The organism is Rhizorhabdus sp. GW822-FHT03C02 (assembly GCF_058801765.1).
In genome coordinates this window covers 170124-281390 of sequence record NZ_JBXANN010000008.1, presented here as the reverse complement: position 1 = coordinate 281390, position 111267 = coordinate 170124, and the positions used below count along the sequence as shown (strand labels likewise).

Below are 111267 nucleotides of genomic sequence, written 5' to 3'. Positions count from 1 at the left end.
CCGGCGGCCGATCGCCGCGAGCGGTTCGCCGCCCAGTTCGACGCGGCCGTCGACAGGCGCCAGCAGCCCGGCGGCGACCTCGATCATCGTGCTCTTGCCCGCGCCATTGGGGCCGATCACCGCGGTCAGGCGGCCGGCGGCGAAGATCGTCGTGATCTGCTCGATCACCACCCGGTCGCCGCGCTTCGCGCTGACCGATCGCAGAGCGAGTGCGCTCATGCCGTCTTCCTCCGCACATGCAGGACGAGCCAGAGGAAGAAGGGTGTCCCGATCAGGCTGGTGAAGACGCCGACGTTGAGCGGCGCGCCGCCGAAGACGAGCGTCCGGGTCGCGATGTCGGCGAAGGTCACGAGCACCGCCCCGGTCAGCATGGCCGGCACAAGCATCTTCCGCGGCTGGTGGCCGACCAGCGGCCGGATGATATGCGGCCCCATCAGGCCGACAAAGCCGACCGAGCCCGATATCGAGGTTGCCGCGCCGACCGCCAATGCGGTGCCGAGAAGCGCGAACAGCCGCGTGCGGGCGATCGGAACCCCCAGGCTTTCGGCCTGGGTCTCGCCCAGGGCCAGGGCGTCGAGCGCCCGCCCCGTGGTCAGCAGGAGCAGGATGCCGGGGATCACGAAGGGCAGGGCCAGCCACACATGATCCCAGCTGCGATCGGTCAGCGATCCCATCAGCCAGGTCATGATCTCATAGGCGGCATAGGGATTGGGGGCGAGGTTGAGCGCGAGCATCACCAGCGCCGTCGAGATGCTGCTGATCGCGACGCCGGTCAGGATCAGCGACAAGGTGCCGCCGACGCGCGACAGGATCAGTGCGATTCCCGCCGTCGCGAAAGCGCCGGTCAGCGCGAACAGCGGCGTCGCCAGGGCGAAGCTCGTCGCGAACCCGAAATAGATCGCGATCACCGCCCCGAGCGACGCACCCGAGGTGACCCCGAGCAGGCCCGGTTCGGCGAGTGGATTGCGCAGCAGGCCCTGCAGGACCGCCCCCGACAAGCCCAGGCTCGCGCCGATCATGATCGCGAGGATCAGCCGCGGCAGTCGAATCTCGCCGACGATCAGGCTCGGGAGGGTCGCATCACCGGAGAAGAGCGCGCCGAAGGCCTGGCCGGGCGAAAGCCACACGGTCCCGGCGAGGATCGACATCGCCGATGCGCCGGCGAGCAGCGCGATCAGCAGGGGAACAAGCCAGCGGTTCATAAAGTCCTCGTTGGCGCGAAGGGCAGCGGGGCGCGGATGCGCGCCGCGGCCGCGCGCAGTTCCGTGCGCAGGCTGAAAGCGGCATCGGCGACGAACGGCGTCCCGCAGACATAATAGGCCTGGCGGATGGTCAGCGTGCGCGGACCATCCCAATAGCGGCGGACCAGCGGATGCCGCTCGACATTGTCGCGCAGACCCGGCTTGCGCCCCAACCCGGCGCCTTTGACCAGCAGAGTCGGTGCGGTCTGGAGCAGGACTTCGACATCGGGGCGGCCATAGCTGCTGGCAGGCGGCGTGTTGGCGACATTCACCGCACCGGCGGCCTCGAGCACGGCATTGTAGAGCGACCCATCGCTGGCGTTGAATCCGGCGCCATCCCAGGCGGCGACCCGCAGCCGGGGGCCCGGATGGCGGGCCAACTCGGCGAGCCGGCGGTCCATGCGCGCGATCAGCGCCTCGCCGCGCGCCGTTTCACCGAGCGCGGCGGCCAATTGGCGGGTGATCCGCCTGATGTCCTCGAAACTCTCGGCATGGTCGATCTCGACCATCGGATAGCCGAGCCGTTTCAGCAGGGCGCGTGTCGCGGGGGTGGTGAAGCTCCCGGCGACCACCAGATCGGGGCGCTGCCGGACCACCTCTTCGGACAGGCCATGGTTCATGCCGACCCTTGCGGCCGCGCGATACATCAATGACCCGTCGGGATTGCGCGACAGCCAGGTGACCGACGCGATCCGCCCGGGCGGCAGCAAGGCGAGAACCAGCTGGTCGGTGCACTGGTTCATCGACATGACGTGCATGGGTTTCGCGGTGCGTGCCGGCATGACACGCGGCTGCGCCGCACTGCCGACCGAAGTCGACAGTGCGGCGGCGAGCAGGCCGGTCCTGAACCCGATCCGCGTCATCAGAAGCGGACGCGGACGCCGCCATAGGCCGCGCGACCGGGGGTGGCGAAACTGAACACCTCCTCATATTGCTCGTCGAGCAGATTTTCGACCCGGCCGAAGATCGAGATTTTGTCGGTCAGCTTATAGTCGGCATTGAGGTTGATCAGCACATATTCCTGAAGCGACACGCTGACCGGGATATAGCTGGGGTCGGTGAAGGCGACATCCTGCTGGCGCCCATTGTAGCGCGCGGTGAAGGTTCCCGAGAAACGTTCGTCCTTGCTGAAGATGGTGACATTGAGGCTGCCGATATAGTCGGGCCGCCGTACCTCGACCGCGCCATTCTCACGCGCATGCAGCCAGGTGAACGCGGCATCGATCTGGAGCCGCTGGATCGGCCGCGCCGAGGCGAAGACCTCGAGGCCGCGCTGCTTCGAGTCGGTCGTGCGGTTGCCCGGCGTCGCGACGAAGGTCGGTGCCGGATAGGTGGTGTAGATCTCGTCGGTCAGCTTGCTGTCGAACCAGGTCGCGCCGATCGTCGCCTTGTTGCCGGCGAAGCTCTGGTCGATGCCGGCTTCCCAGCCCTTCGACTTTTCGGGCTTGAGGTTGGGGTTGCCGATATATTGGCCGTCCGAATAGCCATAAAGCTCGAAATAGCCCGGATTCTTGACGCCGGTGCCATAGGCGCCGCGGATGCGGGTGCCGGTATCGAACTTGTAGCTGGCCTCGCCCCGCCAGGTGGTGACGTCGTCGAAGCGGTCATTCTCGTCGCGCCGCACCGAACCGCCGAGCGACAGCGCGTCGTTCACCACGACATTATATTCGCCGACGATGCCGACATTGTCGGTGTGCCGCTTGCCCTGGAAGGCGAAGGAGAAAGGCGTAAGATTCTGGAACTGTTCGCGCTCGACGTCGATGGCGGCAGTCAGCCGGTGCCTGATGCCGTCGGTGCCGAAGCGGAACGTGCTTTCGAGCGATCCCTTGTAGCGCTGACCCTTGTCGCCATAGTCGAAGCTGCCGGCGTCATAGCCCTTGCGCCTTGTGTCGGCGATCTGGCCGCTGAGCGCGGTCGTCCAGCGCCCATCGAGCAACGAAAGCTCGCCGCGGACCAGCCCGTAAAAGGCCCGGTTCCTGTAATAGGTGCCGGGGCTGTCGACGGTATAACCGAACAGCGGGCTCGCCGGATTGCTTTCGCTGTTGTTGGTGTCGGCGTCGGTATAGCTGTAGCGGCCTACCGCGGTCAGCTTGAAGATCTCCGACGGCGTCCAGATCAGCTTGGCGCTGGCGCCGACACTGTCCGATCCGACATCGCGGGTGCCGAAGCGCGCGGTCGGCGTTCCACCGGTGTGATAATAAGACGACGACAGCGCATAATCGAGGGTGCCCGAGACACCGGCGACCCGCGCCGCGGCGCTGCCGGTCTCGAACGATCCGCCTTCGGCGCGCAGGCTGACGCCCGGCGCCTCGGCGCCGGTCAGGGTGATATATTGGATGACGCCGCCGATCGCGTCGGAGCCGTAGAGTGCCGATTGCTGGCCGCGCAATATCTCGATCCTGGCGGCGTCGTCGGCGATGAGCGTACCGAAATCATATTCGCCATAATAGGGATCCGACGCCTTGATGCCGTCGATCAGGACGAGGACATGATTGCCCTCGCTGCCGCGCAGGCGCAGTTGGGTCAGGCCGCCAACCGCGCCGGTGCGGTTGACCGCGACGCCGGGGACGTCGCGCAATATGTCGGAGACGATGCGGGTCTGGCGCTGGTCGAGTGCCTGGGCATCGAGCACCGTAATCGATCCGCCGAGCTGACTGACCGGCACCGCGTCACCCGATCGCGACGCAGTCACGACGATCGTGTCGCCGCTGTCGTCGGTGGTCGGCTGGGTGGGATTGCCTTGTGCGAAAGCGGGCGCCGCCATCAGGGCCAGCGCCGAAACCAGAGACTTGTTCATTCCATTACCCCCGTCGGCGTCACACGACTTCGGGCGGGGGCGTGCCGTTCTCGAACGGTCGGCGGCCTGCATCGACCGGACGCCATGGGCGGCCGACGCACGTCTCCGATGCGGCCCCAGCCGCTCGTTCGTCGCTCAGACGGAGTTCACCGTGCCGCGGCCATCCCCTGGACCAAGGCAAGAGCGACCAGACGCCGGCAGGTCTCCTGGCTCACGGGTCATCGCTTGATGCATGGCCTTCCCAGGCCTCGCATGACTTAGCGTCCGGCCCAGTGGCTGGCGGCTCGGGCGTCATGCCCGTCCGCACCTATGCATCGCGCTCACCGCTTACAGTTGCAGGGACAGCTGCGGATTTGGACGGCGAACCATCCGCACCGCATTCCCGTTTTAAGCCCCTTTCGGGGCACCGGCGCGATCTTCGCCCGTTCGCGGAGGCTTCTCCACCAACGAGCGGGTCGGCGGATAATCGAGATCATGCGGCGGCGCAAGCCGGTATAGAATTGCCCTCGGCCGGGCGCTGCCATGTGCGGGCAAGGGCTGGGTGGCCACCGCGATTCATGGTAATCAGATGTTCGAGGCCATAAACGCGGCTGCACCATGCATTCGGAAGGCGGCCGTCATGATGAGAAACGCATCTTTCGGACTTATTGCCGGTGCCGGCATCGGACTTTTGTTAGGAGCGATACTTGGCGATGCCGGTCTCGGTCTGATCGCAGGCGCTGGCATAGGTGTCGTGCTCGGCGCGGGTGTTCCGGTGCGAAAGAATGACAGCGATATGTTCGGGCCCGAAGCCTGAACTGCCGGAGCGATTGGTCGGATATCATCGTCAGCGGATGTTAAGCCAGTTGAGCTAAGCACATGATGTGGGCCGCGCTGCCGTCGTGGCCTGCGGAGGTTGCGTTCGCGTCGCCTGGTGGCGCCGCCCCCCGGCGGCGTCACCGAAGCGCTTCCATCGTACCTCAGTTGAGCGGAGACAGATGCGCCACGCCGTCATGGGCATGATCGGTGCCGTCATGATGATGATGGGTTTCGACCATCAGCAGATTGACCGATCCCGATCGCACCCCGCGTTCGGCCCTCACCTGATCGGCGAACGATCGCACGGCGACCGTCGCTCCCTTCAGCATCACGCTTTCCATCGTGTGGAAATGGTCGAGTCGTACCGCCGTGCTGGCGGCGACCAGATCATGATGCGCGTGCTGCATTTCGGCCAGACGCTGCGCGAGCGTGCGGACGCGGCGGTCGAACACATAGGAAAGATTGGCGACGCAATATTCGCCCTGGGCGCTTTCCTCGCGCCAGCGCTCGATGCCGTCGCGCACCAGGTCGCGCACGGCTTCGGAACGCGTTTCATAGCCGCGGTCGCGGCGGATCTCATCGAGCGCGGCGTTGAGCGCATCGCTGAGCGATATCGTGATCCGTTGCATCCTGTCCCGTCGCAGTTCGGAGGAACCGGCAGCATACGTCATTTGGCGGATGGGAGAAGCGTTGCCGTAGTGTAAGCAATGAGTATAAATTGTTCATACGGGGGGCATGTGTGGCGATAGATCGACCAATCGGGATGCGGCACCTCGCGGGCTTGATGTTCGCGGCCACGTTCGGTCCGATCTCGCCAGTGGAGGCTCAGGTCGCGACCGCCGAGGCCGACAGGCCGGCCGATGGCGACATCATCGTCTATGGCCGGGCGCTCCCGCAGATCGGTACCGCGACCTCGGGCTCGCAGGGCGTGATCGGCTATAAGGATTTCGAGGACAAGCCGCTCAGCCGGGTCGGCGAACTGGTCGAGAATGTTCCCGGGGTGATCGCCACCCAGCATTCGGGCACCGGCAAGGCCAACCAATATTTCCTGCGCGGCTTCAACCTCGACCATGGCACCGATTTCGCCGGCTTCGTCGACGGGGTTCCGGTCAACCTGCGCACCCATGGCCATGGTCAGGGCTATCTCGACCTCAATTTCCTGATCCCCGAGCTGGTCGAGCGGATCGACTATCGCAAGGGGCCCTATTTTGCCGATGTCGGCGATTTCTCGGCGGCCGGCACGGTCCGCTTCACCACCGCCGACCGGCTCGACCGGCCGATCGCCGAGGCGACGATCGGCAGCTATGGCTATTATCGCGCGCTCGCGGCGGGCAGCGCCGCCGTCGGCGACGGCGATCTGCTGGTCGCGCTCGACGGCACCCGCTCCAACGGCCCGTGGGACCTCGACGAGGACCTCAGGAAGGTCAACGGGCTGGTCAAACTGTCGCAGGGTACCGGCGACCATGGCTGGAGCCTCGGCCTGACCGGCTATCATGCGAGCTGGAAGGCGACCGACCAAGTGCCCGAACGCGCGATCGACAGCGGACTGATCGGACGATGGGGCAATATCGACCCCGCGCTGGGCGGCCGGACCACCCGGATCGGATTGACCGGCAACGCCCATCTCGGCGCGACCGAGATCAACCTCTACGGCGTCTATTACCGGTTCGGGCTCACTTCGAACTTCACCTATTTCCTGAATGATCCCGTGAATGGCGACGAGTTCCAGCAGCGCGACCGGCGCGGCCAGTTCGGCGGATCGATCCGGCACAGCCTGTCGACCAGCATCGGCGGCATGCCGGTCACCTTCACCGCCGGCGGCGAGGGGCGTTGGGATCATATCGGCAGGATCGGTCTCTACAGTGCGATCGCGGGCACCACGAGCGGCACCGTCCGCCAGGACAAGGTCGATGAAGCCAGCGGCGCGGTCTATGGGGAGGGCACCGCATCGCTGACCGAGCGATTGCGGCTGACACTGGGCTTGCGCGGCGATCTCTACGGCTATGACGTGACCGCGCAGACGCTCGCGGCCAATTCGGACAAGGGTTCGGATGCGATCCTCAGCCCCAAGGCGGCGCTTGCCTGGCGCGCGGCCGACCATCTCGAATTCTACGCCAATTATGGCGAGAGCTTCCATTCGAACGACGTCCGCGGCGCCAGCATCCGGCTCGATCCGGCGACCGGCGACCCCGTGGATCGGGTGCCGGTGCTGGTCAAGGCACGCGGCTACGAACTCGGCGCCCGTGCCGAATTCGCGCGCTTCACCGCCTCGCTCGTGGCTTATCGCCTCAGCCTCGGCTCCGAACTCGTCTTCGTCGGCGACGGCGGCAGCACCGAGCCCAATGCCGCGACCCGGCGCTATGGCGCCGAGGCCACCCTGTTCTGGCGCCCGACCGGCTGGCTGACCCTCGACGCATCGGCGGCGGCCACCCATGCCCGTTTCCATGGGGTGGCCGCCGGCGAGAACCGGATTCCCAATTCGGTCGACAAGGTGATCTCGGCCGGCGCCGCGGTCGATGTCGGCCGGGGTGTCACCGCCTCGCTGCGCCTGCGCCATTTCGGCGCGGCGCCGCTGATCGAGGACGACAGCGAGCGGTCGAGACCGACCACCCTCGTCAATCTCGGCACCTATTATACGGCGGGCCGGATCAAGATCGGGATCGATCTGCTCAACCTGTTCGACTCGAAGGACGCCGACATCAGCTATTTCTACGCGTCGCGCCTTGCCGGCGAGCCGGCCGGGGGCGTCGAGGGCCGCCATATCCATCCGGTCGAACCGCGGCAGCTGCGCGTGTCGTTGCGCTACGCGCTGTGAAGTGCGGTCGCCGTTCCACCGGACATAATAGTGCCGCCGGGTAGGAATGGCGGATTCTCGCCGATGCAATCGTCTGCAAAATGTCCCGGAAAATAGTTGATCGGCTACTTCGCTGGGATTGCAGCGATCTTGAAGACAATTCGGCGTCCCATGACGAAGCATGTCCCGGACATGAATGCGGTATTTACGGCCTGACTATTCGTGCGCTATATATTGTAAATTAGTGATGCGTAGCTAGAGCGTGGGGTGGGGGATGACAGGCATTCGAAAGGCGCTATTCGCGGGCGCGGCTTTCCTCGTCGTCGGAATGGCGGGTATCGCGGCGGTCGACCGGCCGACCAGGGCGGCCGACCATCTCGATCCACCCGCGCGCACCGATCCCGATGTCGACAGCACCCCCGACATGCCGGCCGACATCGCCGACGTCTATGCCTGGCACACCGAGAGCAGCGTCGTCATCGCGGTGACCTTCTCGGGGCCGCAGTCGACGACCCTGCCGGCTTCGTATGACCGCGACGTGCTCTACACGATCAACGTCTCGAACGACGCGGTCGCGACCACGCCCGAATATAAGATCGAAACCCGCTTCGGACAGGACGGTGCGGCCAATGGCGTGCAGATCGCCGGGCTGCCGGGGGTGACCGGCGCGATCGTCGGTCCGGTCGAAACCAACCTCAACAAGGATGGGGTGCTGGCGCGCGCCGGCCTGTTCGACGATCCTTTCTTCTTCGATCTTCAGGGCTTCCGGACGACGCGCTCTACCGGGGTGCTCAGTTTCAACAATCGCCGCAACTTCTTCGCCGGGCAGAATCTGACCGCGATCGTGTTGCAGATCCCGCGGGCCCGGCTCGAGAATGGAACCAACCCGATCCGGATCTGGGCGACCACCGCACGCTTTGGAGGGCAGAAATGAAGACGTTCCGCTCCTCCTGTCTCCGGTTCGCGCCGCTCGGCGCCCTGCTCCTCCTTGCCGCCTGTGGCGGCGGCGGTTCGGGCAGTTCGAGCGGCCAGTCGGCCGGCACCCCGACGCCGGTGCCGACCCCGACGCCCAGCACCCCGCCGCCCGCGCCGGTCGGCGCCAATTTCAGCGTGCTGTCCTGCCTCCAGCAAAAGGTGACCCCGGACAAGACCCTGTTCGACCTGGTCATCCCCGACACGGTGACGATCAACCTCAGCCAGCCATCGGGCTTCCCCAATGGTCGCCGGCTGACCGACCCGGTGATCGACCTCACGCTCGCGGCCTTGTTCCTCGATCTGACCAAGCAGCCGGTCACCACCCTGGCCAACCTGCCACTGAACCCGCCCGCGAACGACGTGCCGTTCCGCAGCGAGTTCCCCTATCTGGCGCCGCCGCAGGGCAATCCGCCGCTCAGCCTGACCGCCGGGACCAACTATAATTTCCGCACCGATCCGGCGACATCCTATGTCCGGGTCGACCGGATGGGGATGCCCGCGGTCGCCACCGCGGTGATCTCGTCGTCGCACAAGACCGACTATAATGATTCGAACCCGTCGGACGATGCCTCGCTCAAATTCACCTCGGACATCGAATCGACCCTGACCGGGCTCACCAACGCGCTGTCGGACGATTTCGCGACGGCGGGCCTTTCGATGTGCGCGGTGCCGAAGGGCTGATCGCCACCGCGATCGCGGCCAGGATCGCCAGCGCGCCGACGATCCACGGCGCCTGGCCCAGCGCCGCGTCGATCGCGCGGCCGACGGGGTTCTCGCGTTCGAATGCCCGCTCGACGATCCACGCGATGGCCGCGAACCCGGCGAGCGCCGCCGCGATCGACCGGAACCGCGCATAGAGCGGCATCGATCGCGCGATCAGCACCAGCAGCGGCGCCACCACCGCGACCACGCCGAGCTGGACCAGCTCGATGCCGATGTTGAAGCCCAGGATCGACTGCGCCTTCTGCAGCGGCTCGAGCCCGAAATTGCCGATGATCGTCGCGAACGCCATGCCGTGGACCAGGCCGAAACCGCCGGCGACCCAAGGCTCGCGCCCCGCGAAGATCGGCCGCCAGGCATGGATCGCCGAGATCAGGATCGATACCGCGATCGCGATCTCGACCGGCCGGGTCGGCAATTGCCATCCAAGAAAGGCGCCGGCGACCAGGGTCGCCGAATGGCCGATCGTGAAGGCGGTGACGATCGCGACGAGGTGGCGGATCGTCGTGCGCAGATCGGCCGCGACCGCCCAGCGTCCGCCGCGCGCCAGCAAGGGGGCGGGCAGCAGCAGCGCGAACAGGAACAGCAGATGGTCGTGGCCGATCGCGATATGGTGCACGCCCAGCGCGATCGCCGATCCGAAACCGCGCAGCGAACTGCCGCTGCCCTGGTCGATCGTCAGCGCCCGGCTGCCCGGCTGCAGCCCGCCGAGCAGCCGCGGATGATCGCTTAGATGCCCGCCCTGATAATCGGCGCGCAGGAACAGCAGCACGACATGATTGGGTACCCGGTCGATCACCCCGGCATAATTAAGGTCGAACCGGCGCGGCGATGCGCCCGCGGGCGGGGTCAGCAGCAGGTCGGCCTGCAGGTCGGGGCCGCCCGCCGCCGCGACGACATGGATCGATCGCATCGCCTTCGCCCAGCGCCGGCCGTCGGGCGCCACCGCATCGGTCCGGTCGAGCAGATAGCGGGTCACCGTCGCGCGCGATCCGGGCGTCAGGTCGCCCCCCGCCAGAGCGACGTCGCCGAGCGCATAGCGCAGCTCACCGAGCGGGATCACGATATGCGCGAGCAGTTTCGTCTCGCCGATGTCGAGCATCACCTCCGAATTGGGGGTCATATGCGCGCGCGCCGGGGCACCGGCGAGCATCGCCGCCGCCAGCGCGAGCCAGGCGAGCAGCAGCCTGATCAATGGCCGAACCAGATCAACGCCGCCTCGCGGTCGAGCGCGTGCGGATTGATCGCGGTCGCCTGTTGCTGCTCGGCCGCCGCGGCATCGCCGTCGCCGAGCAGTTCATGGGCCTGCGCCGCGGCGGCATGCTGCTCGGCCGACACCCAGGGCGATGCCGAGACCGTGCGGAGCAGCCGCAACGCCTCGGCGGGCTTGCCGTTGGCGATCCATGCCCAGGCGAGCGCGACCGCGGTCGCGCCATAAGGCCGGTTGGCATAGTCGCGTTTCGCCAGGTCGAGCGCGCGGCGCGGGTCGCCGAAACTCAACTCATGCTCGACCGCATGGCCATAGGCGGCCTCGGGAAACAGCGCTAGCCGCCTGTCCCATGCCGCGGCGGCGCGGCCCGCCCATAGGGCCGAAAGGCGCGCATCGCCGTCGAAGCGGTAGAGCGCGGCGAGCATGTCGCGGATCTCGGGGCTGTCGCTCCGCTTCGCCAGCGCGGTGAAGCGGCGGATCGCGCCCGCCCGGTCGCCGGCCAGCGCCGCCATCTGCGCGCGGTGCGCCTCGATCAGCCAATGGCCGGGAAACACCCGGTCGGCGGCATCGAAGTCGGCGCCGGCCGCCGTCCAGTCGCCGCGCTGCAGTTCGATCGTCCCGCGCAGCAGCGCCAGATTGGCGAGCGTCTGCGCGGTCGGCAGCCGCATCCCGGCCTCGATCGCATCGATCGCCGCCAGCGCCGCGTCGGGGTCGCCGGTCTTCGACCGATAGACTGCGAGCCGATAGCCGTCGCCGCCCTCGCGGCCGCCGGCATGCTGATAGGCCGCCAGTGCCCTGGGATAGTCGCCGCGATAGAAGGCGATGTCGCCGCGCATCGCCGCGACCTCGTCGCGCTGGTCGGCCTCGACCGGCACCGCATAATGGTCGATCCGGTCGAGCATCGTCTCGGCGGCACCGAGACGATGGAGGCTGAAATCGACCACCGCCTGGGTCAGATGCGGGCCGTCGCCGGGGCCCGCGACCGCGAAGGCGCGATCGAGCGCATCCTGCGCCCCGGCATAATCGTCGAACGATCCGGTCAGCCGCGCCCGCGCCAGTTCCGAATAGGCCAGCCGCTCCCAGCGCAGCCACTCGCCGGTGTAGGTCGTGGCAAGTTGGCGATCGCCGGGAATACGGCGATCGAGCCGCGCCAGCGCCTGGTCATAGCCGAGCGGTGCCCCGCTGGTCGGGGTGCGGGCAGGGGGATGCGCCGGCCGTTCCCAGCGCAGCCAGCCGAGCCCGAGCAGGCACACGATGCCGATCGCGATCAGCAGCAGGACCGGCAGGCGCAGGCTGGTTCGGCTGATGCTGATACTCGACATTGACTGCCCCTCTCACCGGCAGTGATGGCACATAAAGCCGGGCTGCTCGACCTCATTCTCATTTGATCGTGCGGCTCGGCAGGGTGATGGAGTTGCTAATGACTTGCAGTAATATATAATTTCCCCTAAGCGAAAGCGCGAAAAAGGGGACTAAATGCTTCGCTATAACCATGTCGCCGTCTCGCTGCTGGCGATGACGATCGCCGCGCCGGGCCTTGCCCAGAGTGCCACCGCGGCCGTTGCCCCACCCGCTGCCGATGCCGCGATGGAAGAGTCCGTTGCCGACAGCGATATCGTCGTCACCGCGGCGCGCAGTGCGTTGCCGGCCAGCGCGCTGCCGCTCACCGTCGACCTGATCGCCAAGGCCGAGCTCGATCAGCAGATCGCGATCTCGGGGTCGGTGACCGATGCGGTGGCGGCGCTCACCCCGTCCTTCTCGCCGACCCGCGGCAAATTGTCGGGGGCGGGCGAGACATTGCGCGGCCGCTCGCCGCTTTATGCGATCAACGGTATCCCGCAATCGACGCCCTTGCGTGACGGCAGCCGCGACGGCTTCACCATCGATGGTTTCTTCGTCGACCGGGTCGAGCTTATCTACGGCTCGAACGCGCTGCAGGGGGTCGGCGGCACCGGCGGCATCGTCAACCAGGTCACCGTCGGTGCGCCGAAGGCCGAGGGCGTGTCGGGCCGGGTGCTGCTCCAGGGCACCGCCGACGACGGTTTCAGCGGCGACGGCATCGGCGGCAAGGCCGCGGGGCTGATCCAGTACAAGGCCGATCGCTTCGATGCGACCGTCGGCGCTGCCTATGAGAAACGCGGCGCCTTCTACGACGCCGACAGCCGCCGCATCGGCGTCAACCTGACCCAGGGCGAGACCCAGGATTCGAACACGCTCTCGCTGTTCGGCCGCTTCGGCTATCAGCTCGGCGATACCGGCCGCATCGACCTGATCGCCAGCCGTTTCGAGTTGAAGGGCGACGGCGACTATGTCGCGATCGCCGGCAACCGGCTGACCGGGATCCCGACCAGCGCGATCAAGGGCAATCCGCCGGGCGAGGCTGCCGCCAGCCGCACCGAGAGCGTGGCGCTGTCGCTCACCGATAGTGCGCTCGGCGGCGGCAATTTCGTCAGCCAGATTTTCTTCAACCGCACCCGCGACACGTTCGGGGCCGAGGTCAATGCGATCGCGACCTTCCAGGATATCCGCATCGCGCCGATCGGTACCCTGATCGACCAGTCGCAGAACCGCTCGCGCAAGCTCGGGGGCAAGATCAGCTATGAACGCAAGGTGCCGGGTTTCGAGGCGCTGACCCTGATCGCCGGGCTCGACGCGCTGGTCGACAAGACCGAGCAGAAGCTGATCGCGACGGGGCGCGTCTGGGTGCCGCCGACCGATTTCCGCAGCATCGCTCCGTTCGGCCAGGCCAATCTCGCGCTGTTCGACAAGAAATTGCGCTTCGCCGGCGGCGCCCGCTGGGAGAATGTCCGGATCAAGATCGACGATTATACCACGCTCGCGTCCACCACGACCCCGGCCGGCGGCGTCTCGGTCGCCGGCGGCGCACCGACCTTCGACGATGTCCTGCTCAACGGCGGCGTCATCCTCGAGCCGTGGACCGGTATCCGCGCTTATGCCAGCTATGCCGAGGGCTTCACCGTTCCCGATGTCGGCCGTATCACCCGTGCGGTCGGTCGCACCGGGGTCGACATCGACAGCTTCCTCGACATCGCCCCGATCATCTCGAACAACCGCGAGATCGGCCTCGAGCTCAAGCGCGGGCCGCTCGACGCCGGCATCACCTATTTCTGGTCGTCGAGCGACAAGGGGCAATTGCTGATCGCGCGCGCCAACGGCATTTTCGACGTCCAGCGCCAGCGGGTCGAGATCGAGGGTATCGAGATCAACGCCGGGGTGAAGCTGCCGATCGATGGCCTCAAATTCTCGATCGGCTATGCCCATCTCAAGGGACGCTACGACGCCAGCACCGTGCCTGACGGCAAGGTCGACACCGATCTCGACGGCACCAACATCTCCCCCGACCGGCTCAACCTCGCGCTGAGCTATGCCAAGGGGCCATTGTCGGCACGGGTCCAGACTCAATATTATTTCAGCCGCACCTTCAACGGGCTGGTGCGTGATCCGCGCAACAATTTCGGCGGCTACGACCTGACCGATGCCAATGTCCGCTATGAGACCGGCTATGGCGGGATCAGCCTGTCGGTGCAGAATCTGTTCGACAAACAATATATCGACTATAGCAGCGACACCCGGCTCCCGACCGACAATTTCGCCTATTTCGCGGGGCGCGGGCGGGTGTTCACCCTCGGTTGGGACTATCGTTTCTGAAGACGCTCGACACCCTCCACCGCTGGACCGGCGGGTTGATCGGGCTGGTGCTGGCGCTGCTCGGCCTGTCGGGCACGATCCTCGTCCACCGCGACGCCTGGATCATGCTGCCGCACGCCGGTGACGCGCGGATCGCCGATCCGTCCGCGCTCGCCGCCGCGACCGCGCGGATGATGGCCGATCCCGCGCACCGCCCGCAAAGCATCCTCTACGCCAATGACGGCTTCGGGCTCGACCGGCTGACCTATGCCAAGAGCGCGGGCGCCTATGCCGACCAGGCGGGCAACGTCGTCGCTCGCTGGGACAGCCTGTGGTCGCGGCCCGAACTGTGGATCTTCGACTTCCACCATCATCTGTTCGCAGGCGACACCGGCGACTGGGTAATCGGTCTCGCCGCCGCATGCGGCCTGTTCTTCGTGATCTCGGGCAGCATATTGTGGTGGCGGCAGCGCAAGACCTTCGAGGCGCGGCCCTGGCCGAAGCGCTGGAGCCGGCCGGCGATCGTCCGCCAGCACCGCGACCTCGGCATCATGGTCGCGCCGCTGCTGCTGCTGTCGCTCTACACCGGGCTGGTGTTCGTCTTCCGCCCGGCCTCGGCGCTCGCGCTCGGTCCCGGCGCGCCCGCCGCGGTCGAACGCGCGGGCAAGGCGCCGCCACCACTTAAGGTCGATCTGTCCGACCATCTCGACTGGGCGGCGATCGTTCGTGCGGCGCATGCCCGTTTCCCCGAAGCCGAGCTGCGCCTGGTCAGCCTGCCGCGCAAGGACAGCGGGCTGATCGCGGTGCGGATGCGCCAGCCCGAGGAATGGCTGCCCAACGGCCGCACCATGCTTTGGTTCGCCGCCGATGACGGCCGGCTGATCGCCGCGAGGGACGCGCGGGCGATGGACGGCCGGGTCAAGGCCTATAACCTCTTCTATCCGCTCCATGCCGCCAAGGTCGGCGGGCTGGCTTTCCGCCTGCTGATGAGCCTGTCGGGTCTGGCACTCACGATGCTGGGTAGTCTTGCGGTATGGAGTTTCTGGTTCGCCCGGCCGAAGAAGAAACCGAAGCGCCGACCGGCGTAAGGGGGCGAGGATGCGGGTTGCGATGGCGCGGTTGCTGGCGACGCTGGCCCTTCTCGCAGCCCCGATATCGGCCCAGCAGGTGTCGTCGGTCGGACGCGACTGCCGGGACGATCGCGGCGCCGATCGCTGCGATCCGAAAGGCCAGGCCGCATTGCGTGCCAAATTCGGTATCGACCCGGTCGAAGTCTATACCGACCGCAAGGCGGCGCTGCTGCGCGCCGTCTATATCGACGGCTATGGCAATGCGGTCGGCGTGGTCGACTTCACCCGCAATCCCGGCGAGGAACCGCGGCTGTCGGTTCGCGTGCTGCGCCCCGATGGCTTCACGTCGCGGGTTGCCGAGATGGGCGCGGTGGTGCCGCTGGCGACATGGGAGGATCTGCTCCGTCGCAGTGCCACCTTCGACCGCGACTTCATGCCGCTCCCTGGTCCCGCCCGCGACGAGATCGAGTTCTGCCTCCACGGCTGGATGGCCACCGTCGAGGCGGCGCTGCCGTCCGGCAAGGTCCGGCGGAAAACCCAGAGTGCCTGCGGCGGGGAGGGAGTGGTGGTCGCGCTGTCGTTCGACTTCGCGCGCACCGCGTTGGCGCTGTTGCCGGCCTGCGCGCTGCTCGATCCCGATCAGCACCGCAACGATGTCACGCGGCTGGCGGTGTGCGCCACCCTCGAAGGCGATCGTGCCGCGGCGGCGCTGGCGCGCAACGTCTATGGCAGCAACTGGTTCGCCAATCCGCACGGCCCCGACATGGCCTTCCCGTTGCGGCATCTTTTCTTCGATCATGCGCGGATCGAATGGGCTGGCGAGCCTCCGGCCGATGGCGCCGCCGCCGCCGCTCTGCTGTGGACGACCAAGATGCCGTCGCGCCATCTCTTCGTTCAGCGCCTCGTCGGCGAGACCGCCGATCGGGTGCGGATCGAAGCGATGATCGACGAAGCCGGCGCGGCGCCGGACCAGCGACGGGTCGCGTCCGTCACCCAGATCTGGACCCGCGAAAATGGCTTCGGTTTTCGCCTGTCGGCGATGACCGTGGGCAAATCCTTCTCGCCGCCGCTGCCGAAACCCTGATCGCGACACAGTTCATCATTTGACTAGTTCTGAATATGAACTAATATCCCCGTTACGCTATCGCCGTCGCCTGGAACGGGAAGCGCAGGAGGTGCGGGTGATCAGAGGCTATCGAACGGCTATGGTGGTGGCGCTTGGGCTGGCCGCGCCTGCGGTGCTGGCGGCGGATGTCGCGCCGCCGCGGGTCGCCGGGCTGCGCGAGCTCGGTGCGGCGTTCAAGAACGTCAATGACGAGCTCAAGTCGGGCACCCCGCAAATCTACATCATCCAGCTCTCGGCCCGGCAGATCCGCGATGCCGCCAAGCTCCAATATGGCTGGTTCCCGGCGGGAAGCGGCCCCGCGCCCGGCCGCAAGACCGCGGCGAAGCCCAAAATCTGGACCCAGCCGGCGAAGTTCAAGGCCGCACAGGACGCCTTCGCCACCGAGGCGGCCAGCTTCATGAAGGTTGCGCAGGGTGGCAATGTCGGGGCGATCAAGGTCGCCGCCAAGTCGCTCGGCCAGACCTGCGGCGGTTGCCACCGCCCGTTCCGCGTCGAGGAACGCTGACCATGGCGGCGTCCGGCGAAAGATCGCGGCGCCGTCGGCAACGAGAGGAGAAGGTGATGCGGCGCTATCTGCTGGCGATGACGATATTGGCGATGCCGCTGCCGGCGACGATCGCGGGCGCGCAGGCGGTGACCGAGGCGACCGCGGTCGGCGACGGCCATCCGGCCGGAGTCGGCTTCGTGCCGGCCGCCAAGGGTTTCCGCTTCGTCGATGCCCATGGCATGACGCTCTATGCGCTCAACATGCGGCTGGCGCGATCGCGTTCGGGCGCGACCCTCGATTTCTGCACCGGTCCGTGCACGCAGAGCTGGACCCCGCTCGCCGCCCCCGCCGATGCCAGGCCGATCGGCCGCTGGAAGCTGGTGAAGGCGGCGCAGGGCCCGCAATGGAGCTACAAGGACGATCTGGTCTTCACCTACAAGATCGATCGCAAGGGCACCGCCGCCGGCGACGGCGCCGACTATCTCTGGTCGACGATCGCCTATGTCCCACCGGCGCCGACGCTGGTCGCCCCCGCGATCGTCGCCCCGCGCTTCGTCGACAAGGCCTATATCCTCGCCGACACCGACGGCCATCCTTTGTTCTCTGCCAAGGGTAAGGCCTGCGACGCCGATTGTGCCGGCTGGCGTCCGCTGCTCGCCGGTCTGGCCGCCAGGGACATCGGACCCTGGTCGGTCGTGCGCGAACCCGGCCGCACCGCCTGGGCCTATCGCGGCAAGCCGGTGTTCGTCAGTGAGACCGACGAGTTGCCCGCAGCCGGCGCGGTGCTGCGGCCCTGAGGATCGATTGCGATCGGACACGCGCGGCGGTTGCGGAGCGGAGCCTGGACAATTGTAGTTCGTATTTTGAACTTGATTGCGCGTCGCGACTCATATAGTTTCAAAGATGAACAAAAAATAGGGAGAGCGAGGCCATGAAGCCCCGATCACACCGCCCGGCCGTGCGTGCGCTCATGATCGCCGCGATCCCGGTCGGACTCGCTGCGGTCACCGTCGCGCTGGCGACCACGCCCGGCGCCTCGACCGAGCCCAGCCCCGCGGCCGCGCCGAGCAGCCATCCGCGCGAACTGGGTTTCGTGCTCACCGCCTTCGCGCCGGCCATCTACCAGGGCAAGGATGATTGCCCAGACGGTCTCGTCGGGACGGTGCGCGAAAATTATCTCGACTCGTTGCCCGAGGCCGAACGCACGCGGCTGCTGCTCAAGGTCAACGAGCCCGAACTCACCGCGCGCTGGAAAGCCTATGCGCTCGGTCCCGAGCACAGCAACATCTGCGCCAATCCCGAAAAATTCAGCCGGCCGGTGGCGAAGCTGATCGAAGGGCCGATCGCGCGCGGGCTCAATCTCGACGGCGACAGCGGCGATGGCGCGGGCGCATCCGACGGCTGCGCCCATGACAATTTCACCGCCCCCGATGGCGAGAAGGGCATCGACAACCAGGCCTATCGCGCGCTCGGCTGCACCCGGAATTACCGTGGGGTCGACGGGCTCGGCGGCGACGGCATCGGCGGCCAGAACGCGATGCTCGCGACCGGCGAGCAGAGCAAGGTGCTGCTGCTGCGCGGGGTCGACAGCCTCGCGAACGATCCCGACGTCGAGGTGATCTTCGCGACCACCGACGATCGGCCGGTGCTCGACTCGAAGCGCAATTTCATCACCGGCGCGAGCTTCAGCGTCACCGACAATCCGGCCTGGCGCAACGTCCTCCACGGCCGGATCGTGAACGGCGTCCTCACCACCGATCCCGCCGACATCCGCGTGTCGCGCCGCATGGGCCATGGCGGGGCGGCCGGGCTCAACGCTGAATTCGACATGCGCCGTGGCCGCTTCCGGCTCGCCTTCCAGCCCGACGGATCGATCAAGGGGCTGTTCGGCGCCTATCAGCCGATGCGCAACGTCATCGTCTCGACGATCAACGGCGGCATCGGCGCCGCCGAGACCGCGGGCATCGACTGCGCCGCCGAATATGCCGCGCTCACCAAACTTGCCGATGGCTTGAAGGATCCGAAGACCGGGCGCTGCACCGCGATCTCGGCGGCGCTCGACGTCGCCGCGGTACCGGCCTTCGTGATCGATCGTCCACCCCATGCCGACAAGCCGAGGATCGCCGCCCGATGAAGACCTCGTTCCGCCTCGGCGCCGCGTTCGCCGCCGCGCTTGCGACCCCGCTGCTGCTGCTCGGTTGCGCCGGCGATCCCGCCGCCAAGGTCGCGACCGCCGACCAGGCGCCGCTGCTCGATGCCCCGCTCGGTCAGGTCGTCGGCATGCGTCGGCTGACCGAGGCGCAATATCGCAACGCGATCGCCGACATCTTCGGCGCGGACATCGTCGTCGCCGGCCGGTTCGAACCGATCGTCCGTCCGGCCCATCAACTGCTCTCGACCGGCGCCGCCAGCGCCGCGCTTTCGCCCGCCGGGCTCGAACAGTTCGACGCGATCGGTCGCGCGATCGCCGCGCAGGTCTTCGACGAAAAGCACCGCCCGTCGATCATGCGCTGCGCCCCCGCCGACGCGACGAAGCCCGACGACGCCTGCGCCGCGGCGACCCTCACCCCGATCGGCCGCTATCTGTTCCGTCGCCCGCTCACCGCCGCCGAACAGAAGGGCGTCGTCACCATGGCCAATGCCGCGGCGGCGCGGACCGGTTCCTTCTACCGCGGCATGGAACTCGCACTCGGTGCGATGCTGGTCGCCCCCGATTTCCTGTTCGTCGTCGAAAGCGCCGAACCCGATCCCGCCCATCCGGGCGCGATGCGGCTCGACGATCTGTCGCGCGCATCGCGGCTGAGCTTCCTGCTGTGGAACACCACGCCCGACGATGCGCTGCTCGCCGCGGCGCAGGCCGGCAGGCTCACCGACGATGCCCAGTTGGCCGCGATCGCGGGGCGGATGGTCAAGTCGCCCCGGCTCGAAGACGGCGTGCGCGCCTTTTTCGCCGACATGCTGCTGTTCGAGAAGTTCGACGACATCGCCAAGGATCCGGTGGTCTATCCGCGCTTCAACCCAGACGTCGCCAAGGCATTGCCCGAACAGATGCTGCGCACCATCGTCGATGAACTGGTCGCCCGCGACGGCGATTATCGCGACCTGTTCACCACCCGCCGCACCTTCATGACCCGCGCGCTCGGCCCGGTCTACAACGTCCCGGTCCAGCACCGCACCGGCTGGGAGCCTTATGAGTTCGCGCCCGAGGACGGCCGCGCCGGGTTGCTCAGCCAGGCGGGCTTCCTCGCGCTCTATGCGCATTCGGGGCGCAGCTCGCCCACGCTGCGCGGCCGCGCGGTGCGCGAGCTGCTGCTGTGCCAGCCGGTTCCCAACCCGCCGGGCAACGTCAACTTCACCGTCGTCCAGGACACGACCAACAAGGTGCTGCGCACCGCCCGGCTGCGGCTCAGCGCCCATGCCACCGATCCCGCCTGCTCGGCCTGCCACCGGATCACCGATCCGATCGGCTTGCCGCTCGAGACCTTCGACGGCATCGGCGGTTTCCGCGCCAGGGAGAATGGCGCCGATATCGACGCCTCGGGCAGCTTCGAAAGCATCGCCTTCACCGGCGCCGCCGGCCTCGGCAAGGCGCTGGCATCGAGCCCGTCGACCAGCGAATGCCTCGCCTCGCGGGCGCTCGAATATGCCACCGGCAGGCCCACCGACGACGAAGGCGCCACCGTCACCGCGCTCGACAAGGGTTTCGCCGCCGACGGCTATCGCTTTCCGGCGCTGATGCTGCGGGTCGCGACCCTTGCCAGCGCCTATCAGTACAAGGCCGATCCCGGCCGCACCCCAAGCGTCGCTTCCATAGCGACCAACTCCACATCGAGAGGAGGCGTACGATGACCATCGACCGCAGGACCGCGCTGCGCGGCATGATGAAGGGCGCCGGGGTGATGGTCGGGCTACCCCTGCTCGACATCTTTCTCGACGGCAATGGTGCGGCGATGGCCGCGACCGGTGCGCCGGTGCCGGTGCGCTTCGGCACCTGGTTCTGGGGGCTCGGCGTCAATCCGCCGCGCTGGTTCCCGTCGAAGACCGGCAAGGATTATGAGATCACGCCGGAACTCGAGCCGATCCGCGCGCTCAAGGCGAAGATCAACATCCTCGGCGATTTCGCGGTCCCGCTCGACGGCAAGCCCAACCTGCCGCACACCAGCGGCGGCATCGGTATCCGCACCGGCTTCGCGACCACCGCCGAAGGCGGGTTGCCCGCGCCGTCGTTCGACGTGCTGATCGGCGACCAGATCGGCACCCGCACCCGCTTCCGCTCGCTCGAAGTGTCGGCGACGGGGGATCCGCGCAATTCGCTCAGCGGCCGCGGCAACGGCAATCTCAACCCGGCCGAGATCTCGCCGATGGCGCTCTATACCCGCATTTTCGGCCCCGGCTTCGCCGATCCGAACAGTGCGACCTTCACCCCCGATCCGCAGACGATGGCGCGCCGTTCGGTGCTGTCGGCGGTGACCGACCAGCGCCAGGCGCTCGAGACCCGATTGGGGGCCGCCGACAAGCAGCGGCTCGACCAATATTTCACCTCGATCCGCCAGCTCGAAAAGCAGCTCGACGTCCAGCTGACCAAGCCCGAGCCGATGCAGGGCTGCGTCGTCCCGCGGCGGCCCGGCGAACGCCAGGTCAACGCCGAGATCGAAAATGTCATGGAGAACCACAAGATCATGACCGATCTGCTGGTGATGGCGCTCGCCTGCGACAACACCCGCGTGTTCAACATGAATTTCAACAATGGCGCCTCGTCGCTGACCCGGATCGGCAGCACGATCACCCATCATCAGCTCACCCATGAGGAGCCGCTCGACAATCGCCTCGGCTATCAGCCCGAGGCGAGCTGGTTCATCAACAAATGCATGGAGGGTTTCGCCTATTTCGTGTCGGCGCTCGACGCGGTGAAGGAGGGCGATCGCACCCTGCTCGATAACACCCTGGTGTTCGCGCATTCGGAGACCGAATTCGCCAAATTCCACACCATCGACAATATCCCGATGATGACCGCGGGCAGCGCCGGCGGGCGGGTCCGGACCGGCCAGCATATCGGCGGCGAGTCGACGCCGGTGACCCGTGTCGGCCTGACCCTCCAGCAGCTTATGGGGGTGTCGGTCGACAAATGGGGTGTCGCCAGCCTCGAGACCAACAAGCCGGTGTCGGAGCTGCTGGTATGAAAGCTGCGTTCGCCCTCGCGCTGCTGGCAATGGCCGCGCCTCCCTTGTCCGCGGCCGAACCCGCCGCCACCGTCGGCACGGTGATGGGGCCGGCGCTTCGTTCCTCCGACATCGCGCGTTCGACCCGATTCTATACTGTGGGTCTCGGCCTCGTCCTCGCCCGCAAGATCGAGACCGAAGGGGGTACCGAAGCGATCTTCACCTTCGCCACCGGCCGCCCGCCGATGATCCTGCTGTTCACGTCGAAAGACCCGGCCAAGGCCGGGCCGATCGCGCTCGGCGACGGCTATGGCCGCACCCTGCTCGGCGTCGCCGATGCCGACGGCCTCGTCGCGCGCCTGAAGGCGGCCGGCTATGCCCCGGGCGAGGTCCACGCCAATGCGGTCAACCATATGAAGACCTTCTGGGTGAAGGATCCCGACGGCTATGCCTATGAGATCAGCGAACGGCCCGGGGCCGCGCAATAATATGGACATGCCGGACTCCGGTCGTCGCAACCTGATCGGGATTGCGGGTAGCTTGCTACTGCTCGGTCTTGCCGGCCCGGCGCTCGCCCAGGCCCCCGCCTGCTTCGATCTCGACGCGCTTCCCGCCAGCCAGAAGGGCATGCGCCGGTCGATCGGCTTCAAACCGGTCTCGCCCGATCCCGCCAGGAAATGCGCGACCTGCTCCTTCTTTACGCCGGCGGGCGGCGATTGCGGGAAATGCGCGCTGCTGAGCGGCGGTGCGGTCGCGACCGGCAGCGTCTGCGACAATTGGGCGGCGAAGGGCTGACCGGTGGCGGAGGCAGAAGGCGCCGTGCGTGGCAGGGTCTGGGTCTGGGACGTGCCGATCCGGCTGTTCCACTGGGCGATCGTCGGATTGATCGCTTTCTCCTGGTGGAGCGCCACCACCTTCCACATGGACTGGCACCGCTGGTCGGGGATCGCGGTCTGCGGCTTGCTCGTCTTCCGCATCCTTTGGGGCCTGGTCGGGACCAGCACCGCGCGCTTCGCGACCTTCGTTCGCGGTCCCGGTGCGGCCTGGATCTATCTGCGCGGCCGGTATCCCGCGACGATCGGCCATAATCCGCTCGGCAGTTGGAGCGTGGTCGCCCTGCTGCTGGTCCTGGTGACCCAGGTCGTCTCGGGCCTGTTCGCGGTCGACATCGACGGCATCGAATCCGGCCCGCTGTCCGACCGGATCGACTTCGACCAGGGGCGCACGGCGGCGGCGATCCATCATCTCGGCTGGACCGCGCTTATGATCCTGATCGCGCTCCATGTCGCGACGATCCTCGTCTATCTGCTGGCCAAGCGCCGCAACCTGACCGGGGCGATGCTCACCGGCTATCAGCGCGGGCGCGGTGCGGCGGGCGAGCAGGGGGCGGTCCGCGCCCCGCGCTGGCGGCTCGCCGTCGCGATCGCGGTTGCTGCCATCGCCGCCTGGTGGGTCGCCAACGGGCTGCGGCTCGGCTGAGTCGGAGGGTCCGGACCCATCCTTGACACCCCCGGAGGCCATGGATACCGCATGCGCACCGATGAACGATCGCACGCCACGCCGCGAAGACTTGCCCTGGGACGAAATCGGCTTCGTTGCCGAGAAGATGTCGTTCGCATCGCGGCCGCTCCACGCCGCGGTCAAGGACATCGTCGAGGAATATGATCTCGGCCCGCGCGGTGCCTGGATTCTGCTGCTGATCCACACCGGCGAAGTCTATCCGCTCGACGTCGCCAATGTCTTCGGGGTCGGCCGCAGCCTGATCACCGCCGAACTCACCCGCTTGATCGCCGCCGGCCTGATCACCTCGGTCCAGGGCAAGACCGACCGCCGCCGGATGGAACTGACCCTGACCGAAGAGGGCGAGCGCACCTATCTGCGCGTCAAGCAGGGCCTCTCGACCCTGATCAACGGCCGCCTGCGCCACTATAGCCGCGAGGAAATCCTGCTGTGCGCGCGGATCCTCCAGGACATGCAGGCCGGCGGCGAGTAGGCGCGCTGTCGCTATACCGGCCCCCGGCCCCGGGGCGTGCGATCCTCTTTCCGATAAAGCAGTACCCGGCCGGCCGGTAGCAGCTGTAGCAGCACGTCAAATTCGGCAACGTCCATCGTCAGCAGCGTGAGGCCCAGCTTCTGGGCCTGCAGGAACAGCACGCAGTCGTGCAGCGCCTTGAAGCGTGAATCCTTCCCATAGCCCTGCAACCGGCACAACATCCCCGCCAGCAACGCAGCCCGTCCCAGTACATCGGCGTCGGGTGCCAATATACGGTGCGAGGGCATCGCCCTGACCTGCTCGCGGATCGCGGTGATCGCGTCCACAGTACGCGGGTCATTGGGCTTCAACACACCGGCTGCATGCATCAATTCCTGGATCGCGATCGTCGAATGATTGATCCGGCGCGTGTCGATCAGCCGCTCGACGATCACCGGGGCGCGTCCCTGCATCTGGTTGATATAGACGCAGCTGTCGAGCAGCAGCGGCGAGCCGGCAATGTCCGCATCGGTCGCGAACGGAAGCGTGTCGTCGGGTCTGCGCGCCAATGTCCTGCCCGGATCGAACCGCGCCCAACGCAGCGCGCCGTCGATATCGAACATCGGTCTTTAGAAACCGAGATCCAGATCGGGATCGATCGTGGCACGCGCGGCCCTGAACCGCTCGGCGAACCCGTCCTCTAGCGCCACGCTGGCGAGTGCGAATTCGATCAGGTCGGTGTCGGTCGCGATGCCCGTGCGCGCCTTGGCTTGGGCGATCAGCGCGGGACTGACCCGGCCGGCGATGCGCCCGGTCTTGGCGTCGAGAAATCCCGACCGCTCGGCCGCGGCCATCACGGCATCGACCGGGCTTTCATAAGGGACACGCGCCTCATGGACGATTCCGCCTGCGGATGCAGCGCTGCCGGTTTCAGGGCGTTTCCGGCTTATAGTGCTTCGCCTCGCCATTGATGTCACCTGATGTTGAACGAAATTCGATTTTGTTGAACTTAACATGGATACGGCACCGGTTGAAGAGGCCGCGGTTCCTGAGGGCACCGCTTCCCTTCACGTTAGCTGCCATCTCCGTGCCCCCGAAATTTCACGAAGCTGCAGCCTGACCGCAATAAGCAGGACTCACTGATCGTCTAGGCACCCCCAACGATGGGGATCGTGTTATGAAGATGTATCTGGATGCAGCGTTGTTCGCCGGGGTCGCGATGCTGTCGGCCGCCGGGTCGGGCAACGGCGATGTTCGCCACCATATCGACCCGCCCGCGCAGATCGCCGCGCGGGCCGGCACCGATCCGCTGTCGGTGATGACCTATAATGTCGAAGGCCTGCCATGGCCGGTCGCGACCGGGCGCGACGCCGCGCTCGGCCGGATCGCCGATCGGCTGGCGGCGATGCGCGGTGCTGGGCGGCAGCCGCATATCGTCCTGCTGCAGGAGGCCTTCACCGATCAGGCGGCGCAGATCGCGCGGCGCGCCGGTTATCCGCATGTCGCCTTCGGTGCCGGCACCGCGCTGCGCAGCCCGATCGCGCCGACCGCGGCCGATCGCGCCTTCGTCGACGCCGCGCGCTGGGATCGCGGCGAACGGCTCGACAAGCAGTTCGGCAGCGGCCTGATCATCCTGTCCGACTATCCGATCACCGCGGTCGATCGGTTGGCCTTCCCCGATTTCGCCTGCGCCGGCTTCGATTGCCTCGCCAACAAGGGGGTGCTGCTGGCGCATGTCAGGGTGCCTGGCATCGCCGATCCGGTGCCGGTCGCCAACACCCACCTCAACGCCCGCAACGCCTCGGGGGTGCCGCACGAGCGCTCGGGACGGGCCTATGCCCGGCAGGTCGAACTGATGGCGGCCTTCCTGCGCCGTCACGTCGCGCTGGACGCGCCGCTGCTGATCGGCGGCGACATGAACATCGGCAAGGACGAAGAGCGCGCGCGCATCTTCTTCGCCGGCTTCGCGCGCGCCGGGCTCGGTTTCGTCCGCCCGCATCTCAGTGGGCTGCATCGCGCGCTCGGCGAGGCGGTCTGGGCCGACGGCCGCACCCGCGACGACATGAAATTCTCGATCCAGCGCCGCAAGGACTGGCTGTTCGCGCGCGGCATCGGCGGTACGCCGATGCCGGTCGCGCTCGCGCATATGCCGTTCGGTTCCGAGCCCGATGGTGAGCCGCTTTCCGACCATTTCGGCTATGTCATCGACTATGCCCCGCCACGCAGCGCGCCGACCAGCCTGGCCGGCGCCGAAGCGCGCGGCATCGTACGGCGGGTCGGCTGATGCGCCGGGCACGCCACATCGCCGGCTTCTGCGCGCTGCTGCTATGCGGGCATGGTGGCCTCTCGGCGTCTCCGCTCGCCGAGCCCGATGCTTTCATCCTGCGCCCGACGCCGAAGCCGTTCATGCCGCTCCTGTCCTCGCCGGGCCTGCCCGGCGGCTGGTACCGGCTCGATCCGCTCGACCGCATCGCCGCCGACGATCGCGGCAATGTCCCGACCATCGGCATTCGCCGCAAGACCCGGCATTTTACCGCCCAGGCCGCCTTCGTGGCGGTGCCGCTGCTCGCCGGACAGTTTCGCGCCTTCCTCGACCAGCCGCGCAACGTCCTTCCGCGCAGCCGGATGACCTCGCTGCTGCTCGAGGACGAGGTCGCGCTCGACGACCGGCTTTCGTTGCGCGCCGGCTGGAGCGCGCTCAAGCTCAGCAACGGCAATGCCAATATCACCGTCGGGCGGGGCCGGTTGAAGCTCAAGGCGCATGACTGGTTCATGCCGCGCGCGTCGCTCCATCTCCAGGCGGGGCAGGGGATCGGCCTATGGCTCGGCTATAGCCAGTCGATGTCGGCCTATGGCGAGACCGGCTCGACGGGACCGCTCGGCCTGACCCTCGGCGAGTTCGAGGCATTGCGCGATCGCCTGCGGCCCGAGCGGCGCGAAAGCCTGCGGCTGCGCGCCGAACTCGACCCGGCGCCCGGCGCGCATGTCGCGGTCAGTCTCTATGGCGGCCGCGTTGCCGATCGCCTCGCCTTTGGCGATCATAGCTATCTCCCCGAGACGATCGGATCGGCTTCGGTCCGCGGCGCCGCCGTCCGCGCGACGATGCGCGTCGCGCCCGGCATGCTCTGGTCGGTCGGTTACGACCAGGCGCGGTTCGACCCGGTCGTCGGGCCCGGCGCGGGCGGCGCCGTCTGGGAACGCGATCTCGCCACCGAGGCGAGCTGGGCCGGCGGCCCATGGCGCACCTCGCTCCGGATCGCCCGTACCAGCGCTCCGGCGTTGCTCGATGCGGTCCAGGTCCGGCGGGCCTCGTGGCGCATCGAAACCGGCATCGACTATGCGGCGCTGCGCATCGGCCGTCGCTCGGTCACCCTGTTCGCCCGGCTGACCGAACCGAGCCGGCTCGCCAGCGCCAACATGCCCGCCGACGACGCCCCCGCCAGCCTGCGCGCCCAGGACCTCGCCCGCACCGCAAAGCTGGGCACGGCGATGATTTTCTAGATGGGCTGCCGTCTCGCCCCCGTGCTGGCGAGCATGGCCCTTTCCGAGGTCGACCTCGGGTCAAGGCAATTGCGTCAGCTTGGCCAGATCTGCGCAGCGTGCAGGATCCGCAGGATGGTGACCCGCAGTTGGTCTTCCGAGTAGACGACTATATAGTTTCGCCGGACCAGCATCTCGCGCGTGCCTGGAAGACGGCCCGTCTCATAGAGTTTGGGATGTTCTACCAATGCCGCGACTTTCGCCTCAATGTCGTCCTTGAGCCTATGCGCGGCATCGGGATTGTCGTCCGAGATATGATCGATGATCGAGAGCAGGTCGGTGCGTGCCGCTTTGCGCCACTCAAGCCTCGCTTCGGGCACGCCGCTTCCTGTCGATCAGGGCCTGAACCTCATCCATGACTTCGGCATGGGGGATCGTTGGACTCCTGTCGTCCAGTGCCTCCTGCACTTTCGCGCGGAACCATGCGTCATGTACTGAGGAATCGACTGTAAATCCGGGGGGAAGGCCTCCTTCCTTGGCGACGCGGGTCAACAGGATGCGAACAGCATCAGACACGCTAAGGCCGACATTGGCGAGCGTCTCGGCGGCTTTGGCCTTGAGATCGTCGTCAATGCGGACGTGCAGCATCGAGGTTCGGGCTACCATCAGATATCTCCTCGAACCATATATGTATCTCATTTGAGATACGATCAAGCGCTGGCCGAGGTATCGGCATGTGACGATCGCCGTCGCGAAGTTTGTCCCGTCTGCGTCATTCTATCACCCCTTCGAGGACTTCGATCACCGCGGCCTCGATCCGCTCGCCCGTTGCGCGACCATTTTTGCGCCAGGCCAGGCAGGTCGTCAGCGTCAGCGCCGGTTCTTCGATCAGGCAGCCGCTCAGCCGCCCCGTGCTCAGCGCGTCGCCGCAATAGGCTTCGGGCAGCACCGCATAGCCCGCGCCGCCCGCGACGAGCTGGCGCGCGAGCCGCGGCGAGTCCGCCTCGACCCGGATGTCGAGCGCGAGTTTCGCCCGCGCGGCGGCCGCGTCGAGGATCGAGCGCAGCCCGACATGGTGCGTCGGCACGATCAGCGGCAGTCCCGCGACGGCCCGAAAGCCGACCGGGCCTGACCCGAGCAGCGGATCGCCCGGCGGCCCGACCAGCAGCAGCGGATCGCGCCGCAATATCTTGTCGACCAGCCGGACGTCGTTCGACGGTTCCTCGATCAGCGCGAAATCGATCACCCCGCGGTTGAGCCATTCGATCAGGCTGCCGTTCGGCGCCTCGGCGATGCGCAGCGCGATCTTGGGAAAATCGCGCCCCATCCGCCAGGTCAGGTCTCCCGCGAGCAGGTCGCCGATCGCCGACGGCATGCCGATCGTGACATTGCCCTCGATCCGCGAGGCGTAGGAGCGCACGCTCTGCAGCGCGAGTTCGAGCGCGCGCAGCGGCCCGGTCACCGATCCGCGCAGATGCTCGCCCTCCTCGGTCAGCTGCATGCCACGCGCGGTCCGGCTGAACAGGCTTACGCCGAGTTCCTCCTCGAGCAGCCGCATCTGCCGGCTGAGCGCGGGCTGGGCGATGCGCAGCACCCCGGCGGCCTTGGTCAGCGAGCCGTCCTCGGCAATCCGCACGAAATAGCTGAGTCGCCTGATCTCCATGTCGTCGAGCTATACAATTTCCTTATGTCATATGAACCGAGATTATAGTGGTTCGATATGTCGCGGCGGCGGTAGAACGATGTCTGGGGAGCCGGCCAAGCCGGCCGGTGAGGAGAGGTCGATGAGCATCGCGCAGAAATACGGGCCGTGGGCGGTGATCGCCGGGGCCTCCGAAGGCACCGGCGCGGCATTTGCGCGGCTGCTCGCGGCGGAGGGCGTGCCCTCGGTGCTGATCGCCCGGCGCGAGGCACCGCTGACCGCGCTCGCCGACGGCATCCGCGCCGACACCGGGGTCGAATGCGTCACTGCCGCGGTCGACCTCACCGCGCCCGACGCGCTCGATCGCATCATCGCCGCGGTCGGCGACCGCGAGGTCGGGCTGTTCGTCGCCAATGCCGGGGCCGACGACAATGGCGCCTATTTCCTCGACGCCGGCATCGCCGCCTGGACCGGCCAGATCCAGCGCAACGTCATGATCATGACCCAGGCCAGCTATCATTTCGGTTCGGCGATGCGCGCGCGGGGGCGGGGCGGGCTGCTGCTCGTCAATTCGGGCGCCTGCTATGGCGGGTCGAGCCATATGGCGGTCTACACCGCGACCAAGGCCTTCATGCTGTGCTTCGCCGAGGGGCTCTGGGCCGAGTTGCGCGACAAGGGGGTCGACGTCCTCACCCTCGTCCTCGGCCGCACCGACACCCCGGCCTTCCGCAAGCTGCTCGCCGAAAAGGGCCAGCCGGTTCCCGAGGGCATCGCCACCGCCGAGGCGGTCGCCGAAGCCGGGCTCGCCCGCCTGCCGCACGGGCCGATCCACAATTTCGGCAGCCCCGACGATGCGGGCGGCTTCGGCTATGCCTCCCCCGACGACCGCCGCCAGCGCGTCCTCGCGATCGAAGCCGCCAGCCGCGCGGTGTTCGGCAAGTAGAAGCCGATCGCCCTCCCTTTCGTCGTCCCAGCGAAGGCTGGGATCCATGTCTCTTCAGGCAAGCAATGCCAGCGCAAGTGAAGAGAGACATGGGCCCCAGCCATCGCTGGGGAGACGGCGAGAGTGGGGCGGCCATCTGACTATAAAGAGGAATGCTCGATGAAAGCCGCCTATATCGAAAACGGCCAAGTCCTCGTCGGCGAGATGCCCGAGCCGACCCCGGGGCCGGGCCAGGCGCTGGTGCGCACCCATAGCTGCGGCATGTGCGCGTCCGAGCAGCATTTCCTTCATTCGGGCCAGAACGTCATCGATCTCTCGCGCAAATATGGCGGGCCCTATGCCGCGCTCGATTTCGCGAAACCCTTCATCCCCGGCCATGAATATGTCGGCGAGGTGATCGATTATGGTCCGGGCAGCCGGCGACCGGTCAAGCCGGGCCGGCGGGTCACCTCGATGCCGGTGATGCGCGCCGCCGGCAGCCACAAGGTGATCGGCTTCAGCCATGAATGCCCGGGCGGGTGGGGCGAGCTCATGCTGCTCGACGAAAATGCCCTGCTCGAGATTCCGGGCGACCTCGACGACGATATGGCGGCGATGACCGAGCCGCTCGCGGTCGGGCTCGAACATGCCCGGCGCGGCCGACCGACGAAGGACGATGTCTGCCTGGTCGTCGGCTGCGGCGCGATCGGGTTGGGGGTGATCGCAGGCCTGAAACTGATGGGGATCGGTCCGATCATCGCCGCCGATTTCCACCCCGGCCGGCGCGAGGTCGCGATCGCGATGGGTGCCGACATCGCGATCGATCCGCACAGCCTGTCGCCTTACGACCCGATCCCCGATCTCGGTCAGCGCCGTGCCAACCTCGTCTATGAATGTGTCGGCCTGCCCGGGCTGCTGCCGCAGATCATCGCCGCGGTCGGGTTCGATGCGCGGATCGTGATGGGCGGCTATTGCATGGAGGAAGAGCGCTTCTACGTCTTTGCTGCGCAGAACAAGCGGCTGACCGTCCATTTCGCGGCGGGCGAGGAGGCGGAGGACATGGCGCTCGCGCTCGGGTCGATCGCCGACGGCCGCATCGACGTGCGGCCCTGGCTCGGCGGTCGCATCGGCCTCGGCGCGGTCGCGCAAGCGGTAGCCGACATGTCGGGGCCGACCGCGCCGATCCGCACCGTCGTCGATCCGCGCCGGCTGTGATGGTGCCCCGCGCCACGCCGCGCCTCGGGATCGAGGCGCTCAGCGTCTTCGGCCTGCCGCCGGTCGCCTATGTCGAACTCGCCGCCGATCTCGGTTGCCGGTGCATCTCGATCGGGCTGACGACGATACCCTATAACCCGCACGGCTATGCGCCTTGGTCGCTGCGCGACGATCCGGCGCTGCGCCGCGAGATGGTCGCGGCGATGCGAGATCGCGGCGTGGCGATCTCGCTCGGCGAGGGCTGCACGATCCGCGCTGGCCGCGATATCGCCGACATGGCCCGCGATCTCGACCTGCTCGCCGAACTCGGTGCCGAGCGGATCAACGCGGTCAGCCTCGATCCCGACCGCGCGCGCAGCTTCGACCAGTTCGCCATGCTCGCCGAACTGGCGGCGGCGCGCGAGATGGTCTCGACCGTCGAACTCTGCCCGGTGCTGACCATCGCCAGCCTCGCCGACGCGCTCGACCTCGTCGCTTATGTCGGCCGGCGCGATTTCGGCCTGCTGCTCGACACTATGCACCTCGCCCGCTCGGGCGCGACCCCGGCCGATCTCGCCGCGCTCGATCCTGCGCTGATATCCTATGTCCAGCTGTGCGACGCGCCGCTGGTGCCGGCCAATCCCGATTATATGGACGAGGCGACCTTCGCGCGGATGGTCCCGGGCGAGGGCGAACTGCCGCTCGCCGCTTTTCTCGCCGCGCTCCCGGCGCTGCCGGTCGTCAGCCTCGAGGTGCCGTTGCGCGACGAGGCCGAGGCGGGCATCGCCCCGGGGATCAGGCTCGGCCGTGCGGTTGCGGCGACCCGCAAGCTGCTTGCGGGCTGATCCGGGCGCGGCCATCGTCGCACCCGAACAAGCGATCATCGACGAGGGGATGACATGAGCGACCAGGACTTCACCACCCGTTTCGGGCCGACGGCGCTCGTCACCGGCGCCTCGTCGGGAATCGGCCGGTCGTTCGCCGGCGCGCTCGCCGCGAAGGGCCTCGACCTCGTGCTGGTCGCGCGCCGGATCGACCGGCTCGAAGACCTCGCCACCCAGCTCCGCGCCGACCATGGCGTGGCGGTGACGCTGTGCCCGGTCGATCTCGCGCAGCCCGATGCCGCGGCGCAGGTCCTCGACGCGACCGCCGCGGTCGATATCGGCCTCGTCGTCAGCAACGCCGGCTTCGGGGTGAAGGGCGATCATGCCGGCAACGACCCCAGGGCGATGAGCGAGATGCTCATGGTCAACTGCCACACGCCGATGCTGCTCGCCCATGGTTTCATCCCGCGGCTGCGTGCGCGGGGGCGGGGCGGGCTGGTCTTCATCAGCTCGGTCGAGGCGCTGATCGGCTGTCCTTTCTCGACCGGCTATTCGGCGACCAAGGGCTTCGTCAACAATCTCGGCGAGGGGCTGTGGGGCGAACTCACCCCCGAGGGACTGACGGTCCTCACCGTCTGCCCCGGCGCCACCGACACCGAGGCGCTCGCGCGTGCCGGCATCGACCGGACGTCGATGCCCAATCTCATGGCACCCGACGACGTCGCCGGTCTCGCGCTCGACCATATCGACGACGGCCCGGTCTATATCCCCAGCGACCATTATCGCGCGATGTTCGGCCAACTCGCCGCGATGCCGCGCCGCGATGCGCTGACCGCGATGGCGGCGAGCATGAAGCGGTAGGCTGATACCAGGCCTTGGTGAGCCTGACTCACCGAGACCTGGTATCAGCCCGTGCGGCACTTGAGCATATCGATCGAGGATGCGTCAGCATCTTCGAGATCGCGTATTAGCCCCACCATTGAGGTTCCCTGGCTTTCGGTCTAGCGGGGCACCAAATCGGAAGGGATCAGTGCATGTCCATCACATTGGCGTCGACCGAGGAGATCCTCGAAGAGATCCGCCTCGGCCGCATGGTCATTCTCGTCGACGACGAGGATCGCGAGAATGAGGGCGACCTGATCATTCCCGCCGGCATGGCGACTCCCGAGGCGATCAACTTCATGGCGCGCTTCGGCCGCGGCCTGATCTGCCTGTGCCTGACCGAGGAGCGCGCCCGCGACCTCAATCTCGAACCGATGGTGCGCACCAACGGCACCCGTCACGGCACCGCGTTCACCGCCTCGATCAATGCGGCGATGTCGGAACATAATCCGATCTCCGCCGCCGGCCGCGCCCACACGATCGCGACCGCGATCGCCGCCAACGGGCCGGCGTCGATCGCCACTCCGGGCCAGGTCTTCCCGCTGATCGCCCGCGACGGCGGCGTCCTCGTCCGCACCGGCCATACCGAGGCCGCGGTCGACCTCGCCCGCCTCGCGGGTCTGAACCCGTCGGCGGTGATCTGCGAGATCATGAAGGACGATGGCGAGATGGCGCGGCTCGACGATCTCGCCGTCTTCGCGAAGGAGCATGGCCTCAAGCTCGGCACGATCCGCGACCTGATCCTCTACCGCCGCCGCCACGACCAGCTCGTCGAGCGGGTCTGGTCGCGCGAGATCGACACCGACGAGACTGGCAAGTGGCAGGCGATCGTCTACCGCAACCGGGTCGACGATTCGGAGACGCTGGCGCTGGTGAAGGGGGTGATCGACCCGGCCACGCCGACGCTGGTGCGCATGCACGTTCCCGACGCGCTCGCCGACATGATCCACGCGAAGACCCCGCGCAAGGGCCTGCTCGACGCGTCGATGCGCACCATCGCCGATGCCGGCGAAGGGGTGATCGTGCTGGTGAGCCCGAGCCCCGGCAAGGCGCTGACCAGCTTCGCGATCTCGACCGACGGCACGCCGATCGGCCGTCCCGAAATGCTGCGCGATTATGGTCTCGGCGCCCAGATCCTCGCCGATCTCGGCGTCCACGACATGCGCCTGCTGACCAACACCCACATGGACCTGATCGGCCTCGCCGGTTACGGCCTCGCGGTGGTCGAGGAACGGCCGTTCACCTGACTCGATTCACCCCTCCCTAAGAGGGAGAGGTGAATTAACGCGCCCGGTTCAGGGCGGCCCGAACCGGAATATCATCACCTTGTTGCCGTCGAGATCGCGGAAATAGGCGCCGTAGAAACCGTTCGGATCGGGTCCGCGCACGCCTGGTGGACCGACGCACACCCCGCCCAGTTCGATCGCCTTGGCATGGACCGCATCGACGATGTCGCGGCTCGCCGCCATGAAGCCGATCTGGGTGCCGTTGCCCGCGCTCGTCTCGCCCTCATAGGGCGTGCCGATCAGGAACATGCCGCCCTCGACGCCGCGATAGCCGACCACCTCGGGCCGATCGGTGACCCGCTTGGCGCCCAGCAGCCCGGCGATCGCGTCGTAGAACGTCTTGGCGCGCTCGAGGTCGCTTGTGCCGTAGCGGGCGATGCTCAGCATGGCGCGCGCTCGGACACCGTCTTCGTCATTCGGGCACCTTGTGCGCTTCGGCGACCAGCAGCGGGATGTGGAGGTCGGCGGGCAGGTCGAGCAGCATCCGGAACAGGGGCGCGACTGATTTGAAATGGCTGATCGGCCGGCTGCGCAGATCGATGCCGCGCTTGATATTGTCGACGACGAAGCGTTCGCGCAGCCCGGGATCCATGGTCAGCGACATCGTCTCGTCGTACATCTGACCGGCACGCAGCGTGGTGACACGCAGCCCGCTCGGCCGCACCTCCTCGCGCAGCGCCTCGGAGAAGCGCTCCATGCCGGCCTTGCTGCTCTGGTAAAGCGAGAACAAAGCGAAATTCAACGTCACCGTCTCGCTGCTGACGTTGATCACCAGCCCGCCCTTGGCCATCAGCGGGATGGCGGCGCGCGAGCAATAGATCGGCCCCGCGAAATTGGCGGTCATCGCCGCCTCGATCTGCGCGTCGGTGGCGGTGTCGATCGGGAAGGGTTCGTAGATCGCGGCATTGTTGATCAGCACGTCGATCGCCGGGAAAAGCTCGGCGATCCGGGCGAAGGCGCCGCGCACCGAATCGGGCGCGCCGATGTCGCACTGGATCGCGGTCGCAGCGTCGCCGATCTCCGCGGCCACCGCCTCGAGCTTCGACAGCGTGCGTCCGAGCAGCACCACGGTGTCGCCGCCCTCCGCCAGATGCCGCGCCACCGTCCGACCCAGCCCCGATCCCGCGCCGGTGATCACCACGATCTTGCCCATATCCGCTCCCTCTTGCGATTCCAGGGGCGCATCTATCCGTGCCGGGCCTCGCGGCGGCAAGCGTCGCCATGGCGGCAACGGCGATGATCACGACGGCGATCAATCAGGGGCAATGGCTCCGGCGCCGCACGATATCAATCGGTGCCGAGCGTCGGCGCCATCACCAGCCGGTCGAGGCATTCGGCAACCTTCTCGACCGGAAATTCGGGCTGTCGCAGCCACCAGGCGAGGATCTCGACCGTCGCCGTCACCCCGAACACCGCGCCCAGTTCGGTGGGCAGCCAGCCCTCGGCCGATGGCAGGCTCGGCGCGATCGCCAGCGCGACCTTGATGAATTCCTCGCGCACGACGCCGGCGGCGCCGCCGGTCAGCAGCGACGACCAGAGCGCGCGATGCTCGCTGACATAGGTGCACAAGGTGACCGAGGAGGCGAAGCTGCCCTTCTCGCCGAGCACCGGGTGCGACAGGCTGACCAGCTTCTCGATCTGGTCCGCCGCGACTTCCTCGAGCAGGGCCGCCTTGGTCGGATGATGGCGGAAGAAGGTCGCATAGCCGATGCCGGCCTCGGCGACGATGTCGCGGATCGTGATCTGGTCGAACGGCTTGCGCTCGACCAGGTTGAGCAGCGCGGTCCGCAGCGCCGCGCGCGTCCGCACCATCCGCGCGTCGACATTGACGGACGGATCGGTTTTGGCGGGAAGGACGGCGGTCGCGGCTTTGGCTGTCATCGCCGCACCATAGCGTGAAACTTCGATTACGGTAGAGCGCAGCGCACTCGCCCCTCCCCCGAAAGGCAGGGGCGGCGTTGTCAAAGCTTGGCGATCACCTCGGCGCCGATCCGCTCGGCATTGTCGCACCATTCGTTGCGGGTCGCGCCGTCGATCGAGATGCCGGCGCCGGCCACCCCCATCTCGCGATATTCGCACAGCGTGTCGATCATCTCCTGCGCGGTCCACACTTCGCCCGGCGAGTTGATGCCGGCGAGGATGATTTCGGGCGGAACCTCGCGGCCGATCTTCTCGCAATGCGCCTGCATATAGGCGATCCCGGTCTTGATATCGTCGGCGCCGGTCATCTCGGCCGTCCGCGCGGTCGCGGTGCCGACCCCCGAGGTGAAGAACGGGTTCCAGGCATCGCCATGCTCGACCGCGCGGCGGATCGCGCGGGGCGCGTTGCCGCCGACCAGGAAGGGCGGGTGCGGCTTCTGCACCGCGCCCGGCTGGATGCGGTTGCCGAGCGCGGTATAGCCGCTGCCCTCGAAGGTGAATTCCTCGCCGGTCAGCGCCGCCTTGAGCGCGAGCATATATTCGTCGGTCAGCTCGTTGCGCTTCTCGAAGTCGACCCCGAGCGCCTTATATTCGCCCTTGAGATAGCCGGCGCCGAAGCCGAGCACGACCCGCCCGTTCGAGAACAGGTCGAGCGTCGCCACCGCGCGCGCGGTGATGAACGGGTTGCGATAGGGCAGGACGAGAATGCCGGTCTGCAGCCGGATCTTCGTGGTCGCCGCCGCGAGCAGCGACAGCATCACGAACGGCTCCTGCGCATAATGGCCGCCGGCGTCGAGCCAGCGTCCGGTCGGGCAGGGATGGTCGGTGACGCAGCCGGCGTAGAAGCCCGCGCGCTCGATCGCGGCGCCGACCTGGTGGACCGCCTCCATCGACAGGAACTGGGTCGGGTCCTCGGTGCGGTCGAAGGGCAGGGGGACGTTGATCTTCATCGGACAGCCTCGTCTTGAAATGGATAGGAAGGGCGCGGAGGCCCTAGAGCATCGCTTCGGTCAGGCCCCAGCCGCCCTTGCGCAGCCGCTGCCAGCCCTGCGCCGCGGCACTGCCGCCATCGACCGGCAGGACGATGCCGGTGACATAGCTCGCCATCGCCGAGGCGAGGAACAGCGCGGCGTTGCCGCATTCGGTGTCGATCCCGGGGCGGCCGAGCGGGATGCGGCGCGCGGTCGCGGCTTCCTGCTCGGGGGTCGCCCTGATCCATCTCGACGGATCGACCGGGCCGCCGATATTGCCGCTGAGGCCGGGGGTGACGGTATAGTCGGGGGCGATCGCGTTGACCCGGATGCCATGGTCGGACAGTTCGAGCGCCATCGTCATCGTGAAATTGTTCATCCCCGCCTTGCATGCGGCATAGACCGCGGCGTTGGGCGCGGCGCGGGTGCCCTCGATGCTGGTGACGTTGATGATCGATCCGCCGCGGCCGCCCTTGATCATCACCGGCACCGCCGCCGAGGTCGCCGCGAACATGCTGACCAGGTTGAGGTCGATATGCCGCCGCCAGCTTTTCTCGGGCTGGTCGATGAACGGGCGGAAGCCGGTCCCCCCGGCATTGTTGACGAGGATGTCGATGCGGCCGAACCGCGCTTCGGCCGCAGCCACCATTGCGCCCACCTGCTCGACGCTGGCGACGTCGGTCGGCAGCGGCAGCGCGGTGCGGCCGAGCTCGCGCACCCGTTCGGCGGTCTCCTCGCAGCGTTCGGGGACGATGTCGGCAATGACGATGTCGGCGCCGGCCCCGGCGAGCGCGAGTGCGATCGCCCGGCCGAGCCCGCCGCCGCCGCCGGTGACGATCGCGACCTGATCGGTCAGCAGGTAGTTTTCGGGGACCATGTCGTCCTGCTCCTCAAGCGGCCCGGCGGGCATCGGCGGCGTCCATCAGCGCCAGCGTCGCCGCGACGCAGCCTTCCATCAGCGCGCGCGGGGTGGCCCCGGCGATCGCCCGCGACATCATCGGCACCTCGATGCCGATGATCCGCCCGGCGGGCAGCGCCGCGAGCAGGTCGAGCAGCGGCAATTCGCCTTCGCCCGGCGGCAGCCGCTCGGCGGCGGCCTCGGCGCCATAGTCCATCGTGCCGACCAGCGGCACGTCGCAGATCTGGACATGGCCGATCAGCGCCGGGTCGGCCGCTGCCAGTTCGGCGGCGCTCCCGCCCGACCGGACCAGATGCATCATGTCGACCAGCACCGAGAAATTGGGCCGGCCGATATCGGCGACCGCCTTGAGCGCGGCCGGCAGCGATCCGATCGGGGTGTTCGGCAGGAATTCGACCGTCGCGTCGAGCCCGCGCGCACCCGCCAGCTCGGCGAACGCGCCGGCCTGGTCGAGGCAGCGTGCCGGATCGGGATCGAGCGCCACCATGTTGACCCGGCGCGCGCCGAGTTCGGCGAGCAGGTCGATATCGGGTCCGGCATCGCGCAGCTCGGTGTTCGGCCAGCACAGGAAACCCTCGCCGACCGCGATCGATACGTCGCGTTCCTTGAGCGCGGCGGCGACGTCGCGGCGCAGTCCTGGATCGTCGCGCATCGACCAGGTCGGGGCATCGGGCAACGCGACGATCGGGGTCAGCCCCATGCCGACATGGCGGCAGCCGAGATCGGCGGTGAGGTGGACGAACTCGACCGGGTGCATCCCCAGCACGCTGATGAATTCGATCGCGATCCGCTCGATATTGCCGCCCATCATCCGCTCTCCTCGGCCGTTATCGACCGTTGACGGAAATTAGATCAGCTAACGCCACCGGTCGGAAGCCGATTCTGCTGAGAGGCTGTCCAGCGCTCGTGCTTTCGCCGGGGCGATGTTTACTTCTTCACCACCGAGGCGTTGAGGAACGGGTCGTTGCCGATGAATATCGGGGTGCTGTCGAACAGCGCGATCCGCCATTCGCCATCGGTACCGCGCGCGAACTCCATCCGGCAGTCGGCGATGATCGTCGGGCCGACGAGGTTGAGCGCGGGCGCCTTGCCTTCCGAGGAATAGTTGACGAGCAGGAAGGTCACGCTCGCGCGGTCGGCGCCGTCGAAGCCCGTGCGGAAGTTGGAGATGCTGTGGCGCTGGGTCCGCACCCCGTCGCGCTGCTGGGTGCGGACCCGCTCGTTGCGCGCGGCGTAGAAGCCGGTGACCGCGTCATGCCCGCGATAGAGCGTTCCGCCGACCAGATAGGTGCAGTCCTCGGTACACAGCGCGGCGACCCCCATGCCGCCCGCCATGTCGAGGTCGTAACCCCAGTCGTTGATCAGCTGTTGGATTTCCAGCACCGATGCCGCCTGCGCGCCGTCGAACCTCGCCATATCGTCCTCCTCCTTCGATCGTTGTTCCATGGCATTCCCCGGTCCGGCCCGCGAGGCAAGACCGAAACCCGGCCTTGATCGCCGCCCGAGCGATGAATAGGCCGGGTCGACAACAAGGATCGGGAGGCGCCGCGATGCGGGTGAAGGGGATGTTCAGGCCGGGTGATTTTCCGCCGGCCGCCGACGAGGTGACGAGCGGCGCGGTCGCCGAGCTGTTCGGGCACATGTTCCCCGGCGTCGCCGACCCTGAGATCGACGAAAATCATGTCGGCATGGCGATCGTTGCGCACAATCCGGCGATGGCGCTGCAGATGGCCAAGCTCAGCAAGCTGATCGCGCTCGACACCGGTTTCTGCCAGCGTGCCGACTTGCGCGAGCTCGCGATCCAGACGGTCAATCTCCATTACGGATCCGACTATGGGTTCCGCACCCGCGCGCCGATCGCCCGCGCGGTCGGGATCGGCGACGATCTGCTCGCGGCGCTCCCCGACTGGCGCGGATCGGACCTGTTCGACGAGGAGCAAAAACTGGTGATCGCTTATACCCAGGCGGTGGTGACCGGCGACGTCCCCGCCGAACTGTTCGCACAGGTGGTTACGCGCTACGGCGAAAAGGGCGCGGTCGAGTTCACCACCCTGGTCGCCTTCTGGTCGGCTTGGGCGATGATCCTCCAGGCGGCGAACCCGGCATAAGGCGCCGTTCCGATCCTCCCCATGCGAGCATGGGGAGGATCTAGGAGGGGGCAATCAATACGCCGCCCAGGACGAATATTCGGCATAGTTGGGCGCCTCGGTCGCGTTGGCGTCGGGGTCGACCGGCACCTGGATGACCGCGGGCTTGCCGCTGGCGAGCGCGCGGGCGATGGCGGGGCCGATATCCTCGGCGCGCTCGACATATTCGCCATAAGCGCCAAAGCCCTGGGCGATCGTGTCGAAGCGCACGCCGGTGCTCCAATGCGCCTCGGTCTCGGGCGAATTCGGCCCGAGCGTGCGGCGATAGACCCCGACCTCGAGCCCCCAGCTATAGTCGCAGCTCACCACGCAGATCACCGGTAGCTTCTTGCGCACCGCGGTCTCGAGTTCGGAGATGTGGAACATGAACGAGCTGTCGCCGGTCAGCAGCATCACCGGCCGGTCGGGCGCCGCGAGCCGCGCACCGATCGCATAGGGCAGGCCGGTGCCGAGATGGCCGAGATTCTGGTTCCACATCACGTCGTGCGGGGTCGCCTGCGAATAGGTCCAGGTGAAGATTGTCACCGACCCGCCGTCGCGCACCATGATCCCGTCCTTCGGGAACGCCTTGGTCGCCTCGACCACCAGCCGCGCGGTGTGGACCGGCACCCGGCCCTCGGGCGCCGAGGCGGCGAGGCCGGCGCGATGTTCGGCCTGCGCCGCGATCCAGCCGTCGAGATCGGGCGAGGGCGCGCGGGGCTCGTTAGCGAAGGCCTCGACCAGCTGGGGGACGACGTCGCGCAGGTCGCCGAGCAGCGGCACATGGATCTTGCGGTTGACCCCGAAGGCGAGCGGATCGCGCTCGATATAGATCCAGGTGCGGTCGGCATCGCCGCGTGCCCAGTGGCGGTTGAGCCCGAAATGGAGCGGCTCGCCGAGTTCGGTGCCGATCGCGACGACGACGTCGGACTTGTCGACCGCATCGATCGCCGCGGGCGAGAAGCCATAGGAGAAGGTGCGGTCCTCGAGGCCTTCGATGAAGGCGGTGCCGCCCGAGGTCTGGACGATCGGGCAGCCGAGCGCCCGCGCCAGCGCGCCGACCGCGTCATGCGCGCGCGCGGTGAACACGCCGTGGCCGACGAGCAGGATCGGCTGCCTGGCGCCACGCAGCGCCGCGACCGCGGCCTCGACCATCGGCGCGCTCGCGGCCTGGTGGACGAGGCGATAGGTCTCGGGCGCCTGCAGCGGCGCCCAGTCGGGGGTCTCGTGGAGCACGTGCATCGGAATCTCGACATAGACCGGGCCGGGCTTGCCCGACTGGGCGACGCGCAGCGCCTCCATCAATATCTCGTCGGTCTGCTCGGGATATTCGATCACCCCGACATATTTCATCGCCGCTTCGAAATATTTGGGCTGGGCGATATACTGGATGCGGCCGCGCTTGACCCGCTGGTCGGCCGAACGCGCGCGGTTGCCGGCGAGGAAGATCGTCGGCGAATTCTCCTTGGCGGCGACGATCGCGGCGGCGGCGAGATTGGCGACCCCGGGCCCCATCGTCCCGAAGCACACCCCGGGCTTGCCCGACATCCGCGACCAGGCATCGGCCATGAAGCAGCCCGCCTGTTCGTGATGCGGCGCCACCACCTCCCAGCCGCGCCCCTCGGCGGCGACCGCCATATGGACGAAGCCCGGATCGGGAATGCCGAACAGCGTCTTGATCCCCTCCTGTTCGAGCAGATGGAGGATGCGTTCATAGACGGGCACGGACATGGGGAATCCTTATGGTTTTGTTGGACCCAAGCCGTCGCCCCGGCGGAGGCCGGGGCCGCCCAAGATTGCAGGGCGCGTTCTAGCCTTGGGCGGCCCCGGCCTCCGCCGGGGCGACGGGGAGGTCAATGCGCGGCAGCGACCGCGCTGGCGATCGGCTTGGTCTGGGCGAGCGAGGTCCCGAAGGTGTGGAAGCCCGTCGCATGCAGGCCGCCGAGGCCGCCGGCGACGAACACCAGCATGTCCTTGGGCTCGGGGGTCAGGTAGATGCGGCCATCGTCGCGGATGCGGCCCTGCTGGTCGAGCTGGTCGCGGTGCATCCGGTTGAGGTCGTCGGCGGCGACGCTGCCATATTTCCACAGCACCGCCTGGACGTCCTCGATGTTCGGCATCTCGCGGCCGACGATCTCGGCGCAGATCGGGTTGATCGCGATCAGCATCTCGCCGAACGGCACCGCGCCCGAAAAGCAGTTGCAGCCGGCATAGGCCATCGACCGCGCGATCATCTCGAGGAAGTCGGTCGCGCTGTGCGAGGTGGTGTCGATGACGTTCATCGTCCCCATCGTCCCGAACGAGGTCACCGCATTGCCGGCGACGCCGCGGCGTTCGGCGAGCGGCGCCCAGGGCGATTTCTCCTCCCATTCGCCGGTGACGATGCCGGCGACCCGCCCCGGCGAACCGAAGGTGGTCTGCGAAGTGACCCCGGCAAGCTGCCCGGCGACGTTGCGCATGATCAGCCGGACCGCGCGGCCGATCGACGCGGAGTTGCCCGCGACCCCGCCGAGGCAGCCATAGCTGTACGGGATGTCGAGCGCATGGCGGACCGGGCCGTTGACGACGAACGCCGGATAGACCGGCGCGGTGGTCGCGTTGACGCCGTACAGTTCGAAATCGGGATCGGCGACCGAGGCGACCGCGGCGATGATCAGTTCGAGCGACGCCGCCGGCGCGCCCGCCATCACCGCGTTGATCACGATCTTCTCGACGGTGCATTCGACATTGCCGGGCAGGGTGGCGATCACCTCGTCGGGATAGCGGTCATTCTCCGCGAGGAAGCTGCGGACCCGCGCGTCGGTCGGCGGGATCAGCGGCAGCCCGTCGCCCCAGCCCATTTCGAGCGAGAAGGCGGTGAAGGCCTCGATATCGAGTTCGGTCTCGTGGCGCCGGCTGGCGAGCCAGTCGACCTCGCAGCCCTCTGGCCCGCAGTCGCGGCTGATCAGCGGTTTGAGGACCGGCGCGTCGCGGTGGATGCCGGGCTTGATCAGTTCGATCGTCACGCGGCCTTCTCCTGCGGGGTGTTGAGCAGCGCGCCCATCGTCTGGAGCACGGGCAGGAAATGCGCCTCGCCGATCGGCAGCACATCTTCCTTGCGCTGTTCGTTGAGCGGATAGGGCAGGACATGGACGCGCAGCCCCGAACGGCCACCGCGTGCGGCGATCTCATGCGCGAAGGTCTCGAAATTGGCGGTCGCGATCGCGGTGGTCGGCAGGCCGGCATTGGCCGCCTGGATCGCGTCACGCACCGTCCAGCCGGTGCACGACCCGCAATTGGCGAGGCCGACGACGGCGACGTCGATCGACTTCAGGAAGGCCTCATATTCGGCGGCATGGCGCTCGCCCTCGTCGCCCGAACGCCCGCCCGATCGCCAGAACACGACCTCGGCGCCGGCCTCGCGGAACTTCTCGGCCCACAGTTCGCCGATCCAGTCCCAGGCGCGCCACATCCGGTCGAAGCGGAAGCCGATCCGCTTGCCCGCGAGCACGCCGGCATCGGGGCCCGGGCTTGCGATATCGTCCGCCCGCTTCGCGGTGGGATCGAGAACCTTTCCTAACGCCATCACTACCTCCTGATCGGCCGATGCCCGGCTCTGCCATATGGTCTAGGCGACTCTGTAAGGGCACCTGAGCAGTATACATATTGACAAGTGCGCCCCGAGTGCAAGAGACATTCGCCATGAACCAGCCCTTCCTGCCCCCTCGACCGAGCGCCCCGCCATCGGGCCGCCCGACCGCCGAACAGTCGCGGCTGCGCCACGAGGAACTGCTCGAGGGCGCGCTCGAGATGTTCCTCGAAAAGGGCTATGAACTGACGACGATGGAGGCGCTGGCGGCGGCGACCGGCATCACCAAGCGAACGATGTACCGGCGCTATCCCGACAAGCGCGCTTTGTTCCTGGCCTCGGTGCAGCGCGCGATCGACCAGTGGATCGTGCCGATCGCGACCTTCGAGGCGCTCGAGGTGGCGGATCTGGAAACGACCCTGCTCGCGGTCGCGCGGCTGCGGGTGGCGAGCATCTTGAGCCCGGCGGGCCTCAGGCTCCAGCGGATCATCTACGCCGAATCCTATCGCTTCCCCGAGATCGTCCCGCGCTACGACCAGTCGCTGCATCCCGCGATCGCCTTCCTGATCGACCTGTTCCGCCGTCATGAGGCCGAAGGGCTGGGCATCGCCGAGGATCCAGAGGTCAAGGCGCTGGCCTTTCTGAGCGTCGTCGGCGTGCCGACCCGCGGCGCGATCCTGGGCCAGCCGATCGACCTCGCAGCGATCGACGATCTGGTGACGCGGTCGGTGAAGCTGTTGCTGCATGGGCTGTGCCGGGGGTGAGCCTCCTGCGTCGTTCCGGCGGAGGCCGGAACCGCCCAAGATAGAGCGCATGTTCCAGCCTTGGGCGGCCCCGGCCTCCGCCGGGGCGACGGTTTGGTCGCACCGCCTCACTCACCGCTACTCGTCCGTCGTGCGATATAACTCCCGATCCTGTCGCAGGCCTCGCGCACCCGTTGCCCGATCAGGGCCACCTCCTCGCCGCGCATCGCCCCGGCCAACCCGTTGAGCGCCAGCGCGAACGCGACCCGTCCGCGCGCGTCGAACACCGGCGCCAGCAGCGACACCGGCAGATAGTCGCGCTCGGCGAGCAGCTCGGTCGCCATCGCCACCGGGTAATCGGCTTGGTCGCGCGCGAGCAGTTGCGCGGTCGGCAGATGGAGTTCGTCGAACGGCGCGGTGCGCACCGAGAGCGAGAAGCCATGGTCGCGCACGAAGCCGAGCGTCGCGAAGAAGATCGCGCGATGATCGTCGCGCACCGGGGGCGACAGCCGGTCGATCCAGGCGCGCAGTTCGGCCTCGGGCGTGCGCACGAAGAAGGCGGCGCCGAACGGCGGGCGCAGCGCGATCCGTTCGCCCTTCGCGCGCGACCAGCCGATATGGGTGAGTGCCGCGGCGCGGTCGCGGACGATCGCCACCCCGCGCTCCTCGAACAGGGCCGAGCAGATCGCGTCATAATCGTCGGCGAGCGCGCGCATCTCGGGCTGGGCGATCTGCAGCGGCGAGGCGTGGCGCGCGGCGACCTGGCCGACATAGGCCAGCGTCGGGCCGAGCACATAGCTCTTGTCGCCGGCGCGGTAGAGATAGCCCTCGTCGACCAGGCCGGTGAGCAATGTGTGGCAGGTCGCGCGGCTGATCTTCAACGCCCGGACCAGATCCGAGACGGTGAAGCCGCGATCGGGATGATCGGCGAGGAAGTTGAGGATGGCGACCATGCGATGGACGCCGGGGGAGGTCTGCGCCATCGGGTGCCTCCGGAGGGCGATGCCGCCACGGGGCTCCGCCCGCGGCGACATCGTCACCTCATTTGCTGAACGGCCGGAACGTCACGCGAATCCACAGCTCGCGTCCGCGGTCGACGAACGCGCCCATCTCGTCGACTCCGGCGATCCCGCTGGTGGTGCCGCCGGTGGTCTGCCCGCCCAGGATCACGCCGGCGGCGGCGTTCGACGGCACCCGCACGCTCGAGGTGATCTGGTTGGTCAGGTTCTTGCCAATCAGCGCGATATCCCAGCGCCGCTGCGGCCCCTCGAGCGTCAGGCTCAGGTCGGTCTTGAGGAATTTCCCCTGATAGGCGTCGGCGCGGTCGGACAGCACCGCGACATAGCGCGACGAATATTGGTTGTTGTTGGTCACGATCAGCTTCATGTCGCGGCCGAGATCGAAGTCGTAGTCGAAGCCGAAATTGACCTGCCAGTTGGGCGCGCGCACCAGCGGCAGCCCCGACAGGTCCTGCGCGGTGAACAGGCCGGTCACCGGGTTCCGTTGCAGCGTGCAGCCGAGCGCGATCGTCTGGCCACCATAGCAGGGCGCGTTGTCGAGTGTCGTGAAGCGGGCATGGTTCCAGTTGACCGAGGCATGGAGGTTGAGCCCGTCGACCGCCTCCGGCCGATAGGCGATGTCGAAATCGACGCCGTAAACCTTCGCCGCGCCGGCATTGACGGTGCGGATCGGGATCACCGCGGTGGTGGTCGGTTCGACGACGCCGACCTGCAGTCCGCTATATTTATAATGATAGCCCGCCAGATTCATCTTCAGGCGCCGGTCTAGGAAGCGGCTCTTGATGCCGATCTCGCCGCCTTCGACCTTCTCGTCGCCGAACGAGTTGTTTTTGCCGGGGGTAAGCGGAGTCGCGACGCTGTATGATCCCGATTTATAGCCCTTCTTGTACGCACCGAACACGGTCAGATCGTCGGTCGGGGTGTAGGTCAGCGTCGCCTCCGGGGCGAAGTTGCTCGAATGGATCTTCGGCACCCCCGGCGCCACCGCGGCGTTGGCGATATAGTCGAACGCGGTCTCGCGCCTTGTCTCGCTGGTCCAGCGCACGCCGCCCGACAGTTCGAGCTGCGGCACGATCTTCCACCGTGCCTGGCCGAACAGCGAATAGGTGCTGATATCGATATCGAGCGCGCCCTTCTGCAGCAGCGGCGGCAGCCGCAATGCGGTGTTGCCGAGGATCGTGATCAGATTGCCGAATTTGCCGTCCTGGTAGAATCCGCCCGCGGTGAAGTTGAACGGGGTCGAAAAGTCGCTGGTCACCCGCACTTCCTGGGTGAAGTCGGTGCGGTGGAACTTGTTGGTGACCGCGATCGGCGGGCCCGCCGACCCGGTCTCGATCGCGTTGACCAGGCTCTTCGAATCGAGGTCGTAATAGCCGGTGACCGAGGTGAAGCTGATCCCGCTTTCGGGCCGCCAGTTCATCTCGAAACTGCCATAGCGCTGGTTGGTCAGCAGATAGGGGGTGCCGCCATTGGGCACGCCGACATAAGCGGCGGGATCGAGATCGACGACGCGCATCGTCCGGTCGAGCTTGCAGTCCTCGCCGATGCCGACGAACGGAATGCCCAGCGGCGCGCCGGTACCGTCGGGGCACGACACGAACTGATAGGCGTCGGCATTTTCGGTGCGGTTATGCGCGAAATTGGTTTTGAGCCGCGCATCGAAGCTGCTGTCGGGATTCCACAGCAGCGTGCCGCGGATCATATAGTCGCGGCCGCGCGGGGCATGGCCATTGGCCGGGGTCTTGCCGCCGAGCCCGGGCGCAACGATCGGCTCGTTGCGGAAGAAGCCGCGCGACGCCGAATATTGCCCGGCGAGCCGCGCCTTGACGGTTTCGCCGACCGGGCCCGAGGCGATCAGCTCGGCCTTGGCCTCGCGCGCTTCATATTCGAAGCCGGCGCGGCCGATCAGCTCGGTCTGGTCGGTCGGGTCGGCGGTGCGCACCGAGATCACCCCGCCCGGGCTGCTCTTGCCGAAGAACAAGGCTTGCGGACCCTTGAGAACCTCGATCTGGCCGACGTCGAACATGCCGCTGCCATAGGCCAGCCCCGATCCGAGCTGGAGCCCGTCGACATTGAGCGACACCGACTGATCGACCCCGGGATCGGACGAACTGGTGCCGATGCCGCGGATCGACACCTGGGTGCCGATCGACAGCAGCTGGTTGCCGACCACCAGCCCGGGGACGAGGGTGGCGATATTCTTGAGATCGGAGGTGTTGAGCCGTTCGAGCTGCGCCATCGGGATCGCGGTTTCGATCACCGGCACCTTGAGCAGCGATTCCTGCCGCTTGCGCGCGGTGACGATGATCTCGTTCGGGTCGACCGCGGTCGTCGCCTGGCCGGGCAGGACCTCCGGTTCGGCCGGGGGCGCCGCGCTCTGCGCCCAAGCCGGTGCGGCGCCGATCGCCGCCGACGACGCGATCGTCGTCAGGCATAGCAGGATCTTGTGGTGCTTGCTGTTCATGGCCTCATCTCTCCCAAGATATTTTCTGGTTGTTCGGGCTGGCCCCGCGGACCTTGTTCCGGTCCATTGTTCGGGGTGTCGCATCGGTCATCGCGGACAATGTCGTCGAACGGATCGAAGCTGATCGGGCAGGTGGGCGCGCGGTGCGCCAGGCAAATGATATCGCCTCACGGAGCGCGCCTTCGGCGCCCCTTGATCCCTTTCTCATCCTCATGCCGGTCTTTATTCGCCAGCTGGGTACAATAATACACATGGCGAAATGGCGATGCAATTGTCGAAATACGGAACAGTCTATTGCCTGTGGTGGATATCCCGCCACGCCACGAAGAGGCTTGGGCATCGGGCGTCCCGTCGTTACCATCGACGCCCTCGATCCTCTCTGCGCGCAGGGCTCATACCCGACAGGAGACCACCCCTTGCCCACGCCACGACGGATCGGCACCGAACAATCGGCCACCCGCGCGGTGCTGCTCGACGGCACCGAGAAGTTGCTGCGCGAGGAAGGTTATGCCGCGGTCAGCACCCGTCGGGTGGCGAAGGCGGTCGGGCTAACGCCTGCGCTGGTCCATTATTATTATCCGACCACCGACGACCTGCTGATCGCGGTCTATCGCCGCGCGGTCGACTATACGATGGCGCGGCTCGCCGAGACGCTTGCCGCCGAGCGGCCGCTGCATGCGCTATGGGCGCTCGGTCTCGACCCGACCTGCACCGCGCTGGCCATCGAGTTCATGGCTTTGGCGAACCACCGCAAGGCGATCCGATCGGAGATCGTCGCCTCTGCCGATCTGTTCCGCGCGAAGCATGCCGAGGGCCTGGCGAAAATCCTGCGTAGTGCCGGGGTGGCGGTGGAGCCGGGCCTAGCCGATCCGATGGCGATGACGATCTTCCTGGCCTCGGTGTCGCGGTTGCTGGTGATGGAGGAGACGCTGGGGATCGGCATGGGCCACGACGCGGCGAAAGCGGCGGTGGAGGCGTGGTTGGGGCGGGTCGAGCCGCGATAGGCCGCCGACACCCGCTTCCAGCCGGCCGGCATGGGCGCTATACTCTTTGAAAATAGATATATTCGGACCTGACCGACAGGCGCCGATCGGGAGAAGAGATGATCATCGTCACGACGGAGGCCGAGCGCAGGCGCGTGCGCGCCAGAATGGGCGGTTTGCTGAAGGTCGCCGATGTCGAGGCATTTTCCCGTGAGGAACAGAGTGTCGTTCGGAAGATGGGTTGGGATAGCGGCGAATTCGATCTGCTGATCGAGACCGAAGGCAGCATCGTCCAGACCCAGGAGGTGATGGAGGCCTTTGGCGCGCTGCTGCTGCATTCGCCCCTGAAGGCGCGCAAGATCGCGACCGTTCGCCACGGCGCGCTCTCCAACATGCAGACCCGCCGCATCACGAAGCTCCGATCGAATTTCGAGCTGTTCGACAGCCTCGACGACGCCGAGGCCTGGCTGGAAGACTGATCCGGCCGCTTGCTCCCGGGTCGCCAATTGACAAATCATCCGCGACGTTGAACACATGTTCAGCGCAGAGGCGAGCGCGGCTACCCGCCACGACATCGCCCAGCCTTGCGGCGATGGAGCGGATGATGACGAGGCTTTCGAAGCTTGCGCCCGACCAATGGGATCCCGCGCTGCGGGCGCTGGCCCGGGCCGATGCGGCGACGCCGCTCGAGCAGGGGATGACCCGGGTGCTCGCGCACTCCCCCGCGGTCGCCAAGGCGGTGATCGGGTTCGGCGGGGCGCTGTTCGCGGCGACCGGCCTGCCGCGGCGGCTGATCGAGCTGGTGCGGCTGCGGATCGCCTTTCACAACCAGTGCCGCAGCTGCATGGCGGTGCGCTATAGCTCGGCGGTCGAGGATGGGGTCGACGAGGGGCTCGTCTGCTCGCTCGAACGACCGCAGGACGCGCCCGATCTGAGCGACGCCGAAAAGGCGGCGCTGTCCTATGCCGATCTGTCGGCAACCAACCATTTCGCGATCGGCGATGCGCAGTTCGACGATCTGCGGCGGCATTTCTCCGAGGCGGAGATCGTCGAGCTCGGGGCATTCACCGCCTATTTCATCGGCTTCGGTCGGCTGGCGGCGGCGATGGACATGGTCGAGGAATTGCCGGGCGGGTTTCGCGGCGACGGTGCGGCGGCGCCTTGGGGACAGGCGGGGGTGGTGTTGCGGGGATGAGCCCAGGCGGACGGAACGGTCGTCGGGTTCCGCTCATCGAGCAAAAGGGGTGAGGCTGCCATGATCGAAATCCGCGATTTCAGCGGGCTGTTCACCCCGTTCCAGCTCGGCGGGCTCACCCTGCCGAACCGGATCGTGTTTCCGCCGATGGGGCTCGAGGCATGCGACGATGGCGTGCCGTCGGACGAGGGCGCGGCTTATTATGCCCGGCGGGCCGCGGGCGGGGCGAGCCTGGTGGTGACCGAGGGGGTCTATATCGATCATGTCTCGTCGGGCGACAATCCGCTGCTCGGGCGCTTCCATGGGCAGCGCGCCTATGACGGCTGGCGCCATGTCGCGGCGAAGGTCCACGCCGCCGGCGGCTTCACTATGCCCGAGCTGTGGCATGTCGGGCTGATCTATCGCGGCCCCGACGTGCTGACCGGCGGTGATGTCGCCTTCCGGCCCGAACTGGGGCAGGTCAGCCCGTCGGGCTATATCGCGCCGGGGCGGAAGGTCTGCGAGGGGATGAGCCTGGCGCAGATCGACGCGGTGATCGCGGCCTATGGCCAGGGCGCCGACATGGCCAAGGCGCTCGGCTTCGACGGGGTCGAGGTCCATGGCGCGCATGGCTATCTGATCGACCAGTTCTTCTGGAGCGCGCTCAACCACCGCACCGATCGCTATGGCGGTAGCCCCCGCGCACGCGGGCAATTCGCCGCCGAGGTGATCGCCGAATGCAAGCGCCGGCTCGATCCCGGAATGCCGGTGATCCTGCGCATCTCGCAGTGGAAGATGGTCGACTATGCCGCGCGGCTGGTCGACAGCCCGCAGGAACTCGGCGAACTACTCGCGCCGGCGGTCGAGGCCGGGGTCGACCTGTTCGACTGTTCGCAACGCCGCTTCTGGGAGCCGGCGTTCGATGACGGCGATCTCAACCTCGCCGGGTGGGTGAAGAAGCTGACCGGCGTGCCGACGATGACGGTCGGGTCGATCGGGCTCGATTGCGATCTGCTCGCGAGTCTGGGCGAGGGGCGCACCGCGGGGCTCGACCTCCCCAGCCTCGACGAGCTGATGCGGCGGTTCGACCGTGGCGATTTCGACCTGGTCGGGGTCGGCCGCGCGATGATCGCCGAACCCGACTGGCCGAAACATGTCCGTCGCGGCGAACTCGACCGGCTGAAGCCCTTTTCGACATCGTCGCTCGCCGATGCGCTGATGGCGCATGTCGACCAGGCGAGGGAGCGCGTCTGATGGGGCTGCTCGACGCCCAGGCCGCGCTGGCGGGCAAGGTCGCGGTGGTGGTCGGCGGCGCCGGCGGGCTCGGCGGCGCGGTGTCGCTGGCGCTCGCCGAGGCGGGGGTGAGCATCGCCAGCCTCGACATAGACCCGCAAGCGGTCGCCGCGATCGTACCCGCGGTCGAGGCGCTGGGCGCGCGGATCCTGTCGGTCGCGGGCGATGCCGCCGATCCCCAGGCGCTCGACGGGTTCTACGACCGGGTCGAGGCGGCCTTCGACCGGGTCGACATCGTCGTCAACGTCGTCGGCGGGGTGCGCCGCGGGCGGTTCGTCGACAGGAACCGCGACGATGACGCCCGCGATATCCGGCTCAACTACGGCTATGTGATCGACAGCCTGCGCCGCGCGGTGCCGCTGATCCGCCGGGGCGGACGCGGCGGGAGCATCGTCAATTTCACCACGATCGAGGCGCATCGCGGGGCGGCGACCTACGCCGTCTATGCCGGCGCCAAGGCGGCGACGACCAATTTCAGCCGGGCGCTCGCGGTCGAACTCGGCGCCGACCAGATCCGAGTCAACCTGATCGCGCCCGACACGACGCCGGCGAAGGGTTCGAACGGTGCGCTCTACCCGGAGGATTTCGAGCGGCTGGCGGCGGTCGGCGCCGATGCGCTCGAACAGTCGTTCGCGATGTACATCCCCCAGAAGCGCGCGCCTTCGGTCGAGGATGTCGTCAACGGGGTGCTGTTCCTGGCGAGCGACCTGTCGCGGGCGATCACCGGCACCACCCTGCACGTCGATGGCGGTGCGATCGCGGCGCTGGGGTTCCTCGACTGGCCCTATGGCGACGGGCCGATGCCGGCGCCGCTGGGTGGAACGCTGGCGCGGCTGTTCGGCGAGCAATAGGCGCTTGGCTAAGCGGGGTCGGTGGCTGCGACGAGGGCGTCGACGGTTTCCGCATCGGCGCTGCCGCTTTCCTTCAGCCCCTTGCTGCGCTGAAATGCCTTCAGCGCGGTGGTCGTGCCCGGTCCCGCATAGCCGTCGATCCCGCGCGGATCGAATCCGCAATAGCCGAGCCGTGCCTGGACTGCCCTGAGCTCGATCGAGGGTTGGGCCTTGCGCAGGTAGAGCTCGTAATATTTGGCGAGTTTGACGTGATAGTCGTTCTTCGCGAAATTCTTGCCGTTGTAGAAGAACGCCACCCGATCCCATTTGCGCGTCTGCACCGCGGCGAGCAGCGAACGGTTGCCGGTGATGAAGCGCGCCACCCCGTCGAGCTGTGCGTCCTCGTCGCGCTTGAACTGCTCGACCATGGCCTGGACGTCGACATAATGGAGGCCGATGGCGTGGAAGCCCATCACCTGGCCGAGCCCCCAGGAAGCGCTTTCCAGAGCGGCCTTGCGGTCGCGCAGCATCGCCCGCGCCAGCCGCGGATATTCGCCGGCATTGCCGACATAGCCGCCGGGCGTCGAATTGCTGATGTCCGGATCGCTGCGGTCGAACGCGCCCTGCGTCCGCGCGGAAAAGATGTGGCGTTCGAACAATATCTTGCAGCGGCGATCGGGAAGATAGCCGAAGCCGCGCGTCTCGACGGTGAGCAGCGCCCACAGCGTCGCGGCGTCGCTGTCCAGGCGGTCGATCGTGTCGTCGAACGCCGCCTGGGTCAGCGGGGCGGCCCGTCCGGTGAAGATGCTTTCCATCGGGCGGCCCTCTATTGCAGCAATATGGTGAGCGGCCGCGCCTCGTCGAGCGTGGACGGCGTGAACTGCTCCTCCCAGGCGACCGGCAGCTTGCCGCGCTTCGCCTTCGCGACCAGCGCCTGCTGCTCGCCCAGGGGCAGCGGCAGCTCGATCAGGCCATCGACCGGGATGACGATCGCGGTGCCGTTCGCGGTCAGGCTCAACGTGCCGGGATCGAGGCTGGTCATATCCTCGATGGCCAGGCGCAGGGTTGCGGTCGTCGGCGATCCCGCGATGCCGGCCGGCGGCCGGGTCGGCGCGGCGGGAGCGGCGCCCGGCACCCCGGGGACGGGCGCGAGCTGGTCGGCCGGCGGTGCGGCGCCGCGGCGATCCTCCGATCCCTCATTGGGGCTCTTTTCGAACGGCTTCACGGTCGAACGGATCACCATCACCTTGTTGAGCAGGTCGAACCAGAAGGGCGCGCCGAGACCGACGGCGAAAGCGGTGATCGCCCAGCCCGGAATGGCGCACAGGATCGCCCAGAGCCACAGCCAGAAGGCGGCGGGCAGCACGAAGCCCGCGCTGTACAGCTTCTTCTCCTCGGTGACCCGCTTGTCGAGCACCCCCCAGCCGATGACATTGTCGAAGCCGTCGAGCTTGGCCGCCAGCGTGTCGATGTCCTTTTCGGTATCGACGCCCTTGGGGCGGGCCGCCTCGATCCGGGCGACCACCGACTGGCGTAGCGCATTGTGGTGCGAAAGCTCCCCGGCGACATGCAGCGAATCGACGTTGAGCGCCGCGGCCAGAAGAAAGCCGAGCAGCAGCAGGATCTTCTGGCTCTCGCGCTTATACCAGCCCGAGACACGGTCCATATTGCTGTCGAACCAGGCTTCGAGGCTGGTGCGCGCGCGATCGATGTCGCCTTTCGCCTCGCCGACCGCGACGAGCAGCGCGCGGGCCACCGATTCGTTGGTCAGCGTCGCCGCGGTGGCGCGCACGGCCTCGAGATCGATCTTGGTGCCGTCGGCGGCGGTGCCGGCCTTCGATGCCATGTCGAGCAGCGCCATCGCGACGTTGCGCGACGGAATATAGGAGGGAAGGTTGGATCCGATCCACGGGGTCTTCGCCTGGCCCGAGTCCGAAGCCGGGCGGACATTGGGCAGGAAACGGGTCAGCCTGCCCGCCTGCTGATCGCCATCGAACAGTCCGTACAGAAGCGGGTGCGCATAGAGCTGCTTGGTGATGCCGCTGCCCTCGGGATCGTTGAGCAGGGTGCGGATACCGCGTTCCAGATGGACCGCGCGGGTCTTGAACACCGCCTCGATCTGCTCGCGCAATGTCGTCGCCAGCAGGCTGAGTATCAGAAACAGAAAGATCAGCCCGATCGCGATCTCGAGTATCTCGGATCCGAACATCGCGTGTTTCCCCCTCCGGCCCTTTGCGCCCAAGTAAACTGCAAAAACCGTCGCCGACGATGGCAAAATACCCGGCGTGGTTCAATCCGATATCAAGTTCTGTTGTCGAATCATCCCCAGTATAGCAATGATAATTCGGCGGAGGGCTGGTGCAATGAAAGAATCGGATCGTATCGATCGAAATACACAGCGGCTGAAGGAATGTTTTCCAACCTTCGCGACGCGTGTCGGCCTGGTAATATCCGAAATGGAGGGGCTGGGATTCCGGCCGCGGATCCAGGATGGCCACCGGACGATCGCTGCGCAACTCCAGGCCTTCAACAATGGATTTTCGAAGGTCAAGTTCGGCTATCACAATGTGACGGGTGCGGGGGGCAAGCCGGAGTCGCTCGCGGTCGACCTGATCGACGACGATCATCCGCTCGCCAGCGGGCGTCGCTATGTGATCACGCTCGCTTCGGTCGCGGCGAAACATGGGCTGCGATCAGGCATCTTCTTCGACCTCAAGCCCGTCGCGTTGCGCGCCGTGCTGCAGAAGGCCATCGACGATCTCGATTTCGATCCGGCGATCCGGATCGGCTTCGATCCCACCCATATCGAGACGATGGGTGTATCGATCGCCGAGGCGCAGGCGGGCAGGCGGCCGGCCTGACGTCGTCGCGGGCGACGCCGACGGCCGTCTGCGCGATCTCGAAGATGCCGACGCATGCTCGATTGATTGGCTCGAACGCCGCACGGACTGATACCAAGACCGGGTGAGCCAGGATCACCGGAACCTGGTGTCAGCCGACCCATCCGCGGCGATAGCTGACCACGACGACCAGGTGACGCACCGCCTCGGCGACCACCAGCGCGAACAGGGCGGCGTTGGTGATCCGCCAGCCCTGCGCGCTGAACGGCATCACCACCCCGACCAGGATCATCCCCACCAGCAGCACATGATAGGCGATGCGCGCGCCGCGCCGGGCGATCGCCCGGTCGCGCTCGTCGGCGCCGATCCGGGCCTCCTCCCCCGCGCGGGCGGCCAGCGCCACGTTGACGGCGAGGACGCAGACCGCCTGGACCAGGGCGATGATGCCGAAGGTCGCCAGCATCCTGAGCGGGCCGGGCTCGCCCATCGAGATCAGGGTGAAATAGAGACCGTAAGCCAGCAGCATCGCGATCAGGGTCACCCAGGCGATCTGTTCGCGCCACGCCATGCCGTTTCTTTCCGATCCATCCATGGGTGCAATGTCGGGTGGTCAAGGCATGAAGTAAACCATGTTCGCATCGCGGGGCCGACCCATCCGCATGCGACGGCAGCGCGGATGGCCTCCGGACAGCGAAAGGCCGACCCCGCCGTTTGGCGGGACCGGCCCTTTTCACGCGGTCACGTTCGGTGCGGCTTACAGCCCGACGACGCCGCCGTCATCCTTGGTGATGACGATCGTCGCCGAGCGCGGGCGGACGCCCGCGGCGGCGGCGGTCTGGTTCGCCGGCCAGTTGCTCGACGGGGTCGCCGCCGAGCCGTTTTCGCCCGGATGCTGGATGTTGACGAACACCGCGCGGCCGTCCGGGGTGGTGTCGATCCCGGTGAGCTCGCACTCCTTCGGGCCGACCAGGAAGCGGCGCAGGTTCACCCCCGGCGCCTTGCCGACGATCGTCGCCTGGGTGCGGGTGGTGCCGTCGGTGTTGATGTTGGTGATCGTCTTCGCGCCGCCGTCGCCGACCGTGCCCGGCATCGCGCAGAGCAGCATGCAGTTGGTGACGTCGGTATAGGCGCCGTCGTCGGTCTCGATCCACAGCAGCGGATTGACGAGGCCCGACGGGTTGCTCGACCGCGCGAACCACAGGCCGTCGGGGCTCGAGAAATCGTTGGTGGCGTCGAGGCCCGACAGGTTGATGTTGGTCGCGTCGAGATCCGACCCTGCACCGAAGGCATAGATGTCCCAGGTGAAGGCGACCGCTTCCGACGTGTCGCCGGTTTCCTTCAGCCGGATGATATGGCCGTTGGGGTTGCCGCGCTGCGCCGCCGTGCCCTTGGGGTCGTTATAATAGCGCGGATTGGCGGCGTCGGTGCCGGTGAAGCTGCGCGACGAGTTGTTGGTCAGCGTCAGATACATCTCGCCGGTCTTGGGATTGACCGCGGTCCATTCGGGGCGGTCCATCTTGGTCGCGCCGAGCACGTCGCCGGCAAGGCGGGCGTTGGTCAGCACGTCGGCCTGGTCGGTGAAGGCATAGGTCGGGTTGGCGGCGGTGATCCCGTTCTGCCCGAACACCAGCGGCATCCACTGGCCCGATCCGTCGGCGTTGAAGCGCGCGACATAGAGGGTGCCGGCGTCGAGATATTTGTCGCCGATCGCCAGGCGGTCGGTGGCGCTGGCGTCGGCCGCCGCCCAGGGGGTCGCCGACACGAACTTGTACAGATATTCGTTCTGCGCATCGTCGCCCATGTAGAAGGCGGGCTTGACCCCGACGACGGTGCGCGACGGCCAGCAGCCCTCATGGTTCATGCGGCCGAGCGCGGTGCGCTTGCGCGGGACCGAGGTCGGATCATAGGGGTTGATCTCGACCACCCAGCCGAACTGGTTGGCTTCGTTGCGGAAGTCGCCGGTGCCGTCGGCGGGGGCCGATGCCACCGCGTTGATGTTCCAGCGGCTGTAGATCGTGCTGCTGCTGTCGGCGGGAACGACCGTGCTCCAGCGGTTGTTGCCGGCGCGCGAGGTGGCGACGCCGATGCCGTAGCGGTTGAGCGAGACCACCGCCTTGGCGGTGGCGCCGCCGCGGACGGCGTCGTCGGTGGTGTCGCGGCGGAAATAACCCGCCCAATTCTCTTCGTTGGTCGCGTAGGTGCCCCACGGCATATAGCCGTTGGCGCAGTTGTTGATCGTGCCGCGGCCATCGGTGCCGGCGGGCGAGAAGATCGTGCGGAGCTGCGGCGCGCCGCGCACCGGCCCGTTGAAGCGCATCGGGGTCAGCGGGGTGATGCGGCGGTTGAGGGTCGAGGCCTGGACATAGGACCAGGCGCCGGTCGCGCTGCGGGTGACCTCGACGACGCTGACGCCGTGGCACTGCATTTCCTTGAGCGCCTCGGCCTCGGGCCGGACGCCGCCGGTGCCGGCGCCGGTCTGGCCGTTCGGATGGAGATAGGCGGCGGTGATATTCTCATGGTTGAGCACGAGCAGGCCGCGGCTGCTGCTGGCCGGATCGGCGGCGGTGCCGGTCGCGGCGAGGCCGAAGAACGACATGCCGTCATGATGGTCGCCGGCGCGCTTGTCATAGCCGGTGTCGGTGCCGTCATTCTTGAACGCGGCGGTGTCCGAGGTGATCGGGTCGCCGAGCCGGTAGAGCACGGTCACGCTGTAGCCGGCGGGGACGGTGACGAGGTCGGCGAGGCTCTTGGGCACCGCGGTGAAGTCGAGCTTCGCCGGGGCGACCGTCACGGTCGTGTCGGCGGTCGAGCTGGCGCCCTTGCTGTCGGTCGCGGTGAAGCGGAACACCAGGTCGGTGTTGGCGCTCACGCTCGGCGCGATGAACTTGGTGTTGAGCGCGTTCGGGGTTTCGAGGCTGACCGACGGGCCCGAGACCTGGACCCAGGCGACGCTGGGGGCGGCGTCCTTGTCGGTCGCGGTGCCGGCAAGGGTCACCGCCTTGCCCGAGAAGCTGTTGCCGTTCTGGCCGGCATTGACCTTCGGCGTGTCGTTGTCGTCGCCGCAGGCGGTCAGCAGCGAGCTGCCGAGCACCGCCATCGTCGCCGCCGAAATGCCGCCAAGCAGGCTGCGGCGCGAATAGCGCGCTTCGACCATGCTCATCAGCGTGGGGTTGTTGCTGCGGTTGGTATCGATATCGCCGTCGGTATAGCCGCCGGTCATGCCGTCAGGATCGGACATGTGGTTCCCCCTTATGTGTGGACGGCAAGCGGCTAGCCGAGCAATGCGTCGTGGAGGTTAGTGTTTCATGGCTGAAATATTACGCCGGCATTGCATATCGAAGAACGGGCGTCATCCTGCGGTTTTGTCGGGCGCCGGACGATTTCCCTCGGCGCAGAAAGCTTCTAATTGCGCGGGATGACCTCGCCCCCGACGACCCGTTTTCGCTGCGTGGCGCTTCGGCGCAGCGGCGTCACCGAGATTCGGATCGTCCATGCCGGGGACGAGGCTGCCGCGCGCGCGCGGCTGATCGCCGCCGGACTCGATCCGGTGTCGGTCGAGGCGGTCGGGCCGAGCCTGTTCGACACGCTATGGGCGCGGCTGCGCGCGGGGCGGGGGATCGCCCTGCCGGCGTGGCGGCCGCGGCTGCCGGCACTCGACGTTCCGCGCCCCGCCTGGCGGATCGTGGCGCTCGCACTCGCCTCCATTCCGGTCAGCGTCGCGATCCTGTCCTGGGGGCTGGTGCTGGTCGCCGACTTGCAGGCCCGGCGAATCGCCACCCGCGAGGCTGGCGCGATCGCACGGGCGCGCGCACAGATGCTCGGCGAAGCGGCGCGCGCGGTCGCCGCGCCGGCGATGACGGCCGTACCGGTCGGGGCGGTCCTCGACCGGCTCGCGGCGATCCTGCCGGCCGACAGCGGTCTCGCCTCGGTCGCGCGCGACGAGGCCGGCGCGCTGGCCATCGAGATCGACACTCCCGACCCCGATCGCATCCGGCCGCTGCTTGCCGGCGATCCGATGTTCGCGGGCCTGCGCGAGACCGGCCAGGCGCCGACCGACGAAGGAACGATCCGGGTGACGTTGAAGGGTGGGGTGCGATGACCGGGCGGCGCGCGGTTGCGGCGATCGCGCTGGGCATCGTGCTGGTGGCGGCGATGGTCGGCGGCTGGGCGGGGCTGGGCGCCCTGGCGGATGCGCGGGGACGGCTCGCGGCGGTCGCGGCGCTGGCCGCGCGCGGATCGCATCCCGCGCCCCCGCTGATCGCGGCCGGGCAGGCCTTTGCCGGCGCCGATCGCGCCGCTGCCGCGGCGGCGTTCGCGGCACGGATCGGTGCAGCGGCGAACGGGCATCGGCTGCTGGTCGAACGGGTGACGATGCTGCCCGCCGACACGGCCCGGCCGGCGCTGCTCGCCGCCGATATTGCGCTGTCGGGCGGCGAGGCCGATCTGCTGGATTTCGTGCGCGCGATCGAGGCCGGGCGACCGGCGATCCGCCTGGCAAGCTGGCGGCTGGCGCGGACCGCCCCGGGCGAGCCGAGCGTGCGCCTCGAGGCGCGGCCGGTCGGGCTCCGGGAGCAGGCACGATGAGCCGGCGGGCCGGCCTTGCGGTGATAGCGCCCGCGATCGGCGCGGCGATCCTCGTGCCGGTGCTGCTGCTCTGGCCGCGCGCGACCGTGCAACCGGCGGCGCCCGATATGGCGGCGCCCAGTATCGCGACGATCGTCCCGTCGCCGCTGCCGTCCGCCGACGACGCGCGGCGCCGATTGTTCCTCGATCCGGTGAGCCCGCGCAGCCCGGCCTGGCCGCCCGACATGCCGGTGCTGGTCGGCATCGCCGGCCGGCTCCCCCATGATGCGGTCGCGATGGTCCGCGGCGAGGACGGCGCCACCCGCATCGTCGCGATCGGCCAGAGCGACCGCGGCTGGCGGCTCGAATCGCTGTCGGCCGACGCGGCGCTGTTCGTGCGCGGGACCCAGCGCCAGCGTGTGCCGCTGCCGGCGAGCGAGCCGGTGCCGGCGGTCGAGGAAGAGCCGCCGATGTAGTGGCAGATCCTCCCCATGCTTGCATGGGGAGGGGGACCATCCGAAGGATGGTGGAGGGGGCGTGCGGAACATCGAAGCAACTGTAACGCGAAGCGGAAGAGACCCCTCCGTCGCCTGCGGCGCCACCTCCCCACGCTGCGCGCAGGGAGGATCTGAAAGCCCTATTGCCGCGCGCGCAGGGTGATCCCGATCGACCGCGGATCGCTCGGCGTGCCGAGGATCAGCCCCGAATTGCCGGCCTGAATCGTGACGTTCTGGATATAGTCCTTGTCGAACAGATTTCGCGCATAGACCGCGACCTCCCAGCCCGGCGCGGCGCGAAAGCCGATGCTGGCGTTGACCAACGTATAGCCCTTGATAACGGTATAGGCCGAGGCGGTCGGGTCGCCATAGACCTTGGTCTTCGAATTGCTGTCGGCATGGACATAGAGGTCGCCCTCGGTGCGGCCGAACTTGACCGGCACCGCATAGTCGGCGCCCAGCGTCACCGACCATTTGGGCAGGCTCGACAGCCCCTTGCCGCTCAGGTCGCACACCGTCGTCGCGCTGCTGATCCGCTCGATCGGGCAGGGGCCGTTGGGATAGTCGGCATATTTGCCGTCGGCATAGGCGACCGCGGCGCGCAGCGAGAACTTGCTGCTGATCAGCGCGGTCGCATCGGCCTCGAACCCCTTGACCGTCACCTTGGGGATGTTGGCGAGATAGGTGCGCAGCGCTGCGGCGGCGCCGGTGTCGGTGACGTTCGCCTGGAAATCGGTGACGCGGGTATAATAGCCGTCGATGTTGAAGATCAGCCGGCGGTCGAACAGCCGGGTCTTGAGCCCGGCCTCCCAGGCGCTGTTCTTCTCGGGCTTGACCACCGCGGTGTTGAGCGAGGGGTTGTTCTGGTTGTCGAGCGGCAGCCCCGACATGTTGATCCCGCCCGATTTCGATCCGCGCGCGAAGCTGGCATAGCCGAGAATGTCGTCGGTCAGCTGATAGGCGATATTGGCGCGGCCGGTGAAATCGCCGTCGCGCACGCGGGCGGCATAGCTTTGCGGGCGCAGGATCGACAGTTTCGAATTGTTGAGCGCGGTGCTGACATTCTGGAGGCCGCCGAACACCGTGGTCGCGTAGGTGCCTTCCTTCTGCTCATAGGTGTAGCGCAGCCCGCCGGTGACGGTCAGCCGGTCGACCGGCTTCCAGTTGACCTCGCCGAACGCGGCATAGCTGTCCGACCGGAAATCGGTGTGGCCGTCGGTGCCATAGCCGTCGAGCAGGTTGGCGGGAAAGGCCGGCGCCGGGCCGAGCAGCCAGTAGGTCGCCTGGGCTCCGTAGATCGAGATCGGCTCGCCGGTGATCTTCTGCCGGAAGAAATAGAGTCCGCCGACATAGGAGAAAGGCCCGTCGCCGTTCGACGCGAGCCGCAGCTCCTGGCTATATTGGTCCTGGCGCGAGGGGATATGCTGGGTGAGCTGGATCGGGATGCCGGTATAGTCGCGGTCGTTCGCCGCATCCCAGTTCCAGAAACGCCAGGCGCTGACCGAGGTCAGCGTCGCACCGCCCAGATTCCAGTCGAGAATGGCCGACACCCCGCCCTCGTTGGTGTCGACGCCGAGTTGCGCGTCGATGTCGGTCTTGCGGTCATAGGGGTTAAGGCTCGGCGGGACATAGGCGCCCCCGGGCAGCCCCGCGGCGAGCGCGGCATATTGGCGCGCGGCGGCCTTGAGCGTCGGCGCGACCCGCAGATAGACCTGGGTGCAGCAATTGCTTTCGAAATTGGTGAAGTCGGCGGTCAGCCGCAGCTGCACCGCCTCCGACGGCTTGAACAGCAGCTGGCCGCGCACCGCCTGGTTGCCGATCTGGTTCTGGTCGCGGCCGGTGACGACATTGTGGATCACCCCGTCGCGCCGGGTGCTGAGCCCCGACAGGCGGAAGGCGACCTTGTCGCTGATCGGGCCGGAGGCCGAGGCCTTCATCTGGACGAACTTGTCCTCGCCGATCGACAGTTCCTCCGACGCCTCGGGAGTGAAGGTCGGCAGCCGGGTCGAGATGCTGATCGCGCCGGCGGTGCTGTTCTTGCCGAACAGGGTGCCCTGCGGCCCGCGCAGCACCTCGATCCGGTCGATATCGGTGAAGTCGAACGCCGCGGTGGCGGGGCGGGCATGATAGACCTGGTCGACATAGAAGCCGACCCCGGGTTCCAATCCGTCATTGGCCTGGCTGACCGCGACCACGCTGCTGCCGAGGCCGCGGATCGTGAAGGCGGTGTTGCGCGGATTGGCCGAGCTGTAGTTGAGCGTCGGCACCAGCAGGCTCAGTTGCTGGGTGTTCACCGTATAGGAGCGGTCGAGCAGGGTGCCGCCGACCACCGACAGCGATCCGGGCACCTTCTGCGCATCCTCGACCCGGCGTCGCGCGGTGACCAGGATCTCGAGCGGATCGTCGCCGGCGGTGGACGATGGCGCGGCGGCTTCTTCGGCTTCGGCGGCATGCGCCAGAGCGGGCAACGCGCACAGCATCGCGGCAATGGACAACAGGCTGGTGACGCGCATCGATGACCCCTTTTTTGTGTCCCGCTTGTTGCGGTGACGACGCGCTGTATACGAAAGGATATAGTGAAATGCGCGCGGAAAATCGCGATGCGTGCGCCCTTCTTCGCTTCTTTCCTTCTTCGTCATCCTGAACGTGTTTCAGGATCCACGCATCCCCTCGGGAACGGCCCCTTGTGTCACGGTGGACCCTGAAACACGTTCAGGGTGACGAAGAAGAAAGGGATGAGGCCCGCTCCCAGCGAGATCGCGAGTTACGCCGCCTTCTCCGCGAGCAGGTTGCGCTTCATCGCCGCGAGGATCAGCCGGCGATGGCTCAGCGCATGGCCGACCGCGGTGGCGGCGTCGCCCGCGATCAGCGCGCGGGCCAGCGCGATGCGCTCGGCCTCGACCTCCTCCATCAGGATGCGGTCCGACGCGCGGCGGCGGCGCGGCACGGTCAGCCCGACCTGGAAGAAGATCGCGAACACCAGCCGCAGCGGTTCGTTGTCGGCGAGCGCGACCAGCAGGGTGACGAAGCGGCTCTCGCGATCGGCGAAACTTTCGAGCGAGGCGTCGGGCGGCGAGGCCTGCGCGAATGCGGCGAGCTCGCCCAGCCGCGGGCTGCGCATCGCCAGATCGGCGAGCAGCGGGGTCAGCGCATCCATCAGCAGCCGGCTCTCGTCGAGGACATCGGCATTGCCGCGCAGCCAGGTCGCGGCGACCCGCGCGATCGTGTCGATCTTCGGCCGGTGCGCATAATAGCCCCCGCGCACCCCGCGCCGGACCTTGAGCACCTCCTCATGCTCGAGCAGCCGCGCCGCCTGTCGCAGCGTCGGCGCGGTCACCTCGAACCGTGCGCACAGCGTCTCCTCCGACCCGAGCCACGCGCCGTCCCCGGCCGCGAGCGCGGCGGTGCGCAGGGTGTCGGCGATGCGGTCGACCGCGGTCATGCAGGGAGGTCCATCATTTCACCCTCGTCATCCCGGACTTGATCCCATGGGCACTAAACTTAGCGGTATGGTCCTTCTTAGCCCCTCTCCCGCTTGCGGGAGAGGTCAGGGTGAGGGTCTTCTTCTTCTCCTTCTTCTCCTCCTTTCTTTTCCAGCTCAGAGAACAGGAAGCAGAAGAAGACCCTCATCCAACCTTCTCCCGCAAGCGGGAGAAGGCTAAGAAAAAGCCAATTCCGTGCCTCTCACCGCTTCCTCCCACCCAGATGCGCATCGAAGAATTTGACGATCTGGTCATAGGCGTCGCGCGCCTCGGGCAGGTCGGCGCTGTAGATATAGCAATGGCCCATGCCCTCGCCGACGATCAGCCGGCTGTCGACCCCGGCCTTGAGCAGGGCGCTGTTGGTGTAGACCGCCGGGCTCATGTCCATCGCCCGGGTGCCGGTGATGATCAGCGTTGGTGGGAAATGTTTGATCACGGCCGGGTAGAGCGCGGGCGAGACCAGCGGATCGTCCATCTTCGCGCCCTTGAAATAGGCCTGCGCCAGCTTCGACTTGCCCGGCGGCGGGAAGGAGCCGTCGATATAGGCGGCGACATAGGCCGAATCGCCGGCCTCGAAGCGGACCCCGCCGGCGCCGAAGATGCCGATCGCGGCGGGCATCGGCAGCTTGTTGGCGTAGAACCACGACGCCGCCTGCGCGGTCAGCGCGCCGCCGGCCGAGCAGCCATAGATGCCGATCCGGTCGGGCCGGTAGGTCTTGAGCAGTTCCTTGTAGACCGTCGCAACATCCTCCGACGCCGCCGGGAAGACATTTTCCGGCCCCTGGCGATAGTCGACCGTCACCACCTTGAACCGGCCGAGCGCGGCGATCGGGATCGATTCGACCAGCGCGCAATTGTCGGCGCAGGTCTGGAAGCCACCGCCATGAAGGTTGATCAGCACCCGGTCGCGCGACGCCTCGCCCGCCTTCGGGGTGATCACCCGGGTCTTCACCCCGCCCATCACCTGCGCGACGATCTCGACCGGATAGCGCTCGCGCGCCACCGCGACCCTGGGCGCCAGCGCGCGCTCGGTCGCGACGCGCATGATCGCGATCGGCACGTCCATCGCCGGGTCGAACGACGGCATCTTCGCGCGCGCCTGCTGCTGGGCGAGCGCCTCGGGACTGAGCAGCGGCGAGGGCGGGAGCTCGAACGCCGGGACCGAGACGGTGCCGTCGGCGGCGAAGCCAGGCCGGCTGCTTGGCTGTTGCGCGAACAGCGCCGAGGCGCCCGCGACGATCGCGAGCGCACTCGCGGCGGTGAAGATCCTGCGGTTCATGACGTCCTCCTCGTACTTTCGGATCTGCGCGAATCCAAAAAGATTTTCTCTTTTGAAGATGCCCTGATCGCCGATCCGGGGCAAGCGGCACGGAATGTCGATTAGCGCCTTGCCGAATCCGGCCCGAACGGGCCATTTTCCGGCGGATGCGGTGGCGCAACGGGGGCGGTCGATGGTTCGTCGGATGAGGGGCAGGCGATGAAGCCGGTCATGCTGCACATGATCGCGACCCTCGCGCTGCGATCGATCGCGGGGCATCGGCTGCGCTCGGCGCTGACGATCCTCGGGGTGGTGATCGGGGTCTGCGCGGTGGTGACGATGGTGACGCTCGGAAAATCGGCGTCGTCGGCGATCGAGCAGCAGATCGCCGCGCTCGGCCCCAATGTTCTCCAGGTCCGCCCGGGCCAGGGCAGCGGGCCCGGCGGCGGCCTGCCGCCGCGGCCGCTCGAGGCCGCCGATGCCGATGCCATCGCCGACCAGGTCGCGGGCGCCAGCGCGGTCGCGCCGCTGTCGTCGACGCCGATGATGGCGATTCACCGCGGATCGAACTGGTCGACGCTGCTGAACGGCACCCGTGCGAGCTATTTCGCGGTCCAGCCCTGGCCGTTCGAGACCGGGCGGGTGTGGACCCCCGACGAGGAGGCCGCGGGCAGCGCGGTCTGCATCCTCGGGGCGACGGTCAGGGAGCGGCTGTTTGCCGGCGAGGATCCGGTTGGGCAGCGCCTGCGCCTCGGCCGCAGCACCTGCATGGTGATCGGCGCGCTGACCGTGCGCGGCCAGGCCGGCTTCGGGGTCAATCTCGACGATATGGTGCTGATGCCGATCGGCGCGGTCGAGCGCCGCATCACCGGCCGCCGCGACCTGCGGCTGATCCTGGTCAAGGTCGATCCGGCGTTCGCGACCGGCGAGGTTCGGGCCTCGGTTGCCGCCCTGCTCGGCGAACGGCGCCACCGGAGCGACAGCGAGGAGGGGGATGTCTCGATCACCGACACCCGCGAACTGTCCGATACGTTGAAGACGACCGCGACGATCCTCGCGAACATCCTCGCCGCGATCGCGGCGATCAGCCTGGTCGTCGGCGGGATCAACATCATGAACATCATGCTGATGACGGTGACCGAGCGCACCCGCGAGATCGGCATCAGGCTGGCGATCGGCGCGCTGGCGCGCGACGTGCTGGCGCAATTCCTGATCGAGGCGGTCGCGCTGTCCTGCCTGGGCGGCCTGGCCGGCCTGCTCCTCGCCCAGCTGGCGGTGCTCGCCGCGACGCCGGCGCTGCACCTGCCCTGGGCCTTCGATCCGGCGATCAACCTGTTGGCGCTGCTGGTGTCGGCGGCGATCGGAATCGCCTTCGGCTATCTCCCCGCGCGCCAGGCGGCCTCGCTCGATCCGATCGTGGCGCTCCGCCACGAGTGATACCAAAGGCCGAAACTTTTGACCCGTTCGTGTCGAGCGCAGTCGAGACACGTGCCACCAGCGCAAACCGTGCCTTCGGCACGCTCGACTGCGCTCGACACGAACGGAGAAAGGGGAGCCCGCGATTTCGCCCGTTGGTATGAGGCGGGGCGCTTACGCGGCCTCGGTCGCGGCGTCCGCCTCTTCGAGCAGCCAGGCGATGGCCGCGGCGCGATCGGCGAAATATTGCCGGGTGAAGCTGCCGGTCATGCGGCCGATCTGCATCCGCGCGAGCGCCGAATGCAGCACCACCGCGCAGCGATCGTCGTCGCGGACATGGCGGGCGGAGACCGCCGCCATATGGTCGAACGCCTCGCGCGCCTGCACCGGGTTGGCGGCGGCATCGACCAGGTGCAGCGAGCGGCCGTGGCGCGCGCGGCTCCGGCTCAGCAGCGCGGTGGCGATCGGCAGATAGGCGTTGAAATCCTCGACGGTGGAAAGACCGTCGGCGGTGGTGCAGACGATGCCCAGCTCTTCGTCATAGGTCGCGGTCAGCATGTGGCGGCTCTCGTTGGGTGGTTGGCCTTGACCGCGATCTAGCGCCGATAAGGTTGAACTTTCGTTATACCGACGGCCGAAATAGCTGACTCTCTTCTCCGTTCGTGTCGAGCGCAGTCGAGACACGCTCCGCCACCGCAATGTGTCTCGACTAGGCTCGACACGAACGGGTTAAAGGTTTCGGCCATCAACATAAGGTCAGCTCACCACAGCACGCCCTTGACCGGCCGGACCGGTTCGGGCGGCACCTCGCCGATCGCCTGGAGCAGGTCGATCTCGATCGTGCGCGACATCGCGGTCAGCGGCACGTCGTGGACCGTGTTCGCGAACGGATCGACCAGATCGTCGCCGATTCGCAGCACCGCGAGGAACATCAGCCCGGCGACGGTCGAGCCGAGCGGGGTGGCGAAGCCCAGCGTCTCGACCAGCCCGATCGGCAGCGCCACGCAGAAGATATGGGTGAAGAAGGTCGGGAAGAAGCGATATTGGTTGGGCAGCGGGGTGTTCTTCAGCCGCTCCATCCCGCCCTGGGCGTTGGTGATGTCGACCAGGATATCCTCGAACGTCGCCTGCTGGATCGTGTCGATCCAGCCTTCGCGCCGGGCGATGTCGATGCGCCGGCCGGTGCCGTCGAGCAGGCCGTTGGCCGGGTTGACCCGGGCGAGCGCATGATCGGCATCGCCCTTCGACAGGAAGCGCAGCACCTCGGCGTCGACCGGCTGGCGGCGCAACTGACAGCGCAGCGCGTTCACATAGGCGATCTGCCGATAGACGATCGCGCGCTGCAGCTCGCGCGCTTCGGGGTCGCGCAGCAGGTTGCGGGCGACCCGCGCCAGGCTGCGCGAGGCGTTGATCATCGCCCCCCACAGGATCCGCCCTTCCCACCAGCGCTGATAGGTCGAATTGCTGCGGAAGCCGAGGAACAGCGCGAGCGCCGAGCCGAAGATCGTCAGCGGCAGCGACGGGGCCTTGAACGGCAGCAGATAATAGGCCGCGGTCACGCTGCAATCCCAGACGAACAGCAGCGCCAGCGGCTTCCACACCTCGGCGACGATCTGGCGGATGCGGGGGACGGCGTCGGTGATCATCGGCTTCTCCGGTCGGCGGGCTCCCGCCAACGTCTGCAACCGCGATCGGTGCCGATGCAATCAGGATATGGCCCCGACGAGGATCGGGCTCGCGTCGCGGATGAGGGCCGCGAATATCGGCATGAGAGATTTTCATCGGGGCGGACATTTTGCCAACTTCCCGTGCGGCCCCGCTTTTGCTAGCTGGCCGCTGTTCTCGGGGCGGGGTGCAACTCCCCACCGGCGGTATGCAGCTTGCTGCGAGCCCGCGAGCGCCTTCGGTCGAAGGGTCAGCAGATCAGGTGCGATGCCTGAGCCGACGGTCATAGTCCGGACAGGAGAGAACGTGCTTCGGCCCATGCGCACCGCATGGTGTCGCCGCGCGCGCTCGCCCTCCTGGACGTGGATCGAAGGAGGCATGGATGGAGCGTTTCGCCTTTATCAAGGCAAATTGGCACAGCGAGATCGTCGAGCGCGCGCTCGAGGGGTTCTGCCGGATCATTCCCGCGGACCAGGTCGACGTCTTCGACGCGCCGGGCGCCTTCGAAATGCCGCTGCTCGCGCGCGACATCGCGATGACCGGCCGCTACGCCGCGGTCGCGGCCGCGGCGCTGGTCGTCGACGGCGGCATCTACCGGCATGATTTCGTCGCCCAGGCGGTGGTCGACGGGCTGATGCGCGCCGGGCTCGATTCGGGGGTGCCGGTGCTGTCGGTGTCGCTGACCCCGCATCATTATCAGGAAACCGACCATCACCGCGCGATCTACCGCGAGCATTTCGTCGCCAAGGGCGAAGAGGCCGCGCGCGCCGCGCTGGCGATCGGCCAGACCCGCGCGAAGCTGTTCGGCGATGGCCCGCATGCTGGACGCCGACCGCAGATCGCCGCATAGTCCCCGACGGGTCGGGGGGTAAGCGCGATGCGTATGATATTGGCGGCTTTGGCGTTGATGGCGCCTGCGGTGGCGGACGCCGAAATGGTCAAGGCGGTCGTCGTCTACGACAAGGGCTGCGAATCCCGCCTGATCATCAAGACCGCCTCGGGCTATGCGCTCGCCGAACGCTATGCCGGCGAGCCGCCGGCGGCGGGCGACGTGCTGGTCGGCGCCTTCGACGGCTATGGCAAGGCCGAGGGCTATAATCTCAAGGCCGACCGGCCGACGACGCTCTATATCGAGGATTATATGCTGTCGCAGTCGCGCGTGGTCGAACAGCTCGCGCGCAAATGCCGCTGACGCTGACCGCCTGACCTCAGGCCGCCAGCGCCACCGCCGAGCCCAGCCAGGCCAGCGCGGCGCTCTCGGACGCGAATGTCTCGCCGCCATCGATGATGTTCGGGCGCAGTTGCCCGTCGGCGGCGCCGTCATGGGCGATGATCGCGAACCGGTCGGCGGGCAGCCGCCCCTGGCCCAGGCTCGCGCGGATCGCGGCCACGATTTCGGGCGGCAGTGCCTGACCCGAGCGATCGTCCCACACCAGCCGCAACGGGCCGTCGACCCGCGCCGCCCGGACGATCGCCGCGACGTCGCGCGCCATCGGCGCCAGCTCGCGGGCGTGGAAATGGCTCGCGAGCCGGCAGGTGACGATCCCGGCCGGACGATCGAAGATGAGTTTATAGCCGGCCATGCGGATCGTCCTTTCGCGCGATATCCGCCGGCGATCGTCGTGTCGCCGGCCCGGTCGGCGATAGCGCCAAGGGGTTGATATTTGGTTCGCGGCGCGCCCAATCCTTCGCCCATTGCCGCCACTTTTCCCCACCGCGGCGCCAACACTGCCACCCTGGCCCCAACACCCGCCACCCCGGCCCCAACACCCGCCACCCCGGCCCTAACACCCGTCATCCCGGCCCCCAGCACCCGTCATCCCGGCGGAGGCCGGGATCTCAGTCGTGTGCCGCTCCGCTGCCGCCCATCGCGACCCCATCGGGGCGCCCCGTCCGCGGAAAGCGCCTCGCCCACCCCCGATCCCGATTGACCCGGCGCCCGCACGGCGCGACATGCCGGGGGCAGCAGTGACGGGATCGATTGACGGATGACCACGCGCAACTGGTTCGAAGCGGGCGGCGAAGCCTATGCCCGCTATCGCCCCGATTATCCCCAGGCGCTCGCCGCCTGGCTCGCCGGGATCGCCCCGGCCCGGCGGATGGCGATCGACGTCGGCTGCGGCAACGGCCAGTTCACCCGCCAGCTCGCCGAGGAATTCGCCGCGGTGGTCGGCATCGATCCCAGCCGCGAGCAGATCGAGCATGCCGTGCGCGACGACCGCATCCGCTATCTGAGCGCCCCCGCCGAGGCGCTGGGCCTGACCGACACCTGCGCCGATCTCATCACCGCCGCCCAGGCCGCCCACTGGTTCGATCTGCCGCTCTTCTATGCGGAGGTCCGCCGCATCGCCGCTCCCGGCGCGGTGATCGCGCTCGTCAGCTATGGCGTGCCGGTGTTCGACCCCGACATCGAGGAGCGCTTCCGCCGCTTCTACTGGGAGGAGATCGGCGACTATTGGCCCCCCGAACGCCGCCTCGTCGAAAATGGCTATGCCGGCATCGACTTCCCCTTCGCCGAAATCGCCTGGCCGCCGATGACGATCGACCGCGACTGGGACCTCGCCGCCTTCCTCGGCTACCTCTCGACCTGGTCCGCGCTGCGCCGCATCGACGAGGCGGGGCAGATGGATGTGGTCGATGCGTTCGTCGCCGACATCGAGCGGCTCTGGGGCGATCCGGCCCGGATGCGGCCGGTGCGCTGGCCAGTGAATATGCGGGTGGGACGGGTGGAGGGGTGATGAGCTACGCTCTCACCACCTGAACCTACGCGCTTTGGGATGGACGGGCCGAACGCTGGCCTGAACTCATTTGGCTTCCATGGGCCGGAGCGGTCACCCTCGCTCGGCCGCTCCGCCGAGATTCACGACCGTTACCATTGACTTGATCGAACTTATGTCTTCACACCTCGCACCGGAGTCTGGGAAGAACGGTGCCAGGTGGTCGTCGTGAAAGGCTCCCGGGGGCCTTGGAGCGAGAATGTACGGACCGGAAATTCTCGTTCGAACCCTGTCCTCGACCAGGCGGAAGGACAAGGCCGGCAATCTCTGGCAATATCATTCGCGCAGCGATCACCACTCGAAGGTCGCCTGTTGGGGCGTCGTCTTCGATCTGTTGGCGAACACGCCCCTCCTGCGTCGTCACGTCGAGGCCGGCGTCGTCCGTTTCGGGATCAATCACGAGATGCGCGATTTCGTGCATGATCGTAAGAAGAATCTCGATCTCGTCCTCTGTACGTCGACTGGTGCGGCGACCGGTGGCACGCTGTCGAGCATTGCCGCGGGCTATGGCATCGATCTGACCGACGCCGAACGCGTGCTGCTCGACGGATTGCCGCCGCTCGTTCGTGCGCCGGTCGGTTCGGTGCTGATGGCGCTGGAGGCGAAGGCCTGCATGACCGCGCATCAGCGGGCGCTGCCGCGCCTGTACGACGAATTGAACTCCTCGCATCTCACCGTCCATGGCGCGAGCGACGAGGCGATCGCCGTCGGCTTCACCATGGTGAACCTCGCCGATCATTATCTCAGTCCCGATCTCAACAAGAAGAACCGTGCCACCGATCCCGAATGGAGCCGGCACAACCAGCCGCGCGACGCGCAACTCGCCATGGACAAGATCAAGCAGTTGCCGCGTCGGGCGAAGGTCGGTGACGTCGGCTATGACGCGCTGTCGATCGTCGCCATCGACATGCCCAACGACGGTACGCCGGTGACCTTGGTCGAGGGGCCGCCCGCGCCGCAGAAGGGCGACATCTATCATTACGACACGATGATCGCCCGCCTATCCGCCATTTACGCGACGCGCTTCAAGGATCTTGCCTAGTCGCTCGGCGATCCGGTCCCGGTCGCATTCCCAGATCACCGCCACCCTGTAACCCATCGCTCTGAGCCTATTTATGGCGGCGGCGTCGCGGTGGCGATTGGCGCGAAACTTCTCCATCCAGAACCCGGAATTGGTTTTGGGGATGGTCGCCTTTCGGCAGCCCGTGTGATGATGCCAGAAACAGCCGTTGACGAAGATCGCCCAGCGCCGCGATCGGTTGGCGAAATCGGGACTTCCGGGTAGCGCTTTCACATTCTTGCGATAATGCTGGCCCAGGTCGCGCAATACCGCTCCGACCAGGGTTTCGATCTTCGTTCCCTTCTGGCGAATTCCGGCCATGCGCGCCGAAGTCGCCGGATCGGTGGGAACCGCCTTCATTCCGCGGCGACGGCAAATTCCATCAGGGGCGCATCGGCGGACGTCATGCGATCCAGATGTCCGCGCAGGCGATCCTGGAAGCCGTCGGGGAAGCGCAGCACCGCGCGCTCGGTCCGCGAGAGGAACCCCCGCGTCGCCCGCACCGACAGCGGCTTGCCTTCATGGCGCAGAAACTGCGTCAGTGCGGGACGGTCCTTCCAGGCGGGATAGGCATTGATCGAAACCGCGTGTCGATGATCGCCGTCGAACCGTGCCGCCTTCGGCCAACGTCCGTTGGCGGGCAGGGCGGTATCGCGGGACGTCTCGAACGTGCCCGGTTCGGCCAGCCGGCCACCCAGCCACTCGGCGACCGGAACCGAGACGGCATTGCCGACCAGTGACCAGCGCAGCGAGGCGCGACCGACACCTTCCGCCGGCTTGGTCCAATCCTCGGGAAAACCCTGAAAGCGTTCGGCGTCGCGAATGTCGGGCGTGATCGTGGTGCCCGACGGCAGGAGGATGGCGGGGGGCGATGCGATGCCGACCGTGGAGCCGTTCTTGAGGGTGGGGATCGCGTCCGGCGCCCAGCCCAGGCCCCGGACGCCCTCGGTCCAATAGAAGCCGTGGGCGCGCGCATCGAGGTCGGTGGTCGCCAATTGCGGTTCGGCTTCGTCGGCGAAGACCACCGATGCCGGATCCACGTCGGTCGTGGTGGCGACGAAGAACACCCGCTCACGCCGCTGCGGCAGAAACGACAGGCTGTTCACGACGCGATAGGCCCAGCGATACCCGCGCTCCTCGAACGCCTCGATGAGGAGGCGCATGGCGCGCCCCTTGTCGAGCTGGAGCATGAACGACACGTTCTCCAGCACCACCCAGGGCACGCGACGATCGTCGAGCAGCCGAAACACCTCGCCGACCAGCCCGGACTTCGCGCCGCCGATCCCCGCCGTCAGCCCGGCCTGGCTGAGATCCTGGCATGGGAATCCACCGACCAGCAGCTCCACCTCGGACGGCAGCGACGTCAGGTCTCGGACGTCGCCGGCACAGGGCACGTCGGGCATGTTCGCGGCTAGGACGGCGCGAGCGGGATTCCAGAACTCGCAGAGCAGGCTCGTCTCGTGACCCGACGCCGCGAGCCCTCTCTCGAGCCCGCCGATGCCCGCGAAAAGTCCCGCAACCTTCACCCGTCGTCCTCCATGCCATCCGCATCGGCGACCCTAGCCTCAAATCGTCGACCGGAAAAGTTCTGATTTTGTTCCGCGCGTCCGAACGCCGCCTCGTCGAAAATGGCTATGCCGGCATCGACCTCCCCCTCGCCGAGATCGCTTGGCCGCCGCTGACGATCGACCGCGACTGGGACCTCGCCGCCTTCCTCGGCTACCTCTCCACCTGGTCCGCGCTGCGCCGCATCGACGAAGCCGGCCACATGGCCATGGTCGACGCTTTCGTCGCCGACATCGAACGGCTCTGGGGTGATCCGGCGCGAATGCGTCCGGTGGGTGTGCGGGTGGGGCTGGTTGAGGGCCGAAAGGCCGACCTATGCGGAGCGCTTAGTGTCCATATTTTCTGCGCCATGCTGAATCGGTCGGTCAGGATCGATCACACGGCTTGCGAGAATAGATGCGTGGTGTGCTGTGCTTTCGGTTCGATCAGGCGTTGTATCGGTCAGAACCCTAGGGACGCAGCTGCCCATTCGGAGCAGCGGGATTCTCCTAATGCGGCTATAATTTGCAGCGGTCGCGAATTGGAAGGGTGTAGAGTTAGCGGTTAAACACGACTTGCGAAACAGCTAGGTGCCATGCGAAACTTTATCGATTGGAGGTCGCATGGCAAATCAGAATCGCAAGAGAGTGCTTGCTCAAGTTCTCGCTATCGATGCATGGCATAAGCCCTTTCGGACTGACGGTAGTACCTCTTCGGTTCATGTTGAACTGAGTTTTCACGAAGGCCGGATAGGCGGAGATGATCCTGATGTGCCTTTTACCTTTAGAGTAAAACTCAAGCGTGCTCTCCTAACTATTTTTCTCGAAGAGCCGTTGCAGCTTGATCGAGAGTCCGTAGCAAGGACGATTCCTGCGGATATTGCTGAACACAAGCGAGTTGTAACTCTTAATGAACAAGCTAAGCGCAATGTTGATCTTAAGGGGGCGATAAGTCCGGCTTCAATGCATCTTGCTGCGAATGGCGCGTTTTCTGCGGAAAATGGCATAAGTCGTGAGGATGAGCTCAGGATTATTCAGCAGTTTCCAAGAATAATTGCAACGCCAAAGCCTCGTGGTGCTAGTGAGTACGCTTGGGAGCTTACCCCGTCATTCGACGAAACGTTGGATGGGGAGCCGTGGAATCCAGTTTCAGAGCCAAGGTTATCTGTAAAATCGCTAATATCAAAAAGCACCATAGATCCATCAATTAAAGTCGTTCTATCATGTAAATTTGAGGACATTTTTATTGATGATCTGATTCCAAAAAATGAAGGTGTGATTGCAAAGGCGAAGAATGTTTTATTTCCAAGCTTAAATGCTGCGGCTGCAAAGCAGCAACTTAAGCATACTTTGAGAGATGCTCAGCTTGAGTTTGGTGAGCTTGATGACAAGTTCTCGGAAATGACTATTGCAGATATATTGGCTGCGGAACAATGATGTCTAGAAATTTGTCATATAAATCGGTAATTGATATTCTTACTTTGGAATCCAATTCTCTTGTTGAGATGGCAAAGTTATCTGGGAGGGATCCTTTTACTTTTTTTCATGGTGCTGATTTGCGAGAGCTTGATTTGAGTAATCAAGATTTATCGGGTCTCAATTTTGAAGGAGCTGACATTAGATTTAGCTCATTCGTAGGTGCGGTGTATGATGATGGCGCCTTTAATGGGAGTTTCATTGATCCTAATCAAAAATATCTGGTGGATCCCTATGAGTTCTATTTTAGGGATCTATTGTCTCATCCAATTGAAAGTGTATTGGTTTTTGCCAAAATAAGAGTTGGTTTGATTGATAATATCAGGGATATAATAGGAATTTCATATAAAGAACTTAGCAGTAATGCGAACGTTAGCGCCAATGCGCTTCGTAAATCGCGAACGGGTGGAGTTTTGGCATGGGAGACTGCTGCTAATATTCTTAGCTATGTTAATGATATAGCAGATGAGCTGGCTCAAGCCGGTCATATGAAGGCGAGATCGTGGTTGCGGCAGCCTTGTGTTGAGATTCTTTCTGGGGGCAATAACGGATTATTTAATCATTTAACCAGATCTCGTCTAGAAGATGTGGTGAGAATGGAAAAATTTGTAACGGAATGGAGATTGAAAAGAAATAAAGATCAAAAAATTTGGCGATCGACGCCAGAATATTTAGATCTGATATATTCGTTTTATGCAAAGGGAGTTGAGCATAGATATGTAATAGAGCCCCCTTCTCAGGAGGGGGTGCTGAGTATGATTGACCCGGATTAATGCTATAAAGTTATAAATATAAATCAGGTTTATTTTTAAATTATTTCGTAATTGCTACGTGAACGAGTTGAATGGCCCTAAACTCGCTCCTCCTTGGCCACCTCAAACCCCACATCCCGCACCCTCACACTCCCGAAGCTCCGGAAATCCCCCACCCGGCTCAGCACAAACGCATCGCGCCCTGCCGGCACCCGCAGCCGGAAGAAGTCCGCGCCCGCCACATCCTGCAGCCAGAAGGCCGGCCGCGCGTCCGCGGCCTCGGTCGCCACCTCGACATGGCTCATCTCGACATTGCGCGCGTCGCGGATGAAGAAGCCGGTCGCGGGGAGGTCGCCGAACATCGTCGGCTCGGGATAGCCCAGTTCCTGCAGCGGCGGCTGGATCGCCGCCATCTCGGCCGGGGCGCCGCCGCGCTGGTGGAGATAGACGTCGCTGATCTTGACGTCCTCGACCGGATGGCCGGGCAGGCCGGCGATGATCGAGGGGAGCTGGACCGCGTTGTAGCTCGACACATTGCTGATCAGGATGCGCTTCAATGTGCCGATCGGCCGCCCCGCGGGGCCGCGCATCCGCCGGCCCAGCCGCAGGAAGAAGGGCGAGTTGAACGATCCGCGCATCGTCACATTGCTGATCGTGACGTCCTCGAGGGTGCCGCCGTCGACCGTCTCGAGCGCGAGCCCGCAACTGTCGTCGAACACGCAGTTGGTGACGGTGATGTTGCGGAAGCCGCCATTGGATTCGGTGCCGAACTTGATCCGGCCATGGACATGCGGCGCGAACGACGCCGGCATCTTGCGCCACGTCCCGTCGAGCACCGATCCGATCTCGTAATTGCCGGTGACGAAGCAGTTGGCGATCGTGACATTGTCGGTCGGCCGCGGCTCGCCCAGCGCGAAGCTGCTCTTGAGGCAGATGCCGTCGTCCCACGGCGAATTGACCGTGCAGTTGGTGATGCGGACATTGCGGCAGCAGTCGATGTCGAAGCCGTCGCGGGTGGTGTCGACCAGCAGATTGTCGATCGTCAGATTGTCGACCCCGGTCGCGAGCAGCGCGAACCAGCCCGCCTGCAGGATCCGGATGTCGCGCAGCAGGACGTTGCGGCAGTTCTTCAGCGCGATCGCCTTGTTGCCGGTGCCCGGGCCATTGGGGTCCTTGAGATAATTGTCCTTGCCGTCGCCGCGGCCCAGCCCCTTGCCCCAGATCAGCCCCGATCCGGTGATCGCGACATCGTGGAGCCCCTCGCCCCAGATCAGGCTGTTGCGCCAGTGATTATGGCCGAAATCCTGATAGGCCTCGATCGCCTTGTCCTGCGGCTCGGCGACGTCATAGCCCGGCCCCGACCCGGTGAACGGCGCGGCGAGGATCGTCGCACCGCTGTCGAGATGGAGGGTGATGTTGCTCTTCAGCCGGATCGTGAAGGCGGCATAGACGCCCGGCCCGAACCAGACGGTACCGCCGCCGCGCGCCGCGGCATGGTCGATCGCGCGGTTGATCGCCGGGCTGTCGATCGCGACGCCGTCACCCTTCGCGCCGAAATGGCGGACGTCGACCCAGGGGCCCGGCGGCCCGGCGGGGGCGGGGGGCGCCGCTCCGGCCTGGCCGGCTCCCGCCAGCGCGACGAGGCCCGCCGAGCCTCCCATGACCAGCGACCGGCGATCGAGCGTCATGCGTGTCTCCTTATAAGGTTCGATCCTCCCTGCGCGCAGCGCGGGGAGGGGGGCGTAGCGTGTCGCCATGCTGGGGGCATGGCGAAAACGCGGAGCCGTAGGATGGTGGAGGGGGCATGCAGAAGGTCAAGGCGCACGATGGCCTGACGGTCGGAAAACCCCTCCACCGCTACGCGGTCCCCCTCCCCAGCTTTGCTGGGGAGGATCTAAGACCGTCTTAGAACTTCACCGTCGCGCCGAGGAAAAACTCCGTCCCCAGCACGTCATAGGTCGCCGAGAAGGTGTTCGCATTCGGCCCCTGCGTCGTCACCGGCGGTTTGTTGTTCAGCACATTGTTGGCGCCGCCGAAGATCTGCGCGCTCTTGGTGACGTCATAGCTGAACGACAGGTCGAAATAATGCTGCGCGGACAGCACCGGATAGGCGAAGCTCGACAGCGCCGGCGCGGTCGCCGATCCCGATCGCTTGGGCAGGATATAGCGGTCGGTGGTGACCTTGCCGATATAGCGGTGGCGCAGGCTCAGGCTCAGATCCTCGATGTTCCAGGTTACCCGGCTGGTCCCGCGCCAGCGCGGCAGCGGCTGGCCGCAGGTCGGCCCGAACGATCCCGCGCAATAATTCTTGATGTTCGGGAAGGCCGCGACCGGGGTCGAGGTGAACTCGTCGAGCCAGGTGAAGCTGGTGCTCAGGTCGACGGTGCTGCGTTCGCCGATCCCGGGCAGGCCGAAACCGAGCTCGAAGCGATAGCGCGCGGCGATGTCGATACCCGATGTCTTGAGCTTGCCGGTGTTGGCGTTGCGGATCTGCGCGACGAACGGGTCGTTGATCTCGCCGGTATTGGGGTTGCGGACGATCGCGCGGCAGAACTCGCTGTTGGCGTCCTGGATCACGTTATAGCACAGGTTCAGCGTGTTCTGCAGGCCGCCGCCGAGCGACGAGATCGCCCCGTCGAGCGAGATGTTGAAATAATCGACGCTCAGGAACAGTCGCGGCGCGAAGCTGGGGGTCAGCACCGTCCCCACAGTGAAGGTGTCCGATTTCTCGGCGCCCAGATTGGGGTTGCCGCCGAAATCGGCCGGGAAGATCGTGTTGGGCTGGACGGAGGCCGCGAACACCTGCGACGCCGGCACGCCCGTAGCGACGCACACCGCGCGCACCGCCGCGGTCTGCTGCGCGGTCGGCGCGCGGCTCGAACAGGGATCGGTCGCGACCCCGACGACACGGGTGACGCCGCCATAGAGCTCGTTGACATTGGGCGCGCGGATCGCGCGCTGATATTGGCCGCGGAAGGCGACGTCGCGGCTGACCTTCCAGTCGAGCCCGCCCAGATTGGTCCACTGGCCGCCGATCCCCGACAGGCTGTATTTGGAGTAGCGAAAGCCGCCATTGGCGACGAGGCTCTCGATGAACGGGGTGTCGTGGATCAGCGGGATCCGCAGCTCGCCGAACACCTCCTTGACGCTCACCCCGCCGCGGGTCGGCAGGCCGGGGTTGAAGCCGGCGACGTCGCCCGACGACAGGAAGCTGTCGGGGGTGAAGACCGCGCTGGTCTTGCGCCATTCGACGCCCAACGAGAAGCCGACCGGCCCGGCCGGCAGCTTGAACAGATTGCCGGTCAGGCTGCCCTGCGCGACCTGCTGGGTGGCGATGGTGTTGTTGGTCGCGCTGATCGAGATCGCCGACGCGCAGGCGGCCGAGATATTCTGGCCGAAGATGTTGCACACCGGGGCCGCGCCGCCCACCGACAGCAAGCTGGCCTGGAGCCTGCTGCGCGAGATCGCGTTCTTCAGCGGCAGCGTGTCCTCGGACCGGGCATAGGTGTAATAAGCGTCATATTTGATGTCGGTCAGATAGTCGTCCGACGCGCTGCCCAGGTCGCCGCGCAGCCCCCAGGCGCCCCGGAACACGTTGCGCCGCTCGCTCGCCAGCCGTGCGCCGACCTCGACATAACGGCGGCCGGCGGTCAGCACCGCCAGCCCGTCGCCGGGGGTGGTGGTGCGGGTCGCGGTGCCGCTGGTGACGGTGGTGGTGCCGGTCTCGGCCAGGTCGAGCTGGCGGAACACCTCGCGCAGTTGCGGGGTCAGATAGGGATTGTTGACGTTGAACAGGGTCGGCGATCCGACATTGGTCGGTGCCAGCCGCGCGTTGACGACGTTGTTGCTGTAATGCAGCTCCATATAGCCGGTGATCGCGTCGCTGAAATCATAATGGCTGAAGCTGTTGATCATCCAGCGCTTCTGCGGCTGGATCAGATAATTGTCGGGCCCCAGGTTGAAATCGTCCTGCGGGGTGATCTGCGGTCGCGCCGCGCTGCCGGTGTCGTTGAAGGTGAAGCCGCGCGAGGTCAGCCCGCCCAGGCCCGCCGCGGCATAGGCGGCGTTGAGCGCGGCGTTCGATCCGCCGGCGGCGGGGATGCCCGAGAAGCGGCCATTGGGGATGTCGCCGCTGCCGCCGGCGACGAAGCCGAGCTCGCCGCCGGCGCCGGTGCAGGTCTGCCCGGCGGGAATGGCGAGCGGGGTGCCGGCGCGGCTGGCGCTGCCGCTGCCGGCGACGACGCAGCCGTCCGACAGCGAGTCATAGGCGAAGTCACCGCGCTGGCCGCGGGTGATCGGCTTACGCTTCAGATAATTGCCCGACACCACGACGTTGCCGCGGCCTTCGGAAAAATTGCCGCCGACGGTGAGGTCGGCATTATAGACCGGGGTGCCGGTCGGCCGGTCGATATTGACCTGGGCGCGCGCCTCGACCCCTTCGAAATCCTCGCGCATGATGAAGTTGATGACCCCGGTGATCGCGTCGGACCCATAGACCGCCGACGACCCGCCGGTCACGATCTCGGTGCGCGCGATCAGCGTCGACGGGATGGTGTTGAGGTCGGTGACCTGCTCGGGGCCGAAGATCGCGAAGCGGCGGCCGTTGACCAGCACCAGGTTGCGGGTCGATCCGAAGCCGCGCAGGTTGACGTCGGCATAGCCGCCCGGAACCGTGTTCGACGTCGCGCTGCCCAGCTGCGATCCGATCGCCTGCGGGATCTGCGCCAGCGTCTTCTCGACATTGACGTTGCCCGAAAGCTTGACCTCCTCGGCATTGACCACCGCGACCGGGGTCGACGCCTCGAAGCCGTTGCGGGCGATGCGCGAACCGGTGACGATGATGTCCTGGGTGGTGTCGGCCGCGACCTCGGTCGCAGGCGGTGTCGTGGTGGCTGGCGCGGTCGTCTGCGCGCCGAGCGGCGCGGTCAGGCACATGGCCGAAAGCGTGGTCCCGCACAGAAAATGCGCGCGCCGACCGATAGTCGAAGTCTTCATGGCAATCCTCCCCGTTGTCGCCGATCGCCCGATCGGCTCGTCCGTTCTCCGAAACTGGGCAGGTTGACCCCCGCCCTGATCTTGGCACCGCTTTGGTAGCGGTAACATTTTTACGCGTTAAGTTTCAAATTGTGGGATGAGTGTTTACCAAATGAGACGATCCGTCAATCCCAAATATGAGAGCGCTAACGGGGCGGGTTTTTCCTGTCGCCTCACACGTCATCCCGGCGGAGGCCGGGATCTCAGGAGGCTAGGGCGCTCTCTATCCGCACGAGATTCCGGGCGATGCCTGTCCTCGGACGGGAGAAGCCCGATCCGGGGGCCGGAATGACGAGGAGGGTAGGGCACTCCCTCATCGCCCCACCAAAATTCCCCTGTCGATCGCCCCGATCGAGGTCGTGCCCGTGAGCGCCATCGCCACCCGCATTTCGGCCTCGACCAGGCTCAGCATCCGCCGCACCCCGGCCTCGCCGTCGGCCGCCAGCGCGAACGCCCAGGCGCGCCCGAGCAGCACCCCCTTCGCGCCGAGCGCCAGCATCCGCACGACGTCGAGTCCGGTGCGCACCCCGCCATCGGCGAGCACCGTCATCCGGTCGCCGACCGCTTCGGCGATCGCCGGCAGCGCGGCGGCGGTCGATGGCACCCCATCGAGCTGGCGCCCGCCATGGTTCGACACGATCAGCCCGTCGGCGCCGACCGCGGCGGCCTCGCGCGCATCCTCGGCGTCGAGGATGCCCTTGATGATCAGCGGCCCGTCCCACACCGATCGGATGAAGTCGATGTCGCGCCAGCTCACCGCGGGATCGAAATTGTTGCGCATCCACGCGAAGAAATCGTCGAGCCCGGTGTTGCCGGCGAGCACCGGCGCGACATTGCCGAGATGGTGCGGCCGGCCATGGACGCCGACATGCCACGCCCAGTGCGGGCGGCGCATCGCCTGGAAGGTCCGGCGCAGCGATCCCGCCCAGCCCGAACTGCCGGCCAGGCCCGAACGATAGTCGCGGTAGCGCGATCCCGGCACCGGCATGTCGACGGTGAACACCAGCGCCGAGCATTGCGCCGCCTTCGCGATCTCGAGCAGCTCGCGCATGAAGCCGCGGTCGCGGATCATGTAGAGCTGGAACCAGAAGGGGCGGTCGGTGCCGCGGCGGACCTCGTCGATCGGGCAGGCCGACACCGTCGACAGGCAGAAGGGGATGCCCGCGGCCGCGGCGGCGCGCGCCGCCTGGACCTCGCCGCGCCTTGCGTTGAGCCCGGCCAGGCCGATCGGCGCGAGCATCACCGGCATCGCCATGTCCTGCCCGAACAGCCGCGCCGACAGGTCGATCTGCGACACGTCGCGCAGCACCCGCTGGCGCAGCGCGATCGCCTGGAGATCGGCGACGTTCCGGGCGAGGGTGGTCTCGCTGTACGAACCGCCGTCGATATATTCGAACAGGAAATGCGGCAGCCGGCGGCGGGCGCGCTCGCGATAATCGAGGGTGGAGGCGACGATGTCCATGACTTACCGGTCCATCTTCATTGCAGGTTGACGAACATGCCGCCGTCGACCAGCAGCGCGGCGCCGGTGACATAGCGGGCAAGGTCGGAGGCGAGGAAGATGATCGGCCCGGCCAGGTCGTCGGGTTCGCCGAGCCGGCCGAGCGGCACCCGCGCCGCCATCGCCTCGCGCTTGGCGGTGTCGGCGAGATCGTCCTTGTTGATGTCGGTCAGGATCGTGCCGGGCAGCACCGAATTGCAGCGGATGCCGTGGCGGCCGAGCGCGATCGCCGCCGACTGCATCAGCGAATGCACTCCCGCCTTGGTCGGGGTGTAATGGGTCTGATATTCGCCGCCGACCAGCGCCGAGATCGACGACACCGCGACGATCGCGCCGCCGCGGCCCTGCGCGACCATCGCATTGGCCGCCGCCTGGACCATATAATAGGCGCCGTGGAGATTGACCTTCATCGTCCGTTCGAAGGTCTCGGCCGGCATGTCGAGGAAGCTGTGGAACGGGCAGATCCCGGCATTGCTGACGAAGATGTCGACCCCGCCCAGCGCCGCGCGCGCGGCATCGACGAACGCCGCGGCGCTCGCCGGATCGGCGACGTCGCCCTGCACCGCGATCGCCCGCCGTCCGAGCGCCTCGATCGCGGCGACGCAGCTTTGCGCGCTGCCGTCCTCGACCAGATAGTTGATCGCGACATCGGCGCCATGGCGGGCCGCCGCGATCGCGGTCGCCCGGCCGATCCCGGCCGCGCCGCCGGTGACGAGCATGGTCTTGCCCTCGATCAATCCCACGCCGTCTTCTCCTTCTTCCGCTTTCTTCTACCTTCGTTCGTCCCCTCCAAACCCCCGTCATCCCGGCGGAGGCCGGGATCTCAGGAGATGAGCGAGCGCGCTATCCGCACGAGATTCCGGCCTCCGCCGGAATGACGATGAGGGGAGGAGTTCCCACCAGCCCCCTCAATCCTTCCCCGACCAGCCCAGATCCCCGCTGATCGCCTGCGCGGTGCCGCGAACCTCGGCGGTCAGCGCGGCCATGCGGGCGTCGTCCATATATTGCGCGGCGCTCGACACGCTGATCGCGCCGACGATCTTGCCGCGGACATCGCGGATCGGGGCGGCGACGCAGCGGATCAGGTCCTCATTCTCCTGGAGGTCGAAGGCGTAACCGCCCGCGACATAGTCCTGCATCCGGCCTTCCCAGACCGCATAGTCGGCCGGCGGCGCGCCTTCGGCCTGGTCCTGGTCGAACAGTTCGCGCCAGCGCGCCGGCGTCTCGTCGAGCAGCAGCGCCTTGCCGAGTCCGGTCGAGGTCAGCGGATGGCGCTCGCCGATCCGGCTGCTGATCTCGACCCGGCGGCGGCCGGGGATCTTGTCGAGATAGAGCGCATGGGTCTGCTCGGTGATGCCCATATGGACGGTGTCTTCGGTCGAGGTGGCGAGCGCCTCGATATGCGGGCGCGCGACCTGGACGATGTCGGTCTGGCGCTGCGCGAGGAAGCCGAGTTCGAGCAGCTTGGGGCCGAACTGATAGCCCAGGCGCGGGGTGAAGCTCAGATAGCGGCGGTCGATCAGCGCCGCCGCCAGCCGGTGCGCTGTCGAACGGGTGAGCCCCAGCCGCGCGGCCAGCGCGGCGAGCGGCAGCGGGCCGTCGGCGACCGCCTCGATCACGTCGAGCCCGCGCAGCAGCGTCTGGCTGCCCGCCTGCGCCTTCGCGCCGGTGCCGGCGTCCAAATCATCGTTTGACGTGTTGTTTCTCATTTAATAACATGCTTTCTCATAATATGGGACTTTGGCAAGCGCAAAACGTTGGCAGCGCAAATTGCGAGAGGATGATCGACGTGAACCTCGGCTCTGGACAGGCTGTCCGGTTTCCTTCGGGACGTGATACCAAATGCTGGGATAGCCTGCGCGGCTTTTTCGGCGCGTGGCCTGCATGAGCCTGCCCCGCATCAAGCATGTCCGCGCCTTCACCGTGCGCGGCGGCGGCGCCGACTATCATGACCAGGCGGCCGGCCACTGGATCGACGACCATATCGCGACCCCGATGGCGCGCTATCCCGAATATCGCCAGTCGCGGCAGAGCTTCGGGATCAACGTGCTCGGCACTTTGGTGGTCGAGATCGAGGCCGACGACGGCACGATCGGCTTCGCGGTGACGACGGGCGGTGAACCTGCGGCGTTCATCGTCGAGCGCCATCTCGCGCGTTTCCTCGAAGGCCGAAACCCCGCCGAATATGAGAAGATCTGGGACCAGATGTACTTCTCGACCCAATATTATGGCCGCAAGGGGCTGGTGGTGAACGCGATCTCCGGGGTCGACCTGGCGCTGTGGGATCTGCTCGGCAAGCTCCGCCAGGAGCCGGTCCATGCGCTGCTCGGCGGCGCGGTCCGCGACGAACTCCAGTTCTACGCGACCGGCGCGCGCCCCGATCTCGCGAAACAGATGGGGTTCATCGGCGGCAAGCTGCCGCTTCACCATGGCCCCGCCGAGGGGATCGAGGGGCTCCACAGGAATATCGCCGAACTCGCCGAGATGCGCAGCCGGGTCGGCGAGGATTTCTGGCTGATGCTCGATTGCTGGATGGCGCTCGACCTCGATTACGCCACCCGGCTCGCGACCCGCGCCTGGGACGAATGCGGGCTCAAATGGATCGAGGAGGCGCTCAGCCCCGACGATTATTGGGGCTATGCCGACCTTCGGCGCAACGTGCCGAAGGGGCTGCTCGTCACCACCGGCGAACATGAGGCGACCCGCTGGGGCTTCCGCATGCTGCTCGAGATGGAGTGTTGCGACATCATCCAGCCCGATGTCGGCTGGTGCGGCGGGATCACCGAACTGCTCAAGATCTCGGCGCTCGCCGATGCCCGCGGCAAGATGGTCGTGCCGCATGGCTCGTCGGTCTACAGCTATCATTTCGTCATCACCCGCCACAATTCGCCGTTCGCCGAATTCCTGATGATGCACCCCGAACCGAGCGAGGTGGTGCCGATGTTCGCGCCGCAGCTGCTCGGCGAGCCGGTGCCAGTCGACGGCCGGATCAAGGCTTCGGCGCTCGACAAGCCCGGCTTCGGCGTCGAGCTCAACCGCGAGATCGCGCTCAACCGGCCGTACACGCATTGATGGTGGTCGGAACCGATCTTCTTAATTCTAGCCCCTCCCTTTCAAGGGAGGGGTTGGGGTGGGTCGCGAGCGAAGCGAGCGTCCACGCCAGAACCCAAAGCGCCCTCAGCGGCATCGAGCCGCCTCGGTCGCGACCCACCCCCTAACCCCTCCCTTGAAGGGAGGGGAGAAAATGAGGACACCATGAAACTCTGTCGTTTCGGCCCGCGCGGCCAGGAAAAGCCCGGGATCGTCGACGCCGACGGCCGCATCCGCGACCTGTCGGGCATCGTCGCCGACCTCACCGCCGACCAGCTCTCGGCCGCCGCGCTGGCGAAGCTTGGCGGCGTCGATCCGGCGAGCCTGCCGCTGGTCGACGCCGACGCCCGTTACGGCGTGCCGGTCAAGGGCATCGGCAAGATCGTCGCGATCGGCCTCAACTATGAGGACCATGCGATCGAATCGAACCTGCCGATCCCGACCGAGCCGGTGATGTTCATGAAGGCGCTGTCGAGCCTGACCGGCCCCTATGACGAGGTGATGCTGCCCAGGGACGCCACCCATGGTGACTGGGAGGTCGAACTCGGGGTGATCATCGGCAAGACCGCGCGCTATGTCGAGGAAGACGCCGCGCTCGATCATGTCGCCGGCTATGTCCTCGCCAACGACGTCTCCGAGCGTTTCAACCAGAAGCAGCGCGGCAGCCAGTGGAGCAAGGGCAAGGGCCACGACACCTTCTGCCCGGTCGGCCCCTGGCTGGTGACCGCCGACGAGATCGCCGATCCGCAGGATTTCGACATGCATCTCGACGTCAACGGGGTGCGGATGCAGACCGGCAACAGCCGCACGATGATCTTCACGATCCGGCAGATCATCGCCTATCTCAGCCGCTATGTGACGCTCTATCCGGGCGACCTGATCATCACCGGCACCCCGCCGGGGGTGGGCGAGGGCAAGAAGCCCGAGGCGATCTACCTGAAGGCCGGCGACGTGATGGAGCTGTCGATCGCCGGGCTCGGCACCCAGCGCCAGAATGTCGTCGCCTGGCGCAACCTCGGCGACGAGGTGCTCGGATGAGCGTCTTCGCCGGCCGCTTCGCCGGGCGCGCCGCGGTGATCACCGGCGGCGCGTCGGGCCTCGGCAAGAAGGTCGCCGCGCGGATCGTCGCCGAAGGCGGGACGGTGTCGCTCTGGGATCTCAACGCCGATGCGCTCGACGCCGCCAAGGCCGAGGTCGGCGCGCAGCATGTCGTCGCGGTCGACATCTCGGACAGCGCGGCGGTGGCGCAGGCGGCGCAGGACAGCGCCGCCGCGCTCGGCCAGATCGACATCCTTATCTGCTCGGCCGGGATCACCGGCGCCACCGCGCCGCTCCACGACTATCCGATCGCGAGCTGGGAACACGTGATCGGCATCAACCTCAACGGGCTGTTCTTCTGCTGCCGCGCGGTGGTGCCGTTCATGATCGACCGGGGCTATGGCCGGATCGTCAACGTCGCCTCGGTCGCGGGCAAGGAGGGCAATCCCAACGCCTCGGCCTATTCGGCGTCGAAGGCGGGGGTGATCGGCCTCACCAAGTCGCTCGGCAAGGAACTGGCGACCAGGGGAATCATCGCCAATGCCCTGACCCCGGCGACCTTCGAAAGCCCGATCCTCGACCAGCTCCCCGAAAGCCAGGTCGATTATATGCGCTCGAAAATCCCGATGGGTCGGCTCGGCGAGGTCGACGAGAGCGCGGCGATGATCTGCTTCATGGCGTCGGAGGAGTGCAGCTTCACCACCGCCTCGACCTTCGACACCTCGGGAGGCCGCACGACCTTCTGATCCTGTGCCCTGATCCCGCGCCACGCGCACCGCCGCCGGTAACAGCCGGAGCGAGCCTGAGAGGATGCCATGAACGCGCTGCCCTTCGTCGATGCCCATGTCCATTTCTGGGATCTCGGCCATCTCGATTATGCCTGGCTGACCCCGCCCTTCACCGACAGCGGCCCGAACGGATGCGTCGCGCCGATCGCGACCGATTTCGGGCCTGCCGACTATCGCGCCGAGGCCGCGAACTGGAATGTCGCGGGCGTCGTCCACGTCGATGCCGGCGCCGATGCGTCGCAGGCGCTCGCCGAGACCGACTGGCTCGAAGGGCTGGCGGCATCCGACGGTCTGCCAGATGCGATCGTCGCCTTCGCCGCGCTCGACGATCCCGATGTCGAGGCGCTGCTCGCCGCCCATGCCGCGCGCCCGCATGTCCGCGGCATCCGCCAGATCGTCAACTGGCATGCCGATCCGAACCGCACCTACACCCCGCGCGACATCACCGGCGACGCCGCTTGGGCGCGCGGCTTCGCGCTGCTCGGCAAATATGGCCTGTCGTTCGACCTCCAGGCCTATCCGTCGCAATTTGCCGGCCTCGCCCGGCTGATCGCGCGCCATCCCGATGTGCCGGTGATCGTCAATCATGCCGGGATGGGGGTCGATCTCACCCCCGACGGCACCGCCCTGTGGCGCGCGGGCATGACGGCGCTCGCCGCCTTGCCCCATGTCCATGTCAAGCTGTCGGGGATGGGCTTCGTCTATCGCCCGTGGAGCGCCGAGGTGGTGCGCGGTCGCATCCTCGAGACGATCGACCTGTTCGGCACCGACCGGGCGATGGTCGCGAGCGACTTCCCGACCGACCGGCTGTTCGCGAGCTTCGACGCCATCGTCGGCGCGCAGGCCGACGCGATCGCCGATTTCAGCGATGATGAGCAGCGCGCGCTGTTCGGGGGGAACGCCAACCGCGTCTACCGCCTCAACCTCGATCTGGGAGAAACGTCGTGACCGCGAATCCGCTGCTCGGCGTCCTCTTCCACTGGATCGGCGGGCTCGCCTCGGCGAGTTTCTACGTCCCCTATCGCCGGGTGCGCGGCTGGTCCTGGGAGATCTACTGGCTGACCGGGGGCGTGGTCTCCTGGCTGATCGCGCCCTGGCTGTTCGCATCGCTTCGCACCCACGACCTGATCGGGGTGCTGCAGGCGGCGCCGACCCCGGTGCTGGTCTGGCCGGTGATCTTCGGGATGCTGTGGGGCTTCGGCGGGCTGACCTATGGGCTGACGATGCGCTATCTCGGCCTGTCGCTGGGGATGGCGGTGGTGCTCGGGCTGTGCACCGTCTTCGGAACGCTGATCCCGCCGATCTTCGCGGGCGAGTTCGCCGCCAAGCTGCTCGACACCCCGAGCGGCAATTTCGTCCTGCTCGGGCTGGTCGTCACCCTGTTCGGCATATTGATCGTGGCCTTCGCCGGCGCCCGCAAGGACGCCGCGCTGTCGGCCGAACAGAAGGCCGAGACGATCGCCGAGTTCGATTTCCGCAAGGGGGTGCTGGTCGCGATCTTCTCCGGGATCATGTCGTCCTGCTTCGCCTTCGGGCTCGCCGCGGGCGAGCCGATCAACGCGCTGTCGCAGGCCGCGGGCACCGATCCGCTGTGGGCGGGTCTGCCGGTGCTCTGCCTGGTGATGTTCGGCGGGCTGGTCACCAACGCGATCTGGTGCGCCTGGCTGATCGTCCGGGCAGGTTCCGCCGCCCAATGGTTCGGCCGGACGACACCTGGGGAAACGGGGGCGGGTGAAACCGCGAAGATCCCGCTCGCCGCCAATTTCGCCTTGTGCGCGCTGGCGGGGGCGGCCTGGTATTTCCAGTTCTTCTTCTATTCGATGGGCGAGAGCCAGATGGGGCGCTTCGGCTTCTCGTCCTGGACGGTGCACATGGCGTCGGTGATCATCTTCGGGACCCTGTGGGGCTTCGCCTTCCACGAATGGAAGGGCGCGCACCGCCGGGTGCGGGCGATGGTGTTTGCCGGGATCGGGGTGCTGCTGCTGGCGACTTTGATCATCGGCTATGGCAATCTGCTGGCGGTATGACGATGTTGCGCGCCCTCGCCCTGACGATCGCCGCGGGGTGCGCGATCGCCGCGGTTGCGGGCGCGAGCCAGACGCCGGCACCGACCTACAGCAACCCGATCCTGTTCGCCGATTATTCGGACCCCGACATCATCCGCGCCGGCGACGATTATTATCTGGTCGCGTCGAGCTTCCACTTCTCCCCCGGCATCCCGATCCTCCACTCGCGCGATCTCGTCCATTGGCGGATCGCCGGTCATGTCCTGCCAAAACTCCCCTTCGCGCCCGAATATGACATGCCGGGGCCGCATGTGCTCACCGACAAGGTCTCGAAACCGATCGGCGGCACCCGCTATGCCGGCGGGGTGTGGGCGCCGTCGATCCGCTTCCATGCCGGGCTGTTCTACGTCTATTGGGCGACCCCCGACGAAGGCATCTTCATGGCGACCGCGCGCCATCCCGAGGGGGTATGGAGCGCGCCGGTCAAGGTCATCGACCAGCCCAAATTGGAGGATCCCTGTCCGTTCTGGGATGATGACGGCCAGGCCTGGCTGGTCCATTCGCGCCACGGCGCCGGGCCGCTGATCCTCCACCGGATGAGCGCCGACGGCCGGCGGGTTCTCGACACGGGCGAGGTGATCGTCGAGGACAAGGCGAAGCTGCCGATCCTCGAAGGCCCGAAACTCTACAAGCGCAACGGCTTCTACTATATCCTCGCCCCGTTCGGCGGGGTCGAGAAAGGCGCGCAGGTCGCGCTGCGCGCCCGCAATATCCGCGGCCCCTATGAAGCGCGGGTGGTGCTGCGCCAGGGCGGCACCAGGCTCGAAGGTCCGCACCAGGGCGGCTGGGTCGAGACGCCGTCGGGGCAGGGCTGGTTCGTCCACTTCAACAGCACCGGCGCCTTCGGCCGGATCACCTATCTCGAACCGCTGACATGGGTCGACGACTGGCCGCTGATCGGCGAACCGATCGCCGGCGACGACCAGGCCGGCCAGCCGGTGGCGACCCATGCCATGCCCGACCTGCCGCGCCAGCGCCGACCCTGGACGTTGCAGGCCTCGGACGAATTTTCGGCGACCCGGCTCGGCCCGCAATGGGAATGGAATCACAATCCCGACGACCGCCTCTGGAGCCTGACCGCGCGGCGGGGCTTCCTGCGGCTGGGCTCGTCGCCTGCCGAGCATCTGGTCACCGCGCGCAACACCCTCACCCAGATCCTGCAGGGTCCGGCGAGCCGGATCACCGCGCGGATCGACGTCGCCCGGCTCGCCGACGGCCAGCGCGCCGGCCTGTCGCTGTTCGGGGTCGGGCCGAGCTGGATCGGCGTCGCCGGCGAAGCGGGCGCGCGGCGGATCATGCTCGCCGCGGCCGGGGTCGAAACCCCGGGCGCCGCGCTCGCTTCCAATATCGTCGACCTGCGCGCCGAGGTCGGGCGCGACCAGATGGTCCGCTACAGCTACAGCCTCGAACGGGGCCGCAGCTTCGTGCCGTTCGGCGATCCGATCAAACTGGCGCGCTTCTCCTGGTGGAAGGGATCGCGGCCGGCTTTGTTCAGCTTCCACCGTGGCGGGCAGGGCGGCTCGGTCGATGTCGACTGGGTGCATGTCGAGCCGGTCGCGGATAAGGCGGGGGGATGAGCGTGGAGATGTCAGGCCGCTTCGTACAACATAAGCCCCTCCCCTTCAGGGGAGGGGTTGGGGTGGGGCGCGAGCGTAGCGAGCGTCCGCGCTGGAACCAGAAGCGACTTCAGCGGCATCGAGCCGCTTTAGTCGCGCCCCACCCCCAAACCCCTCCCCTGAAGGGGAGGGGCTTAAAGTTTGAAGCCCTCCGGCTCTAGCGATGGACCGTCGATCCTTCCTCGCCGCGAGCGCCGCGACCCTGGCCGGGCTCGGCCGCGCCGCCGCTACCGAACCGGCGCTCACCCCCCACGCCCCCCGCTTCACCACCGCCAACGCCCGCTGGCAATCCGCCTATGACAAGGCGCTCGCCGTGCTCGCGCGCAACGTCCAGACCATGCCCTATGTCAGCGCGCCGGTGTTGATCGAGGGATCGGTCTATCAGGGGATCTGGCAGGAATGCGGGCCGCACGAGGCGCTGGTCTATCGCAGGTTCCGCCCCGACGTCGCCCGCAACAGCCATATGGCCTTCTTCGAGCTGCAGCGCGCCGACGGCCAGCTGCCCGCCAACAACAAGATCACTGAGACCAGCTTCGGCCAGATCCAGATGGTGGTGCCGATCGCCGCGACCGCCTGGGAACTCGCCCGCGCGACCGGCGACGCCGAACTGCTCGAGGCCGCCTATCGTGGCTGCTCGGCGTGGGACGGCTGGCTGATGCGCTACCGCAACACCCGCGGCACCGGGCTGGTCGAGGGCTTCTGCACCTACGACACCGGCCATGACAACAGCCCGCGCTGGGCCGGGCTGCCCAACCAGTGCCCCAACAAGGACGCGCGGCGCCACCACGACATCGCCGCGCTGCCGCGCCTGTGCCCTGATCTGTCGGCGACGATCTACGGCGCGCGGCGTGCGCTGGCGGCGATGGCGACCGCGCTCGGCCGGCGCGACGAGGCCGATCGCTGGACCGAACGCGCCGAGACCCTCCGCCGGGCGATCCTCGCGAAGCTCTACGTCGCCGCCGACGCCGCCTTCTACGATCTCGACGCGCAGGGCGATTTCGTGCGGGTGCGCGGCGACATCCTCAGCCGGGTGTGCGGCGAGCATGTCCCCGACCAGGCGCTGTTCGACGAACTATGGACCCGCCAGATCCACGATCCCAAGGCCTTCTGGTCGGCCTTTCCGCTGCCGTCGATCGCGCTCGACGATCCGCTGTTCGTGCGGCCGATCCCGGCCAACAGCTGGGGCGGGGCGGCGCAGGCGCTGACCGCGCTGCGCGCCGGGCGCTGGTTCGACCATTATGGCCGCTCGGCCGAATTCGCGGTGATGATGGAGCGCTGGTGCGCGGCGATCCAGGCCGACCCGACGATGCGCCAGCAGATCGACCCCTTGAGCGGGGAATTCACCCAGGCCGATCAGCCCGGCTATTCGCCGGCGGCGCTGGTGATGGTCGACTATACATGGCGGCTGATCGGGGTGGGCGAAGAGGCCGACGAGCTCCACTGGAATGCCCGCCCCGGCCATGGCGCCGCCCGCGACGCCCGGCTGGCGCTGACCACCGACGACCGCCGCGAGGCGGCGATGGCCTATGCCGGCGACGGCGTCGACCTGACCCTCGCCGGCCGGCCGGTCGGCCGGATCGCGGGCGGCGCCGCGCGGCTGGTCACCGACAAGGCGGGCAAGCCGGTCGCGCTGGTCGGGATCGACACCCGGCCGCAGCATGTCGTGTTGACGCTCGCGGGCCGGCCGGCGCGCCGGCTTATGGTCGCCGCCAATCGCCGCTATGCGCTGTGAGATCAACGGTCTTGAACTTTAATCCGTTCGTGTCGAGCGTAGTCGAGACACGCGGCGGTGGTGGAGCGTGGGTCGCTGCGCGACCCACGCTCGACTACGCTCGACACGAACGGAAAAGAGAGTCAGTCATTTCGACCGTTGCCATGAGATGAAGCGCTTCGCCCCCATCGCCCCCATCGCCCTCGTCGCGGCCGCCTGCACGGCGCTTATGCCTGCCGCCCTGCCGGCGAAAGGGCTCGAAATCACCTTCACCTGGGACGATCTGCCGGTCCACGGCCCGCTGGCGCCGGGCGACAGCCGGGTCGCGATCGGCGATCGCATCATCGCCGCGACCAGGGCGGCCGGGCTGCCGCCGCCTTATGGCTTCGTCAACGGGGTGCGCGAGCAACAGGAACCCGGATCGGGAACGATGCTCGACCATTGGCGCGCCGCCGGTTTCCCGCTCGGCAACCATGGCTGGTCGCACCTCAACCTCGCGACCCACGACGCTACGGCCTATGCAGCCGATATCGCCAGGAACGAGGCGGGCATTGCCGGCCGGATGGCGAACCAGGACTGGCACTGGTTCCGCTACCCTTTCCTGTCCGAGGGCGACACGCTCGAAAAGACCGGCGCGATCCGTTCATATCTGAGCGACCATCGCTACCGCATCGCCGGCGTGACGATGAGCTTCGGCGACTATATGTGGAACGAGCCCTATGCGCGCTGCGTCGCCAAGGGCGACCAGGCGGCGATCGCCTGGCTCGAGGCGAGCTACCTCGCCGCCGCTGCCGAGGACATCTATTACAGCCGAACGCTGTTCCGCACGCTCGAAGGCCGCGACATTCCCTATGTCCTGCTGATGCATGTCGGCTCGCTCGACGCGGTGATGCTGCCGCGGTTGATCGACCTCTATCGCCGCCACGGCTTCGCCTTCGTCTCGCTCGAACAGGCGCAGCGCGACCCTTATTATCGCGGCTATAGGGACCCGAAGGCCGGGGCGGCGCCGCAGCCGCCCGAGGCGCGGATGAAGGCGAGGGGGCTGACGCTGCCGCCGCGGCACGCTTATGGCGCGGAACTGCAGGCGATCTGCCGCTGAGGCCGTGCTGCGTTCAACCGATGGAGCGCCGGATGTCCTTCAAGAGACTATGAAGATGATAGGCATCGGTCGGTGACGGTTCGAAACCATGCTTCAGGTAGAAGTCCCGTGCCGCATCATCCTTGGCGTGAACGACGAGCGCACGAATTCCGGCGAGATCGGCGGCCTGGAGCGTTCGCAGCATCGCATCCTTGAGCAGCCCCGCGCCCAGGCGCTTTCCCTGATAGTCGGTCGCGACCGCCAGCCGGGCCAGCAGCATGACCGGCACCGGATGGCGCGCCATGCCTTTGGTCAACCGGTCGGCGGCATCGGCATGGGCGACCTCGCCCACTGTGAGGCTGTAGAAGCCGACCACGCGATCGTCGTGAAGCGCCAGATAGCTGTTGCTGGCACCGGATTGTTGGCTCTGCAGCGCGTGGCGAATGAGAAAGCGATTGAGCGCGTCCTTGCCGCAATCAAAGTCTTCGACGGCATGCGTGCGGTCGAGTTTTTCGATCCGCAGCGCGGCCGCTTCGCTCATTTGGCCGGGGATTGTTCGAAAACGCTCGGTTCGGCGAGCAGCTTGCGCAGCGCGGGGATGGATTTGGCGGGCGCATCGAGCGCGTCCTGAAAGGCCTGCCATTGTGCGGCATCCAGATCGAAGCGCGTCCGGTCGGGCAGCGTTTCCGCGGCGCGCGCCAACGCACTTTCGATCACGAACTCGCTGACCGAACGCGAACTCGCGACCGCCGCCATCTGCAGAATCTGCTTGGCGGTCGGCGTGAGCCGTAGGTCGAGCTTTTCAGTGCGGGGCGCCGGACGGGTCATGATCAGTCTCCGCAACCCCCATACAAGAATTGCCCGACATTGTCATGACAAATCAGACGGTGCTCGTCCTGCGAGCGATCCGGACCGACGCATCTGTCCGCCTCCGCCCCTCACTTCCCCGCCGGCAACAGCCCCCGGTCGCGCAGCATCGGGTCGATGTCGGGATCCTTGCCGTAAAAGGCACGGAACATCACGTCATAGTCCTGGCTGTGGCCGCGCGACAGGACGAGGTCGCGGAAGCGGTCGCCGTTCGCACGGGTCAGGCCGCCATGGCTTTCGAACCAGGCGAAGGCGTCGTTCTCGAGCATCTGGGTCCACAGATAGCCATAATAGCCGGCGGCATAGCCGCCCGACCAGATATGCTGGAAATAGCTGGTGCGATACCGCGGCGGCACGAGGCCGGTCTCGAGTCCCATCTTCTTGAGCGCGGCGGTCTCGAATGCATCGACATCCTGCTTGGGCGCGGTCGGCGGCAGCGCATGCCATTGCATGTCGAGTTCGGCGGCGGCGATCAGCTCGCCCAGCGCATAGCCCTGGTTGAACTTGGCCGCCTGCTTGATCTTGGCGACCAGGGGGGCGGGCATCGGCGCGTGGGTCTGGTAATGGACCGCATAATTGGCGAACACCGCCGGATCGAGCGCCCAATGCTCGTTGAACTGCGACGGGAACTCGACGAAATCGCGCGCCGACGCGCCCAGCGACGGATAGCCGATCTGCGAGAACAGCCCGTGCAGCGCATGGCCGAATTCGTGGAACATGGTGGTGACGTCGTCGAAGCTGATCAAGGCGGGCTGGCCCGGCGCTGGTTTGGGCAGGTTGGCGACGTTGTAGATCACCGGGGTGGTGCCGAGCAGCTTCGACTGGCTGACGAAGCTGCTGTTCCAGGCGCCGCCCTGCTTGTTGTCGCGCTTGTAATAGTCGCAATAGAACAGGCCGAGATGCTTGCCGTCGCGGTCGAACACCTCGAACACCCGCACGTCGGGGTTGTAGACCGGGATGTCGTGGCGTTCCTTGAAGCTGATCCCGTACAGCTGGTGCGCGGCGAAGAACACGCCCTTTTCCAGCACCGTGTTGATCTCGAAATAGGGTTTGACCTCCTTCTCGTCGAGGTCGAACCGCGCCTTGCGGACCTGCTCGGCATAGCGGTCCCAGTCCCACGGCTTGACCGTGAAATCGCCGCCTTGCGCCTTGATCGCTGCGTCGATCTCGCCGGCCTCGCGGCGCTGCTGTGCGGCGGTCGCCGGGATCAGCTTGGCCATGAACGCCTCGGCGGTCGCCGGGGTGCGCGCCATCTGGTCCTCGAGCACATAGGAGGCCCAGTCGGGATAGCCGAGCAGCCTGGCCTTCTGCGCGCGCAGCTGGGCGATCGTCGCCGCGGTGTCGCGGGTGTCGTTGGCGTCGCCCTTCTCGCTGCGCGTCCAGCTCAGGTCGAACAATCGCTCGCGCACCGCCCGGTCGGCGAGCGACTGCAGCGCCGGCTGCTGGGTGGTGTTCTGCAGCGGCACCACCCATTTGCCGGCGAGCCCGCGCGCCTTCGCCGCCTCGGCCGCCGCGGCGATCCCGGCCTCGCCCAATCCGTCGAGCTGTTTGGGATCGTCGACCACCAGCCCGCCGGCCTTGGTGCCCGCGAGCAGCTTCTGGACGAACGCGGTCTGCAGCGTCGACAGCTGGCGGTTGAGGTCGCGCAACGTCACCTTGTCGGCGTCGGAGAGCTGCGCGCCGGCGCGGATGAAACGCTGGTGGACGATCTTGAGCAGCTGCGCCTGTTCGGCATCGAGATGGAGCGTCGCGCGCTTTTCGTAGAGCGCATGCACCCGCGCGAACAGCGCCGGATCGAGATAGATCGCGTCGTTGTGCGCGGCGAGCTCCGGCGCCATCGCCTTCTGCACCGCCTGGCGCGCCGGGTTGGTGTCGGCCTGGTTGACCGCGCCGAACGCCGCCGACACCCGGCGCAGCATCGCCCCCGACCGCTCCATCGCGACGATGACATTGTCGAAGCTCGGCGCCGCCTTGCTGTCGGCGATCGCGCGGATCTCGGCGATCTGCTGCGCCATGCCCTGGTCGAAGCCGGGCTGATAATCGGCGTCGGTGATCCGGTCGAACGGCGGCGCCTCGAACGGCAATGTGCTGCGCGCGGCGAACGGGTTGTCGGCGGCGCGGGCGATGGTGGGCGCGGTCGCCGCCGACAATATGGCGGCCGAGGCCAGGAACAGCGTGACGCGCTTCATCGGGCAGGATCCTTCATCGAAACATGCACGATGCTGTAACCGGGCGGGCGCGGCGGGCAAAGGGGGACGCTCACCAGGGGATGGTGGTGTCGTTCCAGCGCGTGAAGGTTCCGGTCGGGCCGTCCGGGCCGAGCAGGGCGACCCGCACCACCTCGCGCGAGCCGTCCTCGACCGACTGGGTGCCCTCATAGCCGTTGAGATTGGTGCTGGTGAAACCGGGCGAGACCAGGTTGATCTTGATGTTGCTGGTCTCCAGCTCGACCATCATCGCGAGCGTCATCGCATTGAGCGCGGTCTTGGAGGCGGCATAGCCGGGCCCGAACATCGGATGATAGGGATAAGACGGGTCGGCGTTCAGTCCCAGCGAACCGACCGCGCTCGACACGTTGACGATGCGGGCGTCCGAAGACTGCCGCAGCAGCGGCAGCATCGCCTGATAGACCGCGAGCACGCCGAACACATTGGTTTCCCACACCGCGCGGATCTCGTCGATCGGCACGTTGCTCGGCCGGGAGATCGCGCCATAGGCTTCGAGCGACAGATCGCCCTTTCGCGTGTTCGAGATCGCCGCATTGTTGACCAGCAGATCGAGGCGGCCGAACCGGGTGCGGATATGGTCCGCCGCCGCCGTGATTGACGCCGCATCCGTGACGTCGAGCTGGAGCGCGATCGCGCCGGCGCCGATGCCGCTGGCAGCGGCCTCGCCGCGGGCGGCGTCGCGCGCGCCGACGAACACGGTGACGCCGTTCGCGACCAGTTCCTTGGCGACCTGCAGGCCGACCCCCTGATTGGCCCCGGTCACCAGGGCGATGCGTGTATCGTTCATAGGAAGATCCTTATCATGTCGGGTTCAGGCGGCGGCGCGTTCGGCCACCGGGCGGCGGCGCAGCGCCGCCTGTGCGATCGGCGGCGGCGAATAGGCCGCCCCTTCGAGCGGCGCGACATCGGTGCCGGGCGGCACGATCGCGTCGATCCGGTCGAGCATCTCGTCGCTCAGCACGACCCCGGCGCCATCGAGCAGGCCGTCGAGCTGCTCCATCGTGCGCGGACCGATGATCGCCGCGGTGAGCGCGGGGTGGGCGACGACGAAGGCGAGCGCCATGTGGATGATCGATATCCCGGCGCTTTCGGCCAGCGGGATCAGCTGCTCGACGGCGGCCAGGCTGCCCCGATCGGACATCGCCTTGGGGAAGACGCGCGCCCGCAGCGAATCGGGCTGCGCCTGCCCCTGGCGATATCGGCCGGTGAGCATGCCCTTGGCGAGCGGGCTCCACGCCATCACCCCCATGCCGTGAAGCTGGCAGGTCGGCAGCACCTCGCGCTCGATCGACCGGTTGAGGATCGAATAAGGCGGCTGTTCGGTGCGGAACCGCGCCAGCCCGCGGCGCTCGGCGACCCATTGCGCCGCGACGATGTCGGATGCCGGAAAGGTCGACGCGCCGATCGCGCGGACCTTGCCCTCGCGCATCAGGTCGGTGAGCACCGACAGCGTCTCCTCGATATCGGTGTCGGGTGCGGGGCGGTGAATCTGGTACAGGTCGATATGGTCGGTCTGCAACCGGCGCAGCGAATCCTCGACGGCGCGGGTGATCCAGCGTCGCGAATTGCCCTGCATGTTCGGGTCGTCGCCCATCGGTCCATGGACCTTGGTCGCCAGCACGATGCGATCGCGCCGCCCCTTGATCGCCTTGCCGACGATCTCCTCGGATTCGCCCTGGCTGTAGCGGTCGGCGGTGTCGATGAAGTTGATCCCGAAATCGATCGTCTTGTGGATGATCCGGATGCATTCGTCATGGTCGGGATTGCCGATGCCGCCGAACATCATCGCGCCCAGGCAATAAGGCGAGACCTTGATGCCGGTGCGTCCCAGCGAGCGGTGCTGCATGCGAATCTCCTGAAGCCGTTGCCGACATCGCCGGGTTGCGATAATGCAACCAAACGGAACGGTATTCCGGTTATATACGGAGCACTGTTCCGTTTAGCAAGTGGGAAGAGCGTGCACGACGGATTCGGGCAGGATGGCGATGGCAGCGAGCCGCAGGCGGGCGGGGAGCGGCGCCTGCGGGCGGATGCGCAGCGCAGCGTCGACGCGCTGCTCGAAGCGGCGAAATCGGTGTTCGCGACCTCGGGCGTCGACGCGCCGGTGCGCGAGATCGCCGACCGCGCCGGGGTCGGCATCGGCACCCTGTACCGCCGCTTTCCCCAGCGGGCCGACCTGATCGCCGCGGTGTTCCGGCGCGAGATGGACATCTGCATCGACGCGGCCCCGATGCTGGCGGCCGACCATCCGCCGTTCGAGGCGCTCGCGCACTGGCTGCAGCTTTATGCGACCTTCGTCGGCACCAAACGCGGTCTTGCCAAGGCGCTGCATTCGGGCGACCCGGCATTCGAACCGTTGCGGACGCGGTTCGAGCAGCGGCTGCGACCGGCCTTCCTGACCCTGTTCGCGGCCGCCGCCGCCGCCGGCATGGTGCGGGGCGATGTCGATGCCGACGAGATATTGGGCGCGGTCGCGAGCCTGTGCATGTCGGCCTATGACGACCGGCCCGATCATGCGCGGCGCATGGTCGCGCTGTTCGTCGACGGGATGCGCTATGGCGCGCGTTCCTGACCGACGCCCCTGATTCAGCGCGGCTCGGATTTTTTCAGACCAGCCGTTCGACGATCTCCCCGGCGGCACGGATGCCGCTTTCCCACGCGCCATGCACGGTCGAGAAATCGGACCGATGCGTCGCCTCGCCCGCGAAGAAGATCCGGTCGTCGATCGGCCGGGCCAGCGTCGCCCGCGCCGCGGCGTGGCCGGGCAGCGCATGGCTGTACGATCCGCCGATCCAGTCGGTCCGGCACCAGGACGAGGCCGCCAGCGGCCGCAGATGCCGCCGGATATCGCTGCCCATCAGCGCCACCAGTTCGTCCAAGGCGAAGGCGAAGGCGTCGGTCAGCCCGGCCTGCTCGATCCGCACCGCGCCGGTACCGCCGAAGAACCCCTCGATCAGCGGGCGGCCGAGCGGGCGGATATAATAGCTGCCGGTGTCGGGGCTGCGCGGATTGCCGAGCAGATGGGTCTCGGGCTCGAAGCCATGATCGCCGTGCAGTTCGAAGAACAATTTGTCGGCAAGGCCGAGCGGCAGCCGGCTGGCGGCGTCGAGATGATCGTCGGCGCCCCCGTTGAAACTGCCGTCGAACGCGATCGCCTCACCGGCGAGCATGTTGGTCGACACCGTGACCAGCGCCGTCCGCGCGGCGACCGGTCCGCGATCGGTGTCGAGGCGGATGCCTTGGCCGGTCAGCGCGATCCGGCGCACCGGGGTCGACAGCTTGAGCCGCACATCGGGCAGCGACGCCGCGATCAGATGGCCATAGCCCTCGCGCACCCGCCAATTGCGGTCGCTGGCGGCGTTGTCATAGGCGAGGAAGTCGGCGATCGACAGCCGGTCGAGCGGGGCGCCGTTCATATAGCCGCTCAGCGACTGGCAATAGGCGTTCCATGCGCCGTTGGGCGGCAGCGCGTCGCTGGCCCGGTCGCCGGGCGGCGGATCGTCGCGCAGCCGCGTTTCGAGCGCGTCCCACGCGCCGGCCGCCGCCGCCTGTTCGTTGGGCGTGAAGCCCAGATCGCGCCATTGCTGCCGCCAGGCGGTCTCGCCGCCGACCACCGCGAAACCCTGCGCCCGCGCGACCTCGACCAGCGGATTGCGCTCGGCCGAATGCAGCCAGCCGCACCCCATGTCGAGCGGCATCCCGCCCAGTTCGATCGTCCAGCCGCGCCCGCCGACCCGGTCGCTGGCCTCGATCACCACCACCGACCGCCCCGCCGCCGCCAACGCCCGCGCCGCCGCGATCCCGGCGGCACCCGCCCCGATTATCGCAACATCGATATCCATCCACGCGGCTCCGCCCAATGCTGACGGCCGAAACCTTGGCGTCCATCTCGGTTCGTGTCGAGCGCAGTCGAGACAGCCCGTGGTCAGCGCCCATGGGAAACCGACATCCCATACCCGTTTCTATGGGCGCCAACTTGGCCACACCGGCCCCTCTCCCACTTCTTGCTAACGGATGCACACATCGGGTTGAACCTTGCAGATCCTCCCTAAACCGTAGGTTTGGGGAGGGGGACCGCGAAGCGGTGGAGGGGTCTGCGCAACGTCGATAGCGCAGAAAACCCCTCCACCATCCTGCGGATGGTCCCCCTCCCCACGCTACGCGTAGGGAGGATCTTGTCCGCGGCGCTTCCGGCACCCGATGTGTGCATGCGATAGTGCTTCTTGGGAGAGGGTAGGGAGAGGACTCTTCTTCTGATCTCTTTCGGTAGGAGGCAGAGGAAGAAGCGGCCCTGCGGTCGAGTCAACGCCCATCCCCGCAACCCGCTGCACCGAAATCACCACCGCTGGCACCCACGCAAAGCGCTGCTACACTCGCGCGGTGACCTTCTTCGAAAGCCTCGTCGCGCTGCTCGCGGTCGCCACCCTGCTCCTGCAGGTGACGCGGCGCATGCGGCTGCCTTATCCCGGGATTCTCGCCGCCGCCGGGGTGGCGGTGGCGATGGTCCCGGGAGCGCCCGACATCCCGATCGATCCGCCGACGGTGCTCGCTCTGTTCATCGCGCCGATCCTGGTCGATTCGGCCTATGATTTTCCGCTCGCCGCCGCGCGGCGCATGCTGCTGCCTTTGTTCTTCTATGCGGTGGTGGCGGTGCTGGCGACCACCGCGGTGGTTGTGGGGATCAACGCGCTGACGATCGGGCTGCCGCTCGCGGTCGCGATCACCCTCGGCGCGATCGTCGCGCCCCCCGATGCCGCCGCGGCGACCGCGGTCCTCTCCAATCTGCCGATCGCGCGCCGGGTCGACACGCTGCTCAAGGGCGAGAGCCTGTTCAACGATGCGACCGCGCTGCTGCTGTTCAGCGCGGCGTTGACCGTGCAGGCGCATGGCGGGCTCGACGGCGGCACGATGCTGCGGCTGTCGATCGCCGCCCCCGGCGGGATCGCGTTCGGCATGGCGTTCGGCTTCATGATGTCGCGGCTGCGGCCGCTGACCGGCAACACCGTCGGCGCCACCCTGATCCAGTTCGTCTATGCCTTCGCGACCTGGCTGATCGCCGAGCGGCTGCACCTGTCGGCGGTACTCGCGACGGTGGCGAGCGCGATGACGATCGCCCGGCTGACCGCGGTCGACGATCCGCCGCGGATGCGGGTTCACAGCTTCGCGGTGTGGACGACGGTGGTGTTCCTGCTCAACGTGCTCGCCTTCCTGCTGATGGGACTGCAGGCGCGCCGCATCGTCGGCGCGATGTCGCCCGCCGAACTCGACCGCGCGCTGGGCTTTGCCGGGGTCGTCGTCGCCGGTGTCATCCTGACCCGCCTCGCGATCGCCTTCCTGTTCCGCGCGATCATCGTCTGGCGCCACCGCCGCGGCGACGGCTTCGCGCCGTTCAAGCGCGGCGAGACGCTGCTGGTCGGCTGGTCCGGCATGCGCGGATTGGTGACGCTGGCGACCGCCTTCGCGCTGCCCGTCGATTTCCCCGATCGCGACCTCGTCGTGCTGACCGCCTTCGCCGTGGTGCTGGCGACCCTGGTCGTCCAGGGCGCGACGCTGGCGCCGATGATCCGCCTGCTCGGGCTCGGACGCCAGGACGCGGCCCGCGCCGAACATGACGCCGCCCAGATCGCGCTCGCCGAAGCCGCGCTCGAACGGCTCGAAGCGGAGGAGGGCGCCGAGGCCGAGGCGGTCCGCCAGATCTACCGCGAGATCTGCGCCGGCACCCGCGATCCGGCCGAATCCGTCCCCCTCGACCGCCGTCGCGGCCTGACCCTCGCCGCGGTGCTCGCCCAGCGCCGCCGCCTCGACGACCTGCGCGACGCCGACCGGATCGGCGCGGATCTCTATCTGGAGTTGCAGGAAGCGCTGGATTGGAAGCAGCTGGCGGTGGTGTCGGATGAGGAGCGGCGGATTACGGAGAGTTAGGAAGCCTTCTTAGCGAATATCGGATCGCGAGCTTCTGGCAACCAGACGCCGAATCCCTTAATTCGCGGCCACTCGTGAAGGCGGTCAATCCTTTTTGGAAGTTGTCGTAGGTGTTGCTTTACGACGTGAAGGCAATCTGGCTGGTGAACGCGGCACCAAGATAGTGATGTCGTCGTCGCGCCAACAGGTTGCCACATCGAAATGAAGTTCGATCGTGCAGGTCAGTTCGGATGCATTGACTTCGACCTCGATCCCTACCGGATCGATCGTGTCGGTGCCGAGCAGGCGGAGATTCTGCAGAGCATCGCTTCCGAAGATCTCGCCCTGCGCATCCCGCGATCGGTGGAAATCGATGCCGTCAACGGTGAAGCAATAAGTTTTCACGTCCGTCTCGTGGCGGGAGAAAGCGGTCCCGAGATGTCGGGCGGCATCGAATGGGTTGAGATTCTCGACCCACCCGGGACCGCTAGCCGGCAGCAAGCAAATAGGTTGTGCGCCGCGGGCTTTGATCGGCAGCGCCGCGCGCGAGGCTTCGGCGAAGAAGTCCTCAATCGAGCGCACGATCGCTCGACGCCGGGTGAGCTTGAAATAGGGCTTCCACGCCAGCACGATCGCGCGATGTTTTGCCCGATCCGTCACCTGCCGAACCAAGAATTCCGGATGGGAGACCATGGCGGGCCGCAGCAGAGCCGCCTTATCGAGCCCGGTTATCTGGAGGACGTTCACGCGCCGGATGGCGCGCTCCACCGTTAGTGCCGCATGCGGGAAAAAGCCAATATGCACGGGCAGCGTGAGAAGGGCGTCCTGCACGGAGCGCCTGATCTCCTCGACGGCGTCCTCGGCCAGTGACGCTGACGCGAGGCGCCGGCTTCTGTGCGCTTCTATCGACTCCGCGCTGCGCTTCAGCGCCCCGCTCAGCGCGTCGCCGTTAAACATTGGATCGTTATTGGGTTGCGCTCTTGCTATCAGCGATAGCAGCCTCGGCTGTGCGACTGGATCTGCCCATTTTTCGGCTCGTCGATTCAGCCAGTCGCGCAGATCTCGCAACGGTTCGTCGCCTAGCCTTTGCGCCGTTTTGTCCTCAGCCAGCTCGGTGAGCCAGCTCTCGATGGCGTTGATGTCCCGATCGGTCGCGTGCGCGGCAACGAGCGCGAACCAAGATTCCGTCAGATCCTCGACGCGAAACTTGGTGGTGATTGAGTAGGTCCGGCCCGCAACCCGCTCCCGGTCGCGAATATTGTCGAGCGAGCGGACGAGTTCGTGAAGCCGTTCGATATAAGCGCTAGATTCGGGGCCCTTGTCTATTAGCCGCAAGCGCACGAAGCTGCGAACGAGATCGAGCGGGGTAGAGTTCGCGACCGGCGAATCTGTGATGTTGGCTGCCGACTGACAAAGCTGCAATACGGTGGCCGCACTCGCATGTGCGAGCGAGGATGGGCCGTCCCAGTTGATTAGGATTAGGCTTAGGATCATCCGTACATCGAAATAGAGATTGTCGAATATCGCGGACGCGACGCCATCGGGCGTCTCGGTGGGCGCATGCTGAAAGCGGCGAAGGTCGGCGACATGCGCCTCAACCTCGGTCCACGGACGATCGACCAGATCGGACACTAGCAGATCGGTGATCAAATGGTGCCGGTCGTCATCGCTGCCGCCGGCGTCGCCTAACGTCTCGGGCCAGCGTAGGAAACTCTCAAGATATGCCGGCGCAGCGATGTTGTCTTCGTGCCAGAGCGACGCGGCCACAATATATGCTGATGTGTTCAAATGTGCGTAGATGATCGGCCAACGTTGCACCTGGGCATTCCAGGTTTGCGATGGTGTTGTGGGATCCTCCATCTGGCGCCGGAAGGCGCCGACGCGAAGTGCGTCTTCCCAGCCTCCCACGATCTTGAGCACCGCAGTCTCATACACCTTGCGCAGCGGCCCCGGGAGCACTCCGGGCACCTGCCTCTTGATCCCGCTACCGCTCGGCTCCTTCTGATCGCTCAGCCAGCGTCCGAGCCGATGGGCTACGTAAGCATTGAGATCGAAGAGACCGGCGACGATGTCGGATGGCATGGTACTATGCCGCTGCGGCAGTAGGCGGCGCAGCGCATATGCTAACTTGTGGATGAACGCGTCCTCGCGATCCATGGCGCTGGCTGCCCGCTCAAAGAGTCGGCTGTATTGTCTCAGCCACTCCTTATGCTCCGCTGAAATATAGCCATAGGCCGCGAGGCTGTGGGCCTCGCCGTCGGGCTCGACGATAGTGTGTGCCTCCAGCAGGAAGCGGTGGAAGTCTATGAGTTCTGCTAGCGCATGATCGAAGGCGGTGACCGCTCCGCGATCGATCTGGACAACGACCCTGTCAACCAACTCCTCAAGAATGTCGCTGGGCCCGAGGTCGGGCTCCGCAGGCTGCGGACGTGTGACGAACGAGACATGGATCAGCGCGCGTTCGACACGCCCGAAAGGGACGCCGCCGACACGGCGGCAGAGGACGGTATCTCCGCTGAGCCTGCCACCGAGCGGACCGGCTAGGCCCAGCATCCATTTGTACTTATTCTCGTTGGCGGCCTGGCCTTTGCGTCGTGATCGCCATGCCCAGAGTGCGACGGCGGCCCGCAGCGGCACTAGGCGGACATCGTGTAGGACCGATCGGTCATCGACCCGCCGTCGCCCCTCGACATGACCGTCGATCGTGGTGGCGCCGCCCATCACGTAGGGTGCCGGATGCGCCCCGGATACCGGGAAGCGATCGTTGATCCTCGCATAAGCGTTTGCTGATAAGAGACCAATGACGTGTTTTGGGATGACCCGGCTCGCGACGAAACGCTTGCGGCATTCGGCGCGGTGATTGGGTCCGATGATCGAGAGGCTCGTGATCAGGAACTGCCAGGTCACTAGCAGGTTGAGGATCAGCCAGCCTGACAGAATCAGGACGAGGCCAAGGCTGATTGATAAGGTGTTGATTTCTGCGTCGAACAACGCGAGCGGGACGGCTTCCGGGGACCAGAGTGCCGTAAGGAGGGCGATCGCGAGGGCGAGGCCGCTGGTGCCGACGGCATAGGCTCGGCTTTGGTCATAATAGAGCTGTACATCGACATTAGTGCTAGCCCCTTCGTCTCGTTGAACGATCAAGGTGACGAGGCCCAGCGCGAGTGGAAATATCAGGCCGACCATCGTCGCCTGCGCGCCGAGCATGTAACTGACAACGTCGTGCAAAAAGCTGGCGTTGGCCGCTTTGTCAAATATGTCGTTCAGCGCCGCAGGGACGGGAATCTCGAACAGCAAGCTCAGTCCGATCACCATCGCGAAGGTCGCGCAATAAGCGCCCAGCAGGACGAAGAGCGAGCGGCCCTTAATGAGGCCATCAAGTAGCCGCAACCAGAGCGGGTCGCGCGCTCGCCGCAGCGCAACGTTCTGTCGGCGCAACACACGGACGCGGTGCGCGGCCTCCCCGATAATGCTTCCTAACAGGTTCATTGTTTCGGTGTCGCACAGCTTTACACCGCCGTCACCGCAAGTTCGCGCAGGTGCTATAGCTCCGTTTCACCATGAACGATGTGAGTTCCGGTGCCAGTTTACTAGATGTTGAAATCCGCAGACATGGCGTGATTAGCCGCCTAGCCCGATGTTTTTCGGGATGAGAAACAGTGGAGTGCTCAAAGCCGAACCCTGCTACCCCAAACTCCCCGCAAACCGCTCCGCCAGTTGCTGCGCCCTGAACGCCTCCGCTACCCAATCGACAAAGACGCGGGTCTTGGCGGGCAGCAGGGTGCGCGACGCATAATAGATCGAGATCGCCCCCGCATCGCCATACCAGCGCGGTGCGAGCCGGACGAGCGAGCCCGCGTCGAGTGCCGGCAGCGCGTCGGGCATCGCCAGCATCGCGACGCCGAGGCCGAGCAGCGCCGCCTCGAGCATCGCCGCCGGATCGTTGACGACGATGCTTTCGGGTAGCGGCGCCGCGATCTCGCGGCCGGAGACGTCGCGCATCGTCCAGTGGCGGATGCGGCCGGTCTGCAGCGCGCGCATGACGATGCCGTCGAAGGCGGCGAGTCCGGCCGGATCGGTTGGCGGCACCCGCCCGGCCATGTAGCGCGGCGAGGCGACCGCGACGATATGCGCCGGCGCCAGCGTCCGCGCGACGATCCCCGGCGACAGGTCGAAGCCGCCGCCGATCGCGGCGTCATAGCCTTCGGCGATCAGGTCGACCGGGCGGTTCTCGAAATGCCATTCGGGCCGGATGCGCGGATAGCGCGCGAGGAAGTCGGGCAGCAACGGCAGGATATGCGTCATGCCGAAGCTCGGCGGCAGGCTGAGCTTGAGCGTGCCGGCGGGCGCGCCGCCCTCGGTGGCGATGCCGGCGATCGCCGCCTGGATGCCGTCGAGATGGCCGGCGATCGCGATCCGGAAGCTCTCGCCGGCTTCGGTCAGCGTCAGCCGGCGGGTCGAGCGATGGAATAGCCGCACCCCGAGATTGCGTTCGAGCATCGCGACGTTGCGGCTGACCGCCGCCGGGGTCAGCGCCAGCCGCCGCGCTGCCTCGGAGAAGCTGCCATGCTCGGCGCTGCGCACGAAGGATTCGAGATTGGCGAGGGTTTCCATCGCCGATATTTACAACGAATCGTTGAAGATATTGCAAGGCGATCCCGTCTAATCGGATGGGAATGGATGCGCCATCTTCGTTCCAGCAAGCCCAGTGGCCAGCAAACGAAGGAGTGACCCTGATGAACGACCATCCCATGCCCAGTATCGGCATCATCGGCGCCGGCCAGATCGGCCACGCCATCGCCACCGCGCTCGCCCGCAGCGGCATCGCCGCCACTTTGTCCAACAGCCGCGGCCCCGACAGTTTGGCCGAGACCGTCGCCGCGATCGGACCGACGATCGTCGCGGGCACCCGCGAGCAGGCTGCGGCGAAGGACATCGTCTTCGTCGCGGTCAACTGGTCGAAACTGCCCGCGGCGCTCGCCGGCCTTCCCGATTTCGGCGGCCGGATCGTCGTCGACACCAACAACCCGATCGAGGCGCCGCTGTTCAAACCGATCGATGTCGGCCACCGCTCGTCGTCGGAACATGTCGCCGATCTCGTCCCCGGCGCGCGGCTGGTGAAGGCGTTCAACCATCTTCAGGCGCATCTGCTCGCCGGCGATCCCGCGAGCGACGGCGGCAAGCGGGTGCTGTTCCTGTCGGGCGACGATCCGCAGGCGAAGGCCGAAATCGGCGCGCTGATCGACCGGCTCGGCTTCTTCGGTATCGACCTCGGATCGCTCGCGATCGGCAGCCGGCTCGTCCAGTTCCCCGGCGGCCCGCTGCCCGCGCTCAACCTGGTGAAGATCGGCTGATCCCGGCCACCACCCAGCAAGGATATCTCTCATGTCGACGATCAACCAAATCGATCACGACCATCTGCTCCGGTCGAACCTCACGCGCATCTTCAACGAGCGCGATCCCGCCCGCCGCACGGCCGCGCTCGAAGACCTCTATGTCGCCGATCCGTCGATGTACGAACCCGACGCGGTGGTTCAGGGCCGGGCGGCGATCGCCGATGTCGCGGGCGCATTGCTCGACCGGTTCGGGCCCGATTTCGCCTTCGTCGCCGAGGGCAAAGCGGTCGGCCACCACGGCCTCGCCTATCTGCGCTGGCATGCCGGTCCCAAAGACGGGCCGGTCATGGTGACCGGCGCCGATGCCGCCGAGATTGTCGACGGCCGGATAGCGCGGCTGTGGGTGCTGCTCGATCCACCCGCCGATTGACATCTACTAATATATTAGTACTAACGTCGTCGTATGAAGAATCAGCCGTCATCCGATCCCCACCCCACCGAAGGCGAGCTCGCGATTCTCCGCGTCCTGTGGGCGCGGCGCGGGCCGCTGACGGTGCGCGAGGTCCATGACGCGCTGTCGCGCGCCCGGCACACCGCCTACACCACCGTGCTCAAGATGATGACGATCATGGCCGACAAGGGCCTCGTCACCCGCGACGAATCCGAACGCAGCCATCTTTATGCCGCGGTCCATCCCGAACCGATCGTCCAGTCGGCGCTGCTGCGCGACCTGATGCAGCGCGCCTTTTCGGGGTCGGCGGTGCAACTGGTCCAGAGCGCGCTCGATGCCGATGCGACCAGCGCCGACGAACTCGATGCGATCGCGGCGATGATCGCCGAAGCCCGCGCGCGGCGCGATCGGGGCCAGCCATGACGGCATCCATGATCGCTCCGGGCTTCGGGACGGCGCTGGCCGCGGCCCTGCTCGATTCGCTGTGGCAGGATGCGGTGATCGGGCTGCTCGCGGCCATGACCCTGTCATCGCTGGCGCATCGCAGCGCGGCCTTCCGCCACATGGTCGGCATGGCCTTCCTCGTCGCGATGCTGCTCGTCCCGCTGCTCGGCTTCGTCGTCGGGCTTGGCGGTGCGGGCGGCGATGCCGCGGGCAGGGCGGCACCGATCCTGTCGCTGCCTGGACCGGATCGACTGGCCGCCTCGATCGCGCCGCCGCTCTGGCTCGGCGGGCTCTGGGCGGTCGGCGTCGCCGCCATGCTGGTCCGGCTCGCCGGCGGGCTGATATGGGTCGGACGGTTCGATCGCCGGGCCTGCGCGCCGCTGCCGCCGGCCTGGCGCCCCCGCGTCGATGATCTCCGGCGCCGGCTCGGCATCGGGCGGGCAGTGATGGTGCGGTTGCACGACGCGGCGATGCCGCCCTTCACCGCTTATGCGCTGCGGCCGGTGATCTGGCTGCCGGTGTCGATCTTCACCGGGCTCGGCCCCGACCAGATCGAGGCGGTGGTCGCGCATGAACTCGCCCATATCCGCCGGCTCGACTGGCTGTGGAACGGGCTGCAATGCGCGGTCGAGGCGCTGCTCTTCCACCATCCGGCGATGTGGTGGCTCAGCCGTCGCATCCGCGCCGAACGCGAACATGCCTGCGACGATCTCGCGGTCGCCGCCTGCGGCGATCCGATCGTCCTCGCCGAGGCGCTCGGCCGCCTCGCGCGGTTGCGTCCGGCTGGCGCCCGCCTGGCCCTATCCACCAACGGGAGTCCCCTGATGACGCGCGTGACACGATTATTGACCCCCGGCACCGCCGATCGGTCGCGCTGGCGGCTGCCCGCCGCCCTGCTCGCGCTGACCTGCTCGGGGGCGGTGCTGGCGATGAACGCGATACCGGCAGCACAGGGGGCGGCCGGACCGCGCGTCGCGGCCCCGCATTGGTGGGAGGCCTTTGGCGACCAGGCCGTCGATCTCGACAAGACCGTCGACGGCCAACGGCGCCGCTATCGCCACTGGGTCGATCTGCACGGCCGGCGGTACGAAGCCTATGCAGTCGACGGCCGGCCCGCGGCGATCGACGCCGGGGTGCGGCAGTGGATCCGCCAGGCGATGATCGTGCCGCCGCCGCCGCGTCCTGCCCGGCCGCCGGCGCCCCCCGCGCCGCCGGCCGCATCGAAGATCACCGACGATCCGGTCTACCGCACCGCGGTCCGCCAGCTTGCCGCCGACCCGTCGGTCGCGGCGCAATTCGGCGCCCCGGTCGCGATCGAGGGGATCGGCGGCCCCAGCTATATCGACAGCCGCCGCGCCGATCTCTCGCTGCGGGTGTCGGGGCCGAACGGGCGCGCGCTGCTGCGCGGAGTCGGCCGCTTCGACCGCGGGCGGTGGAGCTTCCACGGCGCGAAGATCGCGCTCGTCCATACCGACATGGCGATGTTGTGAGTCGATCTCATCCGAAACGGCGCGCGGCCCAGTCCATGAACACGCGCACCCGCGGCGAGAGCTGGCGGCTGGGCGGGTAGAGCAGCGACACCGGCACCGACGGCGGCAGATGATCGGGCAGGATCTGCACGAGCGTGCCGTCGGCCAGCGCGCGTTCGGCGTGGAAGCGGGGCACCTGGAACAGGCCGAAGCCGAGCAGCGCGGTCGCCAGATAGCTTTCGGTGCCGGTCACCGATACCGGCGCGGGCAGGATCAGCGACCGATAGCCGCCGCCGGCCGCGAACTGCAGCGGGGCGAGATGGCCGGTGGTGAACGAGCGTAGCCCGATCATCCGGTGACCGTCGAGATCGTCGGGGGTGGCCGGCGTCCCGAACCGTTCGAGATAGGCGGGGGCCGCGCAGGTCATCCGATCGATCATCGTCACCCGCCGCGCGATCATCTCGCTGTCGGCGAGGTGGCCATAGCGCAGCACGCAGTCGATGCCTTCGCGGACGATGTCGACCCAGCGTTCGCCTTCGCTCATCACGATCTCGATATCGGGATAGTCGGCGAGGAAATCGGGCAGGCCCGGCAGCAGGAAATGCCGGGCGATCGTGCCCTGCACCTCGATCCGCAACTGGCCGCGCGGCCGCGTGCTGCCGAACGCGCCTTCGGCATTTTCGATATCGGCAAGGATTGCGACGCAACGCCGGGCATAGGCCTCGCCGTCGAGCGTGGGGCTGACCACCCGGGTCGTGCGCTGGAGCAGGCGGACGCCGAGCCGTTGCTCGAGGCCCTTGACGACCTGGGTCACTGTCGATCGCGGCACGCCGATATCCTGTGCGGCGAGCGTGAAGCTGCGCCGTTCGACGATCCGCACGAACAGCCGCATGGCATCGATCCGATCCAGTCTGGCCTCCATTGTTCGTATAATTCGAATAGCGATGCCAATTCATGGCTGATTATCTTCGATCTGTCATCCGCCAAATCATCTCCATGCCCAGCCGCGGTGGCGGGCCAGACAGGAGACAGACCATGAGCGCAGCACAGGACAACAAGGTCGCGATCGTTACCGGCGCCTC

General features: G+C 67.0%; 107 protein-coding genes and 2 riboswitches (2 of these 109 running past the window's edge). Of the genes, 57 read left to right on the top strand and 50 right to left on the bottom strand.

Annotation, left to right across the window (positions count from 1 at the left end; genetic code table 11):
* The 4 genes in view from AC1RM6_RS20365 to AC1RM6_RS20350 are tightly spaced (each overlapping or abutting the next) and all read right to left on the bottom strand, a layout consistent with a single transcriptional unit that may run on beyond the window.
* Positions 1-219 carry the beginning of an ABC transporter ATP-binding protein gene (locus tag AC1RM6_RS20365; protein WP_493104575.1) on the bottom strand. The gene continues 549 nt to the left of window position 1, outside the view, so only the first 219 of its 768 coding nucleotides appear in the window; its start codon is at positions 217-219; its stop codon lies off the left edge, out of view.
* Positions 216-1202 (bottom strand): FecCD family ABC transporter permease, encoded by a 987-nt coding sequence (locus tag AC1RM6_RS20360; RefSeq protein WP_493104574.1) that lies wholly within the window; start codon positions 1200-1202, stop codon positions 216-218. The genes AC1RM6_RS20365 and AC1RM6_RS20360 overlap by 4 nt, the downstream gene beginning before the upstream one ends.
* Positions 1199-2104 carry an ABC transporter substrate-binding protein gene (locus tag AC1RM6_RS20355; RefSeq protein WP_493104572.1) on the bottom strand — a complete coding sequence of 302 codons (906 nt, stop codon included), beginning with the start codon at positions 2102-2104 and terminating at the stop codon, positions 1199-1201. The genes AC1RM6_RS20360 and AC1RM6_RS20355 overlap by 4 nt, the downstream gene beginning before the upstream one ends.
* The gene (locus AC1RM6_RS20350; RefSeq protein ID WP_493104570.1) at positions 2104-4038 is read right to left on the bottom strand and encodes a TonB-dependent receptor plug domain-containing protein; all 1935 of its coding nucleotides are present in this window, start codon (positions 4036-4038) and stop codon (positions 2104-2106) included. Before AC1RM6_RS20350 ends, AC1RM6_RS20355 begins: the two co-directional genes overlap by 1 nt.
* Positions 4039-4217: 179 nt before the next feature.
* A riboswitch (cobalamin riboswitch) is annotated at positions 4218-4464 on the bottom strand.
* 115 nt (positions 4465-4579) lie between these two features.
* Between AC1RM6_RS20350 and AC1RM6_RS20345 the strand changes: the two genes are divergently transcribed.
* A complete protein-coding gene (locus tag AC1RM6_RS20345) occupies positions 4580-4834 on the top strand; it encodes a hypothetical protein (protein ID WP_493104568.1) in 255 nt (84 codons plus the stop codon).
* 163 nt (positions 4835-4997) lie between these two features.
* Here the strand turns inward: AC1RM6_RS20345 and nikR are convergent, their stop codons facing one another.
* Positions 4998-5465, bottom strand: coding sequence for a nickel-responsive transcriptional regulator NikR (gene nikR, locus AC1RM6_RS20340; protein WP_493104566.1), 468 nt, complete (start codon positions 5463-5465; stop codon positions 4998-5000).
* A gap of 188 nt (positions 5466-5653) precedes the next feature.
* Here nikR and AC1RM6_RS20335 point away from each other — a divergent pair, with 188 nt between their 5' ends.
* The 3 genes from AC1RM6_RS20335 to AC1RM6_RS20325 all read left to right on the top strand — a co-directional run bounded on the left by AC1RM6_RS20335 (position 5654) and on the right by AC1RM6_RS20325 (position 9286).
* Positions 5654-7651 carry a TonB-dependent receptor gene (locus AC1RM6_RS20335; protein ID WP_493104564.1) on the top strand — a complete coding sequence of 666 codons (1998 nt, stop codon included), beginning with the start codon at positions 5654-5656 and terminating at the stop codon, positions 7649-7651.
* A 253-nt stretch (positions 7652-7904) separates the two neighbouring features.
* Positions 7905-8564 carry a DUF4331 family protein gene (locus AC1RM6_RS20330; RefSeq protein WP_493104562.1) on the top strand — a complete coding sequence of 220 codons (660 nt, stop codon included), beginning with the start codon at positions 7905-7907 and terminating at the stop codon, positions 8562-8564.
* Positions 8561-9286, top strand: a complete 726-nt coding sequence (locus AC1RM6_RS20325; protein WP_493104560.1) for a DUF4331 family protein — start codon at positions 8561-8563, stop codon at positions 9284-9286. Before AC1RM6_RS20330 ends, AC1RM6_RS20325 begins: the two co-directional genes overlap by 4 nt.
* On the opposite strand, the gene AC1RM6_RS20320 is transcribed toward AC1RM6_RS20325, so the two are convergent.
* Together AC1RM6_RS20320 and AC1RM6_RS20315 are read right to left on the bottom strand one after the other, a co-directional pair.
* On the bottom strand, positions 9219-10520 hold the full coding sequence (locus tag AC1RM6_RS20320) for a HupE/UreJ family protein (protein ID WP_493104559.1): 1302 nt from the start codon (positions 10518-10520) through the stop codon (positions 9219-9221). The genes AC1RM6_RS20325 and AC1RM6_RS20320 overlap by 68 nt on opposite strands.
* The gene (locus AC1RM6_RS20315; RefSeq protein ID WP_493104557.1) at positions 10517-11857 is read right to left on the bottom strand and encodes a tetratricopeptide repeat protein; all 1341 of its coding nucleotides are present in this window, start codon (positions 11855-11857) and stop codon (positions 10517-10519) included. Before AC1RM6_RS20315 ends, AC1RM6_RS20320 begins: the two co-directional genes overlap by 4 nt.
* 154 nt (positions 11858-12011) lie before the next feature.
* Here AC1RM6_RS20315 and AC1RM6_RS20310 point away from each other — a divergent pair, with 154 nt between their 5' ends.
* The 12 genes from AC1RM6_RS20310 to AC1RM6_RS20255 all read left to right on the top strand — a co-directional run bounded on the left by AC1RM6_RS20310 (position 12012) and on the right by AC1RM6_RS20255 (position 24018).
* Positions 12012-14204 carry a TonB-dependent receptor gene (locus AC1RM6_RS20310; protein WP_493104555.1) on the top strand — a complete coding sequence of 731 codons (2193 nt, stop codon included), beginning with the start codon at positions 12012-12014 and terminating at the stop codon, positions 14202-14204.
* Entirely contained in the window at positions 14201-15271 is a 1071-nt protein-coding gene (locus AC1RM6_RS20305) for a PepSY-associated TM helix domain-containing protein (RefSeq protein ID WP_493104595.1), read from the top strand. The genes AC1RM6_RS20310 and AC1RM6_RS20305 overlap by 4 nt, the downstream gene beginning before the upstream one ends.
* A gap of 10 nt (positions 15272-15281) precedes the next feature.
* A complete protein-coding gene (locus AC1RM6_RS20300; RefSeq protein WP_493104553.1) occupies positions 15282-16337 on the top strand; it encodes a hypothetical protein in 1056 nt (351 codons plus the stop codon).
* A 121-nt stretch (positions 16338-16458) separates the two neighbouring features.
* The gene (locus AC1RM6_RS20295; RefSeq protein WP_493104551.1) at positions 16459-16884 is read left to right on the top strand and encodes a c-type cytochrome; all 426 of its coding nucleotides are present in this window, start codon (positions 16459-16461) and stop codon (positions 16882-16884) included.
* Between the two features lie 56 nt (positions 16885-16940).
* Complete coding sequence (locus AC1RM6_RS20290) at positions 16941-17663, top strand: COG4315 family predicted lipoprotein (protein WP_493104549.1); 723 nt, start codon at positions 16941-16943, stop codon at positions 17661-17663.
* Between the two features lie 134 nt (positions 17664-17797).
* Positions 17798-19000 carry a hypothetical protein gene (locus AC1RM6_RS20285; RefSeq protein WP_493104547.1) on the top strand — a complete coding sequence of 401 codons (1203 nt, stop codon included), beginning with the start codon at positions 17798-17800 and terminating at the stop codon, positions 18998-19000.
* A complete protein-coding gene (locus AC1RM6_RS20280; protein ID WP_493104545.1) occupies positions 18997-20715 on the top strand; it encodes a DUF1592 domain-containing protein in 1719 nt (572 codons plus the stop codon). The genes AC1RM6_RS20285 and AC1RM6_RS20280 overlap by 4 nt, the downstream gene beginning before the upstream one ends.
* On the top strand, positions 20712-22046 hold the full coding sequence (locus AC1RM6_RS20275; protein ID WP_493104543.1) for a DUF1552 domain-containing protein: 1335 nt from the start codon (positions 20712-20714) through the stop codon (positions 22044-22046). Before AC1RM6_RS20280 ends, AC1RM6_RS20275 begins: the two co-directional genes overlap by 4 nt.
* The gene (locus AC1RM6_RS20270) at positions 22043-22513 is read left to right on the top strand and encodes a VOC family protein (protein WP_493104541.1); all 471 of its coding nucleotides are present in this window, start codon (positions 22043-22045) and stop codon (positions 22511-22513) included. The genes AC1RM6_RS20275 and AC1RM6_RS20270 overlap by 4 nt, the downstream gene beginning before the upstream one ends.
* Before the next feature lie 52 nt (positions 22514-22565).
* Positions 22566-22820: a high-potential iron-sulfur protein gene (locus AC1RM6_RS20265; RefSeq protein WP_493104539.1), complete on the top strand. Its 255-nt coding sequence runs from the start codon at positions 22566-22568 to the stop codon at positions 22818-22820.
* Between the two features lie 24 nt (positions 22821-22844).
* Complete coding sequence (locus AC1RM6_RS20260) at positions 22845-23504, top strand: cytochrome b/b6 domain-containing protein (protein WP_493104537.1); 660 nt, start codon at positions 22845-22847, stop codon at positions 23502-23504.
* A 61-nt stretch (positions 23505-23565) separates the two neighbouring features.
* Entirely contained in the window at positions 23566-24018 is a 453-nt protein-coding gene (locus tag AC1RM6_RS20255) for a MarR family winged helix-turn-helix transcriptional regulator (protein ID WP_493104535.1), read from the top strand.
* Positions 24019-24029: 11 nt separating this feature from the next.
* Here the strand turns inward: AC1RM6_RS20255 and AC1RM6_RS20250 are convergent, their stop codons facing one another.
* Positions 24030-24620 (bottom strand): type II toxin-antitoxin system VapC family toxin, encoded by a 591-nt coding sequence (locus AC1RM6_RS20250; RefSeq protein ID WP_493104533.1) that lies wholly within the window; start codon positions 24618-24620, stop codon positions 24030-24032.
* A gap of 6 nt (positions 24621-24626) precedes the next feature.
* Positions 24627-24851, bottom strand: a complete 225-nt coding sequence (locus AC1RM6_RS20245) for a hypothetical protein (protein ID WP_493104531.1) — start codon at positions 24849-24851, stop codon at positions 24627-24629.
* A 323-nt stretch (positions 24852-25174) separates the two neighbouring features.
* On the opposite strand from AC1RM6_RS20245, the gene AC1RM6_RS20240 reads away from it, so the two are divergent.
* Both AC1RM6_RS20240 and AC1RM6_RS20235 read left to right on the top strand, forming a co-directional pair.
* Positions 25175-26281 (top strand): endonuclease/exonuclease/phosphatase family protein, encoded by a 1107-nt coding sequence (locus AC1RM6_RS20240; RefSeq protein ID WP_493104529.1) that lies wholly within the window; start codon positions 25175-25177, stop codon positions 26279-26281.
* Positions 26281-27498 (top strand): TonB-dependent receptor domain-containing protein, encoded by a 1218-nt coding sequence (locus AC1RM6_RS20235; RefSeq protein WP_493104528.1) that lies wholly within the window; start codon positions 26281-26283, stop codon positions 27496-27498. Before AC1RM6_RS20240 ends, AC1RM6_RS20235 begins: the two co-directional genes overlap by 1 nt.
* Before the next feature lie 74 nt (positions 27499-27572).
* Here the strand turns inward: AC1RM6_RS20235 and AC1RM6_RS20230 are convergent, their stop codons facing one another.
* The 3 genes from AC1RM6_RS20230 to AC1RM6_RS20220 form a co-directional block, all read right to left on the bottom strand.
* Entirely contained in the window at positions 27573-27857 is a 285-nt protein-coding gene (locus AC1RM6_RS20230) for a type II toxin-antitoxin system RelE/ParE family toxin (RefSeq protein WP_493104527.1), read from the bottom strand.
* Entirely contained in the window at positions 27838-28143 is a 306-nt protein-coding gene (locus tag AC1RM6_RS20225) for a type II toxin-antitoxin system RelB/DinJ family antitoxin (RefSeq protein ID WP_493104525.1), read from the bottom strand. The genes AC1RM6_RS20230 and AC1RM6_RS20225 overlap by 20 nt, the downstream gene beginning before the upstream one ends.
* Positions 28144-28249: 106 nt before the next feature.
* Positions 28250-29140, bottom strand: coding sequence for a LysR family transcriptional regulator (locus tag AC1RM6_RS20220; protein WP_493104523.1), 891 nt, complete (start codon positions 29138-29140; stop codon positions 28250-28252).
* A gap of 121 nt (positions 29141-29261) precedes the next feature.
* On the opposite strand from AC1RM6_RS20220, the gene AC1RM6_RS20215 reads away from it, so the two are divergent.
* The 5 genes from AC1RM6_RS20215 (at position 29262) to ribB (ending at position 34188) form a co-directional block, all read left to right on the top strand.
* Entirely contained in the window at positions 29262-30062 is an 801-nt protein-coding gene (locus AC1RM6_RS20215; RefSeq protein ID WP_493104521.1) for an SDR family NAD(P)-dependent oxidoreductase, read from the top strand.
* A gap of 159 nt (positions 30063-30221) precedes the next feature.
* A complete protein-coding gene (locus tag AC1RM6_RS20210; RefSeq protein ID WP_493104519.1) occupies positions 30222-31256 on the top strand; it encodes a zinc-binding dehydrogenase in 1035 nt (344 codons plus the stop codon).
* A gap of 2 nt (positions 31257-31258) precedes the next feature.
* A complete protein-coding gene (locus tag AC1RM6_RS20205; protein WP_493104517.1) occupies positions 31259-32080 on the top strand; it encodes a sugar phosphate isomerase/epimerase family protein in 822 nt (273 codons plus the stop codon).
* A 54-nt stretch (positions 32081-32134) separates the two neighbouring features.
* A complete protein-coding gene (locus AC1RM6_RS20200) occupies positions 32135-32920 on the top strand; it encodes an SDR family NAD(P)-dependent oxidoreductase (protein ID WP_493104515.1) in 786 nt (261 codons plus the stop codon).
* 173 nt (positions 32921-33093) lie between these two features.
* Positions 33094-34188, top strand: coding sequence for a 3,4-dihydroxy-2-butanone-4-phosphate synthase (gene ribB / locus AC1RM6_RS20195; RefSeq protein WP_493104513.1), 1095 nt, complete (start codon positions 33094-33096; stop codon positions 34186-34188).
* A 48-nt stretch (positions 34189-34236) separates the two neighbouring features.
* Here the strand turns inward: ribB and AC1RM6_RS20190 are convergent, their stop codons facing one another.
* The 7 genes from AC1RM6_RS20190 to AC1RM6_RS20160 form a co-directional block, all read right to left on the bottom strand.
* The gene (locus AC1RM6_RS20190; RefSeq protein WP_493104511.1) at positions 34237-34614 is read right to left on the bottom strand and encodes a VOC family protein; all 378 of its coding nucleotides are present in this window, start codon (positions 34612-34614) and stop codon (positions 34237-34239) included.
* Between the two features lie 25 nt (positions 34615-34639).
* Positions 34640-35380: an SDR family oxidoreductase gene (locus AC1RM6_RS20185; protein ID WP_493104508.1), complete on the bottom strand. Its 741-nt coding sequence runs from the start codon at positions 35378-35380 to the stop codon at positions 34640-34642.
* 134 nt (positions 35381-35514) lie between these two features.
* A complete protein-coding gene (locus AC1RM6_RS20180) occupies positions 35515-36108 on the bottom strand; it encodes a TetR/AcrR family transcriptional regulator (protein WP_493104505.1) in 594 nt (197 codons plus the stop codon).
* 80 nt (positions 36109-36188) lie between these two features.
* On the bottom strand, positions 36189-37097 hold the full coding sequence (locus AC1RM6_RS20175; RefSeq protein ID WP_493104504.1) for a TIGR03619 family F420-dependent LLM class oxidoreductase: 909 nt from the start codon (positions 37095-37097) through the stop codon (positions 36189-36191).
* 43 nt (positions 37098-37140) lie between these two features.
* On the bottom strand, positions 37141-38028 hold the full coding sequence (locus tag AC1RM6_RS20170) for an SDR family NAD(P)-dependent oxidoreductase (RefSeq protein ID WP_493104502.1): 888 nt from the start codon (positions 38026-38028) through the stop codon (positions 37141-37143).
* Positions 38009-38845, bottom strand: coding sequence for a sugar phosphate isomerase/epimerase family protein (locus tag AC1RM6_RS20165; RefSeq protein WP_493104501.1), 837 nt, complete (start codon positions 38843-38845; stop codon positions 38009-38011). The genes AC1RM6_RS20170 and AC1RM6_RS20165 overlap by 20 nt, the downstream gene beginning before the upstream one ends.
* 119 nt (positions 38846-38964) lie before the next feature.
* Complete coding sequence (locus AC1RM6_RS20160) at positions 38965-39453, bottom strand: nuclear transport factor 2 family protein (RefSeq protein ID WP_493104499.1); 489 nt, start codon at positions 39451-39453, stop codon at positions 38965-38967.
* 134 nt (positions 39454-39587) lie between these two features.
* Between AC1RM6_RS20160 and AC1RM6_RS20155 the strand changes: the two genes are divergently transcribed.
* Positions 39588-40145, top strand: coding sequence for a carboxymuconolactone decarboxylase family protein (locus tag AC1RM6_RS20155; protein ID WP_493104498.1), 558 nt, complete (start codon positions 39588-39590; stop codon positions 40143-40145).
* Between the two features lie 54 nt (positions 40146-40199).
* Here AC1RM6_RS20155 and AC1RM6_RS20150 read toward each other — a convergent pair whose 3' ends face one another.
* The 3 genes from AC1RM6_RS20150 to AC1RM6_RS20140 all read right to left on the bottom strand — a co-directional run bounded on the left by AC1RM6_RS20150 (position 40200) and on the right by AC1RM6_RS20140 (position 43728).
* Positions 40200-41894, bottom strand: a complete 1695-nt coding sequence (locus AC1RM6_RS20150) for a thiamine pyrophosphate-binding protein (protein WP_493104497.1) — start codon at positions 41892-41894, stop codon at positions 40200-40202.
* A gap of 122 nt (positions 41895-42016) precedes the next feature.
* Positions 42017-43168 carry a hypothetical protein gene (locus AC1RM6_RS20145; RefSeq protein ID WP_493104495.1) on the bottom strand — a complete coding sequence of 384 codons (1152 nt, stop codon included), beginning with the start codon at positions 43166-43168 and terminating at the stop codon, positions 42017-42019.
* Positions 43165-43728 (bottom strand): UGSC family (seleno)protein, encoded by a 564-nt coding sequence (locus AC1RM6_RS20140; RefSeq protein ID WP_493104493.1) that lies wholly within the window; start codon positions 43726-43728, stop codon positions 43165-43167. The genes AC1RM6_RS20145 and AC1RM6_RS20140 overlap by 4 nt, the downstream gene beginning before the upstream one ends.
* A gap of 116 nt (positions 43729-43844) precedes the next feature.
* On the opposite strand from AC1RM6_RS20140, the gene AC1RM6_RS20135 reads away from it, so the two are divergent.
* Positions 43845-44495, top strand: coding sequence for a TetR/AcrR family transcriptional regulator (locus tag AC1RM6_RS20135; RefSeq protein ID WP_493104491.1), 651 nt, complete (start codon positions 43845-43847; stop codon positions 44493-44495).
* Between the two features lie 107 nt (positions 44496-44602).
* Here the strand turns inward: AC1RM6_RS20135 and AC1RM6_RS20130 are convergent, their stop codons facing one another.
* A complete protein-coding gene (locus AC1RM6_RS20130) occupies positions 44603-45457 on the bottom strand; it encodes an IclR family transcriptional regulator (RefSeq protein ID WP_493104489.1) in 855 nt (284 codons plus the stop codon).
* Between the two features lie 58 nt (positions 45458-45515).
* Positions 45516-47957, bottom strand: a complete 2442-nt coding sequence (locus AC1RM6_RS20125; RefSeq protein ID WP_493104487.1) for a TonB-dependent receptor — start codon at positions 47955-47957, stop codon at positions 45516-45518.
* A gap of 416 nt (positions 47958-48373) precedes the next feature.
* Here AC1RM6_RS20125 and AC1RM6_RS20120 point away from each other — a divergent pair, with 416 nt between their 5' ends.
* The 5 genes from AC1RM6_RS20120 (at position 48374) to AC1RM6_RS20100 (ending at position 52258) form a co-directional block, all read left to right on the top strand.
* Entirely contained in the window at positions 48374-48961 is a 588-nt protein-coding gene (locus AC1RM6_RS20120) for a TetR/AcrR family transcriptional regulator (protein WP_493104485.1), read from the top strand.
* A 98-nt stretch (positions 48962-49059) separates the two neighbouring features.
* Positions 49060-49419 carry a hypothetical protein gene (locus AC1RM6_RS20115; protein ID WP_493104484.1) on the top strand — a complete coding sequence of 120 codons (360 nt, stop codon included), beginning with the start codon at positions 49060-49062 and terminating at the stop codon, positions 49417-49419.
* Positions 49420-49544: 125 nt separating this feature from the next.
* On the top strand, positions 49545-50135 hold the full coding sequence (locus tag AC1RM6_RS20110) for a carboxymuconolactone decarboxylase family protein (protein WP_493104482.1): 591 nt from the start codon (positions 49545-49547) through the stop codon (positions 50133-50135).
* 60 nt (positions 50136-50195) lie between these two features.
* On the top strand, positions 50196-51368 hold the full coding sequence (locus AC1RM6_RS20105) for an oxidoreductase (protein ID WP_493104480.1): 1173 nt from the start codon (positions 50196-50198) through the stop codon (positions 51366-51368).
* On the top strand, positions 51368-52258 hold the full coding sequence (locus AC1RM6_RS20100) for an SDR family oxidoreductase (RefSeq protein WP_493104479.1): 891 nt from the start codon (positions 51368-51370) through the stop codon (positions 52256-52258). Before AC1RM6_RS20105 ends, AC1RM6_RS20100 begins: the two co-directional genes overlap by 1 nt.
* Before the next feature lie 8 nt (positions 52259-52266).
* Here AC1RM6_RS20100 and AC1RM6_RS20095 read toward each other — a convergent pair whose 3' ends face one another.
* Together AC1RM6_RS20095 and AC1RM6_RS20090 are read right to left on the bottom strand one after the other, a co-directional pair.
* A complete protein-coding gene (locus AC1RM6_RS20095) occupies positions 52267-53052 on the bottom strand; it encodes an N-acetylmuramidase domain-containing protein (RefSeq protein WP_493104478.1) in 786 nt (261 codons plus the stop codon).
* An 11-nt stretch (positions 53053-53063) separates the two neighbouring features.
* On the bottom strand, positions 53064-54446 hold the full coding sequence (locus AC1RM6_RS20090) for a hypothetical protein (RefSeq protein ID WP_493104476.1): 1383 nt from the start codon (positions 54444-54446) through the stop codon (positions 53064-53066).
* Between the two features lie 247 nt (positions 54447-54693).
* Here AC1RM6_RS20090 and AC1RM6_RS20085 point away from each other — a divergent pair, with 247 nt between their 5' ends.
* Complete coding sequence (locus tag AC1RM6_RS20085) at positions 54694-55098, top strand: hypothetical protein (protein WP_493104475.1); 405 nt, start codon at positions 54694-54696, stop codon at positions 55096-55098.
* A gap of 130 nt (positions 55099-55228) precedes the next feature.
* Here AC1RM6_RS20085 and AC1RM6_RS20080 read toward each other — a convergent pair whose 3' ends face one another.
* Positions 55229-55645, bottom strand: coding sequence for a hypothetical protein (locus AC1RM6_RS20080; protein ID WP_493104473.1), 417 nt, complete (start codon positions 55643-55645; stop codon positions 55229-55231).
* Positions 55646-55831: 186 nt separating this feature from the next.
* The gene (locus AC1RM6_RS20075) at positions 55832-58315 is read right to left on the bottom strand and encodes a PhoX family protein (RefSeq protein ID WP_493104472.1); all 2484 of its coding nucleotides are present in this window, start codon (positions 58313-58315) and stop codon (positions 55832-55834) included.
* A gap of 177 nt (positions 58316-58492) precedes the next feature.
* On the opposite strand from AC1RM6_RS20075, the gene AC1RM6_RS20070 reads away from it, so the two are divergent.
* Genes AC1RM6_RS20070 through AC1RM6_RS20060 form a run of 3 tightly spaced genes read left to right on the top strand, consistent with a single transcriptional unit; the run spans position 58493 to position 60116 of the window.
* Entirely contained in the window at positions 58493-59176 is a 684-nt protein-coding gene (locus AC1RM6_RS20070) for a hypothetical protein (protein WP_493104470.1), read from the top strand.
* Complete coding sequence (locus tag AC1RM6_RS20065; protein ID WP_493104468.1) at positions 59173-59661, top strand: hypothetical protein; 489 nt, start codon at positions 59173-59175, stop codon at positions 59659-59661. Before AC1RM6_RS20070 ends, AC1RM6_RS20065 begins: the two co-directional genes overlap by 4 nt.
* Complete coding sequence (locus AC1RM6_RS20060) at positions 59658-60116, top strand: hypothetical protein (RefSeq protein WP_493104467.1); 459 nt, start codon at positions 59658-59660, stop codon at positions 60114-60116. Before AC1RM6_RS20065 ends, AC1RM6_RS20060 begins: the two co-directional genes overlap by 4 nt.
* A 161-nt stretch (positions 60117-60277) precedes the next feature.
* Here the strand turns inward: AC1RM6_RS20060 and AC1RM6_RS20055 are convergent, their stop codons facing one another.
* The 3 genes from AC1RM6_RS20055 to AC1RM6_RS20045 all read right to left on the bottom strand — a co-directional run bounded on the left by AC1RM6_RS20055 (position 60278) and on the right by AC1RM6_RS20045 (position 64898).
* Positions 60278-62650, bottom strand: coding sequence for a TonB-dependent receptor (locus AC1RM6_RS20055; protein WP_493104465.1), 2373 nt, complete (start codon positions 62648-62650; stop codon positions 60278-60280).
* Between the two features lie 251 nt (positions 62651-62901).
* Positions 62902-63579, bottom strand: a complete 678-nt coding sequence (locus AC1RM6_RS20050; protein WP_493104463.1) for a FadR/GntR family transcriptional regulator — start codon at positions 63577-63579, stop codon at positions 62902-62904.
* A 242-nt stretch (positions 63580-63821) separates the two neighbouring features.
* Entirely contained in the window at positions 63822-64898 is a 1077-nt protein-coding gene (locus tag AC1RM6_RS20045) for an alpha/beta hydrolase (RefSeq protein ID WP_493104462.1), read from the bottom strand.
* A 210-nt stretch (positions 64899-65108) separates the two neighbouring features.
* Here AC1RM6_RS20045 and AC1RM6_RS20040 point away from each other — a divergent pair, with 210 nt between their 5' ends.
* Entirely contained in the window at positions 65109-66314 is a 1206-nt protein-coding gene (locus tag AC1RM6_RS20040) for an ABC transporter permease (RefSeq protein WP_493104593.1), read from the top strand.
* Positions 66315-66467: 153 nt separating this feature from the next.
* Here the strand turns inward: AC1RM6_RS20040 and AC1RM6_RS20035 are convergent, their stop codons facing one another.
* Both AC1RM6_RS20035 and AC1RM6_RS20030 read right to left on the bottom strand, forming a co-directional pair.
* Positions 66468-66851: a SpoIIAA family protein gene (locus tag AC1RM6_RS20035; RefSeq protein WP_493104460.1), complete on the bottom strand. Its 384-nt coding sequence runs from the start codon at positions 66849-66851 to the stop codon at positions 66468-66470.
* 203 nt (positions 66852-67054) lie between these two features.
* Positions 67055-67939 (bottom strand): bestrophin family protein, encoded by an 885-nt coding sequence (locus AC1RM6_RS20030; RefSeq protein ID WP_493104458.1) that lies wholly within the window; start codon positions 67937-67939, stop codon positions 67055-67057.
* A gap of 188 nt (positions 67940-68127) precedes the next feature.
* A riboswitch (FMN riboswitch) is annotated at positions 68128-68268 on the top strand.
* Positions 68269-68340: 72 nt separating this feature from the next.
* On the opposite strand from AC1RM6_RS20030, the gene AC1RM6_RS20025 reads away from it, so the two are divergent.
* Positions 68341-68808, top strand: coding sequence for a 6,7-dimethyl-8-ribityllumazine synthase (locus AC1RM6_RS20025; RefSeq protein WP_493104457.1), 468 nt, complete (start codon positions 68341-68343; stop codon positions 68806-68808).
* Between the two features lie 27 nt (positions 68809-68835).
* Positions 68836-69150 carry a hypothetical protein gene (locus AC1RM6_RS20020; RefSeq protein ID WP_493104455.1) on the top strand — a complete coding sequence of 105 codons (315 nt, stop codon included), beginning with the start codon at positions 68836-68838 and terminating at the stop codon, positions 69148-69150.
* 16 nt (positions 69151-69166) lie between these two features.
* Here the strand turns inward: AC1RM6_RS20020 and AC1RM6_RS20015 are convergent, their stop codons facing one another.
* A complete protein-coding gene (locus AC1RM6_RS20015; protein ID WP_493104453.1) occupies positions 69167-69541 on the bottom strand; it encodes a hypothetical protein in 375 nt (124 codons plus the stop codon).
* A 405-nt stretch (positions 69542-69946) separates the two neighbouring features.
* Between AC1RM6_RS20015 and AC1RM6_RS20010 the strand changes: the two genes are divergently transcribed.
* The gene (locus tag AC1RM6_RS20010; protein WP_493104452.1) at positions 69947-70696 is read left to right on the top strand and encodes a class I SAM-dependent methyltransferase; all 750 of its coding nucleotides are present in this window, start codon (positions 69947-69949) and stop codon (positions 70694-70696) included.
* Between the two features lie 238 nt (positions 70697-70934).
* A complete protein-coding gene (locus AC1RM6_RS20005; RefSeq protein WP_493104450.1) occupies positions 70935-71777 on the top strand; it encodes a hypothetical protein in 843 nt (280 codons plus the stop codon).
* Here AC1RM6_RS20005 and AC1RM6_RS20000 read toward each other — a convergent pair.
* Both AC1RM6_RS20000 and AC1RM6_RS19995 read right to left on the bottom strand, forming a co-directional pair.
* The gene (locus tag AC1RM6_RS20000) at positions 71736-72155 is read right to left on the bottom strand and encodes a very short patch repair endonuclease (protein ID WP_493104448.1); all 420 of its coding nucleotides are present in this window, start codon (positions 72153-72155) and stop codon (positions 71736-71738) included. The genes AC1RM6_RS20005 and AC1RM6_RS20000 overlap by 42 nt on opposite strands.
* Positions 72152-73321, bottom strand: coding sequence for a DNA cytosine methyltransferase (locus AC1RM6_RS19995; RefSeq protein WP_493104446.1), 1170 nt, complete (start codon positions 73319-73321; stop codon positions 72152-72154). The genes AC1RM6_RS20000 and AC1RM6_RS19995 overlap by 4 nt, the downstream gene beginning before the upstream one ends.
* 68 nt (positions 73322-73389) lie before the next feature.
* On the opposite strand from AC1RM6_RS19995, the gene AC1RM6_RS19990 reads away from it, so the two are divergent.
* Genes AC1RM6_RS19990 through AC1RM6_RS19980 form a run of 3 tightly spaced genes read left to right on the top strand, consistent with a single transcriptional unit; the run spans position 73390 to position 75588 of the window.
* Complete coding sequence (locus tag AC1RM6_RS19990; RefSeq protein ID WP_493104444.1) at positions 73390-73908, top strand: hypothetical protein; 519 nt, start codon at positions 73390-73392, stop codon at positions 73906-73908.
* Positions 73909-73963: 55 nt separating this feature from the next.
* The gene (locus AC1RM6_RS19985; RefSeq protein WP_493104443.1) at positions 73964-74776 is read left to right on the top strand and encodes a hypothetical protein; all 813 of its coding nucleotides are present in this window, start codon (positions 73964-73966) and stop codon (positions 74774-74776) included.
* Positions 74776-75588, top strand: coding sequence for a pentapeptide repeat-containing protein (locus AC1RM6_RS19980; RefSeq protein WP_493104441.1), 813 nt, complete (start codon positions 74776-74778; stop codon positions 75586-75588). The genes AC1RM6_RS19985 and AC1RM6_RS19980 overlap by 1 nt, the downstream gene beginning before the upstream one ends.
* Before the next feature lie 77 nt (positions 75589-75665).
* Here AC1RM6_RS19980 and AC1RM6_RS19975 read toward each other — a convergent pair whose 3' ends face one another.
* From AC1RM6_RS19975 to AC1RM6_RS19955, 5 genes are all read right to left on the bottom strand, one after another.
* Positions 75666-77255, bottom strand: a complete 1590-nt coding sequence (locus AC1RM6_RS19975; protein ID WP_493104439.1) for a rhamnogalacturonidase — start codon at positions 77253-77255, stop codon at positions 75666-75668.
* Positions 77256-77472: 217 nt separating this feature from the next.
* The gene (locus AC1RM6_RS19970; RefSeq protein WP_493104437.1) at positions 77473-80562 is read right to left on the bottom strand and encodes a TonB-dependent receptor domain-containing protein; all 3090 of its coding nucleotides are present in this window, start codon (positions 80560-80562) and stop codon (positions 77473-77475) included.
* A 352-nt stretch (positions 80563-80914) separates the two neighbouring features.
* Positions 80915-82063, bottom strand: a complete 1149-nt coding sequence (gene lldD / locus AC1RM6_RS19965; RefSeq protein WP_493104435.1) for an FMN-dependent L-lactate dehydrogenase LldD — start codon at positions 82061-82063, stop codon at positions 80915-80917.
* 17 nt (positions 82064-82080) lie between these two features.
* Complete coding sequence (gene lra1 / locus AC1RM6_RS19960; protein ID WP_493104433.1) at positions 82081-82845, bottom strand: L-rhamnose 1-dehydrogenase Lra1; 765 nt, start codon at positions 82843-82845, stop codon at positions 82081-82083.
* A gap of 165 nt (positions 82846-83010) precedes the next feature.
* A complete protein-coding gene (locus AC1RM6_RS19955; protein WP_493104431.1) occupies positions 83011-83811 on the bottom strand; it encodes an IclR family transcriptional regulator in 801 nt (266 codons plus the stop codon).
* 175 nt (positions 83812-83986) lie between these two features.
* Here AC1RM6_RS19955 and rhmD point away from each other — a divergent pair, with 175 nt between their 5' ends.
* From rhmD to AC1RM6_RS19915, 8 genes are all read left to right on the top strand, one after another.
* Positions 83987-85174 (top strand): L-rhamnonate dehydratase, encoded by a 1188-nt coding sequence (gene rhmD / locus AC1RM6_RS19950; protein ID WP_493104429.1) that lies wholly within the window; start codon positions 83987-83989, stop codon positions 85172-85174.
* 183 nt (positions 85175-85357) lie between these two features.
* Complete coding sequence (locus AC1RM6_RS19945) at positions 85358-86230, top strand: 2,4-didehydro-3-deoxy-L-rhamnonate hydrolase (RefSeq protein ID WP_493104427.1); 873 nt, start codon at positions 85358-85360, stop codon at positions 86228-86230.
* On the top strand, positions 86227-86976 hold the full coding sequence (locus tag AC1RM6_RS19940; RefSeq protein WP_493104425.1) for an SDR family NAD(P)-dependent oxidoreductase: 750 nt from the start codon (positions 86227-86229) through the stop codon (positions 86974-86976). Before AC1RM6_RS19945 ends, AC1RM6_RS19940 begins: the two co-directional genes overlap by 4 nt.
* Before the next feature lie 69 nt (positions 86977-87045).
* Positions 87046-87966, top strand: a complete 921-nt coding sequence (locus tag AC1RM6_RS19935; RefSeq protein ID WP_493104423.1) for an amidohydrolase family protein — start codon at positions 87046-87048, stop codon at positions 87964-87966.
* Positions 87963-89045, top strand: a complete 1083-nt coding sequence (gene rhaT, locus AC1RM6_RS19930; protein ID WP_493104422.1) for an L-rhamnose/proton symporter RhaT — start codon at positions 87963-87965, stop codon at positions 89043-89045. Before AC1RM6_RS19935 ends, rhaT begins: the two co-directional genes overlap by 4 nt.
* Before the next feature lie 2 nt (positions 89046-89047).
* Positions 89048-90661: a glycoside hydrolase family 43 protein gene (locus AC1RM6_RS19925; RefSeq protein WP_493104421.1), complete on the top strand. Its 1614-nt coding sequence runs from the start codon at positions 89048-89050 to the stop codon at positions 90659-90661.
* A 202-nt stretch (positions 90662-90863) separates the two neighbouring features.
* Positions 90864-92432 carry an MGH1-like glycoside hydrolase domain-containing protein gene (locus tag AC1RM6_RS19920; RefSeq protein ID WP_493104419.1) on the top strand — a complete coding sequence of 523 codons (1569 nt, stop codon included), beginning with the start codon at positions 90864-90866 and terminating at the stop codon, positions 92430-92432.
* Between the two features lie 208 nt (positions 92433-92640).
* The gene (locus AC1RM6_RS19915; protein WP_493104417.1) at positions 92641-93510 is read left to right on the top strand and encodes a polysaccharide deacetylase family protein; all 870 of its coding nucleotides are present in this window, start codon (positions 92641-92643) and stop codon (positions 93508-93510) included.
* Between the two features lie 13 nt (positions 93511-93523).
* Here the strand turns inward: AC1RM6_RS19915 and AC1RM6_RS19910 are convergent, their stop codons facing one another.
* The 5 genes from AC1RM6_RS19910 to AC1RM6_RS19890 all read right to left on the bottom strand — a co-directional run bounded on the left by AC1RM6_RS19910 (position 93524) and on the right by AC1RM6_RS19890 (position 98430).
* The gene (locus tag AC1RM6_RS19910; protein ID WP_493104415.1) at positions 93524-94030 is read right to left on the bottom strand and encodes a GNAT family N-acetyltransferase; all 507 of its coding nucleotides are present in this window, start codon (positions 94028-94030) and stop codon (positions 93524-93526) included.
* Positions 94027-94317 (bottom strand): type II toxin-antitoxin system TacA family antitoxin, encoded by a 291-nt coding sequence (locus AC1RM6_RS19905; protein ID WP_493104413.1) that lies wholly within the window; start codon positions 94315-94317, stop codon positions 94027-94029. Before AC1RM6_RS19905 ends, AC1RM6_RS19910 begins: the two co-directional genes overlap by 4 nt.
* A gap of 110 nt (positions 94318-94427) precedes the next feature.
* Positions 94428-96545, bottom strand: coding sequence for a M3 family metallopeptidase (locus AC1RM6_RS19900; RefSeq protein WP_493104411.1), 2118 nt, complete (start codon positions 96543-96545; stop codon positions 94428-94430).
* Positions 96546-96615: 70 nt separating this feature from the next.
* Entirely contained in the window at positions 96616-97371 is a 756-nt protein-coding gene (locus tag AC1RM6_RS19895) for an SDR family NAD(P)-dependent oxidoreductase (RefSeq protein ID WP_493104410.1), read from the bottom strand.
* Between the two features lie 24 nt (positions 97372-97395).
* The gene (locus tag AC1RM6_RS19890; RefSeq protein ID WP_493104409.1) at positions 97396-98430 is read right to left on the bottom strand and encodes an aldo/keto reductase; all 1035 of its coding nucleotides are present in this window, start codon (positions 98428-98430) and stop codon (positions 97396-97398) included.
* Between the two features lie 111 nt (positions 98431-98541).
* Here AC1RM6_RS19890 and AC1RM6_RS19885 point away from each other — a divergent pair, with 111 nt between their 5' ends.
* The gene (locus tag AC1RM6_RS19885; RefSeq protein ID WP_493104407.1) at positions 98542-99156 is read left to right on the top strand and encodes a TetR/AcrR family transcriptional regulator; all 615 of its coding nucleotides are present in this window, start codon (positions 98542-98544) and stop codon (positions 99154-99156) included.
* Positions 99157-99190: 34 nt separating this feature from the next.
* On the opposite strand, the gene AC1RM6_RS19880 is transcribed toward AC1RM6_RS19885, so the two are convergent.
* Complete coding sequence (locus AC1RM6_RS19880) at positions 99191-100426, bottom strand: flavin monoamine oxidase family protein (RefSeq protein WP_493104405.1); 1236 nt, start codon at positions 100424-100426, stop codon at positions 99191-99193.
* Between the two features lie 538 nt (positions 100427-100964).
* Between AC1RM6_RS19880 and AC1RM6_RS19875 the strand changes: the two genes are divergently transcribed.
* Positions 100965-102506, top strand: coding sequence for a cation:proton antiporter (locus tag AC1RM6_RS19875; RefSeq protein WP_493104403.1), 1542 nt, complete (start codon positions 100965-100967; stop codon positions 102504-102506).
* Between the two features lie 84 nt (positions 102507-102590).
* Here the strand turns inward: AC1RM6_RS19875 and AC1RM6_RS19870 are convergent, their stop codons facing one another.
* Positions 102591-105974, bottom strand: coding sequence for a hypothetical protein (locus AC1RM6_RS19870; protein WP_493104401.1), 3384 nt, complete (start codon positions 105972-105974; stop codon positions 102591-102593).
* Positions 105975-106169: 195 nt separating this feature from the next.
* A complete protein-coding gene (locus tag AC1RM6_RS19865; RefSeq protein ID WP_493104399.1) occupies positions 106170-107099 on the bottom strand; it encodes a LysR family transcriptional regulator in 930 nt (309 codons plus the stop codon).
* A 122-nt stretch (positions 107100-107221) separates the two neighbouring features.
* Between AC1RM6_RS19865 and AC1RM6_RS19860 the strand changes: the two genes are divergently transcribed.
* Genes AC1RM6_RS19860 through AC1RM6_RS19845 form a run of 4 tightly spaced genes read left to right on the top strand, consistent with a single transcriptional unit; the run spans position 107222 to position 110206 of the window.
* Positions 107222-107839, top strand: a complete 618-nt coding sequence (locus AC1RM6_RS19860; protein WP_493104397.1) for an NADPH-dependent F420 reductase — start codon at positions 107222-107224, stop codon at positions 107837-107839.
* Between the two features lie 31 nt (positions 107840-107870).
* A complete protein-coding gene (locus AC1RM6_RS19855) occupies positions 107871-108251 on the top strand; it encodes a nuclear transport factor 2 family protein (RefSeq protein WP_493104395.1) in 381 nt (126 codons plus the stop codon).
* 33 nt (positions 108252-108284) lie between these two features.
* A complete protein-coding gene (locus AC1RM6_RS19850; RefSeq protein WP_493104393.1) occupies positions 108285-108695 on the top strand; it encodes a BlaI/MecI/CopY family transcriptional regulator in 411 nt (136 codons plus the stop codon).
* On the top strand, positions 108692-110206 hold the full coding sequence (locus tag AC1RM6_RS19845; protein ID WP_493104391.1) for a M56 family metallopeptidase: 1515 nt from the start codon (positions 108692-108694) through the stop codon (positions 110204-110206). The genes AC1RM6_RS19850 and AC1RM6_RS19845 overlap by 4 nt, the downstream gene beginning before the upstream one ends.
* Before the next feature lie 7 nt (positions 110207-110213).
* Here AC1RM6_RS19845 and AC1RM6_RS19840 read toward each other — a convergent pair whose 3' ends face one another.
* Positions 110214-111107, bottom strand: a complete 894-nt coding sequence (locus AC1RM6_RS19840; protein ID WP_493104389.1) for a LysR family transcriptional regulator — start codon at positions 111105-111107, stop codon at positions 110214-110216.
* Between the two features lie 113 nt (positions 111108-111220).
* On the opposite strand from AC1RM6_RS19840, the gene AC1RM6_RS19835 reads away from it, so the two are divergent.
* Positions 111221-111267: the 5' portion of an SDR family oxidoreductase gene (locus tag AC1RM6_RS19835; protein WP_493104388.1), read on the top strand. The gene runs 697 nt beyond the window's last position; the window shows 47 of its 744 coding nt (coding positions 1-47); its start codon is at positions 111221-111223; its stop codon lies off the right edge, out of view.

Coding starts and splice junctions, on each gene's coding strand:
- AC1RM6_RS20360 (WP_493104574.1), bottom strand. CDS start 1,202: ATGAACCGCTGGCTTGTTCCCCTGCTGATCGCGCTGCTCGCCGGCGCA.
- AC1RM6_RS20355 (WP_493104572.1), bottom strand. CDS start 2,104: ATGACGCGGATCGGGTTCAGGACCGGCCTGCTCGCCGCCGCACTGTCG.
- AC1RM6_RS20350 (WP_493104570.1), bottom strand. CDS start 4,038: ATGAACAAGTCTCTGGTTTCGGCGCTGGCCCTGATGGCGGCGCCCGCT.
- nikR (WP_493104566.1), bottom strand. CDS start 5,465: ATGCAACGGATCACGATATCGCTCAGCGATGCGCTCAACGCCGCGCTC.
- AC1RM6_RS20330 (WP_493104562.1), top strand. CDS start 7,905: ATGACAGGCATTCGAAAGGCGCTATTCGCGGGCGCGGCTTTCCTCGTC.
- AC1RM6_RS20325 (WP_493104560.1), top strand. CDS start 8,561: ATGAAGACGTTCCGCTCCTCCTGTCTCCGGTTCGCGCCGCTCGGCGCC.
- AC1RM6_RS20315 (WP_493104557.1), bottom strand. CDS start 11,857: ATGTCGAGTATCAGCATCAGCCGAACCAGCCTGCGCCTGCCGGTCCTG.
- AC1RM6_RS20310 (WP_493104555.1), top strand. CDS start 12,012: ATGCTTCGCTATAACCATGTCGCCGTCTCGCTGCTGGCGATGACGATC.
- AC1RM6_RS20300 (WP_493104553.1), top strand. CDS start 15,282: ATGCGGGTTGCGATGGCGCGGTTGCTGGCGACGCTGGCCCTTCTCGCA.
- AC1RM6_RS20295 (WP_493104551.1), top strand. CDS start 16,459: ATGGTGGTGGCGCTTGGGCTGGCCGCGCCTGCGGTGCTGGCGGCGGAT.
- AC1RM6_RS20290 (WP_493104549.1), top strand. CDS start 16,941: ATGCGGCGCTATCTGCTGGCGATGACGATATTGGCGATGCCGCTGCCG.
- AC1RM6_RS20285 (WP_493104547.1), top strand. CDS start 17,798: ATGAAGCCCCGATCACACCGCCCGGCCGTGCGTGCGCTCATGATCGCC.
- AC1RM6_RS20280 (WP_493104545.1), top strand. CDS start 18,997: ATGAAGACCTCGTTCCGCCTCGGCGCCGCGTTCGCCGCCGCGCTTGCG.
- AC1RM6_RS20275 (WP_493104543.1), top strand. CDS start 20,712: ATGACCATCGACCGCAGGACCGCGCTGCGCGGCATGATGAAGGGCGCC.
- AC1RM6_RS20270 (WP_493104541.1), top strand. CDS start 22,043: ATGAAAGCTGCGTTCGCCCTCGCGCTGCTGGCAATGGCCGCGCCTCCC.
- AC1RM6_RS20255 (WP_493104535.1), top strand. CDS start 23,566: ATGAACGATCGCACGCCACGCCGCGAAGACTTGCCCTGGGACGAAATC.
- AC1RM6_RS20250 (WP_493104533.1), bottom strand. CDS start 24,620: ATGTTCGATATCGACGGCGCGCTGCGTTGGGCGCGGTTCGATCCGGGC.
- AC1RM6_RS20245 (WP_493104531.1), bottom strand. CDS start 24,851: ATGGCCGCGGCCGAGCGGTCGGGATTTCTCGACGCCAAGACCGGGCGC.
- AC1RM6_RS20240 (WP_493104529.1), top strand. CDS start 25,175: ATGAAGATGTATCTGGATGCAGCGTTGTTCGCCGGGGTCGCGATGCTG.
- AC1RM6_RS20235 (WP_493104528.1), top strand. CDS start 26,281: ATGCGCCGGGCACGCCACATCGCCGGCTTCTGCGCGCTGCTGCTATGC.
- AC1RM6_RS20225 (WP_493104525.1), bottom strand. CDS start 28,143: ATGGTAGCCCGAACCTCGATGCTGCACGTCCGCATTGACGACGATCTC.
- AC1RM6_RS20220 (WP_493104523.1), bottom strand. CDS start 29,140: ATGGAGATCAGGCGACTCAGCTATTTCGTGCGGATTGCCGAGGACGGC.
- AC1RM6_RS20215 (WP_493104521.1), top strand. CDS start 29,262: ATGAGCATCGCGCAGAAATACGGGCCGTGGGCGGTGATCGCCGGGGCC.
- AC1RM6_RS20210 (WP_493104519.1), top strand. CDS start 30,222: ATGAAAGCCGCCTATATCGAAAACGGCCAAGTCCTCGTCGGCGAGATG.
- AC1RM6_RS20200 (WP_493104515.1), top strand. CDS start 32,135: ATGAGCGACCAGGACTTCACCACCCGTTTCGGGCCGACGGCGCTCGTC.
- ribB (WP_493104513.1), top strand. CDS start 33,094: ATGTCCATCACATTGGCGTCGACCGAGGAGATCCTCGAAGAGATCCGC.
- AC1RM6_RS20190 (WP_493104511.1), bottom strand. CDS start 34,614: ATGCTGAGCATCGCCCGCTACGGCACAAGCGACCTCGAGCGCGCCAAG.
- AC1RM6_RS20185 (WP_493104508.1), bottom strand. CDS start 35,380: ATGGGCAAGATCGTGGTGATCACCGGCGCGGGATCGGGGCTGGGTCGG.
- AC1RM6_RS20180 (WP_493104505.1), bottom strand. CDS start 36,108: ATGACAGCCAAAGCCGCGACCGCCGTCCTTCCCGCCAAAACCGATCCG.
- AC1RM6_RS20175 (WP_493104504.1), bottom strand. CDS start 37,097: ATGAAGATCAACGTCCCCCTGCCCTTCGACCGCACCGAGGACCCGACC.
- AC1RM6_RS20170 (WP_493104502.1), bottom strand. CDS start 38,028: ATGCCCGCCGGGCCGCTTGAGGAGCAGGACGACATGGTCCCCGAAAAC.
- AC1RM6_RS20165 (WP_493104501.1), bottom strand. CDS start 38,845: ATGGGCGGCAATATCGAGCGGATCGCGATCGAATTCATCAGCGTGCTG.
- AC1RM6_RS20160 (WP_493104499.1), bottom strand. CDS start 39,453: ATGGCGAGGTTCGACGGCGCGCAGGCGGCATCGGTGCTGGAAATCCAA.
- AC1RM6_RS20155 (WP_493104498.1), top strand. CDS start 39,588: ATGCGGGTGAAGGGGATGTTCAGGCCGGGTGATTTTCCGCCGGCCGCC.
- AC1RM6_RS20150 (WP_493104497.1), bottom strand. CDS start 41,894: ATGTCCGTGCCCGTCTATGAACGCATCCTCCATCTGCTCGAACAGGAG.
- AC1RM6_RS20140 (WP_493104493.1), bottom strand. CDS start 43,728: ATGGCGTTAGGAAAGGTTCTCGATCCCACCGCGAAGCGGGCGGACGAT.
- AC1RM6_RS20135 (WP_493104491.1), top strand. CDS start 43,845: ATGAACCAGCCCTTCCTGCCCCCTCGACCGAGCGCCCCGCCATCGGGC.
- AC1RM6_RS20130 (WP_493104489.1), bottom strand. CDS start 45,457: ATGGCGCAGACCTCCCCCGGCGTCCATCGCATGGTCGCCATCCTCAAC.
- AC1RM6_RS20125 (WP_493104487.1), bottom strand. CDS start 47,957: ATGAACAGCAAGCACCACAAGATCCTGCTATGCCTGACGACGATCGCG.
- AC1RM6_RS20115 (WP_493104484.1), top strand. CDS start 49,060: ATGATCATCGTCACGACGGAGGCCGAGCGCAGGCGCGTGCGCGCCAGA.
- AC1RM6_RS20110 (WP_493104482.1), top strand. CDS start 49,545: ATGACGAGGCTTTCGAAGCTTGCGCCCGACCAATGGGATCCCGCGCTG.
- AC1RM6_RS20105 (WP_493104480.1), top strand. CDS start 50,196: ATGATCGAAATCCGCGATTTCAGCGGGCTGTTCACCCCGTTCCAGCTC.
- AC1RM6_RS20100 (WP_493104479.1), top strand. CDS start 51,368: ATGGGGCTGCTCGACGCCCAGGCCGCGCTGGCGGGCAAGGTCGCGGTG.
- AC1RM6_RS20095 (WP_493104478.1), bottom strand. CDS start 53,052: ATGGAAAGCATCTTCACCGGACGGGCCGCCCCGCTGACCCAGGCGGCG.
- AC1RM6_RS20090 (WP_493104476.1), bottom strand. CDS start 54,446: ATGTTCGGATCCGAGATACTCGAGATCGCGATCGGGCTGATCTTTCTG.
- AC1RM6_RS20085 (WP_493104475.1), top strand. CDS start 54,694: ATGGAGGGGCTGGGATTCCGGCCGCGGATCCAGGATGGCCACCGGACG.
- AC1RM6_RS20080 (WP_493104473.1), bottom strand. CDS start 55,645: ATGGCGTGGCGCGAACAGATCGCCTGGGTGACCCTGATCGCGATGCTG.
- AC1RM6_RS20075 (WP_493104472.1), bottom strand. CDS start 58,315: ATGTCCGATCCTGACGGCATGACCGGCGGCTATACCGACGGCGATATC.
- AC1RM6_RS20070 (WP_493104470.1), top strand. CDS start 58,493: ATGACCTCGCCCCCGACGACCCGTTTTCGCTGCGTGGCGCTTCGGCGC.
- AC1RM6_RS20065 (WP_493104468.1), top strand. CDS start 59,173: ATGACCGGGCGGCGCGCGGTTGCGGCGATCGCGCTGGGCATCGTGCTG.
- AC1RM6_RS20060 (WP_493104467.1), top strand. CDS start 59,658: ATGAGCCGGCGGGCCGGCCTTGCGGTGATAGCGCCCGCGATCGGCGCG.
- AC1RM6_RS20055 (WP_493104465.1), bottom strand. CDS start 62,650: ATGCGCGTCACCAGCCTGTTGTCCATTGCCGCGATGCTGTGCGCGTTG.
- AC1RM6_RS20050 (WP_493104463.1), bottom strand. CDS start 63,579: ATGACCGCGGTCGACCGCATCGCCGACACCCTGCGCACCGCCGCGCTC.
- AC1RM6_RS20045 (WP_493104462.1), bottom strand. CDS start 64,898: ATGAACCGCAGGATCTTCACCGCCGCGAGTGCGCTCGCGATCGTCGCG.
- AC1RM6_RS20040 (WP_493104593.1), top strand. CDS start 65,109: ATGCTGCACATGATCGCGACCCTCGCGCTGCGATCGATCGCGGGGCAT.
- AC1RM6_RS20035 (WP_493104460.1), bottom strand. CDS start 66,851: ATGCTGACCGCGACCTATGACGAAGAGCTGGGCATCGTCTGCACCACC.
- AC1RM6_RS20030 (WP_493104458.1), bottom strand. CDS start 67,939: ATGATCACCGACGCCGTCCCCCGCATCCGCCAGATCGTCGCCGAGGTG.
- AC1RM6_RS20025 (WP_493104457.1), top strand. CDS start 68,341: ATGGAGCGTTTCGCCTTTATCAAGGCAAATTGGCACAGCGAGATCGTC.
- AC1RM6_RS20020 (WP_493104455.1), top strand. CDS start 68,836: ATGCGTATGATATTGGCGGCTTTGGCGTTGATGGCGCCTGCGGTGGCG.
- AC1RM6_RS20015 (WP_493104453.1), bottom strand. CDS start 69,541: ATGGCCGGCTATAAACTCATCTTCGATCGTCCGGCCGGGATCGTCACC.
- AC1RM6_RS20010 (WP_493104452.1), top strand. CDS start 69,947: ATGACCACGCGCAACTGGTTCGAAGCGGGCGGCGAAGCCTATGCCCGC.
- AC1RM6_RS20005 (WP_493104450.1), top strand. CDS start 70,935: ATGTACGGACCGGAAATTCTCGTTCGAACCCTGTCCTCGACCAGGCGG.
- AC1RM6_RS20000 (WP_493104448.1), bottom strand. CDS start 72,155: ATGAAGGCGGTTCCCACCGATCCGGCGACTTCGGCGCGCATGGCCGGA.
- AC1RM6_RS19985 (WP_493104443.1), top strand. CDS start 73,964: ATGGCAAATCAGAATCGCAAGAGAGTGCTTGCTCAAGTTCTCGCTATC.
- AC1RM6_RS19980 (WP_493104441.1), top strand. CDS start 74,776: ATGTCTAGAAATTTGTCATATAAATCGGTAATTGATATTCTTACTTTG.
- AC1RM6_RS19975 (WP_493104439.1), bottom strand. CDS start 77,255: ATGACGCTCGATCGCCGGTCGCTGGTCATGGGAGGCTCGGCGGGCCTC.
- AC1RM6_RS19970 (WP_493104437.1), bottom strand. CDS start 80,562: ATGAAGACTTCGACTATCGGTCGGCGCGCGCATTTTCTGTGCGGGACC.
- lldD (WP_493104435.1), bottom strand. CDS start 82,063: ATGGACATCGTCGCCTCCACCCTCGATTATCGCGAGCGCGCCCGCCGC.
- AC1RM6_RS19955 (WP_493104431.1), bottom strand. CDS start 83,811: ATGAGAAACAACACGTCAAACGATGATTTGGACGCCGGCACCGGCGCG.
- rhmD (WP_493104429.1), top strand. CDS start 83,987: ATGAGCCTGCCCCGCATCAAGCATGTCCGCGCCTTCACCGTGCGCGGC.
- AC1RM6_RS19945 (WP_493104427.1), top strand. CDS start 85,358: ATGAAACTCTGTCGTTTCGGCCCGCGCGGCCAGGAAAAGCCCGGGATC.
- AC1RM6_RS19940 (WP_493104425.1), top strand. CDS start 86,227: ATGAGCGTCTTCGCCGGCCGCTTCGCCGGGCGCGCCGCGGTGATCACC.
- AC1RM6_RS19935 (WP_493104423.1), top strand. CDS start 87,046: ATGAACGCGCTGCCCTTCGTCGATGCCCATGTCCATTTCTGGGATCTC.
- AC1RM6_RS19925 (WP_493104421.1), top strand. CDS start 89,048: ATGTTGCGCGCCCTCGCCCTGACGATCGCCGCGGGGTGCGCGATCGCC.
- AC1RM6_RS19920 (WP_493104419.1), top strand. CDS start 90,864: ATGGACCGTCGATCCTTCCTCGCCGCGAGCGCCGCGACCCTGGCCGGG.
- AC1RM6_RS19915 (WP_493104417.1), top strand. CDS start 92,641: ATGCCTGCCGCCCTGCCGGCGAAAGGGCTCGAAATCACCTTCACCTGG.
- AC1RM6_RS19910 (WP_493104415.1), bottom strand. CDS start 94,030: ATGAGCGAAGCGGCCGCGCTGCGGATCGAAAAACTCGACCGCACGCAT.
- AC1RM6_RS19905 (WP_493104413.1), bottom strand. CDS start 94,317: ATGACCCGTCCGGCGCCCCGCACTGAAAAGCTCGACCTACGGCTCACG.
- AC1RM6_RS19900 (WP_493104411.1), bottom strand. CDS start 96,545: ATGAAGCGCGTCACGCTGTTCCTGGCCTCGGCCGCCATATTGTCGGCG.
- AC1RM6_RS19895 (WP_493104410.1), bottom strand. CDS start 97,371: ATGAACGATACACGCATCGCCCTGGTGACCGGGGCCAATCAGGGGGTC.
- AC1RM6_RS19890 (WP_493104409.1), bottom strand. CDS start 98,430: ATGCAGCACCGCTCGCTGGGACGCACCGGCATCAAGGTCTCGCCTTAT.
- AC1RM6_RS19880 (WP_493104405.1), bottom strand. CDS start 100,426: ATGGATATCGATGTTGCGATAATCGGGGCGGGTGCCGCCGGGATCGCG.
- AC1RM6_RS19870 (WP_493104401.1), bottom strand. CDS start 105,974: ATGAACCTGTTAGGAAGCATTATCGGGGAGGCCGCGCACCGCGTCCGT.
- AC1RM6_RS19865 (WP_493104399.1), bottom strand. CDS start 107,099: ATGGAAACCCTCGCCAATCTCGAATCCTTCGTGCGCAGCGCCGAGCAT.
- AC1RM6_RS19860 (WP_493104397.1), top strand. CDS start 107,222: ATGAACGACCATCCCATGCCCAGTATCGGCATCATCGGCGCCGGCCAG.
- AC1RM6_RS19855 (WP_493104395.1), top strand. CDS start 107,871: ATGTCGACGATCAACCAAATCGATCACGACCATCTGCTCCGGTCGAAC.
- AC1RM6_RS19850 (WP_493104393.1), top strand. CDS start 108,285: ATGAAGAATCAGCCGTCATCCGATCCCCACCCCACCGAAGGCGAGCTC.
- AC1RM6_RS19845 (WP_493104391.1), top strand. CDS start 108,692: ATGACGGCATCCATGATCGCTCCGGGCTTCGGGACGGCGCTGGCCGCG.
- AC1RM6_RS19840 (WP_493104389.1), bottom strand. CDS start 111,107: ATGGAGGCCAGACTGGATCGGATCGATGCCATGCGGCTGTTCGTGCGG.